This window comes from Occultella aeris, from assembly GCF_902703175.1.
In the GTDB taxonomy this organism is placed as follows: domain Bacteria; phylum Actinomycetota; class Actinomycetes; order Actinomycetales; family Beutenbergiaceae; genus Occultella; species Occultella aeris.
In genome coordinates this window covers 1-112557 of the sequence record NZ_CACRYJ010000028.1, presented here as the reverse complement: position 1 = coordinate 112557, position 112557 = coordinate 1, and the positions used below count along the sequence as shown (strand labels likewise).

110 protein-coding genes (1 of these 110 only partly in view) are annotated in these 112557 nt (G+C 70.1%); 62 read left to right on the top strand and 48 right to left on the bottom strand.

Annotated elements, in window-relative coordinates; genetic code table 11:
- A protein-coding gene (locus HALOF300_RS10395) for a class I SAM-dependent methyltransferase (protein WP_197522455.1) crosses the window boundary here: on the bottom strand, nt 1-466 show its start. Its footprint begins 512 nt before the window's first position; 466 of the gene's 978 nt are visible here — the first part of the coding sequence; it begins with the start codon at nt 464-466; the stop codon falls past the left edge of the window.
- A 129-nt stretch (nt 467-595) separates the two neighbouring features.
- The gene (gene msrA / locus HALOF300_RS10390) at nt 596-1288 is read right to left on the bottom strand and encodes a peptide-methionine (S)-S-oxide reductase MsrA (RefSeq protein ID WP_231955223.1); all 693 of its coding nucleotides are present in this window, start codon (nt 1286-1288) and stop codon (nt 596-598) included.
- A 139-nt stretch (nt 1289-1427) separates the two neighbouring features.
- Between msrA and HALOF300_RS10385 the strand changes: the two genes are divergently transcribed.
- Entirely contained in the window at nt 1428-2651 is a 1224-nt protein-coding gene (locus tag HALOF300_RS10385; RefSeq protein WP_156740878.1) for an AI-2E family transporter, read from the top strand.
- A gap of 10 nt (nt 2652-2661) precedes the next feature.
- Complete coding sequence (ilvA, locus tag HALOF300_RS10380; RefSeq protein WP_156740877.1) at nt 2662-3864, top strand: threonine ammonia-lyase; 1203 nt, start codon at nt 2662-2664, stop codon at nt 3862-3864.
- 77 nt (nt 3865-3941) lie between these two features.
- Here ilvA and greA read toward each other — a convergent pair whose 3' ends face one another.
- On the bottom strand, nt 3942-4457 hold the full coding sequence (gene greA / locus HALOF300_RS10375; RefSeq protein WP_156740904.1) for a transcription elongation factor GreA: 516 nt from the start codon (nt 4455-4457) through the stop codon (nt 3942-3944).
- Nucleotides 4458-4997: 540 nt separating this feature from the next.
- Between greA and HALOF300_RS10370 the strand changes: the two genes are divergently transcribed.
- Genes HALOF300_RS10370 through HALOF300_RS10360 form a run of 3 tightly spaced genes read left to right on the top strand, consistent with a single transcriptional unit; the run spans nt 4998 to nt 7914 of the window.
- Complete coding sequence (locus tag HALOF300_RS10370; RefSeq protein ID WP_156740876.1) at nt 4998-6434, top strand: hypothetical protein; 1437 nt, start codon at nt 4998-5000, stop codon at nt 6432-6434.
- An 8-nt stretch (nt 6435-6442) separates the two neighbouring features.
- A complete protein-coding gene (locus tag HALOF300_RS10365) occupies nt 6443-7549 on the top strand; it encodes a hypothetical protein (RefSeq protein WP_156740875.1) in 1107 nt (368 codons plus the stop codon).
- Nucleotides 7546-7914 (top strand): hypothetical protein, encoded by a 369-nt coding sequence (locus HALOF300_RS10360; RefSeq protein WP_156740874.1) that lies wholly within the window; start codon nt 7546-7548, stop codon nt 7912-7914. Before HALOF300_RS10365 ends, HALOF300_RS10360 begins: the two co-directional genes overlap by 4 nt.
- Nucleotides 7915-7938: 24 nt before the next feature.
- Here HALOF300_RS10360 and HALOF300_RS10355 read toward each other — a convergent pair whose 3' ends face one another.
- Nucleotides 7939-8370, bottom strand: coding sequence for a DUF4307 domain-containing protein (locus HALOF300_RS10355; RefSeq protein ID WP_197522454.1), 432 nt, complete (start codon nt 8368-8370; stop codon nt 7939-7941).
- Between the two features lie 93 nt (nt 8371-8463).
- Here HALOF300_RS10355 and mca point away from each other — a divergent pair, with 93 nt between their 5' ends.
- From mca to HALOF300_RS10340, 3 genes are read left to right on the top strand one after another with little or no spacing between them, the layout of a single operon-like run.
- Nucleotides 8464-9342, top strand: a complete 879-nt coding sequence (gene mca / locus HALOF300_RS10350; RefSeq protein WP_456299649.1) for a mycothiol conjugate amidase Mca — start codon at nt 8464-8466, stop codon at nt 9340-9342.
- Nucleotides 9342-9608, top strand: coding sequence for a hypothetical protein (locus HALOF300_RS10345; protein WP_156740872.1), 267 nt, complete (start codon nt 9342-9344; stop codon nt 9606-9608). The genes mca and HALOF300_RS10345 overlap by 1 nt, the downstream gene beginning before the upstream one ends.
- Nucleotides 9605-10450 carry a nitrilase-related carbon-nitrogen hydrolase gene (locus tag HALOF300_RS10340; RefSeq protein ID WP_156740871.1) on the top strand — a complete coding sequence of 282 codons (846 nt, stop codon included), beginning with the start codon at nt 9605-9607 and terminating at the stop codon, nt 10448-10450. Before HALOF300_RS10345 ends, HALOF300_RS10340 begins: the two co-directional genes overlap by 4 nt.
- Nucleotides 10451-10472: 22 nt before the next feature.
- On the opposite strand, the gene HALOF300_RS10335 is transcribed toward HALOF300_RS10340, so the two are convergent.
- Together HALOF300_RS10335 and trhA are read right to left on the bottom strand one after the other, a co-directional pair.
- Entirely contained in the window at nt 10473-11435 is a 963-nt protein-coding gene (locus tag HALOF300_RS10335; protein WP_156740870.1) for a PPK2 family polyphosphate kinase, read from the bottom strand.
- A gap of 54 nt (nt 11436-11489) precedes the next feature.
- Nucleotides 11490-12206 carry a PAQR family membrane homeostasis protein TrhA gene (gene trhA / locus HALOF300_RS10330; RefSeq protein ID WP_156740869.1) on the bottom strand — a complete coding sequence of 239 codons (717 nt, stop codon included), beginning with the start codon at nt 12204-12206 and terminating at the stop codon, nt 11490-11492.
- A gap of 185 nt (nt 12207-12391) precedes the next feature.
- Between trhA and HALOF300_RS10325 the strand changes: the two genes are divergently transcribed.
- The 3 genes from HALOF300_RS10325 (at nt 12392) to HALOF300_RS10315 (ending at nt 16522) form a co-directional block, all read left to right on the top strand.
- Nucleotides 12392-13153 (top strand): isoprenyl transferase, encoded by a 762-nt coding sequence (locus HALOF300_RS10325; protein ID WP_154795335.1) that lies wholly within the window; start codon nt 12392-12394, stop codon nt 13151-13153.
- A gap of 357 nt (nt 13154-13510) precedes the next feature.
- Nucleotides 13511-14863 carry a PhoH family protein gene (locus HALOF300_RS10320; protein ID WP_156740902.1) on the top strand — a complete coding sequence of 451 codons (1353 nt, stop codon included), beginning with the start codon at nt 13511-13513 and terminating at the stop codon, nt 14861-14863.
- Nucleotides 14864-14980: 117 nt separating this feature from the next.
- On the top strand, nt 14981-16522 hold the full coding sequence (locus HALOF300_RS10315; RefSeq protein ID WP_156740868.1) for a UDP-N-acetylglucosamine 1-carboxyvinyltransferase: 1542 nt from the start codon (nt 14981-14983) through the stop codon (nt 16520-16522).
- Nucleotides 16523-16669: 147 nt separating this feature from the next.
- Here HALOF300_RS10315 and HALOF300_RS10310 read toward each other — a convergent pair whose 3' ends face one another.
- Nucleotides 16670-17434, bottom strand: a complete 765-nt coding sequence (locus HALOF300_RS10310; protein ID WP_156740867.1) for a class I SAM-dependent methyltransferase — start codon at nt 17432-17434, stop codon at nt 16670-16672.
- Between the two features lie 362 nt (nt 17435-17796).
- Between HALOF300_RS10310 and HALOF300_RS10305 the strand changes: the two genes are divergently transcribed.
- From HALOF300_RS10305 to HALOF300_RS10290, 4 genes are read left to right on the top strand one after another with little or no spacing between them, the layout of a single operon-like run.
- The gene (locus HALOF300_RS10305; protein ID WP_408636806.1) at nt 17797-19086 is read left to right on the top strand and encodes an extracellular solute-binding protein; all 1290 of its coding nucleotides are present in this window, start codon (nt 17797-17799) and stop codon (nt 19084-19086) included.
- Between the two features lie 41 nt (nt 19087-19127).
- Nucleotides 19128-20054 carry a carbohydrate ABC transporter permease gene (locus tag HALOF300_RS10300; protein WP_231955229.1) on the top strand — a complete coding sequence of 309 codons (927 nt, stop codon included), beginning with the start codon at nt 19128-19130 and terminating at the stop codon, nt 20052-20054.
- Entirely contained in the window at nt 20054-20899 is an 846-nt protein-coding gene (locus HALOF300_RS10295) for a carbohydrate ABC transporter permease (protein ID WP_156740866.1), read from the top strand. The genes HALOF300_RS10300 and HALOF300_RS10295 overlap by 1 nt, the downstream gene beginning before the upstream one ends.
- Nucleotides 20900-20936: 37 nt before the next feature.
- Nucleotides 20937-22205 (top strand): ABC transporter ATP-binding protein, encoded by a 1269-nt coding sequence (locus tag HALOF300_RS10290; RefSeq protein ID WP_156740865.1) that lies wholly within the window; start codon nt 20937-20939, stop codon nt 22203-22205.
- 54 nt (nt 22206-22259) lie between these two features.
- On the opposite strand, the gene HALOF300_RS10285 is transcribed toward HALOF300_RS10290, so the two are convergent.
- The 4 genes from HALOF300_RS10285 to xseA are packed head-to-tail and all read right to left on the bottom strand — an operon-like array spanning nt 22260 to nt 25400.
- Nucleotides 22260-22919 (bottom strand): carbonic anhydrase, encoded by a 660-nt coding sequence (locus HALOF300_RS10285; RefSeq protein ID WP_156740864.1) that lies wholly within the window; start codon nt 22917-22919, stop codon nt 22260-22262.
- Complete coding sequence (locus HALOF300_RS10280) at nt 22916-23839, bottom strand: carbohydrate kinase family protein (RefSeq protein WP_156740863.1); 924 nt, start codon at nt 23837-23839, stop codon at nt 22916-22918. The genes HALOF300_RS10285 and HALOF300_RS10280 overlap by 4 nt, the downstream gene beginning before the upstream one ends.
- Nucleotides 23836-24123 carry an exodeoxyribonuclease VII small subunit gene (locus HALOF300_RS10275; protein WP_156740862.1) on the bottom strand — a complete coding sequence of 96 codons (288 nt, stop codon included), beginning with the start codon at nt 24121-24123 and terminating at the stop codon, nt 23836-23838. The genes HALOF300_RS10280 and HALOF300_RS10275 overlap by 4 nt, the downstream gene beginning before the upstream one ends.
- The gene (gene xseA / locus HALOF300_RS10270) at nt 24120-25400 is read right to left on the bottom strand and encodes an exodeoxyribonuclease VII large subunit (protein ID WP_156740861.1); all 1281 of its coding nucleotides are present in this window, start codon (nt 25398-25400) and stop codon (nt 24120-24122) included. Before xseA ends, HALOF300_RS10275 begins: the two co-directional genes overlap by 4 nt.
- A 112-nt stretch (nt 25401-25512) precedes the next feature.
- Here xseA and HALOF300_RS10265 point away from each other — a divergent pair, with 112 nt between their 5' ends.
- Nucleotides 25513-26520: a 4-hydroxy-3-methylbut-2-enyl diphosphate reductase gene (locus tag HALOF300_RS10265; protein ID WP_231955219.1), complete on the top strand. Its 1008-nt coding sequence runs from the start codon at nt 25513-25515 to the stop codon at nt 26518-26520.
- A 30-nt stretch (nt 26521-26550) separates the two neighbouring features.
- Here HALOF300_RS10265 and HALOF300_RS10260 read toward each other — a convergent pair whose 3' ends face one another.
- Nucleotides 26551-27486, bottom strand: a complete 936-nt coding sequence (locus HALOF300_RS10260; protein ID WP_197522453.1) for a sugar-binding transcriptional regulator — start codon at nt 27484-27486, stop codon at nt 26551-26553.
- Nucleotides 27487-27629: 143 nt separating this feature from the next.
- Between HALOF300_RS10260 and HALOF300_RS10255 the strand changes: the two genes are divergently transcribed.
- Entirely contained in the window at nt 27630-28349 is a 720-nt protein-coding gene (locus HALOF300_RS10255; protein ID WP_156740858.1) for an HAD-IA family hydrolase, read from the top strand.
- Here the strand turns inward: HALOF300_RS10255 and HALOF300_RS10250 are convergent, their stop codons facing one another.
- From HALOF300_RS10250 to rmuC, 5 genes are all read right to left on the bottom strand, one after another.
- Complete coding sequence (locus HALOF300_RS10250) at nt 28350-29093, bottom strand: glycerophosphodiester phosphodiesterase (RefSeq protein WP_156740857.1); 744 nt, start codon at nt 29091-29093, stop codon at nt 28350-28352.
- A 1-nt stretch (nt 29094) separates the two neighbouring features.
- On the bottom strand, nt 29095-30477 hold the full coding sequence (locus tag HALOF300_RS10245; RefSeq protein ID WP_156740856.1) for an ABC transporter substrate-binding protein: 1383 nt from the start codon (nt 30475-30477) through the stop codon (nt 29095-29097).
- A 53-nt stretch (nt 30478-30530) separates the two neighbouring features.
- Nucleotides 30531-31448 (bottom strand): carbohydrate ABC transporter permease, encoded by a 918-nt coding sequence (locus tag HALOF300_RS10240; protein WP_156740855.1) that lies wholly within the window; start codon nt 31446-31448, stop codon nt 30531-30533.
- Complete coding sequence (locus HALOF300_RS10235) at nt 31448-32380, bottom strand: carbohydrate ABC transporter permease (RefSeq protein WP_156740854.1); 933 nt, start codon at nt 32378-32380, stop codon at nt 31448-31450. Before HALOF300_RS10235 ends, HALOF300_RS10240 begins: the two co-directional genes overlap by 1 nt.
- Before the next feature lie 199 nt (nt 32381-32579).
- Complete coding sequence (rmuC, locus tag HALOF300_RS10230) at nt 32580-34286, bottom strand: DNA recombination protein RmuC (RefSeq protein ID WP_231955217.1); 1707 nt, start codon at nt 34284-34286, stop codon at nt 32580-32582.
- Nucleotides 34287-34383: 97 nt separating this feature from the next.
- On the opposite strand from rmuC, the gene HALOF300_RS10225 reads away from it, so the two are divergent.
- Genes HALOF300_RS10225 through ychF form a run of 3 tightly spaced genes read left to right on the top strand, consistent with a single transcriptional unit; the run spans nt 34384 to nt 38004 of the window.
- On the top strand, nt 34384-35325 hold the full coding sequence (locus HALOF300_RS10225) for an ABC transporter ATP-binding protein (RefSeq protein ID WP_231955216.1): 942 nt from the start codon (nt 34384-34386) through the stop codon (nt 35323-35325).
- Complete coding sequence (locus HALOF300_RS10220; RefSeq protein ID WP_156740853.1) at nt 35307-36896, top strand: hypothetical protein; 1590 nt, start codon at nt 35307-35309, stop codon at nt 36894-36896. The genes HALOF300_RS10225 and HALOF300_RS10220 overlap by 19 nt, the downstream gene beginning before the upstream one ends.
- Nucleotides 36897-36918: 22 nt before the next feature.
- Nucleotides 36919-38004 (top strand): redox-regulated ATPase YchF, encoded by a 1086-nt coding sequence (gene ychF / locus HALOF300_RS10215; protein ID WP_156740852.1) that lies wholly within the window; start codon nt 36919-36921, stop codon nt 38002-38004.
- Between the two features lie 107 nt (nt 38005-38111).
- On the opposite strand, the gene HALOF300_RS10210 is transcribed toward ychF, so the two are convergent.
- Nucleotides 38112-38819, bottom strand: a complete 708-nt coding sequence (locus HALOF300_RS10210) for a DUF4303 domain-containing protein (RefSeq protein WP_197522452.1) — start codon at nt 38817-38819, stop codon at nt 38112-38114.
- Nucleotides 38820-38853: 34 nt separating this feature from the next.
- Here HALOF300_RS10210 and HALOF300_RS10205 point away from each other — a divergent pair, with 34 nt between their 5' ends.
- The 5 genes from HALOF300_RS10205 to HALOF300_RS10185 all read left to right on the top strand — a co-directional run bounded on the left by HALOF300_RS10205 (nt 38854) and on the right by HALOF300_RS10185 (nt 42813).
- A complete protein-coding gene (locus HALOF300_RS10205; RefSeq protein ID WP_197522451.1) occupies nt 38854-39258 on the top strand; it encodes a hypothetical protein in 405 nt (134 codons plus the stop codon).
- Nucleotides 39259-39327: 69 nt separating this feature from the next.
- Nucleotides 39328-39885 (top strand): type VII secretion system-associated protein, encoded by a 558-nt coding sequence (locus HALOF300_RS10200; protein WP_156740849.1) that lies wholly within the window; start codon nt 39328-39330, stop codon nt 39883-39885.
- Nucleotides 39886-39954: 69 nt separating this feature from the next.
- A complete protein-coding gene (locus HALOF300_RS10195) occupies nt 39955-41115 on the top strand; it encodes a hypothetical protein (protein WP_156740848.1) in 1161 nt (386 codons plus the stop codon).
- 58 nt (nt 41116-41173) lie between these two features.
- Complete coding sequence (locus HALOF300_RS10190) at nt 41174-41719, top strand: GNAT family N-acetyltransferase (protein ID WP_156740847.1); 546 nt, start codon at nt 41174-41176, stop codon at nt 41717-41719.
- Between the two features lie 281 nt (nt 41720-42000).
- The gene (locus HALOF300_RS10185) at nt 42001-42813 is read left to right on the top strand and encodes a hypothetical protein (protein ID WP_156740846.1); all 813 of its coding nucleotides are present in this window, start codon (nt 42001-42003) and stop codon (nt 42811-42813) included.
- A 23-nt stretch (nt 42814-42836) separates the two neighbouring features.
- Here the strand turns inward: HALOF300_RS10185 and HALOF300_RS10180 are convergent, their stop codons facing one another.
- Nucleotides 42837-43994 (bottom strand): hypothetical protein, encoded by a 1158-nt coding sequence (locus tag HALOF300_RS10180; RefSeq protein ID WP_156740845.1) that lies wholly within the window; start codon nt 43992-43994, stop codon nt 42837-42839.
- A gap of 109 nt (nt 43995-44103) precedes the next feature.
- On the opposite strand from HALOF300_RS10180, the gene HALOF300_RS10175 reads away from it, so the two are divergent.
- Together HALOF300_RS10175 and HALOF300_RS10170 are read left to right on the top strand one after the other, a co-directional pair.
- A complete protein-coding gene (locus tag HALOF300_RS10175) occupies nt 44104-44538 on the top strand; it encodes a GNAT family N-acetyltransferase (RefSeq protein WP_231955214.1) in 435 nt (144 codons plus the stop codon).
- A gap of 206 nt (nt 44539-44744) precedes the next feature.
- A complete protein-coding gene (locus HALOF300_RS10170) occupies nt 44745-45608 on the top strand; it encodes an AraC family transcriptional regulator (protein WP_156740844.1) in 864 nt (287 codons plus the stop codon).
- A gap of 53 nt (nt 45609-45661) precedes the next feature.
- On the opposite strand, the gene HALOF300_RS10165 is transcribed toward HALOF300_RS10170, so the two are convergent.
- Nucleotides 45662-46192, bottom strand: a complete 531-nt coding sequence (locus HALOF300_RS10165) for a metallophosphoesterase family protein (protein ID WP_197522460.1) — start codon at nt 46190-46192, stop codon at nt 45662-45664.
- Nucleotides 46193-46447: 255 nt separating this feature from the next.
- Between HALOF300_RS10165 and HALOF300_RS10160 the strand changes: the two genes are divergently transcribed.
- The 4 genes from HALOF300_RS10160 to HALOF300_RS10145 all read left to right on the top strand — a co-directional run bounded on the left by HALOF300_RS10160 (nt 46448) and on the right by HALOF300_RS10145 (nt 50398).
- Nucleotides 46448-47788, top strand: coding sequence for a sensor histidine kinase (locus tag HALOF300_RS10160; RefSeq protein WP_156740843.1), 1341 nt, complete (start codon nt 46448-46450; stop codon nt 47786-47788).
- Between the two features lie 64 nt (nt 47789-47852).
- Entirely contained in the window at nt 47853-48524 is a 672-nt protein-coding gene (locus HALOF300_RS10155; RefSeq protein WP_269455277.1) for a response regulator, read from the top strand.
- 84 nt (nt 48525-48608) lie between these two features.
- Nucleotides 48609-49736, top strand: coding sequence for a fatty acid desaturase family protein (locus HALOF300_RS10150; RefSeq protein ID WP_231955212.1), 1128 nt, complete (start codon nt 48609-48611; stop codon nt 49734-49736).
- A 116-nt stretch (nt 49737-49852) separates the two neighbouring features.
- On the top strand, nt 49853-50398 hold the full coding sequence (locus HALOF300_RS10145; protein ID WP_156740842.1) for a hypothetical protein: 546 nt from the start codon (nt 49853-49855) through the stop codon (nt 50396-50398).
- A 29-nt stretch (nt 50399-50427) separates the two neighbouring features.
- Here HALOF300_RS10145 and HALOF300_RS10140 read toward each other — a convergent pair whose 3' ends face one another.
- The gene (locus tag HALOF300_RS10140) at nt 50428-51030 is read right to left on the bottom strand and encodes a TetR/AcrR family transcriptional regulator (RefSeq protein WP_156740841.1); all 603 of its coding nucleotides are present in this window, start codon (nt 51028-51030) and stop codon (nt 50428-50430) included.
- A 126-nt stretch (nt 51031-51156) separates the two neighbouring features.
- Between HALOF300_RS10140 and HALOF300_RS10135 the strand changes: the two genes are divergently transcribed.
- Complete coding sequence (locus tag HALOF300_RS10135; RefSeq protein WP_156740840.1) at nt 51157-52131, top strand: SDR family NAD(P)-dependent oxidoreductase; 975 nt, start codon at nt 51157-51159, stop codon at nt 52129-52131.
- 163 nt (nt 52132-52294) lie between these two features.
- Nucleotides 52295-52915, top strand: coding sequence for a nucleoside/nucleotide kinase family protein (locus tag HALOF300_RS10130; RefSeq protein ID WP_197522450.1), 621 nt, complete (start codon nt 52295-52297; stop codon nt 52913-52915).
- 100 nt (nt 52916-53015) lie between these two features.
- Here the strand turns inward: HALOF300_RS10130 and HALOF300_RS10125 are convergent, their stop codons facing one another.
- The 3 genes from HALOF300_RS10125 to HALOF300_RS10115 all read right to left on the bottom strand — a co-directional run bounded on the left by HALOF300_RS10125 (nt 53016) and on the right by HALOF300_RS10115 (nt 55554).
- Nucleotides 53016-53354, bottom strand: a complete 339-nt coding sequence (locus HALOF300_RS10125) for an SHOCT domain-containing protein (RefSeq protein ID WP_156740838.1) — start codon at nt 53352-53354, stop codon at nt 53016-53018.
- An 11-nt stretch (nt 53355-53365) separates the two neighbouring features.
- Nucleotides 53366-53797, bottom strand: coding sequence for a DUF6325 family protein (locus tag HALOF300_RS10120; RefSeq protein WP_156740837.1), 432 nt, complete (start codon nt 53795-53797; stop codon nt 53366-53368).
- A gap of 71 nt (nt 53798-53868) precedes the next feature.
- Complete coding sequence (locus tag HALOF300_RS10115; RefSeq protein WP_231955211.1) at nt 53869-55554, bottom strand: SulP family inorganic anion transporter; 1686 nt, start codon at nt 55552-55554, stop codon at nt 53869-53871.
- Nucleotides 55555-55811: 257 nt separating this feature from the next.
- On the opposite strand from HALOF300_RS10115, the gene HALOF300_RS10110 reads away from it, so the two are divergent.
- Nucleotides 55812-56558, top strand: a complete 747-nt coding sequence (locus tag HALOF300_RS10110) for a nucleotidyltransferase domain-containing protein (RefSeq protein WP_197522449.1) — start codon at nt 55812-55814, stop codon at nt 56556-56558.
- 336 nt (nt 56559-56894) lie between these two features.
- Here the strand turns inward: HALOF300_RS10110 and HALOF300_RS10105 are convergent, their stop codons facing one another.
- Genes HALOF300_RS10105 through HALOF300_RS10095 form a run of 3 tightly spaced genes read right to left on the bottom strand, consistent with a single transcriptional unit; the run spans nt 56895 to nt 58417 of the window.
- The gene (locus HALOF300_RS10105) at nt 56895-57293 is read right to left on the bottom strand and encodes a VOC family protein (protein ID WP_156740836.1); all 399 of its coding nucleotides are present in this window, start codon (nt 57291-57293) and stop codon (nt 56895-56897) included.
- 51 nt (nt 57294-57344) lie between these two features.
- Nucleotides 57345-57716 carry a hypothetical protein gene (locus tag HALOF300_RS10100; RefSeq protein WP_156740835.1) on the bottom strand — a complete coding sequence of 124 codons (372 nt, stop codon included), beginning with the start codon at nt 57714-57716 and terminating at the stop codon, nt 57345-57347.
- Nucleotides 57717-57748: 32 nt separating this feature from the next.
- Nucleotides 57749-58417, bottom strand: a complete 669-nt coding sequence (locus HALOF300_RS10095; protein WP_197522448.1) for a GOLPH3/VPS74 family protein — start codon at nt 58415-58417, stop codon at nt 57749-57751.
- Nucleotides 58418-58543: 126 nt separating this feature from the next.
- On the opposite strand from HALOF300_RS10095, the gene HALOF300_RS10090 reads away from it, so the two are divergent.
- From HALOF300_RS10090 to HALOF300_RS10075, 4 genes are all read left to right on the top strand, one after another.
- Nucleotides 58544-58954, top strand: coding sequence for a VOC family protein (locus HALOF300_RS10090; RefSeq protein ID WP_156740833.1), 411 nt, complete (start codon nt 58544-58546; stop codon nt 58952-58954).
- Nucleotides 58955-59080: 126 nt separating this feature from the next.
- Complete coding sequence (locus tag HALOF300_RS10085) at nt 59081-60091, top strand: Gfo/Idh/MocA family protein (protein ID WP_156740832.1); 1011 nt, start codon at nt 59081-59083, stop codon at nt 60089-60091.
- Nucleotides 60088-61134 carry a Gfo/Idh/MocA family protein gene (locus HALOF300_RS10080; protein WP_156740831.1) on the top strand — a complete coding sequence of 349 codons (1047 nt, stop codon included), beginning with the start codon at nt 60088-60090 and terminating at the stop codon, nt 61132-61134. Before HALOF300_RS10085 ends, HALOF300_RS10080 begins: the two co-directional genes overlap by 4 nt.
- A gap of 201 nt (nt 61135-61335) precedes the next feature.
- Nucleotides 61336-62439 carry a class I SAM-dependent methyltransferase gene (locus HALOF300_RS10075; RefSeq protein ID WP_197522447.1) on the top strand — a complete coding sequence of 368 codons (1104 nt, stop codon included), beginning with the start codon at nt 61336-61338 and terminating at the stop codon, nt 62437-62439.
- Here HALOF300_RS10075 and HALOF300_RS10070 read toward each other — a convergent pair.
- Nucleotides 62405-63838 carry a glucose-6-phosphate dehydrogenase gene (locus HALOF300_RS10070; RefSeq protein ID WP_156740829.1) on the bottom strand — a complete coding sequence of 478 codons (1434 nt, stop codon included), beginning with the start codon at nt 63836-63838 and terminating at the stop codon, nt 62405-62407. The two genes, HALOF300_RS10075 and HALOF300_RS10070, sit on opposite strands and share 35 nt — an antisense overlap.
- Before the next feature lie 88 nt (nt 63839-63926).
- On the opposite strand from HALOF300_RS10070, the gene HALOF300_RS10065 reads away from it, so the two are divergent.
- Nucleotides 63927-64526, top strand: a complete 600-nt coding sequence (locus tag HALOF300_RS10065; protein ID WP_156740828.1) for a DinB family protein — start codon at nt 63927-63929, stop codon at nt 64524-64526.
- Between the two features lie 45 nt (nt 64527-64571).
- On the opposite strand, the gene HALOF300_RS10060 is transcribed toward HALOF300_RS10065, so the two are convergent.
- Nucleotides 64572-65636 carry a hypothetical protein gene (locus HALOF300_RS10060; protein ID WP_156740827.1) on the bottom strand — a complete coding sequence of 355 codons (1065 nt, stop codon included), beginning with the start codon at nt 65634-65636 and terminating at the stop codon, nt 64572-64574.
- A gap of 165 nt (nt 65637-65801) precedes the next feature.
- Between HALOF300_RS10060 and HALOF300_RS10055 the strand changes: the two genes are divergently transcribed.
- Nucleotides 65802-66992 (top strand): AI-2E family transporter, encoded by a 1191-nt coding sequence (locus HALOF300_RS10055; RefSeq protein ID WP_156740826.1) that lies wholly within the window; start codon nt 65802-65804, stop codon nt 66990-66992.
- Here HALOF300_RS10055 and HALOF300_RS10050 read toward each other — a convergent pair.
- Nucleotides 66989-67777, bottom strand: coding sequence for a helix-turn-helix domain-containing protein (locus tag HALOF300_RS10050; RefSeq protein WP_156740825.1), 789 nt, complete (start codon nt 67775-67777; stop codon nt 66989-66991). The genes HALOF300_RS10055 and HALOF300_RS10050 overlap by 4 nt on opposite strands.
- A 264-nt stretch (nt 67778-68041) precedes the next feature.
- Here HALOF300_RS10050 and HALOF300_RS10045 point away from each other — a divergent pair, with 264 nt between their 5' ends.
- Nucleotides 68042-68350 carry an isomerase gene (locus HALOF300_RS10045; protein WP_197522446.1) on the top strand — a complete coding sequence of 103 codons (309 nt, stop codon included), beginning with the start codon at nt 68042-68044 and terminating at the stop codon, nt 68348-68350.
- An 84-nt stretch (nt 68351-68434) separates the two neighbouring features.
- Here HALOF300_RS10045 and HALOF300_RS10040 read toward each other — a convergent pair whose 3' ends face one another.
- Nucleotides 68435-70654: an NADP-dependent isocitrate dehydrogenase gene (locus HALOF300_RS10040; RefSeq protein ID WP_156740824.1), complete on the bottom strand. Its 2220-nt coding sequence runs from the start codon at nt 70652-70654 to the stop codon at nt 68435-68437.
- A 505-nt stretch (nt 70655-71159) separates the two neighbouring features.
- Here HALOF300_RS10040 and HALOF300_RS10035 point away from each other — a divergent pair.
- The 3 genes from HALOF300_RS10035 to HALOF300_RS10025 all read left to right on the top strand — a co-directional run bounded on the left by HALOF300_RS10035 (nt 71160) and on the right by HALOF300_RS10025 (nt 75837).
- Nucleotides 71160-73031 carry an ABC transporter family substrate-binding protein gene (locus HALOF300_RS10035; protein ID WP_156740823.1) on the top strand — a complete coding sequence of 624 codons (1872 nt, stop codon included), beginning with the start codon at nt 71160-71162 and terminating at the stop codon, nt 73029-73031.
- Nucleotides 73032-73228: 197 nt separating this feature from the next.
- Nucleotides 73229-74764 carry an ABC transporter permease gene (locus HALOF300_RS10030; protein WP_156740822.1) on the top strand — a complete coding sequence of 512 codons (1536 nt, stop codon included), beginning with the start codon at nt 73229-73231 and terminating at the stop codon, nt 74762-74764.
- Complete coding sequence (locus HALOF300_RS10025) at nt 74761-75837, top strand: ABC transporter permease (RefSeq protein WP_231955210.1); 1077 nt, start codon at nt 74761-74763, stop codon at nt 75835-75837. The genes HALOF300_RS10030 and HALOF300_RS10025 overlap by 4 nt, the downstream gene beginning before the upstream one ends.
- Before the next feature lie 17 nt (nt 75838-75854).
- On the opposite strand, the gene HALOF300_RS10020 is transcribed toward HALOF300_RS10025, so the two are convergent.
- Nucleotides 75855-76478 (bottom strand): PH domain-containing protein, encoded by a 624-nt coding sequence (locus HALOF300_RS10020; protein ID WP_156740821.1) that lies wholly within the window; start codon nt 76476-76478, stop codon nt 75855-75857.
- Nucleotides 76479-76564: 86 nt separating this feature from the next.
- Between HALOF300_RS10020 and HALOF300_RS10015 the strand changes: the two genes are divergently transcribed.
- The 5 genes from HALOF300_RS10015 (at nt 76565) to HALOF300_RS09995 (ending at nt 84600) form a co-directional block, all read left to right on the top strand.
- Complete coding sequence (locus tag HALOF300_RS10015; RefSeq protein ID WP_156740820.1) at nt 76565-78382, top strand: ABC transporter ATP-binding protein; 1818 nt, start codon at nt 76565-76567, stop codon at nt 78380-78382.
- A gap of 198 nt (nt 78383-78580) precedes the next feature.
- A complete protein-coding gene (typA, locus tag HALOF300_RS10010) occupies nt 78581-80509 on the top strand; it encodes a translational GTPase TypA (protein ID WP_156740819.1) in 1929 nt (642 codons plus the stop codon).
- A gap of 60 nt (nt 80510-80569) precedes the next feature.
- On the top strand, nt 80570-81976 hold the full coding sequence (locus tag HALOF300_RS10005; protein ID WP_231955208.1) for a PIG-L family deacetylase: 1407 nt from the start codon (nt 80570-80572) through the stop codon (nt 81974-81976).
- A complete protein-coding gene (locus HALOF300_RS10000; RefSeq protein ID WP_269455276.1) occupies nt 81963-82481 on the top strand; it encodes a flavin reductase family protein in 519 nt (172 codons plus the stop codon). The genes HALOF300_RS10005 and HALOF300_RS10000 overlap by 14 nt, the downstream gene beginning before the upstream one ends.
- Nucleotides 82482-82590: 109 nt before the next feature.
- On the top strand, nt 82591-84600 hold the full coding sequence (locus HALOF300_RS09995; RefSeq protein WP_156740818.1) for a VanW family protein: 2010 nt from the start codon (nt 82591-82593) through the stop codon (nt 84598-84600).
- 9 nt (nt 84601-84609) lie between these two features.
- Here the strand turns inward: HALOF300_RS09995 and HALOF300_RS09990 are convergent, their stop codons facing one another.
- Nucleotides 84610-84852, bottom strand: a complete 243-nt coding sequence (locus tag HALOF300_RS09990; protein WP_156740817.1) for a putative acetyltransferase — start codon at nt 84850-84852, stop codon at nt 84610-84612.
- A gap of 129 nt (nt 84853-84981) precedes the next feature.
- Here HALOF300_RS09990 and fdxA point away from each other — a divergent pair, with 129 nt between their 5' ends.
- The 3 genes from fdxA to HALOF300_RS09975 all read left to right on the top strand — a co-directional run bounded on the left by fdxA (nt 84982) and on the right by HALOF300_RS09975 (nt 87854).
- Nucleotides 84982-85302 carry a ferredoxin gene (gene fdxA / locus HALOF300_RS09985; RefSeq protein WP_156740816.1) on the top strand — a complete coding sequence of 107 codons (321 nt, stop codon included), beginning with the start codon at nt 84982-84984 and terminating at the stop codon, nt 85300-85302.
- Nucleotides 85303-85305: 3 nt separating this feature from the next.
- The gene (dapC, locus tag HALOF300_RS09980) at nt 85306-86433 is read left to right on the top strand and encodes a succinyldiaminopimelate transaminase (RefSeq protein WP_156740815.1); all 1128 of its coding nucleotides are present in this window, start codon (nt 85306-85308) and stop codon (nt 86431-86433) included.
- 122 nt (nt 86434-86555) lie between these two features.
- A complete protein-coding gene (locus HALOF300_RS09975) occupies nt 86556-87854 on the top strand; it encodes a citrate synthase (protein ID WP_156740814.1) in 1299 nt (432 codons plus the stop codon).
- Nucleotides 87855-87917: 63 nt separating this feature from the next.
- Here HALOF300_RS09975 and HALOF300_RS09970 read toward each other — a convergent pair whose 3' ends face one another.
- The 8 genes from HALOF300_RS09970 to HALOF300_RS09935 all read right to left on the bottom strand — a co-directional run bounded on the left by HALOF300_RS09970 (nt 87918) and on the right by HALOF300_RS09935 (nt 95983).
- Nucleotides 87918-88709 (bottom strand): hypothetical protein, encoded by a 792-nt coding sequence (locus tag HALOF300_RS09970; RefSeq protein WP_156740813.1) that lies wholly within the window; start codon nt 88707-88709, stop codon nt 87918-87920.
- A 3-nt stretch (nt 88710-88712) separates the two neighbouring features.
- Complete coding sequence (locus tag HALOF300_RS09965) at nt 88713-89267, bottom strand: hypothetical protein (RefSeq protein WP_156740812.1); 555 nt, start codon at nt 89265-89267, stop codon at nt 88713-88715.
- 109 nt (nt 89268-89376) lie between these two features.
- The gene (locus HALOF300_RS09960) at nt 89377-90279 is read right to left on the bottom strand and encodes a hypothetical protein (RefSeq protein WP_156740811.1); all 903 of its coding nucleotides are present in this window, start codon (nt 90277-90279) and stop codon (nt 89377-89379) included.
- Nucleotides 90280-90287: 8 nt separating this feature from the next.
- On the bottom strand, nt 90288-91262 hold the full coding sequence (gene dapD, locus HALOF300_RS09955) for a 2,3,4,5-tetrahydropyridine-2,6-dicarboxylate N-succinyltransferase (RefSeq protein ID WP_156740810.1): 975 nt from the start codon (nt 91260-91262) through the stop codon (nt 90288-90290).
- A gap of 121 nt (nt 91263-91383) precedes the next feature.
- A complete protein-coding gene (locus HALOF300_RS09950; RefSeq protein WP_156740809.1) occupies nt 91384-92361 on the bottom strand; it encodes an NUDIX hydrolase in 978 nt (325 codons plus the stop codon).
- Between the two features lie 76 nt (nt 92362-92437).
- The gene (locus HALOF300_RS09945) at nt 92438-94279 is read right to left on the bottom strand and encodes an acetyl/propionyl/methylcrotonyl-CoA carboxylase subunit alpha (RefSeq protein WP_156740808.1); all 1842 of its coding nucleotides are present in this window, start codon (nt 94277-94279) and stop codon (nt 92438-92440) included.
- Nucleotides 94280-94541: 262 nt separating this feature from the next.
- Entirely contained in the window at nt 94542-95183 is a 642-nt protein-coding gene (locus tag HALOF300_RS09940; RefSeq protein WP_156740807.1) for a Maf family protein, read from the bottom strand.
- A gap of 47 nt (nt 95184-95230) precedes the next feature.
- A complete protein-coding gene (locus HALOF300_RS09935; RefSeq protein ID WP_156740806.1) occupies nt 95231-95983 on the bottom strand; it encodes a TetR/AcrR family transcriptional regulator in 753 nt (250 codons plus the stop codon).
- A 109-nt stretch (nt 95984-96092) separates the two neighbouring features.
- Between HALOF300_RS09935 and HALOF300_RS09930 the strand changes: the two genes are divergently transcribed.
- A complete protein-coding gene (locus tag HALOF300_RS09930) occupies nt 96093-97073 on the top strand; it encodes an NAD-dependent epimerase/dehydratase family protein (protein WP_156740805.1) in 981 nt (326 codons plus the stop codon).
- Between the two features lie 26 nt (nt 97074-97099).
- Here HALOF300_RS09930 and HALOF300_RS09925 read toward each other — a convergent pair whose 3' ends face one another.
- From HALOF300_RS09925 to HALOF300_RS09915, 3 genes are all read right to left on the bottom strand, one after another.
- Nucleotides 97100-97711 (bottom strand): hypothetical protein, encoded by a 612-nt coding sequence (locus tag HALOF300_RS09925; RefSeq protein ID WP_156740804.1) that lies wholly within the window; start codon nt 97709-97711, stop codon nt 97100-97102.
- Nucleotides 97708-99390, bottom strand: coding sequence for a DUF885 domain-containing protein (locus HALOF300_RS09920; protein WP_156740803.1), 1683 nt, complete (start codon nt 99388-99390; stop codon nt 97708-97710). The genes HALOF300_RS09925 and HALOF300_RS09920 overlap by 4 nt, the downstream gene beginning before the upstream one ends.
- 106 nt (nt 99391-99496) lie before the next feature.
- Nucleotides 99497-102142, bottom strand: coding sequence for a golvesin C-terminal-like domain-containing protein (locus HALOF300_RS09915; RefSeq protein WP_156740802.1), 2646 nt, complete (start codon nt 102140-102142; stop codon nt 99497-99499).
- Between the two features lie 216 nt (nt 102143-102358).
- Between HALOF300_RS09915 and HALOF300_RS09910 the strand changes: the two genes are divergently transcribed.
- The 5 genes from HALOF300_RS09910 to HALOF300_RS09890 all read left to right on the top strand — a co-directional run bounded on the left by HALOF300_RS09910 (nt 102359) and on the right by HALOF300_RS09890 (nt 105136).
- Nucleotides 102359-102721, top strand: coding sequence for a hypothetical protein (locus HALOF300_RS09910; protein ID WP_156740801.1), 363 nt, complete (start codon nt 102359-102361; stop codon nt 102719-102721).
- Between the two features lie 3 nt (nt 102722-102724).
- A complete protein-coding gene (locus HALOF300_RS09905) occupies nt 102725-103042 on the top strand; it encodes a type VII secretion target (RefSeq protein ID WP_156740800.1) in 318 nt (105 codons plus the stop codon).
- Nucleotides 103039-103893, top strand: a complete 855-nt coding sequence (locus HALOF300_RS09900) for a WXG100 family type VII secretion target (protein ID WP_156740799.1) — start codon at nt 103039-103041, stop codon at nt 103891-103893. Before HALOF300_RS09905 ends, HALOF300_RS09900 begins: the two co-directional genes overlap by 4 nt.
- Complete coding sequence (locus HALOF300_RS09895) at nt 103893-104288, top strand: YbaB/EbfC family nucleoid-associated protein (protein WP_156740798.1); 396 nt, start codon at nt 103893-103895, stop codon at nt 104286-104288. The genes HALOF300_RS09900 and HALOF300_RS09895 overlap by 1 nt, the downstream gene beginning before the upstream one ends.
- 89 nt (nt 104289-104377) lie before the next feature.
- Nucleotides 104378-105136 (top strand): hypothetical protein, encoded by a 759-nt coding sequence (locus HALOF300_RS09890; RefSeq protein ID WP_156740797.1) that lies wholly within the window; start codon nt 104378-104380, stop codon nt 105134-105136.
- Between the two features lie 25 nt (nt 105137-105161).
- Here HALOF300_RS09890 and HALOF300_RS09885 read toward each other — a convergent pair whose 3' ends face one another.
- The 4 genes from HALOF300_RS09885 to HALOF300_RS09870 are packed head-to-tail and all read right to left on the bottom strand — an operon-like array spanning nt 105162 to nt 108160.
- Nucleotides 105162-105425: an acyl-CoA carboxylase subunit epsilon gene (locus HALOF300_RS09885; protein ID WP_156740796.1), complete on the bottom strand. Its 264-nt coding sequence runs from the start codon at nt 105423-105425 to the stop codon at nt 105162-105164.
- Complete coding sequence (locus HALOF300_RS09880; RefSeq protein ID WP_156740795.1) at nt 105422-107095, bottom strand: acyl-CoA carboxylase subunit beta; 1674 nt, start codon at nt 107093-107095, stop codon at nt 105422-105424. Before HALOF300_RS09880 ends, HALOF300_RS09885 begins: the two co-directional genes overlap by 4 nt.
- A 29-nt stretch (nt 107096-107124) precedes the next feature.
- On the bottom strand, nt 107125-107604 hold the full coding sequence (locus HALOF300_RS09875) for a DUF421 domain-containing protein (protein ID WP_156740794.1): 480 nt from the start codon (nt 107602-107604) through the stop codon (nt 107125-107127).
- A gap of 40 nt (nt 107605-107644) precedes the next feature.
- Nucleotides 107645-108160: a hypothetical protein gene (locus HALOF300_RS09870; RefSeq protein ID WP_156740793.1), complete on the bottom strand. Its 516-nt coding sequence runs from the start codon at nt 108158-108160 to the stop codon at nt 107645-107647.
- A gap of 373 nt (nt 108161-108533) precedes the next feature.
- Between HALOF300_RS09870 and HALOF300_RS09865 the strand changes: the two genes are divergently transcribed.
- The 4 genes from HALOF300_RS09865 (at nt 108534) to HALOF300_RS09850 (ending at nt 112419) form a co-directional block, all read left to right on the top strand.
- Nucleotides 108534-109307 carry a biotin--[acetyl-CoA-carboxylase] ligase gene (locus HALOF300_RS09865; RefSeq protein WP_156740792.1) on the top strand — a complete coding sequence of 258 codons (774 nt, stop codon included), beginning with the start codon at nt 108534-108536 and terminating at the stop codon, nt 109305-109307.
- A 17-nt stretch (nt 109308-109324) separates the two neighbouring features.
- Nucleotides 109325-110362, top strand: coding sequence for an adenylate/guanylate cyclase domain-containing protein (locus HALOF300_RS09860; protein ID WP_156740791.1), 1038 nt, complete (start codon nt 109325-109327; stop codon nt 110360-110362).
- Between the two features lie 34 nt (nt 110363-110396).
- Complete coding sequence (locus HALOF300_RS09855) at nt 110397-111080, top strand: response regulator transcription factor (RefSeq protein WP_154795249.1); 684 nt, start codon at nt 110397-110399, stop codon at nt 111078-111080.
- A gap of 70 nt (nt 111081-111150) precedes the next feature.
- Nucleotides 111151-112419 (top strand): ATP-binding protein, encoded by a 1269-nt coding sequence (locus HALOF300_RS09850; protein ID WP_331716220.1) that lies wholly within the window; start codon nt 111151-111153, stop codon nt 112417-112419.
- The last annotated feature ends 138 nt before the right edge of the window (nt 112420-112557 follow it).

Sequence of the window (112557 nt, the reverse complement as noted above, 5' to 3'; positions counted from 1 at the left end):
CGGACAGGTGCGAGAACACGCTGAACGCCACGGCGAGGTCGAACCTGCCCCGCCCGAGGACCGTGGGTGGGAACGGGTCGACGGTCATCGCGTTGATGCCGGGCAGCGTCACGTTGACCAGCGTGGTCATCTCCGGATCCACGTCGAGGGCGTGGATGTGCGTCGGCTCGGTCTTCGCGAGCAGGAACCGTGAGATGCGGCCCCAGCCCGAGCCGAAGTCGATGATGTGCTTAGCGTCGGCGACACCGGATCCGGTGTGCTTCGTGGCCATCTGGTCGACGACCTTGACGAACGTCTCGGCCTCGCTGTAGGCGGCTTCGTAGGAGAGGCCGACGAACTTCTGCTGGATCTCCTGCGGCGGGTTCGGAGGGGTCGCCGCTGCGACGTCGATCGCCTCCGGCAGGGCCTCGAGTGACGGCGCTGATGAGAACTTCAGCACCCGGTCCGAATGGGGGGAGTCTGCCACGTCTGGCCTTTCCTCGTCGAAGAGCGTTCGGCGCCACAGTAGCCGGTCGCTGCGCCCCGGACCGGACATCGGCACGGCGACCCGCCGCGCCGCCCGGGCCATCGCCGGCACGGGCGGCGCTCGGCCGGATCAGGAGACCGAGGGCGGCGCGATGTCCGTCTGGGCCGGCAGCTGGTCCTGGCGCAGGATCCCGATCGGGCAGCTCATCCCGTTCGGACCGTGGTTGCAGTAGCCACCCGGGTTCCTGTCGAGGTACTGCTGGTGGTAGCCCTCGGCGTAGTAGAAGGTGCCCGCGTCGACGGCCGGGGCGAGCTCGGTGGTGATTTCACCGAAGCCGTGCTCGCGGACGACGGTGTTGAACGCCTCCCGGCTGGCGCGCACCAGCGCCTCATCGGCCGCGTCACTCCAGTAGATCGCCGAGCGGTACTGGGTGCCCACGTCGTTGCCCTGGCGGTTGCCCTGGGTCGGGTCGTGGTTCTCCCAGAACTCGGCCAGGATCCGTTCCAGCGAGATCTGCTTCGGGTCGTAGGCGACGATGACCGCCTCGGTGTGCCCGGTGCGGCCGGTGCACACCTCGTCGTAGGTGGGGTTGGGCGAGTAGCCACCCATGTATCCGGCGGCTGTGGTCACGACGCCGGGCAGGCGCCAGAAGATCCGCTCCGCACCCCAGAAACACCCCATCGCCAGGTAGACCGTCCGAGTGCCTTCGGGCCAAGGGCCCTGCAGCGGGGTACCGAGCACGGTGTGGGTCGCCGGGACCTGGTAGAGCGGGCGCTCGTGGCCCTCCATCGCGTCGTCGCGGCTGACCATCGCCGTTCGCATGCGTGCTCCGAAGATCATCCCTAGTGCCTCGTTTCCGTCGCTGCGCCGATCCGGCGCGTTGTTGACAACACTGCGCTCACGTCACCTGTTCCGGCCCCGGCGGGCCGTAGTCTGATGGCCGGAACCTTGGAAGGACACCATGTCGAACGATGACCGCGGCGGTGCCGCAGACCCTGAGGTCGGGCACGTTCCTGAACCTAGCCCGGATGTGCCGGAGGACGTCGATGGGCAGAACGTCCCCACCGATGAGCCCGAGCAGAGGGCGCCGGTGCTGAAGACCTATAAGGGGCCGGTACCGCCGCCGGTGACCGCTGCTGCGGCGTGGTCCTGGCGTCTGGTGGTGATCGTGGCTGCCGTTGCGCTGGTCGGCGTGGCCCTCGTCCAGATCAAGACCGTCGCGATCCCCGTTCTCGTGGCCGCCCTCCTGACCGCACTGCTGTCGCCGGTCACGAACTGGCTGAGTCACCGGGTCCGGTTGCCGCGGACGCTGGCGGTGGTCGCGACCCTGTTGCTGGTGGTGCTGTTCCTCGGGGGGCTGCTGACGCTCGCGGGCAGGTCGGTGATCAGCGGGTTCGCCGACCTTGCCGACACCGCCTGGGACGGGATCGAGACCGGGATCGCCTGGCTGAGCTCGGGCCCCCTCGCGCTCAGCGAGGAGACCATCAACTCCTACGTCGATGCACTGCAGCAACAGCTCTCCACGAACATCGACTCGATCCTGTCCGGGGCGTTGTCGGTGACCACGTCCGTCGGGCACGTGCTGGCCGGTGCGCTGATCGCCCTGTTCTGCCTCTTCTTCTTCCTCAAGGAGGGCACCACGATCTGGGGCTGGATCGTCCGGCTGTTCCCCAGGGTCGCGCGGGAGCAGGTCGCCGGCGCCGGGATGCGGGGCTGGACCAGCCTGAGCGTGTACGCGCGGACGCAGATCGTCGTCGCGTTCATCGACGGTGTCGGCATCGGCCTGGGTGCCTGGCTCCTCGGGGTGCCGCTGGCCCTGCCCCTCGGCATCCTGGTCTTCCTCGGCTCATTCATCCCGATCATCGGCGCGGTGCTCACCGGCGCCGTTGCCGTTGCCGTCGCCCTCGTGGACCAGGGACCGTTCCGGGCGCTGATCATGCTGGCGATCGTGCTCGGGGTGCAGCAGCTCGAGAGCCACTTCTTCCAGCCGATCCTGATGAGCAGGGCGCTGAAGCTGCACCCGGTCGCGGTGCTGCTAGCGGTCGCGACCGGCACGCTGATCGGCGGGATCGTCGGGGCGCTGTTCGCGGTGCCGATCGTGGCCGTCGTCAACGCGGTGATGAACTACCTGAACCACCCGGGCGCCGCCGACCCGGACCTGATAGAAGTGACGGCGAAGACATGAGGGCGGGAGCATGACCGTCGACCTCGCGAGGATCCGGGCTGCTGCCGCCGAGCTCGAGGGCGTGATCCAGCGGACCCCGATCCAGTACAGCGGGGCACTCAGCGCGATCGCCGGCACCGAGGTCTGGCTCAAGTGCGAGAACCTGCAGACGGGCGGCTCGTTCAAGATCCGCGGTGCCTACACCCGCATGCTCCGGCTGTCCCCGGAACAGAAGGCCGCCGGGGTGCTCGCCGCGAGTGCCGGCAACCACGCCCAGGGGGTTGCCCTCGCTGCCCGGATGCTCGGCATCCCCGCGACCATCTACATGCCCGTCGGAGCGGCCCTGCCGAAGCTGGCGGCGACCCGCGGTTACGGGGCCGAGGTCCGTCTCCACGGCGCGACCGTGGGGGAGGCGCTCCTGGAGGCCCGCGCGGAGGCCGAACGGACCGGACGTGAGGTGATCCACCCGTTCGACCACGAGGACATCGTGACCGGCCAGGCCACCATCGCGCTGGAGATCGCGGAGCAGGTCCCGACCGTGCGCACCGTGCTGGTGCCCACCGGCGGCGGCGGCCTGCTCGCAGGGGTGGCGACGGCACTGCACGAGATCCTCGGCACCGGCATCGAGGTGGTGGGCGTCCAGGCCGAGGGGGCGGCAGCGTACCCAGGCTCGATCAGCGCCGGGCACCCGGTCGCGTTGGCCACGATGAAGACCATGGCCGACGGGATCGCGATCGGCGAGCCCGGGAGGATCCCGCTCGAGATCGTCCGCCGCGAGGTGCGGCAGGTGGATCTGGTCAGCGAGGAGGACCTGAACCGCGCGATGCTCCTGCTCGCCGAACGGGCCAAGCTGGTCGTGGAGCCATCGGGCGCCGCGGGGGTGGCGGACCTGCTCGCCCGGCCCGGCGTGCATGAGGGGCCGATCGTGGTGATCCTCTCCGGCGGCAACATCGACCCGTTGGTCCTGATGAAGGTGCTCCAGCACGGGATGGTGGCCGCCGGGCGCTACCTGCAGGTGCACGTGCGCGTGCCGGACACCCCCGGGAACCTCGCCGGGCTGCTCCGGGACCTGGCCGGCCTCGGGGCGAACGTGCTGGACGTGGCGCATGTGCGCACGGCGGCGGGCCTCGCCGTGGACGAGGTGGACATCGCGGTCGAATGTGAGACCAAGGGGCCCGATCACTGCACCGACGTGGTCCGCTCGCTCACCGACCGCGGCTATCGGGTGCGGTAGGCCGCAGACGCCGCTGCCCGCCGGACCGGGTGGTCGAGCGGGCAGCGGGGCGTCGCCGGGCCGGGCCCGACGGGCGGTCAGCCTGCGAAGGGCTTCGCCTTGGTGATCTTGACCTTGACCGTCGTGCCGTTCGGAGTCTTGTACTCGACGGTCTCGCCCGTCTTGTGACCGAGGATGGCCGTGCCGAGGGGAGAGCTCGCGGAGTAGACGTCGAGGTCGGTGTCGCCGGCGACCTCGCGGGATCCGAGGAGGAAGGTCATCTTCTCGCCGCCGACGGTGGCCGTGACCACCATGCCGGGCTCGACGATGCCGTCGTCGGCCGGGGCTTCACCGACCTGGGCGCCGCGGAGCAGCTCGTCGAGCTGTCGGATGCGGGCCTCCTGCTTCGCCTGCTCCTCGCGGGCGGCGTGGTATCCGCCGTTCTCCTTGAGGTCTCCCTCTTCGCGGGCCGACTCGATCTTGTCGGCGATCTCGGTCCGTCCCTCGCCCACGAGGTGGTCGTACTCGGCCTTGAGACGGTCGTAACTGTCCTGCGTAAGCCACGTGGTTTCGGACACGGTTCCTCCTTCATCTACGTTCGAGCCCCAGCGCATGACCACGACAGTCAGGTCACAGGCGGGCGAGAGTTCCATTTGCCCGGGCTGGATGCCGTTGCGGACCGCACCGGGGCGGTGGAAAAGGTCAATTATACCTGTCGGGCGCATTCTCGTGGCCAATGGATAGTTCGATCCATGCCCTGAGACCTCGGATCGAGCGGTGCCACCGACCCGTCACGATAGGCTGGCTGCGGCCGATCAGGGCCTCGATGGAGCCGAATCGAGAGGGGGCGCGCCATGAGTCACGTGGCACCGCCGCCCGGGCCCGATCCGGCCCGTCCTCACGATCCCGGTGGTGCCGCGACGCCCGGGACGTCCGAGAGGTCGGCGGCGCCCCAGTGGATCCCGCCGGGCCCGCCGAGCCCCTACGTCCAGGCCCAGCCGGCGCCGCGGCCGGGCGCTCACTTCCCGGAACCCGCTCGGCGTGTCGCAGCGCCGTCCGGCGCGGCGAACGGAGGGTGGTCGCCACCGGGCGGAGCCAGACCGTCGGCACAGCCCCAGGGCCCGACACAGTCCTACGGGTACCGCTACCGCGACATGCCCGCCTACCCGGCGCCGCACTTCCCCCAGCAGGCACCACCACCGCCGCGCCGACGTGGCGGACCGCTGCCCGGCTGGGTGATGGCCCTCGGCGCCGTCCTGGTGGTCGCCCTCGTGGTGCTCGCCTCGCTGGTCTTCATCCAGGACCGCAACGCCGGCCCGACGGCGGGTCCCGACCCGGGCACGATGCCCACCGACGACGGGTACGGTCGCCCGAACACCGAACCCGACGGTCGCTTCACCGGCACCCACCTGAGCGAGCAGCTCAACGCCGCGCTCGCGGCGCGGGACCGGGACCTGTTCTTCAGCTACGTGGGCGGCGACGCCGTCGCACCGCTGTCGCTGTGGTGGGACAACATGGAGATCCTCGGCTGGAGCCGCGGCGTGTTCTCGATGCAGGGCCTGCAGAACGCCAACTACCGGGACAACACGGCCATCCAGAGCGTCCAGCTCGGCGCGGTGACCGCGGGCTCGCCCACCATCCCGACCGACTCCGACCACCCGGACGCCGGCCGAGCCTACGCACCGGTGAACGACTACCGCGCCACGATCGCCGTCAGCGACGACGGCGCGAGCGGGCTGATCACCGGCTGGGAGGTCGAGGACGACCCGGCGCCGTGGGACCTCGAGCCGCTCTACGCCGTGATCACGGAGCACTCGGTGGTGGCCGGCTACGAGGACGAGTCGGAACTGGTCGACTCCGTCGCCGAGGCCGCCGAGGAGAGTGCGCGATGGGTCGTCGAGCGGTACGAGAGCGAGACGGGGGTCGCGAACGCCCAGCGGTTCCTCTCCTTCTACAGCGACGACATGGACCGCTTCAACAGCTGGTTCATCAACCCGGACGAGATCGACGGCTGGACCGGGGACCGGGCGGGCACCCTGTTCCCCCAGGCGCGGCCGTTCCCGAGCGCAGGTGTGCCGGACGACATCGCCTCCGGTGGCTGGGACGCCACGGCCGGCGGCATCGTCACGGTCGGACCCAACGGACTCGCGTACGGGATCGCGGACACCCAGGACACGATCACGCACGAGTTCATCCACGCGATCCATGAGGTCAACGTGCCCCGGGCGGCCTACGCCGGGCCCATCGTCACCGAGGGCTGGGCCACGTACAACGAGTCGCTGTTCCAGGGGCACGGCACCTACGCCACCCGGCTGAGCTACACCGGCCGGGTGCTCCGGGGCTGTGTGGAGGACATGGACGGCTCGTTCCCGTCGCCAGGGGACTTCGACGATGTCGACGACGTCAGTTGCGCCTACGCCCTCAGTGGCAGCGTGTACGCCTATGCCGACTCGCTCGGCATCGATGTGTTCGAGCTGTCCGACACCGCCCTCGAGACCGGGGACTCCCTGACCGAGACGGCGGGCGAGATCGGGGACGTCGAGCTGACCGAGGACGGTTGGGCGGGCTGGCTCGGGTCGAACTTCGGCTAGCGCCTCACATGCCCGACCAGCAGACCCCGCCCGCACCGGCCGCGCTCCCGCCACCACGTCGGACGCGGTCGAGCGCCGGCCGCCTCGTCGTGTTGCTCTTGGTGCTGGTCCTCGGGGTGCCGGTCATCGGGTTCACGCTGGTCCGCCTCGCGGTGGGCCCGGGGCCTGATGGCGCCGGCGGCGGTCCGACCGTCGGCAGCCCTTCGCCGCCGACCGACCGGACACCAGCGGCCGACCCGTACCCGAGCAGCGGGTCGTTCACGGGCTCCGACCTGGAACTGGCGCTCAACGTCGCCCTTGCGAGCCGGGACCGGTCGGCCTTCTTCTCCCGCGTCGAAGGTGCCGCCGTCGAGCCGCTGAACCTCTGGTGGGACAACATGGACCGGATCGGCTGGTCCGAGGGTGCTCTCTCGATCCTCGGGCCGGAGTCCGTCGGGTACGCCGACCACACCGCAACGGTCACGGTGACCCTGGGGGCGGCCATGACCTTCTCGCCGAGGGTGCCCTCCGGTACCGATCATCCCGACGCCGGGCTGACCTACGTGCAGAGCCTGCGGTACAGCGCCACCATCCGGGTCACCGACGGCGGCGCCGACGGCGTGATCAGCGAGTGGGGCACCTACGAGCAGGTCGCACCGTGGGACGTCGAACCGCTGTACGTGGTGCAGACCGAGCACGCCGTGATCGCCGGGTACCAGGACGAGTCGGCGCTGGTCGACCGGGTCGCCACCCTGGCCGAGTCCGCAGCGGCCTACATCATCGAAGCGTACGAACACGAACGCGGCTACGCGCCGGTGCAGCGGATGCCGCTGTTCGTCAGTGAGGACGCCGCGCGCTTCGATCTCTGGTTCTCGTCCTCCGAGCCCGCGCCGATCTCCGACTGGTGGCCGGACCGCTCGGGCACGAACTTCACCCTGGCCAGTCCTGCCGCCACGGCAGGACTCGGCGCCCACGTCGCGACGGGCGGGGATGCCGGTGGTGTGGTCACCATCGGACCGAGCGGGATCCTCCACGGGGACACGTTCCTGCGCTCGACGATGGCGCACGAGTTCGCGCACACCGTGGCTGCGGCGATGCTGCCGGACCGGACCGGACCGGCCGGGACCGCACGGTGAGCGAGGGTTGGGCGACGTTCCTGGAGGGCCGGTTCGAGAGCGACGGCAGGGAGTTCGCCCCGAACGGCGTGTTCGGCAACTGGGACACCCCGATCGGGGCGCGGATCAGGCAGTGCTACCCGACCCGGTTCACGGGCCGGTTCCCGGTGGACACCGACTTCGTGGACGTGGAGACCTCCAACTGCGCCTACGCGATCGCGGCGACGGTCTACTCCTACGCGACGACGATCGGGATCAACTTCTACGCGTTGGCGGAGACGGCCGAACGCAACGACCAGACCCTGCCGCAGGCCGCGCGGACGCTCGGCGGGCCCGAACTCGACGAGACCGGCTGGGCCGCGTTCGTCGCCGAGCACTGGGGCTGAGCCCACTCCGGCCGGTGCAGCCGCTCAGTCGGTGAGGGTGCAGGCGCGGACCAGGCCGGTGGTGGCCAGTTCACTGGTCGCCACCTCGGACGTGATCCGGACCGTGCCCGCGGACTGCGGGCCGATCTCCACCTCGAGCAGCCCGACCTGGCCGTAGCCGGTGCTGAGTGCCTCCAGCGTGCACATCGCGGTGCGCTCGGCCGGCTTCGTGACGTCGAAGGTCACCCGAACCGACTCGGCGTCCACCACGTGGAAGCCGACGTCGCGGCTGTCCACAGAGGGAGCGAACATGTCGATGGCGATCCAGACCAGGATCGCGATCCCGGCGGCGGCCAGCGCCCCGATCAGGACACGTGCCCGCAGACGGCGCGCACCGTCGTCGGACCGACGACCGTAACGGTCCGCGAGCAGGGCCGACGAAGGTTCGTTCTCGGCCCGGGCCGGTGCCTGCACCACGCGTACCATCCTTAGACTGGGGGTCGCCCGCGCGCGGAGTTCCGCCGCGCGCCTTCGTGCCCATTGTCCCACCGCCGATCCCAGGAGGATCACTTGGCTGCGCAGAACCTGCGGCTCATGGCCGTGCACGCCCACCCCGACGACGAATCGAGCAAGGGCGCGGCGACCATGGCGCGGTACGCCGCCGAGGGCGTGGAAGTCCTCGTCGTCACCTGCACCGGTGGCGAACGCGGTGACATCCTGAACCCGCGACTCGAGAATGATCCTGAGGTGCTCCGGGACATGCCCGGCTACCGGCGCCGGGAGATGGCTGCCGCGGCGGCCGCGCTCGGTGTCTCGCAGCGGTGGCTCGGCTTCGTGGACTCCGGCCTGCCCGAGGGAGACCCGCTGCCCCCGCTGCCGCCGGGGTGCTTCGGCCTCGAGCCGCTCGAGGTGACCACCGAGGCCCTCGTCCGGGTGGTCCGGGAGTTCCGACCGCACGTGATGACCACCTACAACGAGAACGGTGGCTACCCCCATCCGGACCACATCATGACCCACCGGGTCTCGGCCGCGGCCTTCGACGCCGCCGCCGACCCGGACGCGTTCCCGAGTGCCGGCCCGGCCTGGGAGATCGCCAAGCTGTACTACGACCACGGCTTCTCCCGCGCCCGGGTCACCGCGATCCATGAGGCGACCCTGGCCGCCGGCAAGGAGTCGCCGTACGCCGACTGGCTGGAGCGCTGGGGGGACCGCGACGACCGCGCGGACAAGGTGACCACCCGGATCGAGTGCGCCGACTACTTCGACCAGCGCGACCGGGCCCTGCTCGCCCACGCCACCCAGATCGACCCCGACGGCTTCTTCTTCGCGGTGCCGCGGGAGATCGAGCGGGAGGCATGGCCGTTCGAGGAGTACGAGCTGGCCCGGGCCCGGCTCGAGACGGCCGTCCCCGAGACGGACCTGTTCGCGGGTATCAGGGAGACGGCGTGATGGCCTCGGCCGTGTCGATCCTCCCGCTTGTGCTTGCCGACGACATCCCGGACCCGAGCGTCGTCACGCCGGGCGTGGGCGGCTTCGCAGTGTTCTTCTTCCTCGCCGTGGTGCTGTTCTTCCTGGCCAGGTCCCTCGGCAAGCACATGCGGCGCGCCCGGACGAACGCCGCCACCCAGGAACGGGCCGACGGCGCGGCGCCCGGCACCGCCGACCCTGCTGAGCCCGCAGGCACCGCCGATCCGCCGGACGGCGCGAGGCCATGAGCACGCTCCCGGTGGCCGTGGCGCAGCTGAGCGCCGGTGCCGACCACGAGGAGAACGCCCGCCTGGCTGTCGCGACGATCGCGGACGCGGCCGCCAACGGGGCGAAACTGGTGGTGCTGCCCGAGTACAGCGCGGGCTGGGCGCCGCGGCTGAGTCTCGACCTGGCCCAGCCGGCCGACGGTCCGTTCGTGCGGGCCGTCGTCGCCGCCGCGCGGGACGCGGGCGTGCACGTCGTGGTCGGCACGATCGAGACAGGTCCGGTCGCAGGCGGCCCGACGGCGGCCCCGGGCCGGGCATCGAACGTCGCCGTCGCGATCGGTCCGGACGGGCGCGTGCTGGGCCGCTACGTCAAGGTGCACCTGTTCGACGCATTCGGAGTTCGCGAGTCGGACGTGCTCGCTCGCGGCGAACTCGGGCCGCAGAACACGCTCGTCCTCGACATCGACGGGTTCCAGGTGGGCATCGCCACCTGCTACGACCTGCGTTTCCCGGAGACGTTCCGGGTCCTGGCCGACGCGGGCGCGGACGCGCTCGTGGTGATCGCGGCCTGGGCCGCGGGTGACGGCAAGGTGGCGCAACTGCAGACCCTGGCCCGCGCCCGAGCCCTCGAGAACACGAGCTACCTGCTCCTGGCGAGCCAGAGCGGTCCCGGCCGCAGCGGGCACAGTGCTGTCATCGACCCGCTGGGGGTGCCGGTCGCCGAGGCGGACGCCGCGGACACGGTGACGCTGCGCGCGGACCTGGACTCCGCCGTCGTGAGCAGCGTCCGCGACGCGGTGCCCAGCCTGCGGCACCGCCGCTACCGGGTGGTGCCCGCCGACGTGGCGGAGGTCGACCACTAGGAACGGTCGACCACGAGGGCAACTACTTCTTCTTGCCCTTCCCCTTCTTCCCCTTCTTGTCCTTCTTGTGCTTCTTGCCGTGGCCGCCGCCACTGTCCTCGTTCTCGTGGGCCTCGTAGCCAGGGTCCGCCATGGTGGCGGCGAGGCGCGCCTTCTCCTTCTCGAGGTCGAAGTCCGCCTCGGGCCAGGACAGGTCGAGGCCGACCAGCGCCTGGTACAGCAACTCCGTGACCGCGATCCGTGCGTACCACTTGTGATCGGCCGGAACGACGTACCAGGGCGCCGCCTCGGTGGAGGTGCGTTCGAACATCTCCTGGTAGGCGTCCTGGAACTCGTTCCACTTGAGCCGCGTGTCCACGTCGCCGGGGTTGTACTTCCAGTGCTTGTCGGGGCGCTCGAGCCGTTCCCGCAGCCGTGCGCCCTGCTCCTCGTGGGAGACCATCAGGGCGACCTTGATCACGGTGGTGCCGGAGTTGATCACCTGCCGGTCGAACCTGTTCAGCTCGGCGTAGCGGCCCTCGTTCTCCTGCGCCGGCTCCAGCCCGTCCACCTTGACCACGAGCACCTGTTCGTAGTGGGACCGGTCGAACACGCCGATGCGCCCGGCCGGCGGGAGGGCCCGGCGGATCCGCCAGAGGTGGTGGTGCTTGCTCTCGGTCTCGGTGGGCACGCCGAACGACGCGAGGGCGACACCCTGCGGGTCGAGCATTCCGAGGACGTGCCGCACGATCCCACCCTTGCCGGAGGTGTCCAAGCCCTGCAGCACGAGCAGCACCGACCGGTCGCCGCCACTGCGACCGTGGGCGAACAGTCGCTCCTGGAGATCGGAGAGTTCCTCACCGCGGGCGGCCATGGTCGCCTCGGCCGCAGCCTTGCCCGCCGACCAGCCGGGCGTGGTGTCCCGGTCGAGGTCCGCGAGCGCGAAGTCCCGGCCCGCGCGGAGCAGCTCCACAGGTGATTCGTCCCAGTCAGCGTCCTTGGCCATGCGGATCTCCCTCGGCGGCGCGGCGGTGGTGGGCACAGCCTAGTGGCGCGCCGGTCACACCGCTGAGAACGCCGCCAGTGCGATCGCGATCGCGTGAGCGGAGTAGCCGATGACGGTCCCGGTGTGGAAGATCTCGTGGAATCCGAACCAGGTGGGGCTCGGGTTCGGACGCTTGAAGCCGTAGGCGGCCGCGCCGAGGGTGTAGCCGAGCCCGCCGACGATCACCAGGAGGGCGATGGCCGGCCCGCCGTTCGTCCAGAACGCCGGCAGGAAGCCCACCGCCACCCACCCGAGCGCCACGTATACCGGCACGTAGAACCACCGCGGTGCGCCGAGCCAGAAGATCCGGGCGAGCAGGCCGGCGACCGCGCCGCCCCACACGAGCCAGAGCAGCAGCGTGGCCGTGCCGGCCGGCAGGAGCAGGACTGCCAGCGGTGTGTAGGTACCGGCGATGACCAGGAAGATGTTCGCGTGGTCCATCCGCCGGAGCACCGCGAAGGCCCTCGGTGACCAGGTGCCGCGGTGGTAGACCGCGCTGGTGCCGAACATGATCACCGTGGTGAGTGCGAACACGGCGGTACTGATCTTGGCCGCCGGCGTGGTCGAGCCGACGACCAGAACGATGCCGACGACCAGCGCGATCGGGGCCATGATCGTGTGGATCCAGCCGCGCAGGCGCGGCTTTGCCTCGGGTGCCGGGACGGCGGGGGAGGCGACGGGGGTCTTGGCATTCACCGGAGGCGGGCGCCGGTGCGCTCTGGTGCGTGCCATGGAGGCCCTTCATCGTCTCGGTGCAGGTTGGGTCGGACCGTCGGAGGCAACAGTCCTTACGCCATCGTAGGTTACGCAAGCGTAGGTCCGCGCACCGGTCGAGAGTTGTAGCGTGTGCCTGCACCCCGAAGGTGCGAGGGACCATCGGGGTGCAGGCACCCACGCGAGGAGGAGCGGAAACCGAGATGCGGCCACCGAACTTCCTCTACGGCATCTACGAGCGCAAGCTCGCGAACCAGTTGCACGGCCGACCGGTACCGCATCACATCGGCGTGATGCTGGACGGGAACCGTCGCTGGGCACGCTCGGTGGGCCTGGAGACGGCGCAAGGTCATCAGGCCGGGGCGGACCGGATCACCGATCTGCTCACCTGGTGCGAGGAGGTGGGTGTCGGGGTCGTCACACTGTGGATGCTCTCCACCGACAACCTGCGGCGCGACCCCGCCGAGATCACCGACCTCCTCGAGATCATCGCCGCCACGGTCGCGAAGCTCGCCACAACCCGACGCTGGCGGTTGCGGATGGTCGGGGAGCTGGACCTGCTGCCGGAGGAGATCTCCGACCGGCTGCGCGCGGCCGAGGCCCTCACCGCGGATGTGGACGGGGTGCACGTCAACATCGCCGTCGGCTACGGCGGGCGCCACGAGATCGCGAACGCGGTGCGCTCGCTGATCAAGGAGTACACCGAGCAAGGACGCTCGCTCGAGGACCTCACCGACGCGGTCACCGTGGACAAGATTGCCGAGCACCTCTACACCAAGGGCCAGCCCGACCCCGACCTGGTCATCCGCACCTCCGGGGAGCAGCGGCTCGGTGGCTTCCTGCTCTGGCAGAGCGCGCACAGCGAGTTCTACTTCTGCGAGGCCTACTGGCCGGACTTCCGCCGGGTGGACTTCCTGCGCGCCCTGCGTTCCTTCGGTGAGCGAGAGCGGCGCCTCGGTCGCTGACGAGAGGGCGGGTCACTGCGAGCTGCTGAGGGCCCGAATGTGTCCGGGAGGTGAACTCTTCGCGGTTCGCCGCGCCACGCCGCGTCGCTCCCACGTGTAGCTCCGGTGCGGTCGTAGCGTGGTCATCACTGGGTGGCACTCCGGTCACCCACCGGGAGGCCAGCCCATGGAGCACACGCTCAGGTGGGAGAGGGGCCGCCGGCCCCTCGTCGGGCCGACCGCCCTCACCCCGCACCCGCAGCGCCGCAACGCGCAGCGGAGCAGGTCCATCTGGAGGAGCTACCAGTGACCCGTGAGTCCCTCGCGTTCGACGATCCGATCCCCGGCACATCGAAGGGCGGTGAGGGACTCCCCGGCGTGCTGCCGGTCCCCGATCCCCACGCCCCTGACGGCACCGACGGCGCACGCGTCACGTATGTCCTCGACACCTCGGTGTTGCTGTCCGACCCGCGCGCGATCTACCGGTTCGCCGAACACGACGTGGTGTTACCGATCGTCGTCATCACCGAGTTGGAGGCCAAGCGCCACCACCCCGAACTCGGCTACTTCGCCCGCAGCGCGCTGCGGATCCTCGACGACCTTCGGGTCAAGCACGGCAAGCTCGACGAACCCATCGCCGTCGGCGAGGCGGGCGGCACCGTCCGGGTCGAGCTGAACCACTCCGACCCTTCGATCCTGCCCTCGGGCCTGCGCCTGGGTGACAACGACACCCGGATCCTCTCCGTCGCGGCGAACCTTCGTTCCGAAGGGCTCACCGTCCGGGTGGTCTCCAAGGACCTGCCGATGCGGGTCAAGGCGTCGGCCGTCGGGATCCGGGCCGAGGAGTACCGGGCGCAACTGGCGGTCGACTCCGGCTGGCGGGGCATGTCCGAGGCCTCCGTCACCGAGTCGGAGATGGCCACGCTGTTCGGTGAGGAGCACCTCTCGATCGCGGACCTGGCGATCGGGGACGGCGTCCGGGACCTGCCGTGTCACACCGGGCTGGTGCTGCACTCGCCGCGCGGTTCGGGGCTCGGGCGGGTCACGCCGGACAAGCAGATCGCGCTGGTCCGTGGCGACCGGGACATCTTCGGGATGCACGGGCGCAGCGCCGAGCAGCGGATCGCGATCGACCTGCTGCTCGATCCGGAGATCGGCATCGTCTCCCTCGGGGGCCGGGCGGGGACGGGGAAGTCCGCGCTGGCCCTCTGTGCGGGGCTCGAGGCCGTGCTGGAGCGGCGCGAGCACCGGAAGGTGATGGTGTTCCGACCGCTGTACGCCGTCGGTGGCCAGGAGCTCGGCTACCTGCCGGGCAGTGAGGCCGAGAAGATGAACCCCTGGGCCCAGGCCGTCTTCGACACCCTCGGCGCGGTGGTCTCCTCGGAGGTCGTCGAGGAGGTCATGGACCGGGGCATGCTCGAGGTGCTCCCGCTCACGCACATCCGTGGCAGGTCCCTGCACGACGCGTTCGTGATCGTGGACGAGGCGCAGTCCCTCGAACGCAACGTGCTGCTCACGGTGCTGTCCCGGATCGGGCAGAGCTCGAGGGTGGTCCTCACCCACGACGTCGCCCAACGGGACAACCTCCGGGTGGGGCGTCACGACGGGGTCGCCGCCGTGATCGAGGCGTTGAAGGGGCACCCGCTGTTCGCCCACGTCACCCTGACCCGCTCCGAGCGGTCCCCGGTCGCGGCCCTGGTCACCGAGCTGCTGGAGGGCATCGAAACTTGATCTCCGGCGCCGACCTCATGCGCGCTGCGCATGAGGTCGGCGCCCGATCGGGCGACACGCACTGTGTTCCATGTCACTGAACCTCGCAATATCTCAGATGTGAGATATCGTGACGCCATGACCGTGATTGAAGAGACCGATACCTCCGTCGCCGAGATCGGCACCCTGATCCGTGGGGCTCGTCAGAACAAGGGCTTGACCCAGAGCCAGCTCGCCGAGCGCCTGAACACCTCGCAGAGCGCCATCGCCAGGATCGAGCAGGGCAGTCAGAACCTCTCCGTCGAGCTTCTCACCCGGATCAACCGCGCCCTGGAGGCCGATCTACTCTCCATCGGTGCGCCGCGCGCCTCGCACCTGCGGGTGACCGGCGGTCAGCAACTCTCCGGCACGATCACGGTCAAGTCGTCCAAGAACGGTGCCGTCGCCCTGCTCTGCGCCTCGCTGCTGAACCGGGGCCGGACCCGGCTGCGCGGCGTGGCCCGGATCGTCGAGGTCGACCGGATCGTCGACGTGCTCCGGTCCATCGGGGTCAAGGTCACCTGGTCCGCCGACGGCCATGACCTGGACATCGTCCCGCCCACCAACCTCGACCTGGACGCGATGGACGCCGACGCCGCGAAGCGCACCCGCAGCATCATCATGTTCCTCGGACCGCTGCTGAACCGGAACCCGGACTTCGAGCTGCCCTACGCCGGCGGTTGCGATCTCGGCACCCGGACCGTGGAGCCGCACATGATCGCACTGCGCCCGTTCGGGCTGGAGGTGGTGGCCACCTCCGGCGCGTACCACGCCACCGTCGCACCGGACCGCCCGCAGGACATCAAGGTGGTCCTCACCGAGCGCGGTGACACGGTCACCGAGAACGCCATCATGGCAGCGGCCCGGCACCCGGGTGTGACCACCATCCGCAACGCCAGCTCGAACTACATGGTCCAGGACCTGTGCTTCTATCTCGACCTGCTCGGGGTGCGGATCGACGGGGTGGGTACGACCACGCTGACGGTGCACGGCCTCGCCGACATCAACTCGGACGTCGACTACGCCCTGGCCGAGGACCCGATCGAGGCGATGAGCCTGCTCACGGCCGGGATCGTGACGCATTCCGAGATCACGGTGGCTCGGGTGCCGATCGAGTTCATGGAGATCGAGCTCGCCACCCTCGCCGAGATGGGTCTGCGGTACGTGCTCTCCGCGGAGTACCCCGCGGCGAACGGACGAACCCGCCTGGTTGACGTGACCGTCCAGCCGAGTGACCTGAGGGCGCCGATCGACAAGATCCATCCGATGCCCTTCCCCGGGCTGAACATCGACAACCTGCCGTTCTTCGCCGTCATCGCGGCCTGTGCCTCGGGGCACACGCTGATCCACGACTGGGTCTACGACAACCGGGCCATCCACCTGAGCGTCCTGACCCGCCTCGGCGCGGACGTGCGCCTGCTCGACCCGCACCGCCTCGACATCAACGGCCCGACGCACTGGTCCGGCGCCGAGGTGAGCTGCCCGCCCGCGCTGCGTCCCGCCGTCGTCATCCTGCTCGCCATGCTTGCCGCGAAGGGCACCTCCGTGCTGCGCGGGGTGGACATCATCGCCCGGGGCTACGAGCAGCTGCAGGAGCGACTGATCGAGCTCGGTGCCCAGATCGAGACATTCCGGGACTGATCCGGCGAGGCCACTCGTCCGCCCGGTGCGTACGTCATCGGTCGCTGCGGCCGAGCGAGAGGCGCGCACACCTACCCGGCATCGATCACGCACCGCCGTGGGCGGGATCCGGGTGGGCGCCCGGACCCCGCCGATGGCCGTCGGCCGCTAGTCGACGCGTCGGGCCCTGATCAGGAACCGCTGGCTGCGAACCTCGAACGCACCCGTGTTCTGGACCTGCTCGTGGATGCGGGCGAGCCCCTCACGGTGCCGGGTGACGTCGAAGTCAGGAACCTGCCAGGGCACGGCCCGGAGCTGGAACACGACTGCTCCAACGTCGAAGAAACGGGTGACCACAATCGCTTCGCGGACCTCGACCTCGTCGAGCCCTGCCGCTGCGAGGTCGGTGCGTAGGTCCTCGATCGAGGTGGCCGCACCTATCGGGGGTGCAGGCGGGACACCCAGGGCCTCGTTCAGCTCGACGTCGTTGCGTGCACCGACCTGTTGCGACAGCAGCCGGCCGCCAGGGGCAAGCACCCGGTGCGACTCGGCGGCCTCGAGGTGACCGTGGCGGTTGAGCACCAGGTCGAAGGCCTGGTCAGGTACAGGTAGCGATTCGTCGTGCCGTTCGACCACCTCCACCCCGAGCGGCCGCAAGCGCCGCTGCGCGACCTCGACGTTCGGACGGTGCGGCTCGATCGCGACACTCCCCTCAGGTGGGCACAGCGCGCTGAAGAACTCCCCACCCCCGGTGTCGACGTCGAGCACCCGATGCGCGCCGGTCACGAGCGACTGCGCCAGCGGGCAGTAGTCCCAGGGCAGATCACCCCCGCCGGTGCGATCGCGTAGGTACGAGAAGTCCCATCCGGTGATCGGGACAGCGGCGGCGGACTCGACCAGGTGGTCGAAGGTGTGACGCGGTGATTCAGACATGGTTCGAGTGATCCCTTCGTGATGATGGCGCGCTGACACGACCGCCTAGGAGGGCGGCGTGGGGCCAGCCGTGCATCGGCACGGTTCGGGATGGCCCGCAGCGCGTGGAGCTCTGGCGTGCGGGCTAGCTAGCTCGTCGGATCACCCGTCGGTTCTAGCACAAGCCGACCGCGGTCACCGCAGGTAATCCCCGCCCCGCTGACCAGGCAGGACGGTTGACCACGCGGTTCCAGGCCCGCACCCGGGCCCCGTCGAGCCCATCCGGTCCGGGCCGGCACGGGCCGGCGCTCGACGTGCGCGCTCGCCCGATCGGGTGTTGGCTGTCGCCTGAGATCAGTCGATGACGCGATCTTTGGGGAGGTCTGGTGCGACGAATCCGAATGGTCGCGGCGACCGCCGGAGCAGCACTCGTGGCGACCCTCGCCGCGTGTGCGCCCGACGATGGCCCGCCGACGCTGAACTGGTACATCAACTCTGACAATGGTGGCCAGGCGCAGATCGCTGCCGAGTGCACCGAGGCGGCGGACGGTGCGTACACCATCGAGACGGTGCTGCTGCCGCGGGATGCGGCCGCGCAGCGCGAGCAACTCGCCCGACGTCTCGCCGCGGAGGACAGCTCGATCGACCTGATGAGCCTGGACCCGCCGTTCATCCCCGAACTCTCCGAACCCGGCTTCCTTGCGCCGATCCCGAACGATGTCGCCGAGGCCGTCTCGGAGAACGTGGTGCAGGGCTCGCTGGACTCGGCCACCTGGAACGACGAGCTCGTCGCGATCCCGTTCTGGGCCAACACCCAGCTGCTCTGGTACCGCGAGTCCGTGGTCGAGGAGGCCGGGCTGGACATGTCCCAGCCGGTGACCTGGGACCAGCTGATCGAGGTGGCCACCGACCAGGATCTCTACCTCGCGGTCCAGGGCATCAAGGGGGAGTCCCTCACCGTCTGGATCAACGCGCTGATCGCCTCGGCCGGCGGTGAGATCATCACGAATCCCGGCTCGAGCGCCGAGGACACCGAACTCGGCCTGGAGACCGACGCGGGGCGCGAGGCCGCGCGGATCATGGGGCAGATCGGCAGCGACGGCCTGGGCGGGCCGGGTCTGCCGACCTCCGACGAGTCCGCGTCGCTGCGGCTCTTCCAGGGCGATGACGCCTCCTTCATGGTGAACTGGCCGTTCGTGTGGACCTCCACCCAACAGGCGGTCGACGACGGCCTGCTCGAGGAGTCGGTGCTCGACGACTTCGGCTGGGCGCTCTACCCGGCGGTCGCCGAGGGCACGGACTCCGCGCCCCCGGTCGGCGGGATCAACCTCGGCGTCGGTGCGTTCAGTGAGCACACCGACCTGGCCTTCGAGGCCGCGCAGTGCATCGTCACCCCCGAGCACCAGGCCTTCTACATGGTCAACGACGGGAACCCGGCCTCGAACACCGAGGCGTACGAGGATGCCGAGGTCCAGGAGACCTTCCCGATGTACGAGATGATTCGGGACTCCCTCGAGCAGGCCGTGCCACGGCCGCAGACGCCGCTCTACAACGAGATCAGCACCGGGTTGCAGGAGACCTGGTACCCGGTCTCCGACGTGAACCCGGACACGTCTCCGGAAGCGGCCACCGAGCTCATCACCGCCGTCCTGCGAGGGGAGCGTCTGCTGTGAGTCACAGTGCGAGCGGGCCTGCGACCGGTCCCGACGTCAAGGTGCGCGCCTCGCGCCGGAAGCCGCGCGCGAGCGACCGGGCCCGATCCGAGGCCCGGCTCGGTCTGATGCTCGCGGCGCCGGCGTTCATCGTCATGGTCGCCGTGACGCTCTACCCCATCGTGCAGGCGTTCATCGACTCCCTGTCCCGGATCCGGCTGACCGCCCCCGACGCCAACGAGTTCGTCGGGTTCAACAACTACGCGGTCGTGCTCACCGACCCGGTGTTCTGGTCCGCGATGGGGGTGACGCTGTTCATCACGGTGGTGACCGTCATGGTCGAACTGGTCATCGGCTTCGCCCTCGCGCTGGTCATGCACCGGGCCATCCAGAACCTGCGCGGCGCACTGCGCACGGCGATCCTGGTGCCCTACGGCATCATCACGGTGGTCTCGGCGTTCGCGTGGTTCTACGCCTTCGACATCAGCTCCGGCTACGTGAACTCCTGGTTCGACTGGGTTCCGGGGGTCAGCGAGGACCTGAACTGGTTCGCGTCCCAGGGGACGAGCCTGTTCGTGATCATGGCATCGGAGATCTGGAAGACGACCCCGTTCATCTCGCTGCTGCTCCTCGCCGGCCTCGCGCAGGTCCCGGGGGAGCTGGAGGAGGCAGCGAAGGTGGACGGGGCCACCAGTTGGCAGGTGTTCAAGCGCGTGATCGTGCCGAACATGAAGGCCGCGATCATGGTGGCCGTGCTGTTCCGGGCACTGGACGCGTTCCGCATCTTCGACAACGTGTTCGTCATGACGAACGGCGCGAACGGCACCACCGTGCTCTCCCTGCTCGCCTATCGAACGTCCATCGGGCGCCTCGAGATCGGACTCGGCTCCGCCGTCTCGGTGCTGCTGTTCCTGTCCGTGGTCGCCATCTGCTTCGTGGCGATCAAGCTGTTCAAAGTGGACCTCTCGAGTGCGCGAGGAGGCAAGTGATGGCTCTCACCGGACGCCAGAAGATGTGGTGGGCCGTCATCACGGTGCTGGTACTCGTCTATGCGCTGTTCCCGGTGTTCTCGATCCTGGCGACGTCGTTCAAGCTGCCGGGCGACCTCACCTCCGGCAGGTTCCTGCCGACCACCTGGACGTGGGAGAACTACTCGCAGATCCTCAGTCCGGACGGCTCCGCCCGCGACCTGTTCCTGCCGGCCCTGCGCAACTCCATCGGCATCTCGCTGATCGCGACGCTGATCGCGGTGGTACTGGCCACCGTGGCGGCGTATGCGATCGCCCGGCTGGACTTCCCCGGAAAGCGGCTCGTGCTGACCACCGCGCTCGGGGTGTCGATCTTCCCGGTGATCTCGATCGTGACGCCGCTGTTCAACATCTGGCGCTCGATCGGGCTGTACGACACCTGGGCCGGGCTGATCATCCCGTACCTGTCGCTGACGCTGCCCATCTCGATGTGGACGCTGGCGGCCTTCTTCCGGCAGATCCCGTGGGAGCTGGAGCAGGCTGCGCAGGTCGACGGAGCCACCCCGATGCAGGCGTTCCGTAAGGCGATCGTCCCGCTGGCCGCGCCCGGCGTGTTCACCACGGCTCTGATCGCGTTCTTCATCGCGTGGAACGACTTCGTCTACGGGATCTCGCTGACGTCCACCAGCGCCGCTCGACCGGTACCCGCCGCACTGGCGTTCTTCACCGGGGAGTCCTACTTCGAGGATCCCACGGGTGCCATCTCGGCGGCCGCGGTGGTGGTCACCATTCCGGTGATCGTGCTGGTGTTGCTGTTCCAACGACAGATCGTGGCCGGACTGACCCAGGGAGCCGTCAAGGGCTGACCGCCCTGACGCGAACGAGTAGAAGGAGACATCGGAGATGGCTTCGATCACCTTGAACCACATCGTGAAGAAGTACGGCGACGGGTTCCCGGCCGTGAACGACGTGAGCCTGGACATCGCGGACGGAGAGTTCGTGATCCTGGTGGGCCCGTCCGGTTGTGGGAAGTCGACCCTGCTGCGGATGATCGTGGGCCTCGAGGACATCACCTCCGGCGACCTGGAGATCGGCGGGAAGCGGGTCAACGACCTCGCCCCACGCAATCGGGACCTGGCCATGGTGTTCCAGAACTACGCGCTCTACCCGCACCTGACGGTCTACGAGAACATCGCGTTCCCGCTGCGGCTGACCAAGGGCCAGTACACGGACACCGAGATCGACAACAGGGTCCGCAACGCCTCCGCGCTGCTCGAGCTGGACGAGCACCTCGACCGCAAGCCGGCCAACCTCTCCGGCGGCCAGCGCCAGCGGGTCGCGATGGGGCGCGCCATCGTGCGCCAGGCTCAGGCGTTCCTCTTCGATGAGCCGCTCTCCAACCTGGACGCCAAGCTGCGCGGGCAGATGCGTACCGAGATCGCCCGGCTGCAGCGACGGCTGGCCACCACCACCGTGTACGTCACGCACGACCAGACCGAGGCCATGACGCTCGGCGACAGGGTGGCCGTGCTCCGGAGGGGCGTGCTGCAGCAGGTCGCAAGCCCGCGTGCCCTGTACGACCAGCCCGTGAACCTGTTCGTGGCCGGGTTCATCGGCTCACCCCCGATGAACTTCCTGCCCGGCCGCGTCGACGGAACCGATCTGGTGCTGCCGTTCGTGCGGGTGCCCCTTGACGACCGTCTCCGTGCGGCCATCGGGGACCGGGAGCTGGTCATCGTCGGGATCCGACCGGACGCGTTCGAGGACGCCGACGTGGTGGCGCAGGACAAGCGCGGCAGCGGGGTGACGTTCGATGCCGATGTGGACGTCACCGAGTGGCTCGGATCCGAGTTGTACGCGTACGTGCCGTTCGAGACCGACGCCGCGGTGCAGCAGCAGCTCGAGGAGCTCGATCGGGAACTCGACGGCGAGGGCATGAGGACCCAGCTCGTGGTGGCACTGGACTCGCTGAGCACCATCCGTGACGGCGACTCCGCCACGCTCTGGTTCGACCCGGCGTCGGTGCATGTGTTCGACCCGGAGAGCCAGGACAGCCTCACCCGCGACGACGAGAAGGCGGCCGCCATCGACGCCGAGGCCGCGCAGGCTCGCCAGCGTGCGACCGCGCGGGCGAAGGAGCGTGCAGCGCGCGAGGACGCCACGGCATCCTGAGGTGAGTCGGGCGGAGGTGAGCCGGTTCGGACGGCGACCGGCCGCCGTCGGGCGTCAGATCTTGCCGATGGTCTCCACCACGGACGCGCGGCCGTCGGCCAGGGTGTACTCGACGCCGACGATCGCGCACCGTCCCTGACGCACGCCCTCGGCGAGGCTCGCCGAGTAGCCCTGCAGCATCCGGACCGTGGCGCGCACGTGCTCGCGGCGCAGCTCGTCGGCGTCCGGGATCCGCACGGTCCGTTCGCCGTCGCCGAAGAACGAGGAGATCGACCAGGACGGGTCGGAGCGCGTGACCAGGCTCGGGATGACCCGGTCCACGATCGCGCGCACGAAGCCGGTCGGCAGCTCTCCGGTGGCGAGGGCGTGGCTGGCCGCACCGACCGCGCCGCACTGGTCGTGGCCGAGGACCACGACGAGCGGGGCGCCGAGGATGTCCACCCCGTACTCGATGGACCCGAGCACCGTGGTGTCCACCACGTGCCCGGCCGTGCGGACCACGAACATGTCACCGAGGCCGCGGTCGAAGATGATCTCGGCCGCCACCCGGGAGTCGGAGCAGCCGAACAGGACCGCGAAGGGGTGCTGCTCGGTGGAGACCTCGGCGCGCCGCTCGACACTCTGGCTCGGGTGCTGCATCCGCCCTTCGACGAACCGGGTGTTCCCGGCCATGAGTTCGGCCCAGGCCTGAGCCGGGGTGGGACGTCGGTTCATCGGGCGCCATCCTCGAGTTCGTTGCGGTTCGGTGGGTTCGCGCCGGCCCTGGAGACCGTGATCGCCGCGATCGCCGCCGCGTGCACCATCACGGCCCGCAGCGTGTCGGCGTCGATGGCGTGCAGCGCCTGCCGTCGGCCCGCGCCGAGCAGGCCGGCGGTCCAGAGCGCGTCGATGAGCCCGCCCATGTAGGAGTCGCCCGCGCCGACGGTGTCCACCACCTGCACGCGGGGTGAGGTGACGGTGACCTCGACCCCTGCGCTGGTGAGGGCGAACGACCCTTCTCCGCCGCGGGTCAGGACGACAACCGCTGGTCCCGACGCTGCCCAGTCGCGGATCACGTCCTCGGCGTCGCGGCCCGGCTGGAGCCAGGCCACGTCCTCGTCGGAGACCTTGACCAGGTCCGCGCCCGCCACGAGTGCGGAGATCGTGGGCAGCACCTGATCGGCGGTGCCCATGATCGAGGGTCGGGCGTTGGGATCGTAGCTGATGGTCGCGAACTCGCGGGCTGCCGCGGCGAGCTCGGCGACCGCCGCGCCGCCGGGCTGCAGGGTGGCGCCGATGGAGCCGAGGTGCAGTGCCACCATGTCGGCGTCGAGCAACACCTCCGGCACCCGCCAGTCGAGGTCGAACGTGTAGCTGGCGGCGCCGTCGGCATCGAGCGTGGCGACGGCGGTCGAGGTGCGCTCGGCGCGGTCGGAGCGGGGCACCAGGCGCACCCCGTTGCCGGTGAGGTGGTCGCGGATCAGGGCGCCGTGGGCGTCGTCACCGAACCAGGTGGCGAGCTCAGCGTCGCGGCCGAGCCGGGCCAGGCCGAGCGCGACGTTCGCGGGCGAGCCGCCGGGGTGCTCGCTCACCGAGCCGTCGGCCGCGTGCACCACGTCGACCAGGGCCTCGCCGATCACCAGCGCGTGCGTCATGACTCGGTCTCCTCATCCGCGTCCAGGAGGGTGTCCGCGCCGGTGTCGGCGGGGGATTCGACGAGCGAGACCGTCGCGTCGCCCTTGGCGGCGGCGAGCCGGTCCCGGGCGGCGTCCAGCCACCGCTGGCAGCGGTCGGCCAGGGCCTCCCCGCGCTCCCAGAGGGCGAGGGAGTCCTCGAGGTTCGCAGCGCCGGACTCGAGGCGGCCGACGACCTCGACGAGCTCGTCCCGTGCTTGTTCGTAGCTGAGTTCGGCAACGTCCGGGTTGTTCACGGCGTTCATCCAATCACCTCTTCGCCGGTGCGTGTGTCGGCGGTCCGCACCGTGACCCCCAGCCGCCCGGCTGCGACCAGCGCGGAGAGGTCCTGCCCGACGGTGACGTCGTCGGGAGAACGCACCACCACGCCGTCGTCGGTGCGCAGCACGGCGTAGCCGCGCTCCAGGGTCGCCTGTGGGGAGAGGGTGCGTAGCGCCGTCCGGAGGTTCGCCAGGTCCGCATCGGCGCTGCCGAGGCGGCGCGCGATGGCGGCCCGCCCGGCCGTGCGGGTCTGTTCCAGCGCGCGCAGTCGGGGCGTCACGATCGAGGCGGGGTCGGCCAGCACCGGGCGGTTGCGGAGCAGGGTCAGGCGCTCGCCCTCGGTGCGCAGGCGCCGGTTCAGCGCGTTCGCCATCCGGTCCCGGGCCTGGGCGATCCGGGCCAGTTCCTGGCCGACGTCCGGCACGATCCGCTTGGCGGCATCGGTGGGGGTCGAGGCGCGGTAGTCGGCGACGAGGTCCAGCAGCGGCGCATCGGTCTCGTGACCGATCGCCGAGACCAACGGGGTGGTGCACTTCGCGGCGGCGCGGACCAGGGCCTCGTTGGAGAACGGCAGGAGGTCCTCGACGGAGCCACCGCCGCGGGCGATCACGATGATCTCGACGTCGGGGTCGGAGTCCAGGTCGGCGATCGCTCGGCTCACCTCCGGCACGCAGTGCGGGCCCTGGACGGCGACCTCGCGGATCTCGAAGTGCACCTGGGGCCAGCGGGCCCGGGCGTTCACGAGCACGTCGTGCTTCGCCTTCGCGTCCGCTCCGCAGATCAGCCCGATCCTCCCCGGCAGGAACGGCAGCGGCCGCTTGCGCTCGGTGTCGAAGAGACCCTCGGCGGCCAGGACCCTCTTGAGGTGTTCGATCCGGGCCAGCAGCTCGCCGAGTCCGAGGGCGCGGATGTCGCTCGCCCGCAGGCTGAGCGTGCCGCGCTTGGTCCAGAAGCTCGGCTTGGCGTGCACCACCACGTGGGCGCCCTCGCTGATGGCCTCCCCGCGGGCCCCGAGGAGCCGCTTCAGCATGGTCACGGACAGCGACATGTCCACGTCGGTGTCCCGCAGGGTCAGATAGGCACTGGCCGAGGCGTTGTGGCTGTTCACCTGGACGAGTTGGCCCTCGACCCAGACCGGGGCCATCTTGTCCACGTAGTCGGCGATCTTCGCGGCGAGCAGCCGCACCGGCCAGGGCTGTTCCGCGGTGGTGTCCAGCGCCTTGGCGGGAAACCCGCCGGGGCCGTTCGGGGGACTGCTCATGCTCCTAGGGTGCCTTACGGCGGGGACATCGGCGTCACCCGGGTGGGTGCGGCCCGCATCGACTCGACCGGGCCCGGCCGCCGCCGGGGGCCCAGAACGTAGACTCCCTCAGGTGACCTCCTCTCCCGGACGCATCCTGCTCGCCGCCCCGCGGGGCTACTGCGCAGGTGTGGACCGGGCCGTCGAGGCGGTCGAGCGGGCGCTCGAGCACTACGGGGCTCCGGTGTACGTGCGCAAGGAGATCGTGCACAACAGGTTCGTCGTCGAGAGCCTCAGTGCCCGCGGCGCCGTGTTCGTCTCCGAGACCGACGAGGTGCCTCCTGGGGAGCGGGTCATCTTCTCCGCCCACGGTGTCTCGCCGGCCGTGCACGCCGAGGCGGCGCAGCGCCACCTGGTCACGATCGACGCCACCTGCCCCCTGGTGACCAAGGTGCACAAGGAGGCCGTGCGCTTCGCGAGCCGCGACATCGAGATCCTGCTGATCGGACACGAGGGTCACGAGGAGGTCGAGGGCACGGCGGGGGAGGCGCCCGATCACGTCCACCTCGTGACCGGCCCGGACGCCGTGGACGAGGTCACCGTGCGGAACCCGGAGAAGCTGGTCTGGCTGTCCCAGACCACGCTGTCCGTCGACGAGACGATGGAGACGGTCCGGCGCCTGCGCGAGCGGTTCCCCAAGCTCGCGGACCCGCCGAGCGACGACATCTGCTACGCCACCCAGAACCGCCAGGTCGCCGTGAAGAAGATCGCCCCCGACGCGGACGTGTTCGTCGTCGTGGGCTCCGCGAACTCCTCGAACTCTGTGCGCCTGGTGGAGGTGGCCCTCGAGTCCGGTGCCCGCGCCGCGCGCCGCGTCGACACCGCCGCGGAGTTGGACCCGGCCTGGTTCGACGGTGCCGGCACGGTGGGCCTGAGTTCCGGGGCGTCGGTCCCGGAGGTCCTGGTCCGCGACGTCATCGCCCGGCTCGGCGAGTGGGGCTTCGGCGAGGTGCAGGAGGTGCGCACGGCCACCGAGGACCTGATCTTCTCGCTGCCCCGGGAACTACGAGCCGACCTGAAGAACGCCGGGCAGGGTCGCGCGCCGGGGCGGAGCACGGCCATGGACGTCGCCCCGCTCTGACAGGCTCCGACCAGCCCACGACGGGTCTCCTCAGGCGGCGAGAGCGGCTCTGGCGCAGCGGATATCGGTGATCACGTGGTTCACCACGCCGGCCCGTAGGGTCGCGAGCACCGCATGTTCCTTGCCGGGACCGCCACCGATCGCCACGCGCATCTCCACGTTGCGGAGCTGCTCCTCGGAGATCCCGACGATTCGTTCCTCCAGGCCGCCCACCGCGTTGCCATCGGCATCCAGCAGCATCGTCCCGATCTCGGCGACGACGCCCTTGTCCTCGTACTCCTCGCGCTCACCCAGGTCGAGCAGCTGACGTGCCATCCAGGAGGCCTCCGGCCAGCCGCCGACGGTCAGGAACGCCTTCTGCATGTGGTCGAACCGGCGCATCGTCCGCTGGATCGACGGGTGTTTGAGCAACAGCGTGGCTTCCGGGTCCTTCATCAGGACCGCCGGCGCATACAGCGGGTGGGTCGCACCACCGGTGAGGCGGCCGATGTTGGAGATGACCTCGATCCCGTCCTCCAGGCGCGGCGCACCGACCCCGGTCAGCTGGACGACGTCGGCAGATGGGAGGTGCTCGATCAGGCGGGACGCGAGCACCAGGGTCCGACCCGGCGCGAAGCCGAGGATGTCGTCCTCCGCGACGTTGTCGACGATGAAGCGGGCCGCGATCCGTGCGATCGCGTCCCGGGCCTCGACGACGTCGGAGGAGTGCGTGGCCACCACCAGCGCCGCGCGCAGACCGTAGCGTTGGGTCAGTTGCGCCGACAGCCCGACGTCCACAGGTGCGGACACCGTGGGGCGCACCTCGATCAGACCGAGGGCGCGGGCGCGCTTGACCATACGTGCGGTCGCGAACCGCGACTTGCCGATGTCGGCGGCGATGTCGTTCACCGATCGTCCATGCGCGAGGTTCTGCATGGCGACGTAGACGTGCAGGACCTGCTGGTCGATCGTCAGTTCCCTGCTCATAAGTGCACCGTAGGGCACGGCTGAGCAACCCATCTAGGCTCGGGCGATCCGCCTCGACCCGACCCAGGGAGATCCAACGCCATGCACTGCTCCGCCGACCGACCCTCGCGACGCACCTCCCGGCATGAGCGGGTGGTGGTGGCATGAGCGGGCCGGTCGTGACCGAGGATGAGCTCGACGCGCTGGCTACGGACCTGCGTGCGGGTCGGGAGATCGCCGTGGCTGGTGCGCTGTTCGACATGGACGGCACGCTGGTGGACTCGGTCCCGGCTGTGGAGGCCTCCTGGCGGATGGTGGCCGACGAGTTCGGGGTGCCGCGGCTGCCGGCGACGCTGCACGGCTTGACCGCCCAGGCCGTCGTCGTCGCTGCGGGGATCCACCCGGACCACAGGGAGCGGGCGGCGGCGCGCCTGGTCGAGATCGAGTCTCGGCCCGGCCAGGAACTGGAGGCACTGCCTGGGGTTCGGACCTTCGTCTCCTCGCTGCCCGAGGATCACTGGGGTGTGGTCACCTCCGCGCCGCGTGACGTCGCCCGCGCGCGCTACGGCGCGGCACGTCTGCCGCGCCCGGCGTTCTTCGTCACCGGTGACGACGTGACGGCCGGCAAGCCCGATCCCGAGCCGTTCCGCAAGGGCCTGGCCGCCCTCGCGGCCCGCGGCTGTGCGGGTGTCGTGGTCGCGCTGGAGGACACGGTCGCGGGCCTGCGGTCCGCCCGCGGCGCGGGATGCCTTGCCCTCGGGGTCCCGGGTACCTGTACCGCGGTGGAACTGGCGCCTCATGCTCACCTGGTGATCGACTCCTTCGAGGTGCTCCGGACCGGGGCGGTGGATCCTGGGTTCAGCCTGCTGGTGACGCTGCGCTGATCAGACCCGGGCCTTCCGTTCGTCGAGCACCTGGCGGTACCACTGTTGCGCCTGGGCCGGATCGTCCGACGTGGTGCCGTCGGCACCGAGGGCGACGGCGGCGCGCATGTCCTCGAGGGTGCGGAGCATCCACACGTGTACGTCGAGGCCACGGGCCTGGATCGCCTCGACCGTCTCCTTGGTCAGACCGGGGAACCCGCACGCGAACCTGGTCGAGCCGGTGTACTCGAGCAGGCCGGCCAGCCCGCCGTCGAACCGTTCGGCGTCGGCAAGGGTCTTGACGATGATGCACCGGCCGATCTGCGGCATCAGCTCGGCCGCCTGACGGAGCGCGTCAGGGTCGAACCCGGTGACGATCGTGCGTGCGGCGTCCTCGTGTCGCGCGGCGAAGAACTCGGCCAGGAACGGCACCGTCGCCGGGTCCTTGACCTCGAGCTGGATGACAGTGGAGGTGGCGTCGTACATCTCCGCGAGGCTGACCACCCCGCGCCCGGAGTCGAGCACGACGGCCTGCAGCTCGGCCAGGGTCAGCTCGGCGGCGGGGCCACGCCCGCGTGCTGAGTCGTCGCCGGCGGTGCGGTCGAGGGTCGCATCGTGCAGCAGGAAGAGCTGCTGGTCCTTGCTCAGCCGCACGTCCAGCTCGATCTCGTCGACACCCACCTCCTCGGCCAGTGCGTAGGACTCGAGGCTGTTCTCGGGCTTGTGGGCCATCGCACCGCGATGGCCGACGATCAGCAGGGTCATCTCAACCTTCCACTCGTTCTTCGTACTGGCTACGGATCCGGTCGATCGCCGGCTCCAGATTGCTCTGCATGGTCGTCAGCGCGGACTCCGGGTCGTTGCCGCCGGAGTAGACCGCCTGAATGACGCTGTTGGCCTCCGGCACGCACTCGGGTACATACCGCCGGACGACGTCGGGTCCTTGCGCGATCTCCAGCTGGTCGATGGCGACCTGGTAGTTCGGGTTCTCATCCGCCTTCTGGCGTACCTCGTCGGACTCCAGCGCCGCCTTGGTGGTCGGCAGGTAGCCGGTGCCGAGGGTCCAGTCGACCGACGCCGCGCCGGTGCTGAGGAACTTCAGCACCTCCCAGGCAGCCTGCTTCCGTTCGTCCGACGCGTACCGAAGGATCGACAGCCCGCCGCCTCCGGTGGGCACGCCGGTGGTCGCCTGCTGTGGCAGGAAGCCACAGCCATACTCGAACTCGGCGGCTTCGTCGATGCCGGTCAGGGAACCGGTGGACTGCAGCAGTGTGGCTGCGGCACCTGAGATGAAGTCCCCGGTGGGGTCGGCGGCCAGGTAGCCCAGGCCATCGTCGTGGATGAAGGCCCGGTCGTACTCCAGCGCGGCGATCGTCTCCTCGCTCGTGAAGAGCATGTCCAGGCCGTCGGAGTAGCCACCGCCGAACGCCCAGGACGAGCCCTGGAAGTACCAGTCGTCGGTGCCGCTGTAGGCACGCATCGCCACATCGGTGCTGTTCCTGCGGTAGCCCTTGAGCTCGATGCCCCAGTCGCGGTACTCCTCGTAGGTCTCCGGCGCACGGTCCGGCAGGCCCACGTCGGCGAAGATGTCGCGGTTGAAGTAGAACAGCGGCGTCGAGCGGCCGAACGGGACCCACCAGACATCGTCCTTCACCGTGCCCTCGGCGATGAACTTCTCGTGGAATGCGTCGGTGCCGAAGTTCTCGTCGAAGTATCCGGTCAGTGGTTCCAGGGCTTCGTTGAGGTAGAACCTGTTCCAGACGACGTCGCTGAGTACCGAGATGTCCGGGACCTGCTTGGCCTGAAGGCTCGCGGCCAGCTTCGACTCCACGTTGTCGTAGCCCTCGAAGATCTGGATCTCGCAGAAGATGTCCGTCTGGGCCTCGTGGAAGGCGTCGATGTTGCGCTGCAGAACCTCCGCGTTGTGCGAGGTCCAGTTGCTCCACAGCACGACCCGCTGGCGGTCCCTGAACTCGTCGGGGACGTCCCCGCTGGGTTGGCCGTAGACGGTGTCCTCGGCGGCACCGGTGCCACCGTTGAAGCACGCCGCGAGGGCGGGTGTGGACGCTGCCACGAGGCCGGCGCCGAGCAGTTGGCGGCGGGTGAGCCCTGATCGGGCGCGGTCACGGCGGTGTGGTCGGGGGTGCATGGGTCTCCTAATGGTTTGGGGATGGACGTGCGGGGCGTGCCGTGCGGTCCGGGTCAGCGGCCTCCACCGGCCGCCGCCCCGGTGAGCCCGGTGACGATGTAGCGCTGCGCGAAGAGGAAGACGAGCAGCATGGGCAGCACGACGATGAGCGTCCCGGACATGAGCACGCCCCAGGCGGTGACGCCGTCGTTGGCCTTGAGGTACATCAGGCCGATCGGCAACGTGCGCATGTTCACGGAGTTCGTGATGATCAGCGGCCAGACGAAGCTGTTCCACTCGTCGATGACGGCGACGAGCGCGACGGTTGCGATGGCGGGCACCGACATCGGCACCACCAGCGAGCGGAGGGTGCGAAAGTGTCCGGCGCCGTCGAGCTCGGCGGCCTCGAACACCTCTGGGGGCAGGGACATGAAGTGCTGCCGGAGCAGGAAGGTACCGAACGCCGACGCGACCCCGGGCAGGATCAGTCCCGCGTACGTGTTGATCAGGCCAAGGTTTCCGATCGTGATGTAGTTCACCAGCAGCGTCACGTGGCCGGGCACCATGAGGGCCCCGAGCATCACCAGGAACAGGCCCTTCTTCCCAGGAAAGGGTAGGAAGGCGAACGCGTAGGCGGTGAACACCGCCAGGATCACCTTGGCGACCGAGCCGATCAACGTCACCAGCACCGAGTTCTTGATGAACGCGTCGAACGGCGCGACCTCCCACGCGGTGCGCAGGTTCGTCCAGGTGAACTCGGACGGGAAGAACCTCATCGGCCAGGCGTAGATCTCAGCGTTCGTCTTGAACGCCGTCGTCACCAGCATGTACAGCGGGATGATGAACGCCAGGGCTGCGGCGGCGAGCAGGAGGAAGCCCCACCAACTGCGGCTCAGTCTCCCCGGGCGCCCCCTTCGCTTGGTGCGAGCCGGGGGCGGCGCCGCGACGTCGGAGCTGCGCGGGCGGCTGCTTGTGGTGGTCGGCGCCGACATCAGTAGTGCACCTTCCTCTCGACGAACCGGAACTGCAGGATGGTGATGGCCATCAGGAGCACGAACATCACGGTGCCGGCGGCCGCCGAGTAGCCGACGTTCGACCGGTTGAAGGCCTGGTCGTAGATGAACCAGCTCAACGTGGTCGTGGCGGAGGCCGGACCTCCGCCGGTCATCACGGCGATGACGTCGAAGGCCTGGAACGCGCCGATCGTCTGCGTGATCACCAGGAAGAACGTCGTCGGGGACAGCAACGGCAGGATGATGCGCCGGAACAGCTGCCATCGGCTCGCGCCGTCCAACCGGGCTGCCTCGAGCACATCCGAAGGCATGCCCTGCATCCCGGCCAGGTAGACGATCGAGACGAACCCGACCCCCTTCCAGATCGAGACGATGAGCAGTGCGGGCAACGCCCACGCGGCGTCCGTGATCCAGGAGGGCGAGCTGAGGCCGACGGCGTTGAAGAAGACCCTGGCCAGCCCGTAGTTCGGGTCGAAGATGAACAGCCAGACGGCGGCGATCGCGGCACCCGCGATGACGTGCGGAGCGAACACGATGCCGGTGACCAGGGTCGTGCCGGGAAGCTTCATCGAGAACAGGGACGCGAGGGCGATGCCGAGGACAAGGCTGACGCCCACGACGACCACCACCCAGATCAGGGTGATCCTCAGGACGTCGCCGAACGTGTCGGAGGTGAACAACTGGACGTAGTTCTCCAGGCCGATGAAGACCGGCGCCGGACCGATGAAGTCCCAACGGGTGAGGCTGAGGTAGAGGTTCTCAAGCACCGGCCAGTAGGCGAAGACGCCGATGAGCGCCAGATTCGGGAAGGCGAACAGCGCGAACAGCGCGACGCCCCGCCTGTGCCGTTTCCGGTAGTTGGCCGACATCCGAGGTGTCGCGGGTGCCTTGGACGTCGCAAGTCCTGTCATCCGGAGCCTTCCTTCCACATAGCACCATCGCCCTCGAATCGAGGCGGGAGAGGCAAACCGCAGGGAACGCTAGTTGCGGTCAGGAAGGCCCCACGGACCGTGCTCATATGTGCACGTGTCGGCCGTGGAAGCGAGCACATGGGAAGGGCCGCCCGCGCAGTGGCGGGCGGCCGGTGGGCTCACCGGATCGACGTCGGCGCTACGCCCCCGTGGCGCGCCGGCCGCCGCCGAACTCGTCCGATTCGTCCTCGGAGCCGGATTCGAACAGGTCGAGCAGGTCGTCGGAGTCGGAGGCGAGCACGAGGTCACGTTCGGCCCGTGCACGTGCGTCGGCGGACCCACCACGCCGCCTCGGCCCACTGGTGAGCTCGGGGGTGTCGTACGCATCGGCCTTCTGCACCGGTACCGCGAGGATCTCCAGCGGCGGCGGCACGTCCAGGGCCGGATCGAGGCCCTGCAGGGCGCTGAACCGCCGCGCCTGGGTGACGACCTGGGAGTCCACCGAGGCGTTGAGCTTGTTGAACGCGTCCACGGTCGAGTTCAGTCGCTTGGACACAGTCTCCAGGTGCTTGCCCATGGTGCCGAGCCGCTTGTGCAGTTCCCGCCCGACGGTGAACACCTGCTGCGCCTCGGCGGCGAGCAGCTCCTGGCGCCACGTATAGGCCACGGTGCGCAGGAGTGCGACGAGGGTGGCCGGAGTGGCCAGCACCACGTTCCGCTCGAACGCGTACTCCAGGATCGTGGGGTCCTGCTCGAGCGCCGCGTTGAGGAAGGTCTCGGCGGGCAGGAACATGACCACGAACTCCGGCGTGTGCTCGAAGTGTTCCCAGTACGCCTTCGCGCCGAGACTCTCGATGTGCGTGCGCACATGCCGGGCGTGCGCACGCAGGCGCTTGGCGCGAACCGCGTCGTCCTTGGCCTCCATCGCCTCGAGGTAGCCGCTGAAGGCCACCTTCGCGTCCACGATCACCTGCTTGCCCCCGGGCAGCTTCACGACCAGGTCCGGGCGGAGCGCGCCGTCATCGGTGGCGACGGTCTCCTGCTCCTCGAAGTCGACATGCTCGACCATCCCGGCTGCCTCGACCACCCGGCGCAGCTGGAGCTCGCCCCAACGGCCCCGCACCTGCGGTGCCCGGAGCGCCGTCACGAGCTGGCTGGTCTCGCTGCGCAGCGACTCCGAGGACGTACGCATGTGGTTGACCTGCTCCGACAGCACGGTGTGCGCCTCGAGCCGGGCCTTCTCCGCGCTGGTCATCTCGGCCTTGACCTCGCCGAGGGTCCGGCTCAGCGGTTCGACCAGAGCCTTGACCGCCTCCTCGCGCTTGGCCAGTTCGGCGTCGCCGGCCTGCTGGGCGCGCTTGAACCGCTCCTCGGCCTGTGCCAGGAACGCCTGCGTGTTCGCATCCAGGGCCTTGCGGGACAGCGCCTCGAAATCGTCCGAGAGACGCTTGGAGTCCGCGCGCATCTCGTCGAGCCGCTCCTTCGTGATGGCCTGTTCCGCCTCGAGCCGCTCCCGGGCGGCCGCACGCTCCGCCTCGAGGCGGGCCTGGGCGTCGGCCCGTTCGGCATCCAGACGCTCCCGGGCGGCCCCGGACTCCTGTTCCAGCCGCTGCGTGAAGTGTTCCTGCTGTGCCGCGAGCCGTTCCGCGAATCCGGTCCGCTCGTCCTCGAGGCGGGCGGCGTGGGCTCGCTCGAGAGTGGCGACCTGTTCGGCACCGGCGCGCTCCAGCGCTTCGACCCGCTCGGCGTGGGTACGTTCCAGGGTCGCCACCTGGGCCTGCGCGGACCGGCGCTCCGAGGCGAGCCGTTCGCGCAGACCCGCGCCGCCGGCCCGTCCCGCGAGCCATCCCGATACCGCGCCCACGAGCAGTGCCGCGATGGCCAGAAGAACCCCGATGACGTCCATGCAGACCACTCTCGCATCGGTCACCGACAATGAGCGGAACTGACGCGCTCGCAGGCGAAGGCGCGGTGCGCCGCCCCGACCCCATACCGTGGACCGCATGTCAGCCCACCTGCCGCCGTCCGAGGGTCCGGTCCGGCCGAACCCGTTCGCCCCGCCGCAACCCGGAACGCCGCCGAGGGACCCCTTCGCACCGCCGCAGCCGGGTGCGGCAGGCCCGCCGGCCGCGGCCTATCCGCACCCGGGAACGGTTCAGCAGCCCGCCGCGCCCCAGCTGCCACCCGATCCGAGCGCCGCGTTCTCGATCCGCGGCCTCTGGAAGCGATTCGGTGACAAGGTCGCCGTCGCCGGCGTCGACCTCGACGTCCCGAGTGGCTCGTTCTACGGGATCGTCGGCCCGAACGGCGCCGGTAAGACGACCATGCTCTCGATGGCCACCGGCCTGCTGCGCCCCGACTTCGGCACCGTCAGCGTGCACGGCGCCGACTTCTGGTCCGACCCGGTCGCGGGCAAGAAGGCACTCGGCGTCCTGCCCGACGGGGTGCGCCTGTTCGACCGGCTCACCGGCGAGCAGCTGATCACCTACGCGGGCCTGCTCCGGGGGATGGACCGGGCCGTGGTCGCCGAACGCACCGCGGACCTGCTGCGCGCCCTCGACCTCGCGGCGGACGCGAAGACGTTCGTCGTCGACTACTCGGCCGGCATGACGAAGAAGGTCGCGCTGGCGTCCGCGCTCATCCACGCGCCGCGGATCCTCGTCCTCGACGAACCGTTCGAGGCCGTCGACCCGGTCTCCGCGGCGAACATCCGGGACATCCTCGGCGAGTACGTGCGTAGCGGCGGCACGGTCGTGGTCTCCTCCCACGTGATGGACCTGGTGCAGCGCATGTGCGACCACGTCGCCATCATCGCGGCCGGGCGCATCCTCGCCGCCGGCACCGTCGACGAGGTCCGGGCCGGGCAGAGCCTCGAGGACCGGTTCGTGGGCCTGGTCGGCGGGCGGCAGTCGGCGGAAGGGCTGTCATGGTTGCGCTCTTCGTAAGGCTCCGGCTGACGCTGATGGCGAACAGCTTCAAGCGCAGCGTCTGGCAGCTCATCGGGTTCATCCTCGCGGTCCTGTACGCGGTCTGGATCGTGGGCGCGGCGATCTTCGGCACCGTCACCGGGGTCTCCGCCGCCCCGCACATCACCGCGGACGTCGTCACGATCGTCGGAGCTGTGATCGTGCTCGGCTGGTGGGTGATCCCGCTCTTCGCGTTCGGTGTGGACGCCACCCTCGACCCGCAGCGGTTCGTGACCTACGGGGTGCCCCGGCGCACGCTGGTCGCAGGGCTCGCCGCGGCCGGCCTGACGTCGGTGCCGGGCTTCTCGATGGTGGTCCTGGTCCTCGGCATGGCGCTGGCCTGGGCGGGCGAACCGCTCACCCTGCTCGCCGCACTGGTCGGTGGTGTGCTCGCGGTCGCGCTCTGCGTGGTCGGTTCCCGCGCGATCACGACGGCGTTGGGCCCGTTGCTGGAGTCCCGCCGCTACCGGGAGGTGCTGACGATCGCGGCCTTCGTTCCGATCGTGCTGGTGGGGCCCGCGATCGCATGGGGCGCCGCTCGCCTTGAGGAGTCCGGTGCGGACCTCGACGCGATCCCGGCGCTGCTCGATCAGGTCGCGTCGGTCGTCGCGTGGACGCCGCTCGGCGCGCCCTGGGGGCTCGCCGGAGCGGTGCACGACGGCGTGTGGCCGCTGGTGCTGGTCCGGTTGCTGATCGCCGGCCTGACCCTGGGCCTGCTGTGGTGGCTCTGGGACGTCTCGCTGGCCAGGTCCCTGGTCACCCCACCGACGACGGGTGCGGGGAAGGGCCGGTCGAAGGGCCTCGGCTGGTTCGACCGGATGCCCGCAACGCCCGCCGGCGCCGTCGCCGCCCGGGCGCTGACCTACTGGTTCCGCGACCCCCGCTACGCGGCGTCGATCGCGGTACTCCCGCTCCTGCCCGTGATCCTGCTCGTCGCAGGCGGTGGCACGGCGTCGGAGATCGTGCTGATCCTGGCCCCACTGACCGCCTGGATCCTCGGCTACTCGATCTCCGCCGACATCGCCTATGACAGCAGCGCGTTCGCGCTGCACGTCTCGACCGGGGTATCAGGGCGAGACGACCGCACGGGCCGGGCACTCGCCGTCGGGCCTCCCGCGGTGGCGGTCGTGGCGATCTTCGCGGCGGTCTCACTCGGCTTCGCCGGCCGGTGGGACCTGGCCCCGGTGGTGCTTGGGGTGAGCCTCGGTGCGCTCGGGGTCTCGCTCGGGGTGTCCAGCGTGACGTCCGCCCGGCTGCTGTACCCGGTGCCGAAGCCGGGCGACAGTCCGTTCAAGCAGCCCCAGGGTGCGGCGATGGCCACGATCGTGTCGCAGTTGGTCGGGTCGCTGGCGACCGTGGTGGTGTCCCTACCGTTCATCGGGCTCGCGATCGCGGCGCTGATCACCTCGAGCGCGCCGCTGGGCTGGCTCACGTTGCTGGTCGGCGTGGTCGAGGGCATCGTCGTGCTGCTGCTCGGCATCCGGTCGGGTGCCCGGATCTTCGACCGCCGTGCCCCCGAGCTGCTGCAGCAGGTCATGTCCTACGCGTGAGCGGCCCGTACACTGCTATTCCGTGGCTCTCACTATTGGCATCGCCGGCCTGCCCAATGTCGGCAAGTCCACCCTGTTCAACGCGCTGACCCGCGCGACCGTGCTCGCGGCGAACTACCCGTTCGCGACGATCGAGCCGAACATCGGGGTGGTCCCGCTCCCGGACGAGCGGCTCAAGGTCCTCGCCGGGATCTTCGGCAGCGAGCGGATCCTGCCGGCGACCGTGTCCTTCGTGGACATCGCCGGCATCGTCAAGGGGGCCAGCGAGGGAGAGGGACTGGGCAACAAGTTCCTCGCGAACATCCGCGAGGCGGACGCGATCTGCCAGGTCACCCGGGCGTTCGCGGACCCGGACGTGGTGCACGTGGACGGCAAGGTGTCTCCGAAGGATGACATCGAGACCGTGAACACCGAATTGATCCTGGCCGACCTGCAGACCCTCGAGAAGGCGATCCCCCGCCTCGAGAAGGAGGTCAAGGGCAGGAAGACCGACGCCAAGGTGCTCGAGACCGCGAAGGGTGCACTCACGCTGCTCGAGGCGGGCACCACGATCTCCGCCGGCGGCACCGCTGCGGGCCTCGACCCGGAGATCGTCGCCGACCTCGGCCTGATGACCGCGAAGCCGTTCATCTACGTGTTCAACACCGACGACGACGGCCTCGCCGACGAGGCAATGCAGGCCGAGCTGCGCGCGCTCGTCGCACCCGCCGACGCCATCTTCCTGGACGCCAAGTTCGAGGCCGAGCTGGTCGAGCTGGAGCCGGACGAGGCCGCCGAGATGCTCGCCGAGAACGGCCAGGACGAGGCCGGCCTGGACCAGCTCGCCCGGGTCGGGTTCGACACCCTCGGGCTGCAGACCTACCTCACCGCCGGCCCGAAGGAGTCCCGGGCCTGGACGATCCACAAGGGCTGGACGGCCCCGCAGGCCGCCGGCGTGATCCACACCGACTTCCAGCGCGGTTTCATCAAGGCCGAGGTGGTCTCGTTCGCGGACCTGGTGGACGCGGGGTCGATGGCCGAGGCCAAGGCGCGCGGCCGGGTGCGGATCGAGGGCAAGGACTACGTGATGGCCGACGGCGACGTGGTGGAGTTCCGGTTCAACGTGTAGCCGCGCTTCTCGAAACGTCGCGTCGAGACGTCGCCCGATGCGTGGGCGGGCACCGTGTGGTGCCGGGTCGGTCCGTGGGTCGAGACCCGACTGGCCCTATCTCCGCGTCAGACGGTGTCGATCTGCAGGAACCCGCGGAACTCCGCAGTACCGGCCTGATCGTTCAACGCGGCGTTCCAGCGCGCGATGTCGACTTCCGAGACGTCAGCGTCGAGCGGCAGGAACACCCGCACCGCGTTCGGCCACTGTTCGAAGAAACCGGCTGCAACAGAGGCCGTCAACGCCTGTGCGATCGAGTCCCACACCGTCCTGCGGAACTCGCGAAGGCCGGGTGCTGTGCCGGGGTCGACGCTCGAGACGGAGCAGCGTCGCTTCGCCCGCTCTGCCTCGGCGCGGATCGGCTCCAGCGGGTCGTCGACTCCCTCTGCTCCGAGGATGTCCAGGTCCCACTCGCCGAGGTGCCATTTCGCGTCGATGGCGAACTCTGGGTCCTCGGCGATCAGGTCGTCGAGATGTCGCCGCGAGTGGGCGAAGGCCACGATCGACGTGGCGTCGGCATCGGTCGCGATGCCGACGCCGACCACGTCGCCCGCCGGCAGCTGTCCCGCAACCGCCGCAATGGCCTGCTCAAGCGCCGATCCGAGGCGATCGGACCAATCGCGTGCCCACGCGGAGAGTTCAAGATCCATGGCTCCATTGTCGCCGCTCGCCGACGCGCGCGACGCTTTCCGACCGCGGCGACGTGATGCGGCGGATCGAGCCGACGTGTTCGCGATCGACCCGTAGCGTTGCACGTTCAGCGTCTGCCGGGCCACGATCAGCGCGCCCGAGCCGAACTCGAGGGGAACCATGTCGAACAACGCCGCTGTCGATCTCATCCGGTCACTGACCGAGGCCATGAATGGACCGTCGTTGGCCCGAGAGATGCGCGGGCCCGTGGAGGACTGGGAATCGCTGGCGATGATCCTGGAGTTCGGCGACGGGTATCGCAGTGTGCACGGGTACGCCTACTCGCCCGGTAGCGCCATCACAGCCGTGGCCTGCGACTGGGCGAGCATCGAACCGGAGGTGCAGGCGTACTTGGGGGACCGGTACGAGCCCGGTGACCCGTTGCCCGTGAAGATCCTCGTGCAGTTCGACCGGGCGACAGGCGAGTACAAGGTGACGTTCGAGGACACGGATGAGGAACGTTGGGCAGTGAAGCCGGCGAACTACAGGCAGATGCGCGAACAACTGCGGCCGAAGTTCGACTGACCCGGTCGTGACCGACCCGCACTACGGTGGCGGGAAGTGACCGACCCTCGACATGGATGGTGACCGCACATGACCGAGCCGCAGACCACGCCACCCATCACGGACGCGCTCCGAGCCGAGGCACGGGCGAACCCTGGCTCGTGGGTCTACGCGGTCGATCCCGAGTTCGATGTGGGCGGTAGTGTGCCGCCGCAGGGCATCGTAGGTGCATGGCGTGCGGACGAGAACGGCGAACTGAGCGAGGGGTTCACCCCGAATCCTCGATACGTCCCGTCTCCGCTGGCGCGAGGGTGGGCCGCGCCGGTCAGCAAGCTGGAGCGCGTCCTGCAGCTTGCGCTGGCCGGACATGTGCCGGGCGAGCAGATGGACCGCGAGTTCGCCTCGGCCGACGTCGTCATCCTCAGTCGTCCCGAGGGTGGGATCTTCCTCGCTCCTGCCGCTGACGGCGGTCGTCTCGCCTACGCCTTCACCGACGCAGGCAAGGCGACGGCGTCGGGCTACACCGAGCACAGTGTGATCCGCGGCATGGAGCTGGCTGAGGCCCTGCCGGAGGGTGTGCGGATCGCGCTCAACCCGGGATCCGAGGTCTCGGTCATCATCGATCCGGCCGACATCAGGAGCACATGATCAGAGTCCGCGGGCGGCTGCCACGGCCCGTCCGGAGTTCGGTGTCGGCAGTCGTGAGACAGTGAGACAGTGGCGAAGCGATCACCGGCAGCCCAGGCGTGGCTGGACGCTCTCCGCCCTGCGACCCGTGCCCGCGGGATGCGGTTCGTAAGCGGGACCGCGTTCAGTCTCGACGACGTCTACATCACCGCCGTCGAGGCGCACGTGGTCCACCCGAACCGGGACCCCGAACGCCTGGAGATCAACTGGGCCGTGGACATCAAGCCGCGCGCTGTCGACGAGATCCTCTGGGCCGCATTCCTACCCGATGTGGTGATGGGTCCGCAGAAACGGATCAACCACCACATCGCCGGTGCCTTCCAGGTCCGGCCGATACGGATCGCCAGCGCCTCCCGGGAAGTGGACGTGGGAGGTGCCCCCGACTGGGATCCGGTGCTTGACGAGTTCGACCGGGCCCGTAGCGGCTTCATCACCACGCATCCCGCGGTCGCCGACTTCGTCGCAGTGCTGGAGCAGGACGGCGGAAGTCGTCCGTCGGGCCAGGAACTGGTGCGCACGATCGCCGCCCTGATCGCAGCCGACCGCGCGGCGGATGCCGCACGCATCGCCGACGAGGCGACCGCTCGCGGCGAGCGCGGTCCGATGTCGTCGACGGTCGATGTGCTGAAGTACTTGTCCGCGTACGCCAAGGGTCCGGAGGCCTACGCGGCGTTCACCGCAAGCTTGACGCCCACGCACAACCTGCAGGTTCATCACGAGTCGCAGCGCAGCACCTCAACCGATCTGGCCCGTGAGCATCACCCCGGGAGGCTCGGCCACCACCTCTCGTCCATGGACGGCTCCAACCCGTGGGCAGTGGTTCTGGCTGCTTGCCCACCTGCCGGGGCGCCGGATGATCATTCGACATCGTTGTACATGCAGGCCGCCGGGACCGCGGAGGCCATGGTGCTCGAGTTCTGCCGTCCGGGAGGAGCCGCCCTCGGGGCAGTTTCCGTGCGCTCGGTCGTTGGTCGCCCGAACACCGACCAGGATCGGCCCGAACTTGAGATCGTGCTGCCGCGCAGCACGGAGAGGATCGCCCGGCACGAGGTGTTCACCGCGGGCGAAGCAGCAGAGCTGTTCGAGTTGTTCTACCGGACCGACTCGATCGCCGCCGGCTACATGCTCCGGCCGGTCGAGGGATACCTCGCCGACGGCGGTCGCCTCGACCTGCGCGACACGACGGTCTGAGGCGAGTCGATGGCGCGCCCGCCGGAGACAGCCTCCACGGCTGTGCCACGGTGATCTCATGAACCTGTCGACCCCGACCTTGGAGACCGAGCGACTGCGCTTGCGCCCCTTCGCCGACACCGACGCCGACGACCTCTTCGAGCTGCAGAGCAATGCCCACGTGCTGCGCTACTGGGATTCTCCGCCGTGGACGGACCGGGCCTCGGTCGCGCGCTTCATGGCCGGATGCCGGGCGATGGCGGAGGATGGCAGCGGCGTGCGGGTGGCGATCGAGCGCAGATCCGACCGGGTTTTCGTCGGTTGGTGCACCTTCAACAGCTGGAACCCTGATTTTCGAAGCGGCTCCCTGGGCTACTGCCTCAACGAGGCTGCCTGGGGCCACGGCTATGCGACCGAGGTGGCGCGCGTCCTGCTCCGATGGGCCTTCGACACGCTCGATCTCAACCGTGTGCAGTCCGAGACCGATACCCGCAACGTGGCATCGGCCAGGGTGCTCGAGAAGCTTGGCTTCGTGCGTGAAGGGACGCTGCGCGAGGAATGCATCGTCAACGGTGACGTGTCCGACACCTGGGTCTACGGCCTGTTGAGGCGTGAGTGGGCCTGACCCTCGGAGATGGCGGGCCCGACGTGCGCGAGATCGGGATCCGCGCCCTGTCCTTTCGCTGGTCGGACGCTGAGCGCCAACAGTTCCGGTCCCCGCCGTACCCGTTGCCGGCCGGGCTGGCCCCCTTGATCGGGCAACTGGATGCCGCGCTGCCTGCGGACCATGAGGCCTTGCGGCAGCGACTGCTCCGGGCCGCGGAACTCTCGCCCGGGGCGTATGTGCCCTCATCGGCATACCGAGGGGCGTATGCCCCTTCGTCGGCCGGAGGCGGATCCAGAGTGATGGCGCGCAGTGGGCTGCCGAGGGTGCTGCTGGACCTCCTGTTGCACCGCGTCCTGACTCCGGCCGACGGCGACCGGCTGGTCGAGGCGGCCGAGCGGACGGACCTTCCGACCATGGACCGCGGGCTCGTGGTCCGGGACCTGCTGCTCCGGCTCGTCGAGGTGAACCTGATGACCGGCGGCGTGGCAGCGGCCGAGCAGGTCGCGGCACGCATGTCGCCCGAGTGGGAGTACCTGGGATGGCGTGAGATCGCCTCCTACCACGCCGCGAACGGCGATGCCGACGCGTTCTTCCGCAACTGGCGCCGATACGACGCGCGCCAGGACCGCGCCGAGGTGCAGCGTCTGAAGACGAGACTCGTCCAGGGCGTTGCTATCCGCGGGGGCTGGCGGGCCGCCGTCGCCGTATGCGGCGACAAGCGGATCGGCGACGGTTTCCTCCTCCACGCGTTCGAGCCCTCTGCCCACGGGTACGACGACCTCGTGACGTTGTTCAGCGGGGATGCCGCCGGTGTGCTCACCGAGGTCGACGAGCTGCACTGCCTCGTGGCCGCCGCCGTCGCGGATTCACGGCCCCGGCCGCTGGCCGACCACCGTGGCGTTGACGACCTGCTCACCCGGATCGGCGCGCTGGACCCGAACGAGAGCAGGCAGGCGATGCGTGCCCGCGACCATCTTCTGGGCACGCTGTACTTCGCGATCGGCAGCGAGGACACCCTCGCCCGCCTCCGCAGGCAGATCCGCACGCCCCGCCTGCGCAGCGAAGCGAGGCGCCTGTTCATTGGTCAGCCGGACAGCGGAGCTCGTGTGTGAGTATGAGCGGTTCCGCGTCGATCTCACGCCGACGGCGGACGGCGTTGACGCGCGAGCCAGGTGTGATTGGCGATCGCACCGGTCACCGCCTCGCGGTACCTGTTGGCGTCCGGGCCGCGGTACAGGTCCCTCTGCGAGAACGGAGAGTTCTCCCGGTGCGGGCCATTGTCGTGGATTCGCGTGGCGAGGTCTGAGAGATAGGCGTGGCCGCCGCCGCGGTAGGCCTCGAGCTCGGACCCGTCCAGACGGATCAGCGCGGAGTCGTCGGCCATCGAGGTGATGACGTACCTGGCATCGAGATAGAGAACGCCCAGCTGCTCGACAAGGAACCAGGCCCCGGGCTCGTGGTCCACGTAGTGCATGGCGTCGCGTTCCTGCGCGATCCTGGTCGCGTCGCCCCACTGCTCGACGGGTGGGATCGCACCGAGCGGTCGTCGCATCGCGTCGTTCATGACGTAGTACCCGAAGGTCGGGGCCGAGTCGCGGAACAGGGTGAAGCAGATGATCCGCTTGCAGGTGGTGCACGCGAGCTGGCTCTCGACCCGCGCCATGAGCCCGGACGCGTGAAGTGGCCGCAGGTCGATGAGCCTGACCCAGTGGGCATCCTGGGTGAGGAGACCGGCCCTGAGTGCCGCGGCGAGCGATCGGGTGGTGCCGTCCACGTCGACTCCGCCGTCCGAGTCGGACCTGCGAACCAGGAGATCACTGCAGGACGGGCAGTCGTCGTCCTCGGGGCGACAGGCAAGACCGGGCCTGTCCACGGTGATGGTGACGCCGACGAGGTTTCCCGCATCGTTCCAGCCGCGGTTGCCCCTGAAATTGAACCGTGCGTATCCGCCGTCGACCGCGAAGTACGGCACTCCTATCCCCGCGAAGTGGAGCGGAACGCCCATGGCCTGCTTGAGGTCCTTCAGGGTGGCGTCGTTGCCGACACCGGCGATCCACTCGGACAGGTCGAGCCCGGGCGGACCGAGCAGCGCCGGGGCGAGGTGCAGGAGCACGGCTACCACCGAGTCGTCGTGCAGGATCATCTCCACGCCGGGGGCGAACAGCAGCCGTCGCGACCGAATGGCGGGTTCGCCGACGGGCCGCTCGTTGACCGCGACCGGTTCGCCTCCGAGCGCGTCGACCAACCGACGTGTGGCAGGGTCGGCCTCGGGCAGGCTGAGCGCGTCAAGCACCGCCGGAAACCGGGTAGCCGTTCGCCATCGTTCCACCCGACCATTATCCGTCCGTCGAGCTATGGCAGTCGGCGCGGTCAGACGGCCGATGAACCGTAGTCTCGGAGGCGTGGAGTTGACGAAATTCGGGGTTCGGCCCGCAGTCGAGCGCGATCGGGACGCCGTCTGGGTCCTGGTCCAGCAGTTCGCCGTGTCCTACCAGCCCGATCGTGAGCACTTCGACGCGGCGTTCTCCGCTGTTCTGAGCGATGACAACATGGTTGCGCTTGTCGCGGTCGGCGACGGTCGAACGGTGGGGTACCTACTGGCGAATCACCATCAAACGTTCTTCGCAAACGCCCCGGTGGCCTGGGTCGAGGAGGTCATGGTTGCCGAGTCCGACAGGGGTGTGGGTGTGGGCCGTGTACTGATGGAGCGTGCGGAGGCATGGGCCAAGGAGGCCGGCGCGGCGTACGTCGCCCTCGCAACCAGGCGGGCCGCCGAGTTCTATGGCGCGCTCGGTTACGAGGAGTCGGCCGCCTTCTTCAGGAAGCGGCTCCACTAGCATCGGCTGCCTCCAGCGCCGTCAGAGCGTGGAGACATGCGCTAGTTCGTGGCGGTGTGATCGGGTCTCGCTCGGGCGTCGGCGAGCTGGCCGGCCCGCCGGGCGACCTGCTTGCGTACCCGGCTGTTGGCCGATCGAACCTGACCACGATGATCGGGTGCGGTCAACCCGCGGCCGCGGAGGATGGTCATCGAAAGGAGGACCACATGATCGGCACACTCAACGCCCTGGTCGACCTCGTCGAGAGGAGTCTGGGCGAAGTGATCGACGTCGCCGTGTTCGCCCGCGAGCACGGCACGACCGAGTACCACCTGCGCAGGATGTTCTCGGCGCTGGCGCAGATGCCGCTGTCGGAGTACCAACGCCGCCGTCGGATGACCCTCGCCGGCGCCGACCTCGCGGCCGGTGATCCGGACCTGCTTGCGGTCGCGGTGCGATACGGGTACGGATCGGTCGAGGCGTTCGGGCGAGCGTTCCGGGCAGTGCACGGCACGAGCCCTGCGGATGCACGCCGACACGGTGGTCCGCTCAGCACACAACCCACGCTCAGGTTCCGCCTGAGCGTCGAAGGGAGCACACCGATGGACGTCACCATCACAGCCCGACCCGAGTTCGTCCTCGCCGGGCACGCAGCGCAGGTTCCGCTCATCTACGACGGCGTCAACCCGCACATCCAGGAGCACATCGCCGCCATCGCGCCCGAGGAGCACGGACGACTCAAGGCGCTCGGGAACACCGAGCCCGCCGGCATCCTGGCGGTCACGTCAGGTACCGAACCGGACGCGCCGGAAGGCTCGCTGCTCACCTACCTCCACGGGGTCGCACTCGAAGCGGCCACCGCGCCGCCGGGCGATCTCGACGTCATTGCGGTCGAGGCAGGGACCTGGGCCGTCTTCTCCTCCAGCGGTCCGTTCCCGGAAGCGCTGCAGCGACTGTGGGCGGCGACGGCGACGGAGTGGTTCCCCTCCAACCCATGGCGACTGCGTCCGGGACCATCGATCCTGCGCTACCTCGAGCTCACCGAGACCCATGCCACCTGTGAACTCTGGCTGCCTGTCGAAAGCGCCTGAGGCGAAACCATGGGACGTCCTCGACGGCTGGGCTGCCCTGGCGGTCGTGACCTTCACCGACGAGGCGGCAGCCGGTGCAGGACGACCCCCTCGACCCGACCCGCCCGAAGCGTGGCCGTGAGATAGGTGCAGTGCGGCTGGCGGCGTCGGTCGGTCGGCGAGCCCGGGTTGAGCAGGCGCAGCCCGTCGGCCTCGGTGTCCCATGGGATGTGGCTGTGCCCGAACACCAGCAGGTCGAGGTCCGGGAACGCCGCCCGCATCCGGGCCTCTCGTCCGGTGCGCGGCCCGCTCTCGTGGACCACGCCGATCCGCACACCTGCGACGACGGCGCGCGCCACTTCGGGCAGCCGCTCGCGCAACTCGGGACCGTCGTTGTTGCCCCAGCAGGCCAGCAGCGCGCGCGACCGTTCCGCCAGCTCGTCCAGGAGCGCCGGGGTCACCCAGTCCCCGGCGTGGACGACCAGGTCCGCGGCCTCGACCTGGTCCCACACCACGCCGGGCAGGTCGCGTGCCCGGGCGGGGAGGTGTGTGTCGGCGAGCAGCAGCACCCGCACCGGGCCGTCGTGGTGACCGGCGCGGAACATCTCGACGTCGTCGACCATTGGGAGCAGCCCCTCGCTGTCGGTGTGCTTGCCTGGGACGGCGTCGATCATCCGCCGGTACTCGCTCAGCGGCGCCGTTGTCCACCGAAACCTACCCGGTGCGAGCACCCCCGACCGGCCCGGACTCGGCCGGACCACCGCTCTCGGCGCACCAGGTGGCTTGCCGTACCTGCTGTGACGACCGGCCGGTGGGCGCGCCAGGTGACGAGCCCGCCCGATGTGCGAGACCGTAAGCGCATGAGGGCACGCGGGCAGACGGCGGTGGGCACGCCGGAACGGGCAGCGTTCCCGGCCAACGTGCTCGAGCGCATCGACCGACTGCTGCACCGGATCGGAGTGCGGCTGCTGTCGCAGAGTTGGATCCGCGCGCTCGTGTGGCTGTCGATGATCGCCGTACTGATCGTCAACGCCTCGACCATGCCGGCGATGTACGGAGCGGTGGTCGCGATCGCGATCGTGGTCGCCGTGCTGCATGCGGCGACCCTCGTGTGGGCGCTGGGGAGGCCGTGGTTCGCGGTCGGTGCTGCCACGGTGGCGGTGGCGGCGACGACCCTGCTCACGGCCATGGGGCACGGGGATCGGCCGTGGCCGATGCCGGTCATCACGACCGTGACCTGTGCGCTGATGGTGTTCATCCTCGCGGTGCGGGAGAAGTGGCTGTTGCCGGTGGCAGGGGCGGTGCTCCCGGTGGTGGCGGCCACGTTCGCCGCGCTGCCGTGGCACACCGGAGGATGGGGGCGGTTCGCGACCAATGTGATCACGGCCATCTCCGTCTGCGCGCTCGTGGTCATCTTCGGGATCCTCATCGGCCAGTGGCAGCAGAGCCGTGCTGAGCTGCTCAAGCAGCAGGAGATCGCGGCCACCGCACAGGAGCGTCGACTGCTGATGGAGGAGCGGAACCGGATCGCCCGGGAGCTCCACGACGTGGTGGCGCACGGGTTGTCGGTGATCTCCATCCAGGCCTCCACGTTGCAGTACCGGATCGAGGACGTCCCCGCTGAGGTCGTCGCGGAGCTCGACGACATCACCGACTCCGCGCGGAGCGCGCTGGTCGAGATGCGAGGGCTGCTGGCCGTGCTGCGGCAGGAGGACGGCGAGAACCTGCTCGCTCCGCAGCCGACGATGAGCTTCGTCCCGACCCTCATCGAGAGCACACGCCGAGGCGCGGAGTCGGTGCGCCTGCACGTCGAGGGTGAACTCGACGACCCGCGCGTCTCCGAGGCGACCTCGCTGAGCGTCTACCGAATCGTGCAGGAGGCGCTGAGCAATGCGCTGCGGCACGCACCCGGCAGCGATATCGAGGTCAGCATCGCGATCACCCCGGAGCATGTGTTCGTCGAGGTGCTGAACTCGGCGCCGACCGCATCGGTCCGTGCCACCGAGGGCCATGGGTTCGGCCTGCGCGGCATGCACGAGCGCGCCAGCTTCGTCCGGGGCTCGCTGACCGCCGAGCCCACGCCGGAGGGCGGCTTCGTGATCCACGCGGTGCTGCCATGCTGGCTGGCGGAGGAGCCCATCGACCGACAGAGCGAGCCCGACGACGGAGCCCCGGCTCCACCGTCGGAGATCGAGAGCTGAGTTCGGTCCCGAGGCCCGAGAGGTGAGATCCTCGTCCTGAGCCCCCGATCAGAACGGAACACACGTGGACCACGACGAGATCCGGGTTGCGATCGTCGACGACCAGGCGATGGTCCGGGCTGGGTTCGGCGCGCTGCTCAACGCCCAGGAGGGCATCACGGTGGTGGGGGACGGCTCCGACGGGGCCGAGGCCGTGGAACTGGTGACCCGCACTCGGCCGGACGTGGTGCTCATGGACATCCGTATGCCCGAGGTCGACGGGATCGAGGCGACCAGGCGGATCGCGGCGCTGGAGGACGTCGAGCCCCGCATCATCATCCTCACCACGTTCGACCTCGACTCCTACGTGTTCCAGGCACTGCGGGCAGGTGCGAGCGGATTCCTCCTCAAGGACGCGCCCGCCGCCGACCTCATCCACGCGGTGCGCGTGGTGGCCGGAGGGGACGCGCTGCTCAGCCCTTCGATCACGCGATCGGTCATCGCGGAGTTCGTGTCGCAGCCGGCACGCGCGCACGCCGACGCCGCTCGGTTCAGGGAGCTGACCGACCGGGAGCTGGCGGTGGCGAAGCTGGTCGCGAGGGGCCTGTCGAACGCCGAGATCGCGGCCGAGTTGGTGCTCGCAGAGCAGACGGTCAAGACCCACGTCAGCCGGGTGCTGATGAAGCTCGGGCTGCGGGATCGGACCCAGATCGTCGTCGCGGCGTACGAGGGCGGGCTGATCGTCGTCGGGTCCTGAGGCGCTGCGTCACTCTTGGGTACTACTCAAGGTCGAACCGTGCGGGTGACGACACCGGGGCCCTTGAGACCCGACCATGGCTATATGACTGACACCATGGTCTTGGACGCGCCGGCGGATCAGGCAATCCCGGCCGCAGTTCCGCGCGTGCGCAAGGAGCGGAACACCCGGCACCTCAGCGACTTCACGGATCTGACCAAGCGGGTCAAGGCCGAGGGGCTGATGGCCCGCTCGCACGGGTGGTACATCTCCCGGATGGTTGCGTACCCGCTGGTGCTGGGCGGTCTGGCCTGGGCCTCGGTCATGATCGGCGACAGCTGGTGGCAGCTGGGCATGGCGTTCCTGGTTGCGGTGCTGATGACGCAGATCGCTTTCCTCGGTCACGACGCCGCGCACCGTCAGATCTTCACCTCCCCGAAGCTGAACGAGTGGACCTCACTCGTGGTGATCAACCTGTTCGTCGGTATGGGCCTGGGTTGGTGGCAGATCAAGCACAGCAAGCACCACGCGACGCCGAACCAGGCCGGCCGCGACCCCGACGTCCGTCGTGGCACCGTCGCGTACACGCCCGAGGATGCCCGCAACCGCTCGACGGCGTTCCAGCGCTGGCTCTCTCGTTACCAGGGTGTGTGGTTCTTCCCGATCATGACGCTGGCGGGACTGCAGCTACACCTGGCCGGGTTCCAGCGGTTGCTGAGCCGCGAGCCCGTTGACCGCCGATGGACCGAGATCGCGTTCATCGTGATCCGGCAGGCGACGCTGGTCACGTTCGCGTTCCTCGTGATGTCGTGGCCGATCGCCTTCGCGTTCATCGCTGTCGAGGTGATGGTGTTCGGTTTCTACCTGGGCATGTCCTTCGCCCCCAACCACATCGGGATGCCGATGGTGCCCAAGGAGGTCCGCATCGACTTCCTCCGCCGTCAGGTGCTCATGAGCCGGAACATCAGTGGTGGCCGTCACGTCGACACCTTGCTGGGCGGGCTGAACTACCAGATCGAGCACCACCTGTTCCCCTCGATGTCGCGCCCCAACCTCCGCAAGGTCGCCCCCATGGTCCGCGAGCACTGCGAGAAGCTCGACATCAAGTACCACGAGACCTCGCTTGCCCGGTCCTACGTGGAGGTCGGGCGGTACATCAACCGTGTCGGCCGCGGGAACATCGACGTCTGGGCCTGCCCGCTCGCCGGTTCTCTCAGGGCCGGGTTGGTGTAGCGGCCGGGATCCGCCACAGGCCGAGGCGATGTCTCGGAAAGACGGAGTGGACGACGGCGTGGCCCGGGTCGACCAAGGCCCGTCGCCCTGGGTGGTCGTGGCGCTAACGTGGCGGAATGCTCACCGACTTCACGCGTGACCATGCCTTCACGATCGCCTGGTTCGGGCTCATGGCCTTCGTGTGGTGCGGGTGGGCCCAGGAGGACCCGCCACCCCGATGGCGGTGGTGCCTCGGCGTCGCGTCGGGCCTGGGTGCGATCCTGGCCGGCGGCTTCGGCTACTCCGTTGCGCTGCACTGGGACGACGGCTCCGCGCTGGAGGGTCGGTACGAGTGGTTCGGTGCGGTGGTCGGTCTCGAGGTGCTGCTCGCCGGCGCCGGATGCCTGGTCCTGGCACGCCGGTCGCAGAGCCGCTGGATGGCATGGTGGGTCGCGCTCGTGGTGGCGCTGCACTTCATCCCGCTCGCGTTCTTCCTCGGCGACTGGTCCTTGGCGTTGCTGGGGCTCATGCAGGCCGCCGCGCTGTTCGGATTGCTGCCCCGCCTGCGCCGGACCGACGAACCCACCAGCCGCCTGGTCGGCCCAGTCATGGGTGCCTCGCTGTTGGTGTTCGCGTTGCTCTCCTGCGTGGTGTTCGTCGCGCGCATCGGCTCGCCCTGGTGAGTCGTGCGCTGCCGCGGAAGCGCCCCGACTCAGGGGTCGCTTCCGATGACACGCAGGGCGCCGGGGGCGACGGTCTCCAAGTACCAGGTGGCCACCAGCTCCGGAGGGTCGCGCGGATCCTGCTCGAGCCACCAGGTCAGGGACCCGAGCGCCGCCGCGGCCAGGATCATCGCCACGACCCGGGGGGGCACCCGCGCTCCGTCCTGCGGGACCGCGGCCCGACCGATCCGCTGCTCGAGCAGGCCCGCGAAGTAGATGCGTAGGTCGGTGCGCAGCCGCTCGGAGCCGCCCTCGCCGAGCACTCCGCGGTAGAAGGGAGCCTCCCGATCGAGGTCGGTGAGGAAGGCGATCAGCCACGCGGGCGGCGCTTTCCCAGGTCGCCACGGGTCGGCCGCATCCTGCAGCAGTGGGAACTCGCGGACCGGCCGGAACGTCTCGCCGACGACCTCGACGAGCAGGTCGTACTTGCTGCGGTAGTGGGCGTAGAACGTGGTCCGGTTGACCAGGGCCCGCTCGGTGAGGGCGGTGATGGAGACGGCCTCATAGCCGCGTTCCGCGACGAGGTCCGCCAGGGCGGCGCGCAGCATCCGCCGGGTGCGGCGGACCCGCAGATCCCCGTCGTTACCCGACACTCCGGCCCCTTCCGTCGTGGTACCCGACACTGCGCGGGTACTGCCCTTGAGTTCGCGCGGCCCACCCGTGACGGTGGTCCGAGCATCGCAGAACGGTGCGGTGGGAGCCAACGAGAGGGAGCAGACATGGGAAGTCTGGACGGGCGCGTGGCGGTGGTCACCGGCGCGGGCCGAGGGATCGGCCGGGAGGAGGCGCGCTACCTCGCCGGCCAGGGTGCTGCCGTGGTGGTCAACGATCCCGGGGTGGCTCCGGACGGCGGCGGTGGCGACAGTTCCGTGGCCAGGCAGGTCGCCGACGAGATCGTTGCCGCCGGCGGCCGGGCGGTGGCGAACACCGACAGCGTCGCCGACTGGTCCGGCGCCGCCCGGGTGGTGGCGACCGCCGTCAGGGCCTTCGGCGACCTGCATGTGGTCATCAATAATGCCGGGATCGAGCGGGGCGGCGCGCTCGGCCGACTCAGCGAGGCTGCGTTCGATGATGTCGTGGCGGTGAAGCTGAAGGGCACGTTCGCGATCAGCCACTGGGCGGCGACGTACTTTCGCGAGCAGCATGCGGCGGGAGCCCGGGCGGACCGGAGCATCATCAACACCGCTTCCGGGTCAGGTCTGCTCAACCCGCTGCCCACGCAGACCAACTACGCCGCAGCCAATGCGGGGGTGGCCGCGATGACCACCGTGCACGCACTCGAACTGGGCGTCCTCGGCGTGCGGGTGAACTGCCTGTCGCCCTCGATGATCCGCACCCGGCTGACAGCCGCCGTCCCCGGCATGCCCACCGCGCCGGCGACCCCGGGTGCGTTCGACCCGAACCACCCCGCGGTGATCGCGCCCGTCGCCGCGTACCTCGCGGCTGCGGACTGTCCGCTAACCGGCCAGGTGCTGAGCGTGCGCGCGACCGCGGTGACGATAAACCGCGGGTGGTCCGCGGGGGAGACCATCAGCTCCGGCGCCGAACCGTGGACGGTCGACCGGCTGGCCATCGCGGCTCGTGAGCTGACGGTCACCGACCCGTACGAGGACCTGGCCGCCTCGCTCAGCGGTGCCCTCGGTCCGATGGACACCGCGCAGGTCCGCGCGCTGGTGGCTGCCCAGGTCGTCTGAACCGGGCCGAACCGCGCGGCACGCCTGCCCGGGGCGCGGACCTCCGGGGGGCTTCGGAGGTGCGGGCCGGGTAGGCGGGCGCTGGAATAGTGACGACATGGACTCCTTCGTCGAGTGGCTTGCGGATGACCTGCTCCGGCGGCTCGGCGCAGGGCGCCGGCTGGTGGCCGTCGACGGTGTCGACGGGAGTGGCAAGACCTCGTTCGCCACCCTGCTCGTCTCGCACCTCGAAGAACGGCGACCGGCGATTCTCATCCACGCTGATGCCTTCCTCAACCCTGCGGCGGTCAGGCACGCCAAGGGGCGCACGTCGCCAGAGGGCTACTGGATGGACAGCTACGACTACCCAGCGCTCAGGGAACAGGTGCTGAGTCCTCTGAGCCCCGGAGGAACTGGCTGGTACCGCCCGGCGGTGTACGACCTCGACACCGAAACGTCGATAACGGTCGAGACGGCGTTCGCTCCGCCGGACGCCGTCACCGTGGTGGAGGGCCTGTTCCTGCACCGCGACGAACTCGCCCCGGTGTGGGACGCCTCCGCCTTCCTCGATGTGCCCTTCACGGTGAGCGCCGCGCGGATGGCGGTGCGCGATGGCAGCCACCCAGATCCCGAGCACCCGACGATGCGCCGCTACGTCGGTGGTCAGCGGCTGTACTTCGCGGCGGCGCACCCGTGGAGGCGGGCCACGTACGTCGTCGACAACACCGACTACCCAAGCCCATGCCGGATCGATCCCGAGATGGCCACAGCCGCACGCTCCCCTCAACATCCCGGCCAACGGTGATTGCGTCCCAACCGGGACGGCTGTCCCACGGCCGGGTGCCCGGTCGGAGCCGGGCGGCGTATTGCCCCGATACTCGCCTCCGCCTCCCTAGGTCGGTCTATCAGCCGAGTAGGCGTGCCTTGGCGGCGTCGAACTCGGCGTCGGTGAGTGCGCCGGAGTCACGCAGGGACGCCAGCCGCTGCAGCTCATCGACCAGGTCGCCGCCGACGGGTGCCGCGGACGCCGGCGCCTGCTGTGCGACGGCGTTCTGCGCAGCGGCGTTCAGCTGCGCCTGGGCTTGGGCAGTCTCGTACTGTTCCTGCTCGTACTGGGCCTGCGCCTGCCGTTGTCGTCGGTTGGCCATCCCGCCGCTGACGGCGGTGGCTGTGCCGGCCACCACGGCGGTGCGTGCGGCGAGGCCGATGAGGCCAGGTCGTCCGAATCTCCTCATCAAGGGCATGTCGGTTCTCCTTACTGTTCGGATGCGAGTGCATCGGTGATGGCGTTGACGATCGGTGCAGGGATCCGCTCGGTGCGCAGGACAACGCCACCGGAGGCGTCGAGCCGGTCCGCGAGGGTCCGAGCCCAGGAGAGCTCCAGGGCGACGAGTGCGGCAGAGGCGCCCGGTGGGATGAGCTCGGCGAACTCGGCGATGTCCTCCTCGGCGACGAGACCCGTCGCGCTGAGGCCGGAGTCACCCAAGCCGTAGTCGTCGATCTGGTCCTCGACCTCGGCCACGGTGATCTCACCGGACTCCGATCGGGACACGATCACGAAGTCGAGCAGTCGCACCGAGCCGTTGTCGATGAGTTCCGTGAGTGCCGAGACGACGCCCGGACTTGGCCGGTCGCCCTCGAATCCGACGAGGTAGAGCTCGACGGGGCCGTACGTGAACTGTGTCATGGGTTTCCTTCCTGGGATGTACAGATGTCCGTGCCGTTCGTGGAAGTGCCGGTCACGAGTGCAGGCTGGGGCTACCTCCCCTCACCGGCGGCTGCGGGTGCCACGGGCTCATCCGCGGCCAGGGCGGAGAGCGCGGCACGGTTGGTGGGATAGACAGCCCGACCGCCGATGAGGTCGAGCCTGGTCGCCCGCTCGAGGGTCGCGGCGCGGACGCGGCTGAAACCGACCGAGACGCCCTGACCGTCGAGCCATTGCAGGAGTGCCTCGAACGACTCGGCGCCGGTGACGTCGACGTCGGTGACCGCCTCCATGTCGACGACGAGATGGCGGACAGCGCCAGGCTCGGCGCCCGTGATCGCGCTCTTCACGGCCCGGCTGAACACGTCCCCGTTCGCGAAGAACAGCGGTGCGGCGAGCCGGATGACGATCACGCCCGGAGCGGTTGTGCTCCCTCTGGGGGCGTCCGTCAGCAGTGACTCTCCGGGTTCACCGGAGGCGGCGAGCACATCGATCGCCGGGTGCGCGGCCCGCTTGGCGAGGTTGATGAGGGCGAGGACGAACGCCACGACGATTCCCGCGATCGAACCCACCACGAGGGTGACGACGAAGCAGACGGCGCCGATCGCGAACTCGAAGTGGTCCTTGCGCCACAGCGCGGCGAACTCGCGGATCCCGAGCAGCGGGATGATCGCCACGCCGACGATCGCCCCGATGGCGGGGGACGGGATGTCAGCCAGCAGGGCGGTGCCGAACACCAGCAGCAGGAAGGTGCCGACGGCCAGCACCAGCGACGGCAGTTGGGTCCGGGATCCAGCCTGATCCATCGCCGCCGTGCGCGATGTCGAGGAACCCATGGTGAAGCTTCCCGAGGCACCGGCGACGATGTTGCCGACACCGAACGCGAACAGGTCGCGATTCGGGCTCGTGGGATAGCCGTGTTTCTCACCGTAGGAGCGCGCGACCAGGAGCCCTTCCGCGGTCGTCACGAGGGTCAGTGCGATCGCGGAGGGAATCAGGGCGAGCCAGAGTGAGAGCTCGATGGTCGGCCACGTCAGTTGCGGTGGTCCGGCGGGCACCTCGCCCAGCACGTCCACGCCGGCGGCGGACGCGTTCGTCAGGAGGACGGCGACCGTGGTGACCACCAGGACGATCAGCGCCCACGGCACGGCCGGGATGAGTCGGCGGCCGCCGAGCAGTACCGCGACGGCTGCGACCGAGATCAGCAACGACCAGGGATTCGTCGTGCCGATATCCGTGACGAGGCCGGCCACCTTGTCCACGAACTCCCCGCCCGAGTCGATCGATACTCCGAGCATCTTCGCGATCTGGCTGACCATGATGTCCAGGGCCAGGCCCCCCACGAAACCCACCAGGATCGGCTTCGACAGGAAGTCGGCCAAGAACCCGAGCTTGAAGTAGGACAGTGCGAGGAACAGAACGCCGACGATGATCGCCTGAGCCAGGGCCAGCGTCGAGTAGTCGGCGCTGCCCGCGACCGCGAGCCCGCCGATCGACGACGCCACCAGGGCCGCGGCCGCGGCATCCGGGGAGACCACCAGTTGGCGGGAGGACACCGTGAGCGCGTAGACGATCGTGGGCAGCACGAGCGCGTACAGACCCGCGGTCGCCGGGAGCCCCGCGATCTGGGCGTATCCGATGTTCAGCGGGACCGCGATGGCAAGGAGCGTCACGCCGGCGAGCAGCTCGCGCGTCAGGTTCTGGCGGGTCAGACCAGCGAGCGGACGTTGCACGAGCACCTCCGGAACGTGAGAGTCGGGCGCACGGTCGTCAGCATCGTGCGAGAGGGCACCCGGCGACATCATCCGGATGTGGTGACCCGTGACTGCTCGCAGGGAGGCGAGCCGCGTCGGCCAAAGGATCGGTGCGGCGGCTCGGCCCACCCGGCGCAGGGACGTCGCCGAGGACCTGGTTGAACGCCTCCGGTCGTCACAGCGGCGTCGCGTCGCTACTGGCCACGGCTCGACGCCTTCCGCCTGGCCTACCATCGGATCCCATGTTCACCACGCAGTTCCGGGACGAGTTGGTCCGGCTCCTGGAGGAGCATGCCCGCTGTGATCCTCGGGTCGTCGGAGCGGCCCTGGTCGGCTCCGCGGCGACCGGTGGCCAGGACCGGTGGTCCGACATCGACCTGGCCCTGCAGATCGCCGACGGCGTGGACCCGGACGACGTCGCGGACGACTGGACGGCGTGGCTGCGCACCGAGCAGGACGTCGCCGACACCCTCGACGTCCACGGCGCCGGCACCCTGTTCCGGGTCTTCCTGCTCGCGAACTCCCTCCAGGTGGACCTCTCCTTCTGGCGCCGTGACTCCTTCCGGGCCACCGAGCCTGGGTTCCGGGTGCTGTTCGGCGCGCCCAACGCGGCGACGGAGCCGACCCTGCCGGAGCCGGCGAACCTGGTCGCCATGGCCTGGCTGTACGCGTTGCACTCCCGCTCGGCCGTCGCCCGCGGCCGGCTCTGGCAGGCGTCGATCATGCTCGACGGGATCAGGGAGCGCCTGATCTCGCTCGCGTGCCTGCGCCATGGCCTCAACCCCCACCAGGGTCGCGGCGTCGACCGACTGCCTGTCGGCGAACTGGACGCGCTCGCCGCGACCCGGCCCTGCGCCGTCGAACCGGAGGAGCTGCGCCGAGCACACACCGCCGGCCTGGCTGCGTTGGCCGAGGAGGCCGCCCGCCACGACCAGGGTCTCGCCGATCGGCTCGCTCCCGCCCTTAGGGCGCTCGCCCTCACGCAGTAGCGTCGAGGAATGGACTTCTACGTTCCGGTCCAGCCCGACGGCGGCCGTCAAGATCGAGATGACGCTCGGTGGGTTCGGGCTCGGGCTGGCCTGCCCGGCCCAGCGGCGAGCAGCCAGGGGCTCACCCCGGTGACCTCCGGGCACAGGGCGTGCGTGACGATCTGGGATCGACGACGTCGACGGCGCGTACGCGCTCGCGCTCGCTGCTGGGCCTCGGACCACGAGGGTCCGCACCCGTTCCTGGAGGGGCGGCTTCGGTGGCCTTCGTCGAGGACCCGGACGGCCACCCCGATCCAGCCCGCCCAGCGCGTCGCCGTCTGACCCGACAGGCACTCGTCAGGCGACGCAGAACTCGTTGCCCTCGGGGTCCGTCATCACCACGTGGCCGAGGATGGTCCGGCCGTCGTCGTCGAGGTACTGCTCGTCGCGGACCCGGGTGGCGCCGGCGGCGGTCAGTTCCGACACCTTCTCGCGGATCAGCTCCGCCCGCCGGACCCAGTCCCACGGTGGCTCGCCGGCCACCCGGATGTCGATGTGCAGCCGGTTCTTCGCGCTCTTGCCCTCGGGCACGCGCAGCCACCCGATCGCGGGTCCGTGCCCGTCCGGGTCGATGATCGAGGCGCCGTCAGGGTCGTCGTAGCCGGGCTCGGCCACATAGCCGAGGGCCACCGACCAGAAGTCCGCGAGACGTCGTGGGTCGTTCGCGTCACCACCGAGGGTCCAGTGCACGGCCATGATCGCGAGACTAGGGACCATTCCGGGCGTTCTCCACCCGGATTCTCGGCATCATTCGAGCAGTTGCCTCTTGGCCGCCACCTCACGCAGGATCCCCTCGACGTGCGTCGTGCTCCGACGGAGCCGGTCGTAGTTCGCGACGAACGCGTGGGACCGGCGCGAGCGGGACAGGAAGTAGCCGCACGTGACGGTCACCGGGAGCGTGAACAGCAACGGGAACAGGTTCCAGCCGATGAACCAGACCGTCCCGGAACCCGGGGGCGGGTCCGTGGGCACGAACCACATACCGACGGCGAAGCCGACCGTGACCAGTGCCGTCCCGAGGAGCGCCGCAACCGTGCCGCCACGGCTCAACGCACCAGGTGCCAGATCGTGCGGGTCCTCGGGCAGTACCGCGGCATCGCCCCGGGTTACCACGCGCATCCTGATGCTACCGATCCCAGCGGATCCGGGGCTCAGGTGTAGGTCGTGACCATCACGGCGGTGGCCTCGTCGATGACCTGGCGGACCGCGGTCCCAGCCCAGTCGCTGGCCGCGATGTTCTTGGCCCGCTGGTCGATGACCGTGCGGTCGGCGTCCGGGAACACCTTGCGCACCACCCTGGTGGCCTGCAGCAGCGAGATCAGGGTGGCGGTGTGCCGGTCCGGCTCGGCGCCGTCGACGAGAACCGCGCGGACCCGATCGCGGATCTCGCGTTCGACGTCGACCTCACCCGGCGTCCATCGGGTGCTCGTGAAGATGCCCAGGATCTTGCTCTCCTGCTGCTCCAGGACGCCCTCACCGGCGAGCCGCTCGAGCAGCTGCTCCTTGAGCGTCTTGGCCCGGTCGGACCAGGAGAACATCCCACCGATGGCCGAGACGGCATCCTTGGGCTTGCGACCGTGGGCCTTCTCGAGGATCTCCAGACGCAGCGGGTCGGTCGGCTCGGCTCGCCCGGTCCGCGCGAACCGGCCCTTCTTCACGGGCCCGTCCGACTCGGTGATCTCCAGGGCACCGTCGTACACGAGGTCCGTCAGCGCTGCCGCGGCGATGGCCGTGTGCAGGCTGCTCGCGTCGAGCAGCGGCTTGCCGGACTCGTCGTCGAGAATCAGGAGCAGGTACTCCTCGGCGAGGGTGTGACTCATCGATTCCTCCCTTGTCGATGCCTTCCAGTCGACCATGACCGCCGCAGGTGCGCATCCGTCCTGCAGGGGAGATGGTGCGACGCATCCGGACGGGATCCGTCCGGAGCCGCCGGTACCTTCGCCGGTATGACTGACGCACCGATCGCGAAGCCGGTCCTCGATCTGATCATCCTCGACTGCCCCGACGCGCTGGCGCTCGGCGGGTTCTACTCCGAGCTGCTCGGCTGGCCCATGGAGCCCGGCGCGGACCGGGACTGGGTCAACCTGGTGCCGCCCGGCGGCGGGGTGAGCCCGGAGCGTCCGGACGGGCGCCCGACCCTCGCGTTCCAGCGGATCGAGGACTGGGTCACGCCGACCTGGCCCGGAGGCGCCCACCCCCAGCAGGTCCACCTCGACCTCACCGTCGTGAACATCGACGCCTCCGAACCGTCGGTGCTCGCCCTCGGTGCGCGGCGCCACGAGCACCAGCCCTCGAAGGACGGCGGCTTCCGGGTCTACCTGGATCCGGCGGGTCACCCGTTCTGTCTCATCCAGTGACCCGCGGGCGCTCACGGTTCGATACGGTAGTTACGTGAGCCTCGTGCGCCAGACCCAGCTCGACCTGTCCGCGTCCACGTGGGACGCCGCCCACCTGATCGGCCGCGTGCCCGCAGTGAGGAAGGCGTGAGCGCGCCCCGCGTCGGCCTCATCGGTGCCGGCGGGATCTCGGGGGTGCACGCCGCCGGCTGGCAGGCCCTCGGCGCGGACGTCGTGGTGCACTCCGAGCATGGTGGGCAGGCCCTCGCCGACCGGTTCGGATTCCGCACCGCGGACACCCTCGCGGACCTGTGGCCACAGGTGGACCTGGTGGACATCGTCACCCCCACCTCCACCCACGCCGAACTGGCCCTCGCCGCGATCGGTGCGGGCAAGCACGTGGTCTGCGAGAAGCCGCTCGCGCGTACCTCCGCCGAGGCGACTGCGGTCGTCGAGGCCGCCGAGGCGGCAGGGGTGCGGCTGTTCCCCGCCCACGTGGTGCGTTACTTCCCCGAGTACGCCGCCGCCCGCGCCGCGATCCGCGCCGGGCGGATCGGCACGGTCGCGGTAGCCCGGTTCCGCCGGATGAGCGCGGCGCCGAAGGCGGACTGGTTCTTCGACGAAGCACGGTCCGGCGGGATCGTGCTCGACCAGATGATCCACGACCTCGACCAGGCCGAATGGCTCGCCGGGCCTGTGTCCCGGGTGTTCGCACGGTCGACGGCGAGGGCCGGCGACGGCGGTCGCGTCGCCAGCGCCGCGGTGACGCTCACCCACGGCTCCGGTGCGATCAGCCATGTCTACGGCGTCTGGGGGCACCCCGGCCTGCCGTTCACGTCCTCGTTCGAGATCGCCGGGGACGGCGGCCTGCTCCGGTACGACATGGCTCGGGCCGACTCCGCCCGGGTCCACCTCGGTGGCCCGGCCAACGCGGGTGGCTACCTTCCGGCGCCGAACCCCTCGATGAGCCCGTACACGGCCGAGCTCGCCGACTTCTGGGCGGCCATCAGCACGGGCGCAGAAGCATCCGTGAGCGGCGTCGACGGCGTCAGGGCCGTGGCAATCGCCGAGGCGGTGCTGGCCTCGGCGGCGAGCGGCGAAGTCGTGGAGTTGCCCACGGAACCGACGGAACCGAGCACCGAGGGGAGCCTGCGATGACGACCGCACCCGGGCCGATCGCGATGAGCCCGACGACCGCGCCACTCACCGTTGGCATCCTGTCCTTCGCGCACACGCACGCGTCCTCCTACGCGCGGATCCTCGCCGCCACGCCGGGCGTCGAGGTGCTCGGCACCGACCCCGGGCCCTACGACCCGGGCACCGTGCGCGGCGCGGCGTTCGCCGCGGAACACGGCGTCACTTACGTCGAGGACGTGGCGACGCTGCTCGCGAGAGCGCCGGACGCCGTCGTCATCTGTGCGGAGAACACCGCGCACCGTGCGCTGACGGAACAGGCGAGCGCCGCCGGCGCGCACGTGCTCTGCGAGAAGCCGCTGGCCACCTCCGACGCGGACGCCGCGGCCATGCTTGCCGCCGCGGACGCGGCCGGCGTGATCCTGATGACGGCGTACCCGGTGCGGTTCGCGAGCGTCTTCACCGACCTCGTGGCGAGGGTGCGCGCCGGTCAGCTCGGCGACATCTACTCGATCCTCGGTACCAACAACGGGAAGATGCCGCTCGCCCAACGGTCCTGGTTCACCGACCCGGCCCGGTCCGGCGGCGGTGCGCTCCTCGACCACGTGGTGCACGTCGCGGACCTGATCGACGCCCTGCTGGGTGAAGGGGCCGAGGAGGTGCACGCCGTGACGAACCGGATCCTGCGGGCCGACGCCGGCGTGGACGTGGAGACCGGGGGCGTGGTCTCGATCCGGTACCCCTCCGGCGTGATCGCCACGATCGACTGCTCGTGGAGCCACCCGGAGTCCGCGCCGAACTGGGGCGGGCTCACCCTGGAGGTGCACGGTACCGCCGGGTCGGTGCGGATCGACCCTTTCGCGGCGCACGTGGCCGGCTACGACGCCGACGGCGAGGTCTGGGCCGGCTTCGGAGCGGACCTGGACGCCCGGATGGTCGGCGAGTTCCTCGACGCCGTGCGTACCGGCCGAACCCCGCAGCCCGACGGCGCCGTGGGGGCGCGCACGCTCGCGATCGTCACGGCGGCGCAGCGGTCTGTCGAGGCGGGTCTGCCGGTCAGGCTCTGAGTCGGTCGCCCGCCTCGGCGGCAACCTGCCCCTGACCACGATGGCAGTGTCGATGCCGCTCGGCATGGCGGTCTGCGGGCCACTTGCGGACATCTACAGCGTCGAGTTCCTCCTGGTCGTCGTCGCAGGCGCCTGCAGCCGACACGGACCCGCGATCGGAAGGTACGAGAATCCCACGCCTCGAGTGCCAGGATGAGTGCCATGGCCGACACTGCCGCCGCCAGGGAACCTCCACCCGCCGACCTGCGCACGCAGACTGCGCTCGCGGGTGTGGACCTCGCTGGCCGCGGTCTTGAGATCGGCCCGTCCTACAACCCGCTCGTGCCGAAGAGCTCCGGGTTTGACGTTCGCGTGATCGACCACGCGCCGCGCGAGGAACTCATCGCCAAGTACCGCGGCTATGGGCTCGACGAGGCACTCATCGAGCGGATCGAGGTGGTCGACCACCTCTGGTCCGGCGGCAGCCTCGCCGACGTGGTGGATGCCCCAGGCACGTACGACTACGTCATCGCGTCCAACTTCATCGAGCACACGGTCGACCTGATCGGCTTTCTCAACGACTGCGCCGCGCTGCTGCGCCCGGGCGGCCGCCTCGCCCTGGTGGTGCCGGACCTACGCTGGTGCTTCGACCACTTCAAGCCGCCGTCCACGCTCGGTCAGGTCGTCGACGCGCACCTGCGCCCGACCACCTTCCACACGCCCGGCAGCCTCCTCGACCACACCGCCTACGCGTGCACCCTCGACGGGGAGGTCGCCTGGTGGCCGGGACAGACCGGGGCGATCGGACTCCAGTTGCCCGCCCTCGAGGGAGCGGCCAAGGTCATCGCCGACGGCGACCGTCAGGACGTCTATCACGACACTCACCGGTGGCGGTTCACGCCTGCCTCGTTCGAGTTCCTGCTCGACGACCTCCGGGATCTCGGCTATCAGCCGTTCGTCCAGGTGCTCGGCGGGCAGTCACTCGGCTTCGAGTTCTTCGTCACCCTGGAAGCCGCCGCGACGCCACCCGCCGCGCGGGACCGGCTCGCCCAACTCCTTCGCGTCCGCGACGAGGTGCTGATCGGTTGCGGGGGCCTGACCGCAACCGAGGCGGATGGGCTGCGGGGGGAGCGGTCGGCGTTGCTCGAGGAGCGGGCGGACCTGCGCACGGAACTCGCACAGACACGTGCGTCGGTCTCGGCGCGGGTGACTCAGCTGGAAGAGGAGCTCGATGCCCTGCACGCGTCGACCTCGTGGCGGGTGACCCGCCCGCTGCGAGCGCTGCGCGACGTCACCGGACGGGTCCTGGCGCGGTTCGGTCGCTGACGCCCGGCACGGCGCCCCAGCCCTCGGGCCCCGCGGACCCGGCGGGGTAGTCCTGCATCGGTACCTCGTCGGCCCGCCACGCGGCCAGGACCGGGGCCACGATCCGCCAGCAGTCCTCCGCGACGTCGCCGCGGATCGAGAGCATCGGATCGCCGTCGAGCATGCGGTCCAGGACCTCGCCGTACGGCAGCATCCGGGACGCGCCGAGGGTCGCGCGAAGGTCCTTCTGCTCGAGGTCGAACGGGTCGCCCTCGGCGTTGACGGACATCGAGATGAGCATCTCGGCAGGCTTCAGACCGAGCACGAGCATGTCCGGGTGGCCAGTGCCGTGCAGGCCGGAGGGCACGTGGGCCGGTTCGCGGAAGAAGACCTCGATCTGCTTGACGGCCTCGCCCAGGGCCTTGCCGCTACGCAGCACGAATGGCGTTCCGCTCCAGCGCTCGTTGTCGATCTCGACGATCATCTCGGCGAGGGTCTCGGTATCCAGGGCCGGATCTACGCCCTCCTCGGCGACGTAGTCCGGTACCCGGCGCGTTCCGATGGTGCCCGCGGTGTACCGGGCGCGCCGGGACGAGCCGGCCGGATCGTCGGCCCAGATCCTGGTGGCTCGCAGCACCTGCGCCTTGAGCGAGCGGACCTGCTCCGCGTCCAACGTCTCCGGTGCCTCCATGGCGAAGAACGCGAGCACCTGCAGCAGATGGGACTGGATCATGTCCACGAGGGCACCGGCTCGGTCGTAGTAGCCCGCCCGGCCCTCCAGGGCCAGGTCCTCGTCGTAGCGGATGACTACCTTCTCGATGTGCTCGGACGTCCACACCGGAGCCAGCAGCCGGTTCGCGAACCGTACGCCGAAGAGGTTCAGCACCGAGCTCAGGCCGAGGAAGTGGTCCACCCGGAAGATCCGGTTCTCCTCGACGACCTTGAGCAGCCGGACGTTCAGCGCTTCCGCCGAGGCGAGGTCGGTGCCGAACGGCTTCTCCAGGGCGAGCCGGGTGGCGGGGTCGACGCCGCGGCTCTCGAGCAGCTCACAGACCTGCACCGAGATGCGCGGCGGTAGCGCGAAGTAGAGGACGGTCGGCCCGGCGACGGAGTCCAGCAGCCCGGCCAGCGCGTCGGCGTCCAGGACGTCGGTCCGGACGTACCGGGCTTGGTCGGCGATCACCCCGGCGGCGGCGGCGGGCACCCCGGCACCGCTCAGGGCGGACCGGACGCGCGCTGCCCAGTCCTGCTCGGAGAGGTCGGCGAGGTCGGCGCCCACGACCCGGACCTGGCGTTCCGGTTCGGCGGCCAGGAGGGAGCCCAGACCCGGCAGCAGGAGCCGGTTCGTGAGGTCGCCCGAGGCGCCGAGGATGAGGAGGGTGTTGACACTGTCGATTCCAGGCGGCGTGGCATCGCTCATCTCGTCAGTGTCGCAGGAGCGCCCGGGCCCTGCGATCGGTACGAGCCGGGCCTGCGCAACTGCCGTGCGCCCGCGCTAGCGTTCGGGCATGGATGATTTGAAGGAGATACTCGCGCATTACCTCGACGGGCAGAACGACGCGCTGCTCTGGAAGCTGGAGGGCCTGGGTGAGTACGACCTACGCCGCCCGCTGACCCCCAGCGGAACCAACCTGCTCGGCCTCGTCAAGCATGTCTCGGGCGTGGAGGCGGACTACCTGGGCAGCGTGTTCGCGCTCCCGTTCCCGGACCCGCAGCCGTGGATGGCCGAGGACGCGGAGGCGAACGCGGACATGTGGGCCACGCCGCAGGAGTCGACGGCCTCGATCCTTGACATCTTCGCCCGGGTGCGCGCCCATGGCGCCGCAACGATCGCGGCGCTCGACCTCGAGGCACCCGGCGTGGTGCCGTGGTGGGGCGAGCACGGCCAGGTCACGCTCGGCCGCATCCTCGTCCATGTCGCCACAGAGGTCGCCCGGCACGCAGGTCACGCGGACATCGTGCGCGAGCAGATCGACGGCGCCGCGGGCCTGCGCGACGGCGTCTCGAACCTTCCCGAGGAAGGCAACCAGGTGTGGTGGTCGACGTACAAGGCCCGCGTGGAGGCAGCGGCACAGGAGGCAGCGGCACACGAGGAGGCAGCTCAGTAGCGCGCGACGACGGGCTGGTTCCGGTGCGGGCACCGGAACCTCGCTCTAGACGCGGCGCTGTTTCTTCCTCAGGACCACGATCGCGTCGACGAGGTCGCGCAGGAACCCGAGGTGCAGCGTGTCCCGTCCGATGACGTACTCGAGGGTGCCGCGCGCACCCCACTTCGAGTACCCGGGTTCGCCGAGCGCCTCGACGACGTCCCAGGGCGTCGCGGCGGAGAAGTCGAAGCCGTGGATGAGGTCGCGCGAGCGCGGGTAGGGCGCGCCCCGGCGACCGCGCGGGAACAGCACGACGCGCTCGAGCCTGCCGTTCTTGAACCGTGCCTCGAATCCCTCATCCGGCGACGCGTGGGTCTCGAGTCGCTCCCGCTTCGTCTCCCGGGTCACCTCGATCTCGAGCGGCAGCGACGCGAGTGCCAGTACCGCGGCGACGCGCTCGTCCTCGAGCGGCTTGCCGATGCCGGCGCGAATCACGTCGAGATCGCCGGTGGGCTCGACCGGCTCGCCGTGCGCAACCCGGTGCCGCACGAGCGCCTCGGCGATCCTGGCCTCGCGCCGAGCGGCGTGCTCGTCGGCGGCGCGCTGCCGCTCCGCACGTTCGATCGTGGCCGCCTTCTGGTTCTCGGCGTCGAGCGCGCGCACGCGGGCGAGCCGCTCGGCCTCGGCGGCGGCGGCCTCCGCGTCGCTTCCGTGGACGGGCGCCGTGACGGCGCTGAGTTCGGCCTGCTCGAGCCGGAAGGAGCGCAGCAGTTCGAGTGCGCGACCGCTGGCCATCAGCCCCGTGGCGGGCTCGGTCGCGAAGTCGTCACCGTCGCGGCGCTCGCCGGTCGGCACGAGCCGCTCCCATCGCTCGGGCAACTCGAACTCGTGCTTCATCAGAGCCCAGTCGGGGTGTTTCGTGAACTGCACGGGTGCGAGGTGGTAGCCCGTGAGGTCGGATGCGCGTAGCGCGTCGGCCAGACGTGCGGACACGATCCACCGGTCGACGAGGTCGAGCAGGTCGTCGCCGAGCCAGCCCTGGAACTCGACGTCGATGGCGCCGTCCGTACTGCGTGCGCCACGACGCGAGGCCGGAACTGCCGATGCCTCGCCCTCGATGTTCGTATACATGTGCGCCCCCCAGCTGTCGGCCGTTGTCGTTCGGTCCCGAACGCCCTCAAGGAGATTCTGGCGCATCATCCCAACGACCGCGGCTCGCCGGGTCGTCGGGGCATGCCGCTGTTAGCGTGGCGAGGGCCGGACTGGCAAGGGTTCGCTCGGCACACGGAGGCAGACATGGCGATCGGCAGGCGGCGACGCAAGGGCGAGCCGGGAGAGTCGGCACGGGTGCGTACGGGGCGCGAGGTCGGTCGGCCGTCACTGGTCGTGGACGGGCCCGCGCCGGGTGGGATGTCCCACCTCTGGACGGACCGCCTCGGACGGTCGAGCATCCGCACACTGCAGGTCATGATCCTGATCGCGGGTGCGGCGATCGTCGTGCTGGGCCTCATCCAGGTCAAGCTCGTCGTGATCCCGCTGATGGTCGCGCTGATCCTCGCTGCGGCACTCACCCCGTTGGTCGCGTGGCTACGCCGGCGGGGTGTCCCTGCCCTGCTCGCCACGTGGCTGACCCTGATCGGCGCGGTCGTGGTGATCGGCGGCGTCGTCACCGGCATCGTCTTCGCCGTGCGGAACCAGTGGGAGGAACTCGCCGTGGCCGCCGGGGAAGGCCTGATCGAGCTCCAGGACATCCTGCAGCGGTTCCAGCTCTCGTTCGACATCGACTGGGACGCCGTGCTCGATGCCGCGACCCAGTTCGTGACGAGTGCGCAGTTCGGCTCCGGGGCCGTCGCGGGCCTGTCGGCCGTCGGCCAGGTGATCACGGGCCTGGTCCTGATCGTCGTCGTCCTGTTCTTCTTCCTCAAGGACGGGGAGAAGATCTGGAACTTCTTCCTCACCCCGCTGCGCGGCGAGCCGCTGGATCGGGGCGAGCGGATCGGCACCACCGCCGTCAAGGTACTCGGCGGGTACGTGCGCGGCACGGCGCTGGTCGCCCTGGTGGACGCCGTCGCGATCGGAGTCGGCCTGGCGGTCCTGCGGGTCCCACTCGCGCTGCCACTCGCCGTCGTCGTGTTCTTCGGCGCGTTCATCCCCCTCGTCGGCGCAACGGTGGCGGGCATCTTCGCCGCGCTCGTGGCACTGGTCGCGAACGGACCCTTGACCGCACTGATCGTGGTCATCCTGGTGATCGCCGTGAACCAGCTCGAGGGCGACTTCCTACAGCCGGTTGTGATGGGGCAGTCGCTGAAGCTGCACCCACTGGTCATCCTGCTCTCGCTGACGATCGGCACCATCCTCGGTGGCATCCTTGGCGCCGTCCTCGCCGTTCCGGTCACCGCGGTCGGCTGGGCGGTCGCCAAGATCGTCTTCGAACCCGAGCGCGAGCCGACGCCCGGGCAGGCGATCGATCGCGGGGGGTCTGGCTAGGCGCCACCGGCTGCCGCGACCAGGATCCGGCGGGTCGCGTCGTCGGCCGGGAAGAACGTCTCGATCGCGATCTCGTCGAGGGTCACGTCCCGCGGAGATCCGAACACGGTGACGGCGTACAGCAGCGCGAGGTCCCCGAACTCGGTGGCGAGCAGCATCGGAACGGCGATGTCCCCACCGGTGGTCGCGACGTCCCCGCCGGGCCGGGGAGCCGGGTAGGACTCCAGCTCGGTGAGCAGGTCCGCCAGCACCGGATCGCCGGTACGTTCCCACTGCCGGCGCACGCGCCGGAGCACGTGGGCGCGCCACTGCGCCGGGTTCCGCAGCCGACTCGCGAATCCGTCGGGGTGCATGGTCGCGCGCAGCATGTTCAGCGGCGGCCCGGCGAGCTCGGCCGGGATATCCGCCAGGAACCTCCGCATCGCGGCGTTGGCCGCGAGCAGGTCCCAGTGACTGTCGACCGCCACGGCAGGGTTCGGGTCGTGCCCGGCCAGGACGGCCTCGACCGCCAGGCGGGCCGCGCCCAGATCGGCGAACGGCCGCTCCCGGTGCACCGGCGCCAGGCCAGCTGCCAGGTGGAACGCGTTCCGCTCCCGCAGTGGCACGTCGAGCTCGTCGCAGAGCCGCTCGATCATGTCCCGGCTGGGCGTGGACCGCCCGGTCTCGATGAAACTCAGGTGTCGCGTCGAGACATCGGCGGCGATGGAAACGTCGAGCTGGGACCGGTGCCTCCGTTCCCGCCATCGCCGCACCATTGAGCCGACACCGTCCGCCATCGTGGTCATGTCACACAGCCTGCCCACAACCGGTGAGGTGCGGCAATGACGTCAGAGGTCATGGTCGCCGACTCCGCATGACCTCCCGGGTCATCGACGCGGGGCAGGGCGGACCCGCACCGTTGAGCCGTCGGTTCCGCCCCGGAGCCGACGGAACGAGAGGGAGACGAGACCATGAGCACACCCACCATCAACCCGGACACGATCCTCGGCTAGTACGCGCGGTTCTGGAACACGGCGGACCCTGCCGAACGGAGCCGGATCGCGGCAGAGGTGTTCTCCGACGACGTCGACTACCACGCGGCCGTCGGCGTCCTCACCGGGGCGCAGGCGCTGGGCGGGTTCCGTGACGAGTTCATCGCGCACATGGGCGAGGCGAACCTGGTGCACCTCGGTGGACCCGACCGACTCACCGACCGGGCCCGGCTGCGCTGGGAGATCGTCCTTGCCGACGGCACCTCGTTCGCGACGGGCACCGACGTGCTGGTGCTCGCCGAGGACGGCCGGATCTCCTCCGTGACGGCGTTCCTGGACCGCGCACCGGAGGGGTTCGCGGACCACCATGGCGAGCAGGACGGCTGAGGCGACCGACGACGACGGCGGCCGTCACCACCCACGGTGACGGCCGCCGTCGTACCTCGTACCGGGTCCAGCGCGTAGCGCTGCTCAGGCGAGCGTGGCGAGCACGTCGTTCAATGTCACCGACGGGCGCATGATCGCCGACGCCTTCTGCTCGTCCGGCCGGTAGTAGCCGCCGAGGTCGACCGGCGAGCCCTGCACCGCGAGCAGCTCGGCCGTGATGGCCTCCTCGTTCTCGGTCAGGCCCGCCGCGACCGCGGCGAACGCGGCCGCCAGTTCCGCATCCTGGGTCTGCGCGGCCAGTTCCTGCGCCCAGTACGTCGCCAGGTAGAAGTGGCTGCCACGGTTGTCGAGCTGCCCGGCCTTGCGGCTCGGCGACTTGTTCTCGTTCAGGAACGTGGCCGTCGCCCGGTCCAGGGTGTCCGCGAGGATCTGGGCGCGGGCGTTCCCGGTGGTGGTGGCCAGGTGCTCGAAGCTGACCGCGAGGGCGAGGAACTCACCGAGGCTGTCCCAGCGCAGGTGGTTCTCCTCCACCAGCTGCTGCACGTGCTTCGGCGCGGAGCCACCGGCACCGGTCTCGAACAGGCCGCCCCCGTTGATCAGTGGCACGACCGAGAGCATCTTGGCGCTGGTGCCGAGCTCGAGGATCGGGAACAGGTCGGTCAGGTAGTCACGCAGCACATTGCCGGTCACCGAGATGGTGTCCTCGCCGCGACGGATGCGCTCCAGGGAGAACCGGGTGGCCTCGACCGGGGACATGATCTCGATCTGCAGGCCCTCGGTGTCGTGGTCGGCGAGGTAGGTACGGACCTTGGCGGTCAGGTTCACGTCGTGGGCGCGGGCCGGGTCCAGCCAGAACACGGCCGGGGAACCGGTGGCGCGGGCGCGGGTCACGGCCAGCTTCACCCAGTCCTGGATCGGGACATCCTTGGTCTGGCAGGCGCGCCAGATGTCGCCGGGGGAGACCTCGTGCTCGATCAGGACGGTGCCGGCGGAGTCCACCACCTGCACGGTGCCAGGGGTGGTGATCTCGAAGGTCTTGTCGTGGCTGCCGTACTCCTCGGCCTTCTGGGCCATGAGACCCACGTTCGGAACCGAACCCATCGTGGTCGGGTCGAAGGCGCCGTTCGCGCGGCAGTCGTCGATCACGGTCTGGTACACACCGGCGTAGGAGGAGTCCGGGATCACCGCGAGGGTGTCCGCCTCGGCGCCGTCCGGGCCCCACATGTGGCCGGACGTCCGGATCATCGCGGGCATCGAGGCGTCCACGATCACGTCGCTGGGCACGTGCAGGTTGGTGATGCCCTTGTCCGAGTTCACCATCGCCAGCGCCGGGCCGTGGGCGAAGCCCTCGGTGATCGCGGCCTGAACCCCGGCGCGGGTGGCCGGGTCCAGGGCGTCGAGGCCGGCGAGGATGGAACCGAGCCCGTTGTTCGGGCTGAGGCCGGACGCAGCGAGCTGCTCGCCGTAGACCGCGAACAGGTCCGGGAAGAACGCGCGCACCACGCGGCCGAAGATGATCGGGTCCGAGACCTTCATCATGGTCGCCTTCAGGTGCACCGAGAACAGGACGTCGTCCGCCTTGGCGTGCGCGATCTGCTCGGCCAGGAACGCGTCCAGCGCACCCGCCCGCATGACCGTGCCGTCCACGACCTCACCGGCGAGGACCGGCAGCGACTCCTTCAGCACCGTCGTGGCACCGTTCGCGGCGACGTGGCGGATCTGCAGGGTGTCATCGGCGGCGAGCACCACGGACTGCTCGTTGGAGCGGAAGTCGTCGGCGTCCATCGTCGCAACGTTCGTCTTCGAGTCCGCGGCCCAGGCGCCCATCGAGTGCGGGTGCGAGCGTGCGTACCCCTTCACCGACGCGGGTGCGCGGCGATCGGAGTTTCCCTCGCGCAGGACCGGGTTGACGGCGCTGCCCTTGACCTTGTCGTAGCGCGCGCGGACCTCCTTCTCCTCGTCGGTCGCCGGCTCGTCCGGGTAGTTCGGAAGCGCGTAGCCCTGGCCCTGAAGCTCGGCGACGGCCGCCTTGAGCTGCGGCACGGAGGCGCTGATGTTCGGCAGCTTGATGATGTTGGCCTCGGGCCGCTTGGCCAGCTCGCCGAGCTCGGTCAACGCGTCGGGCAGGCGCTGCTCCGGAGTGAGGTACTCACCGAACAGCGCGATGATGCGACCCGAGAGCGAGATGTCCCGGGTCTGCACCTCGACGCCTGCCGTCGATGCATAGGCCTCGATGATCGGCAGGAACGAGTACGTCGCGAGCAGCGGCGCCTCATCGGTGTGGGTGTAGATGATGGTGGACATACGAAGAAGATCCTCTGCTGGTCGGGGAATCGCTCGACATCAAGATATCGGGTGTCCGGCGCGTGGGTCACGCCGGTCTGGGTGGCCGACGACTCCCGATGGACCTACCGGCTGCCTCGAGCGATGTGACCCACGCCCGAGCCGCAGGGAACTTCGCGGTGGTGGGGCTCGCCGTCGGGCCCGGTGCACCACACACCCGGCGCACTACATAGAGGTCGCAATGCCCGACGGCGGAACTCGCCACCGCGGCAAGGGGCGAGCGGCAGCGGGATGACCCGCGCATAACCGTTACGTTTCCGATGCGTTACCACGTCCGGTAAAGAGACGTATTCGGGTCTCACTTGGATAACGATGCGGCCACAACCTTGTGACCAAAGGGCGAGATGGCAACTGAGCGTGTGTACAGTTCCCGTGTCCATGGCGGACGCTCTGCCTCGTCAGACCCATCAGGTCTTTCCGGAACCGGTCCGGGACAGGGGGCTCCATGCCATCCATAGGAGGAACATTGAAGATCCGGCGCATTTCCGCCCTGGCTGCGACCGTCGCAGCAGGTGCGCTCGTGCTCAGTGCTTGCACCCCGCCCGGGGACGAAGGCACTGACGGTGGTGACGGCGGCGGTAACGCCGGCATCGACGAGGGCACTTCCATCAACATCGGCTGGAACCAGCCGTTCTACGAGTACAACTCGAACTCGGCCACTGGTAACGCGACGGCCAATGCGATCGTTCTGTACCTCATGAACGGTGGCTTCAACTACTACGACAAGGACCTGAACCTCGTCACCGACGAGTCCTTCGGCACCTACGAGAAGGTCAGCGACGACCCGCTCACCGTGACCTACACGATCAACGATGACGTGACCTGGTCCGACGGCACGCCCGTCGACGCCGCCGACATGCTGCTCACCTGGGCGTCCACCAGCGGCCACATGAACACCGTGGAGGCCGAGCAGGACGAGGAGGGCAACGTCACCAACCAGGACGAGGTCGACGCCGGCGTCTACTTCAACAACACCAACGCGGGTCTCGCACTGGTCGAGGAGACCCCCGAGATCTCCGAGGACGGGCAGAGCATCACGCTCGTCTACACCAAGCCGTTCGCTGACTGGGAGGTCAACTTCGGTGTTGGCGTGCCCGCGCACGTCGTGGCCAGCCACGCCCTCGACATCGAGGACGCGCAGGAGGCCAAGGACGCGCTGATCGCCGCCGTCAACGACCGCGACGCCGAGGCGCTCAGCCCGATCTCGCAGTTCTGGAACACCGGTTTCCAGTTCGGGAACGCCCTCCCGGACGACGAGTCCCTGTACCTGTCCTCCGGTGCGTACCTGCTCGAGGAGTACGTGAACGAGCAGTACGTGACCCTGGTCGCGAACCCGGACTACACCGGTGACCACGCGCCGACGGTCGAGCGGGTCACCATCCGCTACAACGAGGACCCGATGGCCCAGGTCCAGGCGCTGGAGAACGGTGAGGTCGACGTGATCTCCCCGCAGTCCACCGCGGACGTGCTGGCCTCGCTCGAGGCTCTCGGCGACGGCTACAACATCATCACCCAGGACGAGGGCACCTACGAGCACGTCGACCTCATGTTCGACAACGGCGGCCCGTTCGACCCGGCCACCTACGGCGGCGACGAGGCGACGGCCCTGGCCGTGCGTCAGGCGTTCCTCAAGCTGATCCCGCGTCAGGACATCATCGACCGGCTCATCGTGTCGCTGAACCCCGAGGCCGAGATCCGCAACTCCTACACCTCGATCCCTGGCTCGCCGAACTACGACGTCGTCTCTGCCGTCAACGGCATGGCCGAGCAGTTCCCGGGTGCGACCGACCTCGACGCAGCCACCGCGCTGCTCCAGGAGGCCGGGGTCACGACCCCGATCGACGTCCGCATGCTGTACGGCGCGAGCAACGTGCGTCGCCAGCAGCAGTACCAGCTGATCGCCGAGTCGGCGGGCCAGAACGGCCTGTTCAACGTGATCGACGGCGGTGACGACAACTGGGGCACCCTCCTCGAGGACAGCAGCGGTTACGACGCGTCGCTGTTCGGCTGGCAGTCCACCTCCACGGCGGTGTCGGAGTCCGACGCGAACTACCGCACCGGTGGCCTGAACAACTTCGGCGGGTACTCCAACGCCGAGGTGGACGCACTGTTCGACGAGCTGCAGGTCGAGACCGACACGACGCGCCAGGGCGAGATCCTGGCCGAGGTGGAGACCCACCTCGTCGACGACGCGTTCGGTGTCACGATCTTCCAGTTCCCGGGGGTGACGTCGTACAACACGGAGGTCGAGGGCATCGACCCGATCTCCATCTCGCCGACCATCTTCTGGAACTTCTGGGAGTGGAGCACGACCGCCACCGAAGAGGCCTCGAGCTGACTCGACCGCGGTCAGCGCTAGCCTCTGGCTGACAAGTAGTACGTGAGGGGCGCCGGGACCTGGTGTCCCGGCGCCCCTCACGCGACTAGGATTCGGCTGATCCCCACCCCTAGAGGTTCGCACCTGCACCTGCGTGGCGTCGGCGTAGACTCCACGGCCAAGTGCGGTCCGAGCCGGTTGCGAGGTATGTCCCCACGATGTTGACGTTCATCATCCGCAGAGTCCTGATCGGACTCGGCATTCTGCTCGTCTCGTCATTCCTTCTCTATCTGCTCGTCGACCTGACGATCGAGCCGCTCGAGGATCTGATCGCGTCCACGGACCCCAACAAGGAGTTCCAGATCGCTGAGCGGATCCGGCTGCTCGAACTCGACGAGCCGGTCATCCAACGCTACTTCGAGTGGCTCGGCGGCGTTCTCACGGGTGACCTCGGCACCGCCTGGCGCACGAACCGCCCCGTCGGCGAGCTGCTGCAGGGCGCGATCATCTCGACCGTTCAACTGGTCAGCGCAGCCACGGTCCTGTCCATCGTCCTGGGCGTCGCGGTCGGCATCGTCTCCGCGCTGCGTCAGTACAGCGGGTTCGACTACCTGATCACGTTCGTCTCCTTCCTGCTGTTCTCGCTGCCTTCCTTCTGGGTCGCCGTCCTGCTCAAGCAGTGGGGTGCGATCGGCTTCAACGACTTCCTCGCGAACCCGTGGATCGCCTGGGGCATTGTGGTCGGCCTCGGCGTCATCGCCGGCTTCCTCTGGCAGCTCGCCATTGGCGGCGCCGTCAAACGCAGGCTGATCAACGCGGCGATCGGCGGCGGGGCCACCATCGCCGCGCTCGCGTTCCTGCAGTTGTCCGGCTGGTGGGAGACACCCAACATCGGGCCTGTGATCCTCGCGGTGACCTCCGTGGTGATCGCGTTCGCGGTCACTGCCCTGTCGACGGGCCTGAGGAACCGCCGCGCGCTCTACACCGCGCTGACCTGTGCCGCGCTCGGTGTGGCGCTCTGGTACCCGGTCCGCTTCTACCTGTTCTACTACCTGACCGACTACATGAACTGGGGCGTCGTGGCCCTCCTGGCCCTGCTCGCGATCGGGGTCGGCGTCGGGATCGGGGTCCTGTACCGCGGACCGGACTGGAAGCAGTCCGCGCGGACCGGCGGCATCGTGGCCTTCCTGGTGGCCGGGCTGATCTTCATCGACCAGGTGATGAGCGTCTGGGGCCCGTACTACAACTCGAACGCCATCAACGGCCGGCCGATCCCGACGATCGGGGACCGGACGCCGAACCTCGGCGGGAACTGGTGGGTCGGCGTCCTCGACTCCTACACCCACCTGCTGCTGCCCACGCTGGCCCTGATGCTGATCTCGTTCGCCGGGTACACCCGCTATTCGCGCGGCAGCATGCTCGAGGTGATGAACCAGGACTACATCCGCACCGCCCGGGCAAAGGGACTCACCGAGCGCACCGTGGTGGTGCGGCACGGCTTCCGCAACTCCCTGATCCCGTTGGCAACGATCGTGCCCCTGGACGTCATCACGCTGATCGGCGGTGCCATCATCACCGAACGTATCTTCGGCAGACCCGGCATGGGCCAGCTCTTCCTGCAATCGCTGGACACGGACCAGATCGAACCGGTGATGGCCTACCTGATGATCGTCGCGTTCCTGGCGATCGTGGCGAACATCATCGCGGACCTGATCTACGCAGTCCTTGACCCACGAATCCGGGTGAACGCATGACCTCCAACAACATGACCGATCCGACCCCGAACGACGGTCGCGTCGAGTCGGCGGAGAACGCCATCGAGATGAAGGAGGTCGAGGGCAAGTCTCAGGGCCAGATCGTCCGGTCCCGGTTCTTCCGGCACAAGGGCGCGATGACCGGCCTGATCGTGATGGTGCTCATCTTCGTCCTCGCGCTCACCTCGATCGGGTTCCCGGTGTTCACGGACTCCTGGTACATCTCCGGTTGGTGGCCCTACGGCCCGAACGAGACCAACCCGATCGTGAACCCCGGCGGAACGCCGACGCTGACGATGCCCTGGAGCCCGGAAGGGTTCGCGATCGGCCCGCACCCGTTCGGTCAGGACGAGATCGGGCACGACATCTTCGCCCGCGTCATGCGCGGGGTGCAGACCTCGCTGCTCGTGATGGTCGTGGTCGGCCTGGTCTCCACCGCAGTCGGGGTCCTCGTAGGCGCACTGTCCGGCTTCTTCCGAGGCTGGGCGGATACTGCGTTGATGCGGATGACCGACCTGGTCATCACGGTCCCGACGATCGTCATCGGCGCAGTGCTCGGGAAGCTGTTCGGTGGCGCGGACCCGCTGCCACTGGCCATCGCGCTCGGTGCGGTGACCTGGACGGGCCTGGCCCGGCTCGTGCGCGGTGACTTCCTCTCGCTGCGCGAGCGGGAGTTCGTGGACGCCGCGCGGGTGGCCGGGGCGAGCAACTCGCGGATCATCTTCAAGCACATCCTGCCGAACGCGATCGGCGTCATCATCGTGTCCACCACGCTGCTGATGAGCTCGGCCATCCTCCTGGAGACGGCGCTCAGTTACTTGGGCTTCGGGATCTCCTTCCCGAACGTCTCGCTCGGCCAGCTGATCAACGAGTACCAGTCGTCGTTCAACACCCGGCCCTGGCTGTTCTGGTGGCCCGGTCTGTTCATCATCGCGATCGCGCTGTGCGTGAACTTCATCGGTGACGGACTCCGGGACGCGTTCGACCCGCGGCAGCGCCGGATCCCGTCGGCCCGGAAGATGGCTCGCGCGGCGCGCCGCGGCGAGGCCGAGGTCCAGGCCCACGCGTCATGACGGCGGACCTGACGATCTCAGCCGAGGGTGAGCCCCAGCACGCCGAGGGCGGCAAGGACTGCGAGCACGGCCAGGACCGGACCGTTCCAGGTCACGGTCGGGCGCACCTCGCCGACGGTCGACCGCGACCTGCTCAGGTGACCGGCCTCGGTCAGCGCCGCGAGGCGTTGGCCGATGGCCAGCGCCGCAGCGTCCGCGCTCGCACCGGAGATCCTGGCGCGGGAGTCGGGAACCTTGTCGGCGGCCGCATCGTCGCGGCCGCCGGAGCGCTCCGGCCGGCGGCTCCGCGCCGCCATGCCACTGCTGGCGGGCACGGCCCAGGACGAGTAGCTGCCGCCGTCGTTGGTGCGCACCCGCAGCGCCCACTGGCTGTCCACGCTGGCCACCGTGGGCCACGGGATGTGCACGGTGCGCAGGACGTTCACGATGGTGACGCCACCGTCGGACACCTCGACCAGAGGGTTCCAGAAGAGCGCCCACACGCCCGCGACCACGAACAGGGTCACCGGGCCGGAGCGCGCCAGTTCCCGCCAGCCGCCGTCAAGGACGAAGAAGACCAGGGCGCACGCCGCCACCACCGCGATCACGATGGTCAGCACGCGTGCGAACAGCGTGCGGAACGTCAGGGTCGGACCGATCATTGCTCAATGCTCCCACTCGCAGGTCCTGTGCCTGCTCGCCAGCGCCGTGAGATCCGCGCGCGCCGAAGGAAGGAAGGTGTGCGCGCGTGACCACGCAGACCACCGAAGACACGCCCGCCCGCACCGGAGCGCCGATCCTGTCGGTGAACGGCCTCAACGTCGACTTCTACGTCGAGGGTGAGTGGTTCCCGGCCGCGATCGACATCAGCTACGACGTCCACCCCGGCGAGGTGCTCGCCATCGTCGGCGAGTCCGGTTCGGGCAAGAGCCAGTCCTCGATGTCGCTGCTGGGGCTGCTTCCTCCGAACGGGCGAGCCACCGGCAGCGCGCAGATCGGCGGCCGCGAGCTCATCGGGCTCACCGGTCCCGCGATGCGGAGGATCCGGGGCAAGGAGATCTCGGTCATCTTCCAGGAGCCGATGACCGCCCTCAACCCGGTGTACACGGTCGGATTCCAGATCGTCGAGACGCTCCGGACCCACTTCGACATGGGACCCTCCGCGGCGAAGGAGCGAGCCCTCGAACTTCTCCGGCTCGTGGAGATGCCCAACCCCGAGGTGCGGTTCCACTCCTACCCGCACCAGCTCTCCGGTGGCCAGCGCCAGCGCGCCATGATCGCCCAGTCGCTGTCCTGTGACCCGAAGCTGCTGATCGCGGACGAGCCGACCACCGCGCTGGACGTGACGGTGCAGGCCGAGATCCTCAAGCTGATGCGCGACCTGCGATCGCGAATCGACTCGGGCATCGTGCTGATCACCCACGACATGGGCGTGGTGGCGGACATGGCCGACAAGATCATCGTGATGCGCCGCGGCCGGGTGGTCGAGCACGGCACGGCGGACAAGATCTTCAACCACCCCGAGCACGAGTACACCAAGGAGCTCCTGGCCGCGGTGCCGCACCTCGGTGCGCACAGCCAGGCCCAGGTGCACGAGCCTGCCCCTGCGGCCACCGACGCGCCCGCCGAGGCCCTGTTCGGCGAGCGGGTGATGGAGGCCGTGGGGATGGAGATCGAATACCCCAAGCGTGGCCGGACGCCCGCGTTCCGGGCCGTCGACGGTGTCGACCTGACCATCGACCGCGGCGAGGTCGTCGGCCTGGTGGGGGAGTCCGGGTCCGGGAAGACCACCATCGGACGTGCCGTGGTGGGGCTCCTGCCGGTGACCGGCGGCTCGCTTCGGGTCAACGGTTCCGACATGGTCGGCATCGATCCCAAGGACCTGCGCACCCTGCGCAAGAGCATCGGCATCGTGTTCCAGGACCCGGGCTCCTCGCTGAATCCCCGGCTGCCGATCGGTGAGTCCATCGGGGAGCCGCTGATGCTGCACACCGGGATCAAGGGCCCTGAGCTCGCGAAACGGGTCGAGGTGCTGCTGGACCAGGTCGAACTGCCGCGGAGCATGCGCAACCGCTACCCGCACGAGCTCTCCGGCGGTCAGCGCCAGCGCGTCGGCATCGCCCGTGCCCTCAGCCTGGAGCCCGCCCTCCTGGTCGCCGACGAACCGACCTCCGCGCTCGACGTCTCGGTCCAGGCGCACGTGCTGGAACTGTTCACCGAGCTGCAGCGCGAGCATGGGTTCGCCTGCCTGTTCATCAGCCACGACCTCGCCGTCGTGGAGATGCTGTCGAGCCGGATCGCCGTGATGCACCATGGCAAGCTCGTCGAGATCGGCCCGACCGCGCAGATCGTGAACAACCCCCAGGACGCGTACACCCAGCGGCTGATCGCCGCCGTGCCGGTGCCCGATCCCGAGGAGCAGAAGGTGCGCCGGGAGACCCGCGACGCCCTGCTCAGTGCTGCCGCCGCCGAACTCGCGGCGGACGAGCAGTACGAGGCCGAGCACGCCGGTGGCGACCCGTTGGCCGGCTTGGACACCCAGCGCAGCTCCGGCACAGGGGTCTAGTCGCAGCCGCTGCGGCGGTACGGGCGGGGCCCGAGCGGGGAAGACCCGTTCGGGCCCCGCCGGCATGTGTGGGCCAACTCACCGCGGCAGGTGTCCTCCTCGCCTAGGTCGGGCTGGCGGGCACCGGTAGGATGATGACGGCGCCCCGTGATGACTTGGTGCCCTCCCCCTTCCCCCTCTCGGAATTGAGTACTGCGGATGAGTGTGCCCACGACTGGCCTGCTGCAGCGCACCGATCTGCGCAATGTCGCGATCGTCGCGCACGTCGACCACGGCAAGACGACCCTGGTGGACGCGATGCTGTGGCAGTCCGGCGCGTTCGGCGCGCACGATCACGTGGACGAGCGTGCGATGGACTCCGGTGACCTCGAGCGCGAGAAGGGCATCACGATCCTCGCGAAGAACACCGCGGTGGAGTACTCCGGCCCGGCTGCTGCCGCCGCCGGGCACCCCGAGGGCGTGACCATCAACGTCATCGACACCCCAGGACACGCCGACTTCGGCGGCGAGGTGGAGCGCGGGCTGTCCATGGTCGACGGCGTCGTGCTGCTCGTGGACGCCTCCGAGGGCCCGCTGCCGCAGACCCGCTTCGTGCTCCGCAAGGCGCTCGCGGCCAACCTGCCGGTGATCCTCGTGGTCAACAAGGTCGACCGACCGGACGCCCGGATCACCGAGGTGGTCGCGGAGGCCCAGGACCTGCTCCTCTCGCTCGCCTCCGACCTGTCCGACGAGGTGCCCGACCTGGACCTGGACGCGATCCTCGACGTCCCGGTCGTCTACGCCTCCGCGAAGGCCGGTCGCGCCAGCGTGACCCAGCCCGCCGACGGCGAGCTTCCGGACGCGCCGGACCTCGAGCCGTTGTTCAGCACCATCCTCGAGCGCATCCCCGCTCCCGGCTACACCGAGAACGCGCCGTTGCAGGCGCACGTGACCAACCTGGACGCCTCCCCGTTCCTCGGCCGCCTCGCGCTGCTGCGGATCTACAACGGGACCCTGCGCAAGGGGCAGACGGTCGCCTGGGCGCGCCGCGACGGCAGCCTGCAGAACGTGCGGATCAGTGAGCTGCTGCGTACCAAGGCCCTCGACCGGGTGCCCACGGACGTCGCGAACCCCGGTGACATCGTCGCCGTCGCCGGCATCGAGGACATCACGATCGGTGAGACCCTGACCGACGCGGACGACCCGCGCCCGTTGCCGCTGATCACCGTTGACGACCCGGCGATCTCGATGACGATCGGGATCAACACCTCCCCGCTCGCCGGCCGCGAGAAGGGCTCCAAGGTCACCGCGCGTCAGGTCAAGGACCGCCTCGACCGCGAGCTCATCGGTAACGTCTCGCTGAAGGTGCTGCCCACGGACCGTCCCGACTCCTGGGAGGTCCAGGGCCGCGGCGAGCTGGCGCTGGCCATCCTCGTGGAGCAGATGCGCCGTGAGGGCTTCGAGCTGACCGTCGGCAAGCCGCAGGTGGTCACCCGGGAGATCGGCGGCAAGCTGCACGAACCGGTCGAGCGGATGACCATCGACGTCCCCGAGGAGTACCTCGGCGCCGTCACGCAGCTCCTCGCCGCCCGCAAGGGACGCATGGAGAACATGTCCAACCACGGCACCGGCTGGGTGCGGATGGAGTTCCTGGTCCCGGCCCGTGGCCTGATCGGGTTCCGGACCCGGTTCCTCACCGACACCCGCGGCACCGGGATCGCCTCCTCCATCGCCGAGGGGTACGAGCCCTGGGCCGGCCCGATCGAGTTCCGCACCACCGGGTCGCTGGTCGCCGATCGCGCCGGGGTGGCCACGCCGTTCGCGATGCTGAACCTGCAGGAGCGCGGCTCGTTCTTCATCGAGGCGACGTCCGAGGTGTACGAGGGCCAGATCGTCGGCGAGAACTCCCGCGGTGACGACATGGACGTGAACATCACCAAGGAGAAGAAGCTCAACAACATCCGGTCGGCCACGTCGGAGTCGTTCGAGAACGTCATCCCGCCGCGCAAGCTCACCCTCGAGGAGTCCCTCGAGTTCGCCCGCGACGACGAGTGCGTCGAGGTCACCCCGATCTCGGTCCGGATCCGCAAGGTGATCCTGAACCAGAACGACCGGAGCAAGGCGGTCTCACGCTCCCGTAAGGCCTGACCGGCCGCAGGAGCACTGCTGGGTGCGCAGGCGCCCAGCAGGTGATGCGAGGATGCACCGGTGACAGATCCGATCAGCGCCCCGCCGTTGCGGGTGCTCGCCACGTTCGCGCACCCCGACGACGAGACCCTCGGCGCCGGCGCGGTGCTGGCGACCCTCGCCCGGCGGGCCGAGGTCACCGTGGTGACCGCCACCCGCGGTGAGCGCGGCGAGGTGATCCCGGCCGAGCTCAAGTATGTGGAGGGGGACGGGCCGGCCCTCGCGGCGGTGCGCGAGGAGGAGCTGTCCGCCGCGCTGGCCGCGCTCGGCGTGACGCGCCACCACTTCCTCGACTCCCTCGCCGAGCCCGGCACCGCCGGCTACACCGATTCCGGCATGGCATGGGCCCCCGGCTCCACGGTGCGTGCCGTGCCCGCCCCGGACGCCACGGCCGACGCGTTCTCGCTCGCCGGCGTCGACGCGCCGGCCCGGCTGCTGGCCGGGCTGATCCGGACGCTACGGCCCGATCTGGTGATCACCGAGGAGCCCGACGGCGGGTACGGGCACCCCGACCACGTGCACATCCATCGGGTCACCATGCGCGCCGTCGAGCTGGCCGCGAACCCTGTCCAGGCGGGTGGCACTGGTGCGCCCTCCGGTGCCGGCGCGACAGCGGGCGCCGAGGAGCCCGCGAGTCCGTGGTCGGTGCCGGTGGTCGCGTTCTCGGTGCGTGGCGCGCAGGCATCGCGTCGGGCCGCTGCGTGGCTGCAGGCCGCGCCGGACCGCCCCCGGACCGCGACCAGTGGGCAGGCGCTGAGCGTGCCGGACCCCGACGGCGAGATGGCCAGCCAGGTGGTGCCCGACGGCGAAGTGGACCTCGAGGTCGACGTCACCCAGGTCGCCGGTCAGCTCGTCGCCGCGATGGCGGCCCACCGCACCCAGGTCCAGCTGGCGACCCGGGTCGACGCGACGGACGCCGTCGGGTGGTTCGCGCTCAGCAACGACATCCTGGTGCCGATCCCCGCACGTGCCGGACTGCAGGTCGCGCAAGGTCACGGCACTCCCGAAGACCTGCACCGACTACTGGCGCCGACCACCGGAACGGGCAGGACGGACGCCGAGGGCGCCGTGGAACCACCCCCGTCCTGGTACCCACCGGTGATGGCGGTCTTCTCCGTGCTGCTCGGGGTGATCCTCGGCGCTACCGGCACCGCCTTCCATCGCTGGTCCGAGCCCTGGGGTCTCGTCATCGCTCTGCTGGCCATCCTCGCTGCGGGGGTGCTGTCGCGGACGTTCGCCGACGGCCGCGGCCTGTTCGGCTACGGCATCGGCGTGGTGCTCACCGTGCTCGCGATGACGTATCTCGGCCCGGGTGGCGATGTGGTCGTGTCCGACGACGCGATCGGTGTCGCATGGCTGCTCGGCTCCATGCTGGCGGTGCTGCTCGGGGCGTTCGCACCACGGAGGTGGTTCCGTGACGACGCCTGAGCCGGATCCCCCGGTGAGCGAGGAGGCGCGGGACGAGTTCCGCGCGACCATGTCCCGGCTCGCCTCCGGGGTGTGCGTGGTGGCGGTGCGCGAGCGCCACCAGGACCTCGCGATGACCGCGACGTCCCTGGTCTCGGTCTCGCTGGACCCACCCACCGTGCTGTTCACCGTGCATTCGGACGCACGGTTGCGGGAGGCTGTCGAACCGGGTTCCCGGTGGGCCGTCAGCATCCTCGGCAGCGGCGCGCTCGCGGCGGCAGACTGGCTCGCAACACCGGGCCGGCCGGCCTTCGATCAGCTCGCGACGGTCGCCCACCACCGTGGTGACCTCAGTGGCGCCGCGATCCTGGACGACGCGAGTGCGTGGCTCGAGTGTGAGACGCAATGGATCCGACCGGCGGCGACCCATGACGTCGTGGTCGGGCGGGTGCTCGCGTCCGCTCGGGTGCCCGGGTCGGGCGGCGCGGTCCTGCATTTCCATGGACGGATGACCACGATTCCGTGATGCTTTTGTTGCCTGCCGTCGCGGACCGGGCGCAAGGGCGGGGCCGGTCCGGCCGGTAGACTACCGCCTCAGGGGGCCACGTCGGGTGGCCGACACGAAGGACATCTGCTTGCGACGCGAACACGAGACGCCGGACACGGCCGCCGGGATGCACGGTCCCGACGGCTCCGAAGAGGCACCGCAGGGCGCCACGCCCGCTGAGCCCTCAGATGCCGAGGCGACGCAGGTCATCGACGAGCAGGTCGCGGAGACGCCCTCGGTTTCGGCCGAGCCGGCCGGTGCTGCCGAACCGGTCGCCGATCTCGATGACGTGGTCGCCGGCGAACCCGCCGGTGGACCGGATGAACCAGCAGGGGACGAGAGCGCAGTGGCAGCTGGTGGCAAGGGGCGCAAGCCGAAGGGCAAGCGCAAGGGTCGGGCCAAGAAGGCGCTGATCTGGACCGCCGCCGTGATCGTCGTGCTCGCCGGCGCTTATGTGGCAGCGGCCTGGTTCCTCGGCGACCGAGTTCCCGGTGACACCCGGGTGGCAGGCGTGGACATCTCCGGCCTGGCGGTGGACGAGGCCGTCCGCACTCTCGACGAGGGCCTCGCCGAGGCCCGGACCGTGCCTGTCCCGGTGCACTTCGGTGACGTCTCCGGCGAGCTCGACCCGACCACGGCGGGCCTCGACGTCGACACCGAGGCGACCATCGCGCGAATCACCGGTTTCACCCTCGACCCGCGTGTGGTCCTCGGGCACATCTTCGGCCTGGGCGACCAGCCCGCAGTATCCACGATCGACGAGGCCGCGCTCGACGGGGCCGTCGAAGCGCTCGCGGGGAGCCTTGACGTGCCTCCCACCGAGGGCGTGATCGAGTTCGTGGACGGTGCCCCGGTCGTCACCGAACCCGCCGACGGGACGTCGCTCGACGTCGAGGGCGCGAGCGAGCTCCTCGCCGACGAGTGGCTCACCGGGCAGCGCCCGCTCGAGCTGCCGTCCGACGCGGTGCCCCCGATGGTGGACTCCGACGTGATCGCCGCGGCGATGAGCGAGCAGGTCGAGCCGATGCTGAGCGGACCGGTCACGGTCGCCCTGAACGACACGACGGCGGAACTCGCTCCGGCCGAGATCGCCTCGGCCGCCACCATGGCCTTGGACGACGCGAGCGGATCCCTGGTCCTCACCCTCGACGGGTCCGCGCTCGCCGAACTCGTGACGGCGAAGGTCCCCTCGATCGGAGAGGCGCCCCAGGACGCGCAGATCGTCCTCGGCGACAACGGACCCACCATCGTCCCGGCCGTCACCGGCACCGGTCTCGACCCGGCCGCGCTCGCCGAGGGAGTGCGCGCCGCCTCCGTGAACACGGACCCGGCCGCCCGGACCGCGACCCTGGAGCTGACCCAGACGGAGGCGGAGTTCTCCACCGCGGACGCTGAGGCGCTCGGCGTCACCGAGGTCATCGGCACGTTCGCGACCCCGTACCCGCACGACCCGACCCGGACCGCGAACCTGGTCGCCGGGACCGCACACATCAACGGCATCCTGGTGCTACCGGGCGAGCGGTTCTCGCTGCTCGACGCCCTCCGGCCGATCACGGCCGCGAACGGGTACACCGTCTCGGGCGTGGTCGTGAACGGATTCGAGGGCGAAGCCGTCGGCGGAGGGCTGTCGCAGGTCTCCACCACCTCGTTCAACGCCGGGTTCGAGGCGGGCCTGACCGACGTCACCCACCAACCGCACTCGCGCTGGTTCTCCCGGTACCCGGAGGGGCGCGAGGCCACCGTCTACGATCCCAGCATCGACATGGTCTGGGAGAACAACACCGGTTACGGCGTGCTCATCCAGGCCTACGTCACCGACTCCGAGGTCGTCGTGACGCTGTGGGGCACCGACGTGTTCGATGTGAACATCGTCACCGGCGGCCGGTACGCGTTCACCTCGCCGCAGACGGTCTACAACACCTCCGCCAACTGCATCCCGGAGCCGGGCGGGTCGAACGGGTTCTCCGTGGACGTCACCCGAACCGTCAGCCGCGACGGCGAGGTGGTCACCGACGACACCTACAGCCACCGCTACTCGGCCTGGAACCGGGTGGTCTGCGGACCGGCGCCGTCGGGAGACGACGCCGACGACGGCTGACACGCCGGCTCAGCCGCGGGTCCGCCGCGGCACCGGTGCCGGCGGCACCCGTTTGCCCAACGCGATGTCACCGGCCGCGACCACGACCAGGCCACGGCGCGTGGCGATCTCGACCCCGGCGTCGTCCACCCGGACAAGTTCGCCGAGGGCATCACTGACCCCGCCGGCGTCCAGCCGGTACCGCACCACGACCCGCTCACCCACCTGCCAGTCGTGCCAGAACGGCTCAGCGCACGCACCGTCGTCGACCATGTCTCGTCCCCTCCGGGTGGCAGCACCCAACGTTTCGCTGTCGCACCCTCTGATGGGAGATACTAGGCGGAGCAGCCCGCTCGCCGGGCGAGTCGGCACGACGCCAGCAAGGTTCAGGAGGGATCATCCATGACCTACGTGATCGCACAGCCGTGCGTGGACGTCAAGGACAAGGCCTGCATCGACGAGTGTCCCGTCGACTGCATCTACGAGGGCCAACGCTCGTTGTACATCCACCCGGACGAGTGCGTGGACTGTGGGGCGTGCGAGCCGGTCTGCCCGGTCGAGGCCATCTACTTCGAGGACGATGTGCCCTCGCAGTGGTCGGAGTACTACCGCGCCAACGTCGACTTCTTCGACGACATCGGCTCGCCCGGAGGGGCCGCCAAGATGGGCCTGATCGAGAAGGACCACCCGCTCATCGCGGCCCTGCCGCCGCAGGGCGAGTGACGCGTGGGCTTCGTCCAACTCACTGACGCCTACCCATGGGACGCGTTGGCCCCGTACCTCGAGCGGGCCGGCCGGCACCCCGACGGTGTCGTGGACCTGTCCATCGGTACTCCGGTCGACCCGACGCCGCTGGTGGTCCAGGACGCGCTCCGGGCCGCGGCCGACGCGCCCGGCTACCCGACGGCGCACGGCACGCCTGCCCTGCGGGCGGCGGTCGTCGACTGGTTCGCCCGGTGCCGTGGCGTGACCGACCTGGACCCGGCGGGGGTGCTGCCCACGGTCGGCTCCAAGGAGTTCGTGGCCGCGCTGCCGTCCCTGCTCGGTCTCGGCCCGGGGGACAAGGTCGTGGTGCCGAGCGCGGCGTACCCCACCTATGACGTGGGCGCCCGCCTGGCCGGGGCGCAGGTGGTCGTCGCCGACGACGCCGCCGCCTGGGCCGGCGACGCCGCGGTGCGGCTGGTCTGGGTGAACTCGCCGAGCAACCCCACGGGTGAGGTCCTCGGCGCCGAACGTCTGCGCGCGGTTGTGCGGGCGGCCCGGGAGCTCGGTGCCGTGGTCGCCTCGGACGAGTGCTACGCGCAACTTCCGTGGGTCTCGCCGTGGACGGACGACGGCGTCCCGTGCCTTCTGCAGGACTCGGTCGCCGAGGGTGACCGGTCCGGGCTCCTGGTCGTCTACTCCCTGTCGAAGCAGTCCAACGTCGCCGGCTACCGGGCCGCGTTCGCGGCCGGGGACCCGGACCTGATCGGACGGATCCTGCTGCTGCGCCGGCACATGGGGATGATGATCCCGGCGCCGGTCCAGGCGGCGATGATCGCCGCGCTCGGTGACGACGCCCACGTCGACGCCCAGCGCGAGACCTACCGGGCTCGCCGCGAGTTGTTGGTGAGCGCCCTGACCACGGCCGGCTACGCCGTCGACCATTCCGAGGCCGGCCTGTACCTGTGGGTGCGGCCGGTCGACGGGGTCGGCGACTGCTGGTCGACGCTCGGCGACCTCGCCGACGCAGGCATCATCGCCGGACCGGGGGCGTTCTACGGCGAGGCGGCGACGTCCCACGTGCGGATCGCGCTGACCGCCACCGACGAACGGATCCGGGCGGCCGCCAAGCGGCTGTCCAGCATGCGGTAGGACCGCGGCCGCGACCAGCGGGCGTTTGGGAAACACGCGGATCGGCGAGTACGTTGGAGACGGAAGTTCTTCAGCCCGGGCACTGTAGGCCCGAAGGCAACCAGAATCAAGGAAGGGACATGATGTCCGACGCCACACTGAGCCCCGCGACGTTCCGGGTCGATGACCATGAACTCGAGTTCGCGCGGGTGCCGGCGGTCGAGGGGAACGACGGCGTCGTCATCTCGAACCTGCTGAAGGAGACGGGTCTGGTGACCCTGGACTCCGGCTTCATGAACACGGCGAGCTGCGAGTCGAAGATCACCTACATCGACGGCGACGAGGGCATCCTGCGCTACCGCGGGTACCCGATCGAGCAGCTCGCTGCCCAGTCCACGTTCCTCGAGGTGGCCTACCTGCTCATCCACGGCGAGCTGCCGAGCGCGGAGGAGCTCAGCCAGTTCACGGAACGGGTCGAGCGGCACACCCACCTGCACGACAACTTCAAGAACCTGATCGGGGCGTTCCCGACCGACGCGCACCCGATGGCCGTGCTGTCCTCCGCGGTCTCGGCGCTGCCCGGGTACTACCCGGAGAGCGTGGACCCGTTCGACCCCCACGCCGTCGAGCTCGCCACCGTGCTGCTGCTCGCGAAGCTGCCGACCATCGCTGCCTACGCGTTCCGGCAGTCCCGCGGCCAGGAGATGATCGGCCCGGATCCCTCGCTCGGCTACGTGCCGGACTTCCTGCGGATGAGCTTCTCGACCAATGGCGAGCCCTACGAGGTCGACGACGCGCTCGTGCAGGCGCTGAACCTGCTGCTGATCCTGCACGCCGACCATGAGCAGAACTGCTCCACGTCCACGGTGCGGATCGTCGGTTCGGCCCACGCGAACCTCTACGCCAGCGTCTCCGCGGGGATCGGCGCGCTCTCCGGCCCGCTGCACGGCGGTGCCAACGAGGCCGTGCTCGCGATGCTGAGCGAGATCCAGGCCAGCGGCGACGACGTGGACACGTACATGGACCGGGTCAAGAACAAGGAGAAGGGTGTCCGCCTGATGGGCTTCGGCCACCGGGTGTACAAGAACTACGACCCGCGCGCCGCCATCGTGAAGAAGGTCGCCGACAAGGTCCTGGCCGGCCTCGGCCAGAGCGACGAGCTCCTCGACATCGCCAAGCGCCTGGAGGAGATCGCGCTCTCGGACGACTACTTCATCCAGCGCAAGCTCTACCCGAACGTGGACTTCTACACCGGGCTGATCTACAAGGCGATGGGCTTCCCCACCAACATGTTCACCCCGCTGTTCGCAGTGGGCCGCGCGCCGGGCTGGGTCGCCCAGTGGCGCGAGATGATGGAGGATCCGACCACGAAGATCGGACGCCCCCGGCAGGTCTACACAGGCAGCCCGTCGCGCGACTACCTCGGCATCAACGAGCGCTGACGCACACACTCGCGGGGCCGGTCGATCACTGATCGTCCGGCCCCGTCCCACTCCCCGGGGTCTTTAGTTCACCGGCAGGGCGAGCGCGATCCGCTGCTCGTCCCAGGGCAGCACCCGCATCTGGACGACCCGCCCGACCTGGACCGCCGCGATCGCCGACTGCGGCACGAAGGACGTCTTCGTGGCCGGGTACTGGCTGCCGTCCGATCGGTTCACGAGCAGCTGCACCTCCATCTCGGTGTGGTCCTCCCGGACCCGGCCGGTGGGCAGCAGGGCCGTCACCACGCCGGTGGTCGGCACCCCGCGCTCGGCCACTTCGATCGCCTCCGGTGCGGTCAGTCCGCGGCGCACCATCACCGCGTTGAACGCGGCCTGGATCTGGTCCGGGTCGGCGTCGACGGCGAGCTCCACCGTGCTCAGGTCCTCGGGGCGGTACCGGACCGGATAGTGCGCACCGACGGTGAGCTGCCCCAGTTCGTGGTGGGCGAGCAGGGTCCTGGCCTCGGCGCGGAATCGCTGGCCCTGCGGCGTCTCCACGTCGAGCAGCAGATCCAGCTGGGGCATGTCGTTGACGGTCCAGCCGGTGTGCTCGGCGTCCACGAGGGTGCCGATCGCGACCGGAGCGTCCGCGAAGTCACGGGTGGCGCGCCCCCGGGCGGTGCGGAGCTGGCTGCCCACGCCGCGGCTGCTGGTGATGCTCAGGCTCACGCCGGCCACGATCACCACCGTGAGGACGACGCCGATCGGCCCGTCGAACCAGGCGTCGAGGCCGCCGCCGGCGCTCAGTGCACCGGCGACGTACCAGCCGACGGCGACGACGATCGCGACGATCGAGACGGCTCGGAGGATCCGCATGACTCAGACCGCCAGTCCGACGCTGATCAGCTGTTCGTCCTCGGGTAGGACGAACGTCGCCACCCGGGACCCGACGTGCACCCGCGGCAGTTGCGACGCCGGCACGAAGAGCCGTTGCGTGACCGGGTACCGGGAGCCGTCCGGACGGGCCACCAGAACGTCGAGCTGAAGCTGGGTGTGCCCGTCACGGACCTGCCCGGTCGGCGTGGCCGCCGTCACCAGCGCGGACGTGCGCACGCCCCGGCGGGAGACGTCCAGATCGCTCGCGGTGACGAGACCCCTGGCCACCAGGTACTCGTCCAGCGCAGTGATGCCCGGGCCGACGGTGCCGCTCTCGTCCCGCACGAGCCAGCGCTTGAGTGGCCCGCTCAGCACGGTGCCGAACAAGGCGATCACGACCGGGATCGCGACCCAGGCGAGCCGGCGGTCCGGGCGGGCCGACGTGGGCAGGGCCTCGAAGAACTGATCGCCCCAGACGCCGATGACGACGAGGAGGGCCAGCGCGAGCGCCACGATCACGCCGCCGAGGATGAGGATCTTCTTCAGCATGTGGTTCATGCCCCGATCCTGGCGACGGGGCAGCGGCTACCGGTCCCAGGTCGGTTGGCGCACAGGGGCTTCACCAGGCCCGCGCGGGCCGCGCCGACCAGGCCTGCGGGCGCCGGGGCTACCGGAGGCGGACGGTACCCACCGGGTCGTCGACGCCGACGGCGCCGTCGGGCAGCGGCGCCCAGGCGGCCCGGCCGCCGTCCGCTCGGACCCAGTGCTGCCCGGCCACGACCACCTCACCGACGCCGGTCTCGTGGGCGGTCGCGACGGCCCACTGGGCCACCGCCCAGGCGAGCAGGTCCGGGGAATCCGCTCCGCCGTCGGGCGTCAGAGCCTGGACCGAGAGCAGGTGGTCGGTGCCGGAGGCGACCATGACGACGCTGGGCAGGTCCCGTGCGACCCGGGTCGTCAGCGTCGCGGGCAGCGCCGCGGTCGTGGCTGCGTCGGGCTCGGCAAGCCGGCACACCAGCGCGGCGGGGGAGTGCCCGGTCAGCGAGGACGCGAACAGCCGCGCGAGCTGCTCGTGCTGGGCGTATGCGTCCGGGAACCCCGAGCGCTGCACCTCCTGCGCGGCGACCGTGATCTCGAGGTTCTCGTAGTCGGGCACGCGGACGAGCGCGTCATAGAAGGCGTTCGTGGCGTAGACCGGGTCGGTCACCTGCTCGACCGTGCCCCAGCCCTGGGAGGGACGCTGCTGGAAGAGCCCGAGCGAGTCCCGGTCGCCGTAGTCGAGGTTGGCGAGTCGGGACTCCTGCATGGCGGTGGCCAGCCCGATGGTGACGGCGCGTGCCGGCAGGCCACGTTCGGTGGCGATCGCGGAGATCAGTGCCGCGTGGGCCGCCTGCTCGGGGTCGAGTGCGACCGACTCCTGCCCATCGGTGGCGATGCAGCGCTGCACCAGCGGCGATGTCGGGGTACGCAGCAGGGTCTGCACGACGTTCACGGCGCCGATGGTCAGCCCGAGGGTGACCAGGACGACCAGGGCGGCCCGCCAGGGGCGGCCTCGACGGCGTTGCGGCACCGCCGGCCCTACTGCGCGTGCAGCGCGGCGTTGAGGGCGATGCCGGAGCCCGAGCGCTCGAAGGCCTCGACCGCGCCGGTGGTGGAGTTGCGCCGGAACAGCAGGTTGGAGGTGCCGGACAACTCGCGGGCGCTGACGATCCGTCGGGCGGAGCCGGCAGCGTCGGCGGTCTCATCGATCAGGGTCACCTTCGTGCCCGCGGTGACGTACAGCCCGGCCTCGATGATGCAGTCGTCGCCGAGGGAGATCCCGAGCCCGGCGTTCGCGCCGAGCAGGCACCGGGCGCCGATGGACACCCGCACGGAGCCGCCCCCGGAGAGCGTGCCCATGATCGAGGCGCCGCCACCGATGTCCGTTCCCTCGCCGACCACGACGCCCTGGGAGATGCGCCCCTCGACCATCGAGGTGCCGAGGGTGCCCGCGTTGAAGTTCACGAACCCCTCGTGCATCACCGTGGTGCCCTCGGCCAGGTGGGCGCCGAGCCGGACCCGGTCCGCGTCCGCGATCCGCACGCCGGTGGGCAGCACGTAGTCGGTCATCCGGGGGAACTTGTCCACGCCGTAGACCTGGATGTGCGCGCCCTTCGTGGCAGCGCGCAGCCGGAGCCGGGTCTGTTCGAAGTCGTCGACCGCGCACGGGCCGGCCGAGGTCCAGACGACGTTCGGCAGGACCCCGAAGATGCCGTCCAGGTTGATCGTGTTCGGCTCCACGAGCCGGTGCGAGAGCAGATGCAGGCGCAGGTAGGCGTCCGCGGTGTCCGACGGCGGAGCGTCCAGATCGGTGGTCACGTGCCGGATCACCTGGCGGGTGCCGCGGTCCGGGTCGATCACCGCGAGCGCCGCGAGGTTCGCCGGCACCCCGTACGGGCCCGAGCTCTGTGCGGGCGTCGGGCCGAGGCCCGGCGCCGGATACCAGACATCCAGGACCTGGCCACTTCCGGTCAGGGTGGCCAGTCCGATTCCCCAGGCGGTGCGTGCAGTCATGGGGTCAGCCTACGGGGGAGCGGCCCCGGGATACGAAGTCTCTCGGTCGGCGGAATCGGCTCTCGAACACCGCGGCCGTCGACTGCCCGGGTCGACGCCTTGGTTCAGGGCCCGGGCGGGCTCACTCGGCGGCGTCGAGCACCGCGCGCAGCGCGGACACGCCGACCCACCGTGCGCCGGCCGCGCTCACCCGCTCGCGCAACTCGCGGTCGGAGGTGACCACCGTGACGGCCGGGGTGCCGGGCAGGGCGGGCGACGTCGCCCGGGCCGCCTCGGCATGGCGGACGATCTCGTCGTCTCCCGAGCCGGGGGCGTCGACGATCCGCACCACCGGGAGCATCGGGCCGGAGCCTGGTGCCGCGGTGCCCTCGTGATCCGTCGCGATCGCCACGCCACGCGCGGCGCCCTCGACCACCATCACGACGTCGGGCCACCAGTGGTCGGCCGGTAGGCCGAGCAGCTCGGCGGGCACACCCAGGGCGGCCTGCACCGACAGCTCCCGGGCGAGGCGCTCGGCGGCCCCGGCCCGGTCCCGCCACCAGCCGTCCGGACGGGAGCCGACCACGTTCGCGGCGTCCACCACGAGGACCGGCCGGGACCGAAGCAGTGGCGCCAGGCTCGGCCAGGCATCCGCGAAGGCCGGCAGCAGCTCCCGGTCGGTGACGTCGTCGAGGTCGACCCAGGCGACGTCCGCACTCTCGGCGTCCGTGGGGGCCGGGTCGACCGGGGCGATTGCCCGGCCCAGCACGGTGGTGTAGGACCAGTCCGGGTGACGGAGCACCGAGGCGGCCAGGGGAGCGACGGCGGCCGGTGCGATCCCGGCCTCCTCCTCGGCCTCACGCAGCGCCCCGGTCAGCGAGTCCTCGTCGGGGTCCAGGGCTCCACCCGGCACACCCCAGGTGCCGCCGTGGTGGGACCAGGCGGCCCGGAACTGCAGTACGACCCGGGTGGGCGGCCCGCCCGAGGAGGCGCCGCCGTCGGCCAGGAGCAGTCCTGCGGCGCCGGCCGTGCCCCAGTGGCGCTGCCCGCAGCCGCACTCGACCCACGCGTCGGCGGGTCCGTGGGCGCGGCGGCCGTCAGGGTTCAGCGCGTGAGTCACCCGGCCAGCCTATGGCGATGGCCCGCGGCCGCCCGTGCGTCTCAGCGCTCGGGCAACAGGTGCTCCCCGGGGCAGGTCAGGCGCTGTCGTCGAGCGTGTCGATCTGGCAGATCACCGTGCCGGAGCCCACGGTCTGGCCGACCGCGGCCGTGAGGCCGTGCACCCGGCCGGCACGGTGGGCGACCAGCGGCTGCTCCATCTTCATCGCCTCGAGGACCACGACGAGGTCGCCCTCGTTGATGATCTCGCCGTCGGCCACCGCGACCTTCACGATCGTGCCCTGCATCGGGCTGGCGAGGGCGTTGCCGCCCGTACCGACCGCGCTGCTCGCGCGGCTCGACGCCCGGCGCGGCGGACGCTTCGGGGCGCGCGCGCGACTGCCTCCGCCGAGGCTGAGGCCGGCGGGCAACACCACCTCGAGCCGTTTGCCACCCACCTCGACGACGACGCGCTCGGTGGCTGCCTCGGTCGGAGCCGGTGCTGTCGGTGCCGCGGGTACCGGGCGGTCGCCGTCGGTCTGCGAGTTGAGGCGCTCGGCGAACTCGCTCTCGATCCAGGTGGTGTGCACGCGGAAGTCCTCGACGCGGTCCGCCGCGAAGTCACCATCGGCGAGCACGGCGCGGAAGAACGGCAGAACCGTGGGGATGCCGGTGACCTCGGTCTCGGCGATGGCCCGGCGCGCACGCTGCAGGGCTTCGGTCCGCGTCGCGCCGGTGACGATCACCTTGGCCAGCATGGAGTCGAACGCGCCGGAGATGACGTCACCGCCGACCACCCCCGAGTCCACCCGCACGCCCGGCCCGCTGGGCCAGCGGAGCGTGTTGATGGTGCCGGGGGAGGGCAGGAAGTTACCGAACGGGTCCTCGCCGTTGATGCGGAACTCGAACGAGTGGCCGCGGGTGCTCACCTCGGTGTAGCCCAGCGGCTCGCCGGCCGCGATCCGGAACTGCTCGCGGACGAGGTCTATGCCGGAGATCTCCTCGGTCACGCAGTGCTCGACCTGCAGGCGGGTGTTCACCTCGAGGAACGAGATTGTGCCGTCGGTGCCGATGAGGAACTCGCAGGTGCCGGCGCCGCGGTAACCGGCCTCGCGGAGGATGTCGATGGACGCCCGCCGGAGCTCGGCGTCCTGCTCGGGGGTGAGGAACGGCGCGGGAGCCTCCTCGACCAGTTTCTGGTGGCGGCGCTGGAGGGTGCAGTCCCGGGTGGAGACCACCACGACGGTGCCGTGATCGTCGGCCAGGCACTGGGTCTCGACGTGCCGGGGACGGTCGAGGAACCGCTCGACGAAGCACTCGCCGCGACCGAAGGCGGCGGTGGCCTCACGGACTGCGGACTCGAACTGCTCGTCGATCTCCTCGACGGTTCGGGCCACCTTCAGGCCGCGGCCGCCGCCGCCGAACGCCGCCTTGATCGCGACCGGGAGGCCATGCTCGGCAGCGAAGGCGTGCACCTCGCTGGCGTCGGCCACCGGGTCGGGGGTGCCGGCCACGAGCGGCGCGCCGGCCCGCTGGGCGATGTGACGAGCGCTGACCTTGTCCCCGAGGGCGTCGATCGCGGCCGGGGGTGGGCCGATCCAGGTCAGTCCGGCGGCGATCACGGCGCGGGCGAAGTCGGGGTTCTCGGAGAGGAAGCCGTACCCGGGGTGGATCGCGTCCGCACCGGACCGGCGGGCCACGTCGAGGATCTTGGCCGAGTCGAGGTAGGTCTCGGCGGCGCGGACCCCGTGCAGCGCGAAAGCCTCGTCGGTGAGCAGGACGTGCTGGGCGTCGCGGTCGGAGTCGGCGTACACGCCGACGGACGCGATGCCGGCGTCCCGACATGCACGGGCCACGCGGACCGCGATCTCACCACGGTTGGCGATGAGCACCTTGCGCAGCGGTTGGATCTGGGTGGTGGTCGCCGCGCTGGTCGACATGCACTCTCCTCGCTCGGTCGGCGCGCCGTCGCTACGCCTGTGGTCGCGCCGGTCGCCGCCCTCCGGCGCACCAACGTCGGTTCACGCTAGTCCTGCTGCAGCCGTGTGCCCAATTGCGACCCACGTGTGTCCGGAAGTCTGTCCTTCGACCCAACCAGCCTCCGACTCGTTTGTGTGGTCCCCACAAACGGAGCCGTAGGTTGTGCCCCGGCTCGCGGACGGAGTAGTGCAAGAGGTACAAACGCAAGGTCCGGATCCGGCACTACGCCCAGAAGTCCGTCCAGGCCAGCCCGAGCTCGGCCAGCATCGTCCGCAGCAACGGCAGGCTGATCCCGACGACGCCGTGGTGGTCGCCCTCGATCCCGGTGACGAAGGCTGCCCCGCGCCCGTCGATCGTGAAGGCGCCGGCCACCCGGAGCGGCTCGCCAGTACCCACGTAGGCCTCGATCTCGGCATCGGAGATGTCGGCGAAGTGGACGGTGGTGCTCGAGACCTTCCCGACGCTGCGTCCGTCCGAGCCGATCAGCCAGTGGCCCGTGTGCAGGACGCCGGTGCGGCCGCGCATCAGCTGCCAGCGACGCATCGCACGCTCGGCCGTGCCGGGCTTGCCCAGCGCCCGGCCGTCGAGTTCGAGCAGGGAGTCGCAACCGAGGGTCGCGTCCGGCCGGCCGGCGGTGGTGGTTGCGCCGGACGCCCGCGCGACGTGCTCGGCCTTCGCACGGGCGAGGATCAGGACGGCCTCGGCCACGGTGGCAGCGGGCCGGCCGGCCGGCCGGGACCGGGCGTGATCGGCCAGGATCGCCTCCTCGTCGAGGTCGGCAACGCGGATCAGGGGCTCGACTCCGGCGGCGCGCAGGGTTGCGGCGCGGGCCGGTGACGCGGAGGCAAGAAGCAGCGTGCTCACCCGGTGAGGGTAGCGGCCGGGCGAGCCACCGCCGTCGACCGTGCGTCTCAGTCCTGCTCGGGCAGGCCGACCTGACGGGCGGAGGCGGCGGCGAGCGTGTCGAGATGCTCGGCGTGGCGGGTGATGCTGCGGACGTAGTGACCGAACAGCTCGAACGAGATGGCCCCGAACAACTCGCTCCAGGCGTTCACCACCCGCAGGGGGTCGGCCGGGTCCAGGCCGTCCGGGACCGCCACGCCGAGGCCCTGGATCGTCACCATGAGGGCCTCCGCGTCCGCCTGTAGGCCCGCCGTCGGCGCCGGGTCGCTGAGGTCGAGGCGCTCGGTGAGCAGCCCTCGCCGGGCGGCGTGGAAGAGGATCTCGGCGAGGCGGACCACCACACGGGTGGCCGGCTCGACCGTTTCCGGCGGTGCGGCGTACCCGATCACGGGGGTGCCGTACAGCAGCGCGTACTCGTGCGGGTGGGCCACCGCCCAGTCCCTGGTGCTGTGCCAGACCCGGTGCCAGCGGCTGGTGACCCGGTCCGGGGGGAGTGCGTCATCGGCCTCGGTGACGGCCGCACCGAGGCGTGAGTAGCCCTCGACGAGCAGGGCGGTGAGGATGTGGTCCCGGCTCGCGAAGTACCGGTACACGGCGGACGGCGAGATGCCGAGTTCCCGGGTGACCGACCGCACCGACAGTCCGGCCGCACCGACCTCCCCGAGCTGGCGGCGAGCCACGGTGATGACGTCATCGATCATCGCCCCACGGGCTCGCTCGCGTGCCGTCGTGCCGCGGGGGTCGGAAGGATCGTGCTGCATCGGCGTTGGCTGCTTCCGGTCGAAAGTGTGAACAGTGTTCTTGACACATCACCCTACTCGGGTGAACACTGTTCGCAACAGAGAACACTGTTCACAATCTGGAGGAATCATGGCTCAGATCGTTGTCCTCGGCGCCGGACCAATCGGTGCGACCACCGCCCGCCTCTTCGCCGACCGGGGTGATCGGGTCACTGTCGTTACGCGGTCCGGAACCGGACCGCGGACCCCCGGGATCGACCGCGTCGCGATCGACATCTCCGCCGGTTCGCTCGACGAGGTGGTGGCCGGCGCGTCCGTGATCGTCAACGCCGTCAACCTGCCGTACGCCCAGTGGGCGACCGGCTGGCCGCCCATCCACCGGGCGATCATGGCGGCCGCCGAGTCGAGCGGCGCCGTGCTGGCGGTCGCCGGCAACTTCTACCTCTACCCGGCGGGCTCGAGCCCGATGACGGCCCGCACCCCCATCGACCCGCCCACCCGCAAGGGTGCCGTCCGGGCCCGGATGTGGGCGGACCTGGTCCAGGCACACGAGTCGGGCCGGATCCGGACCCTGGAACTTCGTGCCTCGGACTACGTCGGCCCGCAGGTGGTCTCCACCGAAGGTGCCCACGCCGGCCCGCGCCTGGTCGACCCGGTCCTGCAGGGCAAGCGCGCCGCCGTCGTCGGCGATCCGGACGCCCCGCACACCTGGACCGCGGTCGACGACATCGCCCGCACCATCGTGACCCTGGCGGAGGACGAACGCGCCTGGGGCCGTGCCTGGCATGTGCCGAGCGCGCCCGCGCGATCGATCCGGCAGGTGGCCGATGACGTCGCGAAGGCCTCTGGTGCGCCCGGCGCGCGGGTCTCACGGATCCCACGGCTGGCGCTGCGTGCGGTGGGGATGGTGCAGCCGCAGATGCGGGAGATCGTCGAGATGCTCTACCAGTTCGACGAACCGTTCGTCGCCTCGCACGAGGAGACCACCGAGGTATTCGCCCTCACGCCGACGCCGTGGGCGCAGACTGTGGACGCGATCGTGGCGGCGGCTCGGGCACGGATCTCGGGTGCCGGTGCAACGGCGGCGGTCGGTGCGACACAGTCGCGGTGAAGGCAGCCGGGGTACCGTTCGCGCGGTCAGGCAGCGAGCGCAGTCGAGAACCGCAGCAGCACCACCGAGTGGTCCGGGCTGTGCCAGACCACCACGGGTGCGTACAGGGCCGGCGGCTCCACGCCACCGGCACGGGTCACGTATCCGCCCGGGATCATGACGACGTGTTCGATGCCGGCGCCGTCGCGGTAGGTCACCGATCCCTCGATGCCGAAGCCCCGCTTGTCCCCCTCCTTCAGCGTCAGGTCGCTCACTCGGCCGACCGTGTACCGGGGGTCCTCCACCAGCCGGGGCCAGCCGGCCAGCCAGGCCTTCTCCCGGGCTGCCACCTTCCGCTCCGCCCGCCTGAACCGAAACGCGAGGAGTCCGGCGACCAGTCCCACGGCCACGAGGACGGGAGGGCCGGGGACCTCCAGGATCGCGAGGATCACGCCGAGGATGAGCAGAACGGCACCCAGCCACACCAGCCTGACCGCGACGGAGGCCCGCGGACCGGAGTCCTGCAGGTCCGCCGCCGCCGGCGGTGTGTCGAACCCCTCCGCCGTCGGGTAGTACACCGCGATCACGACGGGCTCGCCGCCCGACGGGGCCACACCGCCGTCGGGCGTGGCGTCCGGCCCACCGCCGGACTGGGTCACGCCAGCGCCTCGCGCAGGGTGTCCAGCCCGACGGAGCCGACGTCCAGGGCGCGCCGGTGGAACGCCTTCAGGTCGAAGTCGGCACCCTCGCGGGCCGCCGTCTCGTCCCGGATCTGCTCCCAGAGCCGCTGGCCCACCTTGTAGGCGGGCGCCTGCCCGGGCCAGCCGAGGTACCGGTTGAGCTCGAACCGCAGGAAGCCCTCGGCCATGTTGGCGTTCGCCGTCAGGAACGGCCACGCCTTCTCGGCGTTCCAGATGCCGCCGCCCCACTCGTCCGGGCACGGCTTGCCGAGGTGCACGCCGAGGTCGATGACCACGCGTGCGGCCCGCAGCCGCTGCCCGTCGAGCATCCCCATGCGGTCGCCCGGGTCGTCGAGGAAGCCGAGATCGGCCATCAGCCGCTCGGCGTACAGGGCCCAGCCCTCGCCATGTCCGCTGACCCAGCAGGCCATCCGGCGCCAGCGGTTCAGCAGGGCGGAGCGGTAGACCGTCTGGCCGACCTGCAGGTGATGACCGGGCACGCCCTCGTGGTAGACCGTGGTCTTCTCGACCCAGGTGTCGAACTCGGTCACGCCCGCGGGCACGGACCACCACATCCGGCCCGGCCGGGAGAAGTCCTCGCTCGGGCCGGTGTAGTAGATGCCGCCGGACTGCGTCGGCGCGATGCGGCACTCCAACCGACGAACCGGCTCGGGGATGTCGAACTGGGTGTCGGCGAGGGCGTCGAGGGCGGCGTCGGAGGTGGTCTGCATCCACTCCCGCAGGGCGTCCGTGCCGTGGAGCTTGCGGGCGGGATCGGCGCTCAGCGTGGCCATGGCGTCCCGGATGGCCGTGCCCGGACCGCCGATCTGGGCGGCCACGTGCTCCTGTTCGGCGACGATCCGGGCGAGTTCGGCCAGACCCCATTCGTACGTCTCGTCGAGGTCGATGGCGGCGCCGAGGAAGCGGCGCGAGAAGCGCGCGTAGCGCTCCCGCCCGACGGCGTCGTCCTCCGGTGCCTGCTCGGACAGTTCGCGCAGCGCTGAGGCGAGCGTGCCGTAGGCGGTCCGGGCCTGCTCAGCGCCGTCGGCGAGGTGGCCGGCGAGTGTGCTCGCGGGTGCGACGCCGTCGGGCGTGGCGCCGGTCGCGAACGTGGTCCAGAACGAGGCGTCCCCGGCGAGGTCGTCGGCCTCCTTGACGCACTCCTCCACCTGGCGGATCGCCGCGACGAGGCCTCGGGACGCGGCCAGTCGCAGCGACTCGATGTACCCGTCGACGGCGGCGGGCACGGCGTGCATCCGCTCGGCGATGGTCTCCCAGTCCGTGGCCGTGTCGGTGGGCATGAGGTCGAAGACCTCGCGGATCCCCTGCACCGGCGAAGCGATCACGTTGAGGTCGGCAAGGTGCTCGTTCGCCTCGGCGAGTTCGATGAGCAGCCCTTGACGCTCCCGCATGGCGGACTGCGTGATGCGGTCGATGTCATCGACCGGGTCGACGTCCGCCAGGTCGGCGAGCACCTTCCGGGCGGCCGCCACCCGGGCCTGGTCGCCGGCCGGGGAGAAGTCGTCGAGCAGGTGGTCGTGGCCGGTGATGCCCATCGAGGTCGCGGCGATGGGGCTCAGTCCGGCGATGGTGTCGACGAAGGCGTCTGCGATGGCGTCGGTCGGCGTCGAGGTGCGCGGGGTGGGGGCAGCGGTCATGAGGCCTCACGCTACCCGGCGCCCGCGCTCGGCGGCCGCCGTCGGGCGTGCCTTAAAACTGAAGGCCCGCCCGACGGCGACCGGTTGCGTTCGCCGGAGACGCCCGCTACTCGACCGGGATGAACTTCGCTGCGCTGGTGCGCAGGTAGTTCGCGACGGCTCCGTTGGAGACGACCACGGTCCCGTCGGTGCCCGCCTCGAACGGGTACCGTCCGAGCAGGATCCAGCGGCTGCCGCCGGTGGTCTGGTCGATGTCGACGACGTCGGTGCCGCCCGAGAAGGAGACCGTGTAGCGGGCGCCGACGGTGCTGTTGGCGTGGTTCGGCACCCACACCCACACGTCGTACTCACCTGCCACGGTCAGGTCCGGCGTCCACGTCGCGGTTGCGCTGGTCACGTTCGTGGTCCGGGTGCGTGCGCTCAACCATCCCGGCACGCTCGACGGTGTCCAGGTGCCCTGCTCGCTGTAGCCCGGATCCGACGGGGTGATGATGGTCATCGCCAGCGGCGTGATCGAAACGGTAGCGGCCGCGGACTCGTTGCCGGACAGGTCGACGGCGCGCACCTCGATGGCGTGCTCGACGTTGTTCGAGAGCCCGTCGAGCGAGTACCCGAGCCGCGGGAAGTCCGGGTTCGCCGGGTGGCCCACCGGACCGTCCGGGTTGGCGAGGGCGCCGTCCACGTAGACGTTGTAGCCGAGCAGGTCGACCTCGTGGTTCTGCGACCAGTACAGGATGCCTCGCTCGTTCGCCGCCTCGCCGACGAGGTCCGCGGGGGCCGCCGGGGCGAGGGAATCGCTGGGGATCCGGACCCGGGCCGGCCGCGACGGCGCCGACTCGTTGCCGGTGGCATCGACGGCGGTCACGGTGAGCATGACGGTCGTGCCGGCCCGCATCTCGTTCATCGTGAACGAGGTCCGGTGCACCGGGTTGCCGTTCACGCGCTGACCGTCGAGGTAGACGTGGTAGCCGACCAGGTCCGCCGCCGTACTTGCCTGCCACTGCCACGTGAGCGCGAGGTCGCCGTTGCCGGGATCCGCCTCGATCTCACCGTCGAGGCGAAGTGGGGCACTTGGGGCGGTGGTGTCCGGGGTGGGCACCGGGACGAACCGCACCGCGTCGCCTCGAACGTATCCGGGGGTTCCGTACGACTTGCTCAGTTCCACGAAGCCGCTGGTGCCGGCGTCGAACGTGTAGGTGCCGAGCGGTGCCCAACGGTCGACACTGGTCACCTCGACTTCGGTGGCGCCCGTGGTGTCGGTGACCGTGTACGGGGCGACGGCGGTGTTCAGCTCGTGCGAGGGTGTCCAGGCGTAGACGGCGTACGTCCCGCCGTCCGTCAGCGTCGGCGTCCAGCGGGCGGTGGAGGCCGAGTCGCTGGCGAACCTGGTCGCCGAGTCGAGCCATCCGGTCACGGCCGCGGAGGAGGCCCAGTTGCCGGTCTCGGTGTAGCCCGGGCCACCGTCGTCGACGACGACGGCCGGGGTGAACATGACTGCGTCCGTGCGCAGCGTGCCCGCACCCTCGGCGTCCGCGACCACCTGGACGCCCTGCCCCGTGCCCGGGGTGAAGGTGTAGGAGCCGAGGCTGACCCACTGCTGTCCCGCGGTGGACTGATCGATCACCACGTCGGAGGTCCCGCCGTCGTGGGTGACGGAGAAGTGCGCGGCCGTGGTGCCCGTGGAAAGGAAACTGGGGTTCCAGGCCAGCACCTCGTGGGACCCGGCCTCGGTCAGGTCTGGGACCCAGGTGGCGGAGGCGTCCGCCGACAGGGCGCGTCGGGTCTCGCGGTCCTGGAAGCCGAAGGCCTCCTGGTTGCCGCGGGTGACCGTGTCGGAGTCCTCCCAGTCGCCCTGTTCGGAGTAGCCGGGGTCGCCGTTGTCCACGACCACGCTGCCCGGGGTGGCGCCGTTCGGGTCCGCGGTCGGCGCGTAGTAGCGGAAGTAGTCCCAGGTCGTCTCGCCCGGGAGGTTCGTCTCGTCGACCGGGGCGGTGTACCCCAGCGTGGTGAGCCAGACGCTCTGCAACCCGTGCGGGCCCGAGAACGGCTGGACCCGCGCCAGCTCGCCGTCGACGAAGTATCGGATCTGGTCCGGCAGCCACTCGAAGCCGTAGGTGTGGTAGCCGTCGGAGGAGTCCGGGCCGGTGTACAGGCCGCCCTGGTTGCCCACGTGATGCGGGACGAACCAGTGCGAGTGGTGCGCGATCACCTCGGGCGCGTGCGAGTCGATCTCGAACCCGTCGATCTCGTTGATCCGGTTGTTCGGGCCGCGGTAGTCCGGGGTGTCCGGCATCGCGTCGGACAGCCCGGTCGTCCAGAACGCAGAGTGGAAGCCCTGATCGCCCCAGAGCTGCGCGCGGGTCTCGTAGTAGCCGTAGCCGAACCACTCCTGCGAGATCACGCCGCCGCAGGTGTAGTCGGGACCGAAGCTGTCGTCGGCCACCAGGGCGATGTGCATCAGCCCGTCGGCGACCGAGACGTTCTCGGGCCGGTTCATGCACTCGGCCTTCTCACCCTCGCGGTAGTACCAGGCCGAGGTGTCGAGCCCGGTCCCATCGGCCTGGGTGCCGTCGAACTCGTCCGCCCAGGCGAGCGCGTAGCCGGGTGGGACCTGCGGTGCCGGTTCCACTGGAGGTGGGTCCGCATCGTCACGCCCGACGGCGGTGGCGACGTCGGTCACCGGTGTCAGCGTGAGCATGGCAAGGACCAGGGCGAGTGTGGTCGTCGACGTGAGGACTGGACGGACGCGCATGGCGGTACCCCCGAGTGTGATGCCGCCCTCCCTCGGGCGGTGAGCTTCGATGCTCGTGGGATCACCCTAAACTCTCTGTGGTCGTTTCGTCCATGATGTAGAAGAACAAGCGTTTATCTAGATGGCCCATCCAGCAATCTCGTCGGACGTGCACGGGGCACTTCTCCCCATGACGGCCGTTTGGAGGTGCCCAGCCCGGTCATGCATCCTCGTACGGTGGAGTCACAGTCCGACCTGCTCGAAGCGGTCCGCGCCCGGATCCGGGCCCAGCTCGAGGATGCGCAGGCGAAGGCAACGGCCCTCGCCGGTGAGGATCTTCCGGACCGGGGGATCGGTGAGTCGGACGACGGCATCGTGCAGACGACGGTCGATCGCCAGGGCCTGCTGGTCGATGCGCAGTTCGGACCGCAGATCGTCGATCTCACCCCCGAGGAACTGCGCGAGAACATGCTGAGCGCCCTGGCTGCCGCGCGCCGCGATCTCACCGGTGGGGTGACGCCCCGCCGGCCGGACCCGAGCATGCTGGCGGACACCTCCACGATCGATGCGCTGGACGACATCATCAACGGGAGGCTGTGAGACATGGGATTCGACCTCGAGGTCGACACGGACGCGGTGCGCGCGCACGCGACGGACGTGAGCGGGCTGGCCGCGCGGATCGGGGACGCCACCTCGGCGGCTGGGGACGCGTTGACCATGGGCCCCCATGCGTTCGGGATCCTGTGCAGTTTCCTGACGCTCCCCGCGAACGCCGTGCAGGGTCTCGGGCTCGTCGGGATCGCTGGGAGCCAAGCCGTCGTCGGCGGGCTCGGCAACACACTGACGTCCATCGCGGACAACTACGACGCCGTCGACCAGGCCACGGCCGGCCGCCTGACGAAGTTCGTCGAGTCACTGTGAGCGAGCTGGTAGCGCCCGTCGTCAACGACCGACCCGAGCTGGGCGAGTGGTACAAGAGCCTCAAGATCGTCGGCCCGATCGACCAGACCGTGACGTCGGTCCAGAACGGGAACTGGGCGGGTGCCCTGTTCGGTCTGGCCGGCGGCGTCACGGACCTCGCGGATGCGGTCCTCGACCCGATCGCCACGCTCGTCTCGAGCGTCGCCGGCTTCCTCCTCGACTACATGCCGCCCCTTCCGGAGTTCCTCGACAGCCTGGCCGGCGACCCGGCCGAGGTCACGGCGATCGCGGACACCTGGTCCAACATCTCGGGTCACCTCACCACGGTCGCCGCGGACTTCGATGGCGCGGTCGACGCCGCACTGGCCCCGTGGGTCGGTCTGACCGCCGACACCTACCGTGAGGTCGCGAACGTCACCAGCGGCACCATCTCCTCGATGGCGGGCGTGGCGACCGGCCTGAGCGTCGGGTTCGCCATCGCGAGCGGCATCGTCGCCGCCGTCCGCGCGATCGTGCGGGACCTGATCGCGGACCTGGTCGGCAAGCTCATCTCCTGGGTGGTCGAGTGCCTGGCCACGGTCGGCATCGGCCTGGCCTGGATCGGGGCGCAGGCCTCGGCTGCGATCGCGAAGTGGAGCACCAGGGCCGCGGACTGGATCCAGAAGGTCACCGAGGCCATCGAGAAGTTCGCCGCACTCGTCCAGAAGCTCGACGGCGCTCTCACCGAACTGGTCCCGTCGCTGAAGAAGCTCGAGGGGATCCTCAACATGCCGGGCGGTCCGCAGTTCGGCGATGCCATCCCGGGCATCGCCGGGCTTGGCAACGCCGGGTACCAGGGAGCGACGAACTGATGTCCTGGCAAGCCGGCTATGAGGAGTCGCTGAGCAAGCTCGAGGCGCTCACGGAGATCGCAACCACACGAGCGTCCGCCATGCAGGGTGCCAACGCGCGCCTGGGCGGCGTGCGGATCGAGTCGTGGTCGCCGCAGCGTGACGTCAAGGTCGTGATCGACTCGACGGGCCTGATCCAGGACGTCGAGTTCACCGAGGCCGCCACCCGCTCCTCGCCCCTGGCCCTGAACCGTGGCCTGATGCGGGCGCACGACGACGCCCTGCGTGCTCTCGCGGCCCAGGTCGAGGAGATCGCCGCGGACGAGCTCGCGGATTCCCCGGAGCTGCGGGAGTCGCTGCAGAGCACGTACCGGAACGGCCTGCCGCAGCGGGTCTTCGACGACGCATCCGAATGAGTCGGTCCCGGGCCCCTGCGCCGACGCCCTCGGGGCGCCCACAACACGATCGGACCCGGCGCGGTCTGCCGATCGTGCTGGGTGCCGTCGTGGCACCGGTCCTGATCCTGGTGCTGCTGGCCGCCACGGGCGTGCTTGGCCGGCTGGGGCAGCCCTGGACCACGATCATCGTCGTGGTGCTGCTGTTCGTCGCGTTCGGCGCCGGTGCCATGCTGTACGCCCGGGTCGCCGAGACGCGAGCCGACGCTGAGGAGCAGGTGTACGACGGCGAGTGGTCGGCCTGGGCGCAGGCGAACGGTTGGCGTGTGCAGACGCAGGAGGCGGTCGATCCGCTGCTCGTGCCGCTCGCACTTCCGCGTGGGCACCGGCTGGTGGGGCCGCGTCGGGCGATGGCCGGCCGGTTCGACGGGCGCGACGCGCGCGTCGAGTCCTGGCGCAGCGAGGAGCCGTTGCACCGGGTCAACGCCTACGGGCAAGCGCGGCGCGAACTCGTGGTGCTGGCCGCCCGCGCTCCGCTGCCCGCCTTTGCGGCCGGGGTGAACGCCGATCGCGGTTTCGATCGCTGGGAGCCGTTCCCGGGCATCGTCGGCGGCCGGGGCATGACCCTGCACTCGGGTCCGGGACTGCCCGCGAAGGTGACCCTGATGGTGGCGCCGGGCGATCTCCAGCTGGTGACGCCCGTGGTGGCGTTCCTGCTCGGTGAGCTGGTCGGGCGCGTGGACGCCCCCGTGACGGTGGCCTCCGACGGCTCCCGCGTGGTGGTCTCCGCGCCGGACGGCACGGGCCCGGACGACCGGGCCCGTCGGATCAGTTTGGCGCAGTCGTTCCTCGCCGCGTTCGGGGTCTGAGCGGCGTCGACCCGGACGGGCTCGGTCAGGCCTTGTATGAACTCCAACGCCAGGCCGCGCGGCCGGGTCGGACCGGCAGGCCGAGGCGATGACCCTGGTCGCGCCACACCGAGGTGTGGGTGCCGTCGTCGATGTCGTCCGGTGTGCCCGCGCGGGCGGCTAGGATCCCGGCGACCAGGGCGGCCAGCTCGACGTCATCGGGCTCGCCGCGCATGACCCGGACCACGTCGTCGGGCACCTCGCCGCCGGCGGAGTAGGTGCCGTTCCCGTTCCCGTTCGGCGTGCTCATAGCGGGATGTTCCCGTGCTTCTTGGCGGGCAGCGATGCCCGTTTCGTCCGCAGCGCCCGCAGTCCGCGCACGATCTGCGCGCGGGTCTGGGACGGCTCGATGACGGCGTCGACGTAGCCGCGCTGCGCGGCGTCCCACGGGTTCACGATCGCCTCCTCGTACTCGGCGACCAGCCGGGCGCGTTCGGCCTCGACGTCGCCGCCGCTCTCGGCCACCTTCTTCAGCGCGCCGCGCTGGAGGATGTTCACGGCGCCGCTGGCGCCCATGACGGCGATCTGCGCCGTGGGCCAGGCCAGGTTGATGTCCGCGCCGAGTTGCTTGGAGCCCATCACGATGTAGGCGCCGCCGTAGGCCTTGCGGGTGATCACGGTGATCAGCGGGACGGTGGCCTCGGCGTAGGCGAAGATCAGCTTCGCGCCGCGACGGATGATGCCGTTCCATTCCTGGTCGGTGCCGGGCAGGAACCCGGGCACGTCCACGAACGTCAGCACCGGGATGTTGAACGCGTCGCAGGTGCGCACGAACCGGGCGGCCTTCTCGGCGGCGTTGATGTCCAGCGTGCCGGCCATGGTCTGTGGCTGGTTGGCCACGATCCCGACGGGGTGGCCCTCGACGTGCCCGAACCCGATGATCACGTTGCGCGCGTACAGGGCCTGGACCTCGAGGAACTCCCCGTCGTCGAGCACGTGCTCGATGACGGTGCGCATGTCGTAGGGCTGGTTGTCCGAGTCCGGGATCAGGGCGTCCAGCTCGAGGTCGGCGTCGCTGACCTCGAGGTCCGCCTCGATCGGGTACGTCTCGGGGTCGGTCAGGTTGTTCGTGGGCAGGTAGTGCAGCAGCGACTTGACGTAGTCGTAGGCGTCGTCCTCGTCGGCGGCGAGGTAGTGGGCCACCCCGGACCGCTCGTTGTGGGTGTGTGCGCCACCGAGTTCCTCGAAGCCGACGTCCTCGCCGGTGACCGCGCGGATCACGTCCGGGCCTGTGATGAACATGTTGGAGGTCTGGTCCGCCATCACGATGAAGTCGGTGAGCGCGGGCGAGTACACGGCGCCGCCGGCGCTCGGGCCGAGGATCAGGGAGATCTGCGGGATCACCCCGGACGCTGCGACGTTACGGCGGAAGATCTCGGCGAACTGGGTCAGCGCCGCGACGCCCTCCTGGATCCGGGCGCCACCGCCGTCGGAGATCCCGATCAGCGGGACCCCGGTGCGCAGGGCGAGGTCCATCACCTTCGTGATCTTCTGACCGTGCACCTCGCCCAGGGACCCGCCGAACACGGAGAAGTCCTGGGAGTAGATGCACACCTGGCGGCCGTCGATGGTGCCGTACCCGACCACGACGCCGTCGCCCGGGATCTTCTTCTTGTCGAGTCCGAAGTTGCTGGAGCGGTGGGTCGCGAAGGCGTCCAGCTCGACGAAGCTTGCCTCGTCGAGCAGGCCCTCGATACGTTCCCGTGCGGAACGTTTGCCCCGGGCCGCCTGCTTGTCGGCCGCGACGGCCGCCAGGGATCGCGGTCCCTGCTCGTTGCGCGCATCGAGATCGGCGATCTTGCCGGCGGTGGTGGTCAGATCGGGGGCGTCGGAAGAAGTCACATCAGGCACTGTAGTTGTCGCAGTTCGCCAATGCGTTTCGGGGAGTCGACGTGGCGGATGCCGGGTTGGTTGTGCCATTCCTACAAGTCGGGTGCGGGTGTGCGGTCTCAGCCGGGTTTTGGCTCCTCGGGTGCGCCGGCCTCGGGTCCCTCGGCCGTGATGAACGAGAGCTGGCCGTTCGTCTCAAGCACGGCCAGCCGGATCTGGGCGAACGATGTGATCCCCTGCCCGCGTGCGGCGGCCATGAAGTCGTCGAGGCTGAGTCGCTCCCGCCGCATCACCGGCAGCGCGGGCTCACCGTCGGCGAACACCACGACGGGGAGCCCGTGGGTGATCCGCGCGGCCGGCCGCCACCGTGCGTTCACCCAGGAGATCGCGATCGTCAGGATCGCGAACGTGCCCACGGCGAGCACCGCGGCGGTCACCGAGTAGTCCTGCTGGGTCACGGCCTGCTGCACGAGGTCGCCCATGGTGATGAACACGATGAGTTGGAACGAGCTCAGCTCGCCGAGCGTCGAGCGTCCCACCACCCGGGTGATGAACCACAGGAACAGGAAGACGACGGCGGCGCGGATCACGATGTCCATCTCGGGCGGCTCCTTGCCGGTGCTAGAGCGGAACGAGGCTTCAGGGGAACAGGACGGTGCGGATCGGCACCTCGGCGACCCGGGCGTCGTCCAGGACGAGCGCCACCGCGCCGCTGCGGCCGACGTCCGCGTTCGGCTGGATGTAGGCGTCGTAGTCGAGCACGAACGTGGTGCCCGACGGCGTGTCGAAGGTCAGGTAGAGCCACTCACCGTCGCGCGTGGTCGCACTCGGTTCCGGGTGGAACCCCTGGGTCTCGTAGATCTCGAGGTAGGCGGCCGTGACGGCGATCGTGAGCTCCGGGCCGAAGCCCTCGGGACTGTGCACCCGGACCCGCCACGGCACGTCCTGACCCGGCCGCGCGGCGGCGGCCGAAGTCACCGTGAGGGTGTAGCCCTGGGCCTGCGCGGAGGTGGTCGACTCGCGGTCGCCGAGGAACCCACCCAGGGCGGCGAGCAGGACCAGCGCCAGCGCAGCTGTGCCGAACCGGCGCATCAGTACGGATCTGGGCCCCGCGTCCAGCGGGTGTACGTCCTCGAGCGTCGAACGCGCAGTCATGGATCGGGTCTAGCACCATCGGATCGCCCCCGCGAGCCAGCCGGGTGGGTGCGCTCACCGCCTTTCCGGTCGCTCACCGCATGTCCGGGTGCGCCCGCTGCGAACTCGCCGAGGCCCGCGCCTTCCAGACCTCGACACCCTCGGCCACCCACGCGGCCCGTTCCTGCACCGACTCCATCGTCGCCCCCCAGCTCGCCCGATCCCCGATCGATCCTGCGCTGGCAGAGCCTGCCACCGACTACAGACATCTCGGCGTGACCGGACGAACGACAACTGCGTCCGCAGCGTTGCGCCACTGATCCGTCTGCCGGGTCAGTGGCGCAACGCCGTGGGTGGCTCGGCGCCCGGCCACCTCCAATGGCACGCTGGGCGGATGACCAAGCCGTACCTGAGGATCGTCGAGTCGACCGGCTCCACGAACGCCGACCTGCTCCGCGCCGCGACGGCCGAGCCCGACGCGTGGCCGCATCTGTCCGGGATCCTGGCCCGGCACCAGCGGGGCGGCCGTGGCCGGACCGGCCGGACCTGGGACACCGATGCCCACGCGGCGCTCACGTTCTCGGTGGTGCTGCGCCCGGACCGGCCCCGTGAGCAATGGTCGTGGCTGCCGCTGCTCGCCGGTGTCGCGGTGTTGCGGGCGATGCCCGCGCCGGTGGCCGGCGGCGCGCCGGGTGTCCGACTCGCCTTGAAGTGGCCCAACGACCTGGTGCACACGGGGGGTGGGCAGGACCTGCCTGACTGGCACCGGCTCCGCAAGGTAGGTGGGCTCCTCGCGGAGGTACTCCCGGACGGCTCCGGCGTGGTGCTCGGCATCGGTGTGAACCTCGCCGGTGCGTCGCTACCGGTGCCGTGGGCCGGGACCCTCGCCGAGGTCGGGATCGAGACCGACGCGCAGACGCTGGCCGCGCGGATCGTCGCGTCGCTCGCGCACGTGCTCGCCGACCCGGCCATCACCGCGGACCCACGCTCCGCCGTCGGGCCTCACGTGGTGAGCCTCGGTGCCGAGGTGCGCGTGGAGCTGCCCACCGGGCCGGCCATCCACGGCGAGGCGACCGGCCTCGCGGACGATGGTGCACTCGTGGTGCGAACCGACGCCGGAGTGCGCCACGTGCACGCCGGGGACGTCGCGCATGTACGCCTGGGGTGAGGCGATAACCTCGAGTCGTGACTGAGTCCACCGAGCCGCGCGCGGAGCGATCGACGATCCGCGACCAGGAGGAACGGCTGCTGGGCGGTCCGCCGACGCTCGACGTCGAGGAGATGGCGGCAGCCGTCGGGATCCCCACCCAGGTGCTGCGGGTCTACTGGCGCTCCCTCGGATTCGCCGACGTGCCGGAGGGCGTCAAGCACTTCACCCAGGTGGACGTCGACGGTCTCAAGGCGATCGTGAACCTGGTCCTCACCGACGCCGTGAACCTGGACACCGCGCAGGACCTGGTGCGGGCGCAGGGCCACTCGATGGACCGGCTGGTGCTGTGGCAGGTCGAGTCGCTCGTCGCCGATGCCCGGCACCGGTACCACCTCGACGACACCAGCGCCCGCCTCGTGGTCCTCGACCGGCTGGCCGTGATCGGCCCGGTGCTGCGCGACCAGCTGGGCTACGTGTGGCGCCGTCAGCTCGCGGCGCTGCTGGCCCGGATGGACAAGGACGTTGCCCTCAGCAAGGACACCGCCACGACAGACCGGCTCCCACTGGAGCGCGCGATCGGCTTCATCGACATCATCTCCTACACCTCCCGAGCGGCCCGGCTCGCGCCCACCGAGCTCTCGTCGCTGATGCAGGTGTTCGAGTCCGGGGCCAGGGACGTCATCGCGGCGCACGGGGCGCGGGTGGTCAAGACGATCGGGGACGCCGTGCTGTTCGTCGCCGACGACCTCGAGACCGGCGCGATGGTCGCGACCGGCCTGCTCGACGTGATGGACGCGCGCGGCCTGCCGATCCGGGGCTCGGTGGTGTGGGGCCGGGTGCTGTCCCGGTCCGGGGACGTGTTCGGCCCAGTCGTGAACCTCGCGTCCAGGCTCAGCGACCTCGCCGGGCCGGCCTCGATCCTGATGGACGACGTCAGCGCCGCGCTGCTGGAGGGCATGGACGGCGCGTCGATGTTCTCGTTCGAGGAGTTGCAGCCCGTCGACGTGCACGGGCTTGGTGAGGTCAGGCCGGTCCGGCTGGCGCGGCACGCCACATCCGAGGAGGCACAATGAGCGCTTCGCCAGTTCGTGGCATTAGCATGGGCGAGTGACCCGAGTTCTATTAGCAGAAGATGACCCGGCCATTGCCGAGCCGTTGGCGAGGGCTCTGACTCGCGAGGGCTACACGGTCTCCGTGCACGGCACCGGACGCGGAGCGATCGACGAGGCGGCTCAGGCCGACCTGTTCGTGCTCGACCTCGGCCTGCCCGACATGGACGGACTCGACGTGGCCCGGTGGGTCCGCAACCAGGGTCTGACCACGCCGATCCTGGTGCTCACCGCGCGCGCCGACGAGGTCGACCTGGTGGTGGGCCTCGATGCCGGTGCCGACGACTACGTGACCAAGCCGTTCCGGCTGGCCGAGCTGCTCGCCCGGGTGCGGGCGCTGCTGCGCCGGGCCGGGAGCGAGGGCGGCGAGGAGGACGAGATCGCCTCCCAGGACGTCCGGGTCGACATCGCCGCGCACCGGGCGTTCCAGGGCGAGCGGGAGCTCCAGCTGACCGCCAAGGAGTTCGAGCTGCTCCGGGTGCTCGTGCGGGAGGCCGGCGCGGTGGTCTCCCGGGACTCGCTGATGCGCGAGGTCTGGGCCTCGGACCCGACCGGTTCCACGAAGACCCTGGACATGCACGTGTCCTGGCTGCGCCGCAAGCTCGGCGACGACGCCAACGCCCCCCGGTACATCTCCACCGTGCGGGGCATGGGCTTCCGATTCGAGAACGGGGAGCACTGACCTGCGAAGACGTGTCCTGACCGCGACCATCGCGGCGGTCACCGTCGCGGTGCTCCTGCTCGGTGTCCCGATGTCGATCTTCGGGGTCCTGATGGTCCGCGAGAGCATCGATCAGAATATGAGGCTGCGGACCCAGTCGGTCTCGCGCGCGGTGGAGACCCGGATCGCGTTCGAGACGCCGCTCGACGACGAGATGCTGGAGCGCTGGGTCGTCGTCGACGATGAATCCGGGATCCCGGCCGTGCGGATCACGGTCACGGACGTGGACGGTACCGTCTTCAGCGCGGGCCCGGAGATCGACGGCAATACGTACTCCGTCTCGCAGAACACCCCCTCGGGCGCTCGGGTGGAGATCGCGATCGCCGCCTCCTCGTTGTTCTGGCGCGGCGCCCAGGTGGTGATGCTGGTCCTCGCCGCCTCCGTCATCGCGTTCGGGGTGGCCGCGCTGGTGGCGGTGTGGCAGGCCCGCCGGCTCGCGGCTCCGCTGATCTACCTGGCCGCCTCCGCCGAGCAGATCGGATCCGGGCAGGTGCGCCCCCGGATGGAGACGTCCGGCGTCGAGGAGATCGACCTGGTCGCCGCCGAGCTCAGTCGCACCAGTGACCGACTCGCCGGCCGGATCGCCGCCGAGCGCCAGTTCGCCGCGAACGTCAGTCACCAGCTGCGGACGCCGCTCACCGCGCTCTCGATGCGACTCGAAGAGATCCAGATGCTCTCCGAGGACGAGGAGGTGCGGGAGGAAGCGCGGATCTCGCTCGACCAGGTGGAGCGCCTGGTACACGTCGTGGACGACCTGCTCAAGGCCGCCCGCAAGGCCGACGGCGGCACCACCGAGGCCCTGCACGTCGCCGACATCTTCGCGCAGCAGCAGGAGGAGTGGGGGCCCACGTTCAAGCGGGCCCGGCGCCCGCTCACGTTCGGCGACCCGGGCGCGGCTGCCGTGCTCGCCACCCCGGGTGCGCTCGCCCAAGTGCTCTCGACCCTGCTGGAGAACTCGCTCAAGTACGGTGCCGGTACGACCGCGGTCCGGGTCCGCCCGACCAGGGACGGCTCCGAGACCGGTGTGGTGATCGAGGTCGCCGACGACGGTCCGGGGGTCAGCGACGAGCTGGCGCCGAAGATCTTCGACCGGCACGTCACCTCCGGCAAGGGCACCGGCCTCGGGCTCGGCCTGGCCCGCACGCTCGTCACCGCCGACGGCGGCCGGCTCGAACTCGCCCAGCGGCGCCCGCCGGTCTTCGCGATCTTCCTGAACGCGGTGCCGCCACGGCTGGACCCGGACGTCGTGCTGCCGCCGGGCGCGCTCGTGGTGGTCGGCCGCCGCCGCCGGCGCCGCTGACGCGACCGGCCCCGCGGCGCTCACCACGCCCCGCGGCCGCTGAGGCAGGGGGTTACGCCTGAGACAGAACGTTGTACCCGTCTGTCTCAGGCACAAGGTTCTGTCTCAGCGTGGGAGGTCGGCCTGGGGGGCGGGGGT

Excerpts from the sequence above, each read along its gene's own strand:
- msrA (WP_231955223.1), bottom strand. The coding sequence starts at position 1,288 with ATGCGAACGGCGATGGTCAGCCGCGACGACGCGATGGAGGGCCACGAG.
- HALOF300_RS10385 (WP_156740878.1), top strand. The coding sequence starts at position 1,428 with ATGTCGAACGATGACCGCGGCGGTGCCGCAGACCCTGAGGTCGGGCAC.
- ilvA (WP_156740877.1), top strand. The coding sequence starts at position 2,662 with ATGACCGTCGACCTCGCGAGGATCCGGGCTGCTGCCGCCGAGCTCGAG.
- greA (WP_156740904.1), bottom strand. The coding sequence starts at position 4,457 with ATGCGCTGGGGCTCGAACGTAGATGAAGGAGGAACCGTGTCCGAAACC.
- HALOF300_RS10370 (WP_156740876.1), top strand. The coding sequence starts at position 4,998 with ATGCCCGCCTACCCGGCGCCGCACTTCCCCCAGCAGGCACCACCACCG.
- HALOF300_RS10365 (WP_156740875.1), top strand. The coding sequence starts at position 6,443 with ATGCCCGACCAGCAGACCCCGCCCGCACCGGCCGCGCTCCCGCCACCA.
- HALOF300_RS10345 (WP_156740872.1), top strand. The coding sequence starts at position 9,342 with ATGGCCTCGGCCGTGTCGATCCTCCCGCTTGTGCTTGCCGACGACATC.
- HALOF300_RS10340 (WP_156740871.1), top strand. The coding sequence starts at position 9,605 with ATGAGCACGCTCCCGGTGGCCGTGGCGCAGCTGAGCGCCGGTGCCGAC.
- HALOF300_RS10335 (WP_156740870.1), bottom strand. The coding sequence starts at position 11,435 with ATGGCCAAGGACGCTGACTGGGACGAATCACCTGTGGAGCTGCTCCGC.
- trhA (WP_156740869.1), bottom strand. The coding sequence starts at position 12,206 with ATGGCACGCACCAGAGCGCACCGGCGCCCGCCTCCGGTGAATGCCAAG.
- HALOF300_RS10325 (WP_154795335.1), top strand. The coding sequence starts at position 12,392 with ATGCGGCCACCGAACTTCCTCTACGGCATCTACGAGCGCAAGCTCGCG.
- HALOF300_RS10315 (WP_156740868.1), top strand. The coding sequence starts at position 14,981 with ATGACCGTGATTGAAGAGACCGATACCTCCGTCGCCGAGATCGGCACC.
- HALOF300_RS10310 (WP_156740867.1), bottom strand. The coding sequence starts at position 17,434 with ATGTCTGAATCACCGCGTCACACCTTCGACCACCTGGTCGAGTCCGCC.
- HALOF300_RS10295 (WP_156740866.1), top strand. The coding sequence starts at position 20,054 with ATGGCTCTCACCGGACGCCAGAAGATGTGGTGGGCCGTCATCACGGTG.
- HALOF300_RS10290 (WP_156740865.1), top strand. The coding sequence starts at position 20,937 with ATGGCTTCGATCACCTTGAACCACATCGTGAAGAAGTACGGCGACGGG.
- HALOF300_RS10285 (WP_156740864.1), bottom strand. The coding sequence starts at position 22,919 with ATGAACCGACGTCCCACCCCGGCTCAGGCCTGGGCCGAACTCATGGCC.
- HALOF300_RS10280 (WP_156740863.1), bottom strand. The coding sequence starts at position 23,839 with ATGACGCACGCGCTGGTGATCGGCGAGGCCCTGGTCGACGTGGTGCAC.
- HALOF300_RS10275 (WP_156740862.1), bottom strand. The coding sequence starts at position 24,123 with ATGAACGCCGTGAACAACCCGGACGTTGCCGAACTCAGCTACGAACAA.
- xseA (WP_156740861.1), bottom strand. The coding sequence starts at position 25,400 with ATGAGCAGTCCCCCGAACGGCCCCGGCGGGTTTCCCGCCAAGGCGCTG.
- HALOF300_RS10260 (WP_197522453.1), bottom strand. The coding sequence starts at position 27,486 with ATGAGCAGGGAACTGACGATCGACCAGCAGGTCCTGCACGTCTACGTC.
- HALOF300_RS10255 (WP_156740858.1), top strand. The coding sequence starts at position 27,630 with ATGAGCGGGCCGGTCGTGACCGAGGATGAGCTCGACGCGCTGGCTACG.
- HALOF300_RS10250 (WP_156740857.1), bottom strand. The coding sequence starts at position 29,093 with ATGACCCTGCTGATCGTCGGCCATCGCGGTGCGATGGCCCACAAGCCC.
- HALOF300_RS10245 (WP_156740856.1), bottom strand. The coding sequence starts at position 30,477 with ATGCACCCCCGACCACACCGCCGTGACCGCGCCCGATCAGGGCTCACC.
- HALOF300_RS10240 (WP_156740855.1), bottom strand. The coding sequence starts at position 31,448 with ATGTCGGCGCCGACCACCACAAGCAGCCGCCCGCGCAGCTCCGACGTC.
- HALOF300_RS10235 (WP_156740854.1), bottom strand. The coding sequence starts at position 32,380 with ATGACAGGACTTGCGACGTCCAAGGCACCCGCGACACCTCGGATGTCG.
- rmuC (WP_231955217.1), bottom strand. The coding sequence starts at position 34,286 with ATGGACGTCATCGGGGTTCTTCTGGCCATCGCGGCACTGCTCGTGGGC.
- HALOF300_RS10225 (WP_231955216.1), top strand. The coding sequence starts at position 34,384 with ATGTCAGCCCACCTGCCGCCGTCCGAGGGTCCGGTCCGGCCGAACCCG.
- HALOF300_RS10220 (WP_156740853.1), top strand. The coding sequence starts at position 35,307 with ATGGTTGCGCTCTTCGTAAGGCTCCGGCTGACGCTGATGGCGAACAGC.
- HALOF300_RS10205 (WP_197522451.1), top strand. The coding sequence starts at position 38,854 with ATGTCGAACAACGCCGCTGTCGATCTCATCCGGTCACTGACCGAGGCC.
- HALOF300_RS10200 (WP_156740849.1), top strand. The coding sequence starts at position 39,328 with ATGACCGAGCCGCAGACCACGCCACCCATCACGGACGCGCTCCGAGCC.
- HALOF300_RS10190 (WP_156740847.1), top strand. The coding sequence starts at position 41,174 with ATGAACCTGTCGACCCCGACCTTGGAGACCGAGCGACTGCGCTTGCGC.
- HALOF300_RS10185 (WP_156740846.1), top strand. The coding sequence starts at position 42,001 with ATGGCGCGCAGTGGGCTGCCGAGGGTGCTGCTGGACCTCCTGTTGCAC.
- HALOF300_RS10170 (WP_156740844.1), top strand. The coding sequence starts at position 44,745 with ATGATCGGCACACTCAACGCCCTGGTCGACCTCGTCGAGAGGAGTCTG.
- HALOF300_RS10165 (WP_197522460.1), bottom strand. The coding sequence starts at position 46,192 with ATGTTCCGCGCCGGTCACCACGACGGCCCGGTGCGGGTGCTGCTGCTC.
- HALOF300_RS10160 (WP_156740843.1), top strand. The coding sequence starts at position 46,448 with ATGAGGGCACGCGGGCAGACGGCGGTGGGCACGCCGGAACGGGCAGCG.
- HALOF300_RS10150 (WP_231955212.1), top strand. The coding sequence starts at position 48,609 with ATGACTGACACCATGGTCTTGGACGCGCCGGCGGATCAGGCAATCCCG.
- HALOF300_RS10145 (WP_156740842.1), top strand. The coding sequence starts at position 49,853 with ATGCTCACCGACTTCACGCGTGACCATGCCTTCACGATCGCCTGGTTC.
- HALOF300_RS10135 (WP_156740840.1), top strand. The coding sequence starts at position 51,157 with ATGGGAAGTCTGGACGGGCGCGTGGCGGTGGTCACCGGCGCGGGCCGA.
- HALOF300_RS10125 (WP_156740838.1), bottom strand. The coding sequence starts at position 53,354 with ATGCCCTTGATGAGGAGATTCGGACGACCTGGCCTCATCGGCCTCGCC.
- HALOF300_RS10120 (WP_156740837.1), bottom strand. The coding sequence starts at position 53,797 with ATGACACAGTTCACGTACGGCCCCGTCGAGCTCTACCTCGTCGGATTC.
- HALOF300_RS10110 (WP_197522449.1), top strand. The coding sequence starts at position 55,812 with ATGTTCACCACGCAGTTCCGGGACGAGTTGGTCCGGCTCCTGGAGGAG.
- HALOF300_RS10105 (WP_156740836.1), bottom strand. The coding sequence starts at position 57,293 with ATGGCCGTGCACTGGACCCTCGGTGGTGACGCGAACGACCCACGACGT.
- HALOF300_RS10100 (WP_156740835.1), bottom strand. The coding sequence starts at position 57,716 with ATGCGCGTGGTAACCCGGGGCGATGCCGCGGTACTGCCCGAGGACCCG.
- HALOF300_RS10095 (WP_197522448.1), bottom strand. The coding sequence starts at position 58,417 with ATGAGTCACACCCTCGCCGAGGAGTACCTGCTCCTGATTCTCGACGAC.
- HALOF300_RS10090 (WP_156740833.1), top strand. The coding sequence starts at position 58,544 with ATGACTGACGCACCGATCGCGAAGCCGGTCCTCGATCTGATCATCCTC.
- HALOF300_RS10080 (WP_156740831.1), top strand. The coding sequence starts at position 60,088 with ATGACGACCGCACCCGGGCCGATCGCGATGAGCCCGACGACCGCGCCA.
- HALOF300_RS10075 (WP_197522447.1), top strand. The coding sequence starts at position 61,336 with ATGGCCGACACTGCCGCCGCCAGGGAACCTCCACCCGCCGACCTGCGC.
- HALOF300_RS10070 (WP_156740829.1), bottom strand. The coding sequence starts at position 63,838 with ATGAGCGATGCCACGCCGCCTGGAATCGACAGTGTCAACACCCTCCTC.
- HALOF300_RS10065 (WP_156740828.1), top strand. The coding sequence starts at position 63,927 with ATGGATGATTTGAAGGAGATACTCGCGCATTACCTCGACGGGCAGAAC.
- HALOF300_RS10060 (WP_156740827.1), bottom strand. The coding sequence starts at position 65,636 with ATGTATACGAACATCGAGGGCGAGGCATCGGCAGTTCCGGCCTCGCGT.
- HALOF300_RS10055 (WP_156740826.1), top strand. The coding sequence starts at position 65,802 with ATGGCGATCGGCAGGCGGCGACGCAAGGGCGAGCCGGGAGAGTCGGCA.
- HALOF300_RS10050 (WP_156740825.1), bottom strand. The coding sequence starts at position 67,777 with ATGACCACGATGGCGGACGGTGTCGGCTCAATGGTGCGGCGATGGCGG.
- HALOF300_RS10040 (WP_156740824.1), bottom strand. The coding sequence starts at position 70,654 with ATGTCCACCATCATCTACACCCACACCGATGAGGCGCCGCTGCTCGCG.
- HALOF300_RS10030 (WP_156740822.1), top strand. The coding sequence starts at position 73,229 with ATGTTGACGTTCATCATCCGCAGAGTCCTGATCGGACTCGGCATTCTG.
- HALOF300_RS10025 (WP_231955210.1), top strand. The coding sequence starts at position 74,761 with ATGACCTCCAACAACATGACCGATCCGACCCCGAACGACGGTCGCGTC.
- HALOF300_RS10020 (WP_156740821.1), bottom strand. The coding sequence starts at position 76,478 with ATGATCGGTCCGACCCTGACGTTCCGCACGCTGTTCGCACGCGTGCTG.
- typA (WP_156740819.1), top strand. The coding sequence starts at position 78,581 with ATGAGTGTGCCCACGACTGGCCTGCTGCAGCGCACCGATCTGCGCAAT.
- HALOF300_RS09990 (WP_156740817.1), bottom strand. The coding sequence starts at position 84,852 with ATGGTCGACGACGGTGCGTGCGCTGAGCCGTTCTGGCACGACTGGCAG.
- fdxA (WP_156740816.1), top strand. The coding sequence starts at position 84,982 with ATGACCTACGTGATCGCACAGCCGTGCGTGGACGTCAAGGACAAGGCC.
- HALOF300_RS09975 (WP_156740814.1), top strand. The coding sequence starts at position 86,556 with ATGTCCGACGCCACACTGAGCCCCGCGACGTTCCGGGTCGATGACCAT.
- HALOF300_RS09970 (WP_156740813.1), bottom strand. The coding sequence starts at position 88,709 with ATGCGGATCCTCCGAGCCGTCTCGATCGTCGCGATCGTCGTCGCCGTC.
- HALOF300_RS09965 (WP_156740812.1), bottom strand. The coding sequence starts at position 89,267 with ATGAACCACATGCTGAAGAAGATCCTCATCCTCGGCGGCGTGATCGTG.
- dapD (WP_156740810.1), bottom strand. The coding sequence starts at position 91,262 with ATGACTGCACGCACCGCCTGGGGAATCGGACTGGCCACCCTGACCGGA.
- HALOF300_RS09945 (WP_156740808.1), bottom strand. The coding sequence starts at position 94,279 with ATGTCGACCAGCGCGGCGACCACCACCCAGATCCAACCGCTGCGCAAG.
- HALOF300_RS09935 (WP_156740806.1), bottom strand. The coding sequence starts at position 95,983 with ATGCAGCACGATCCTTCCGACCCCCGCGGCACGACGGCACGCGAGCGA.
- HALOF300_RS09930 (WP_156740805.1), top strand. The coding sequence starts at position 96,093 with ATGGCTCAGATCGTTGTCCTCGGCGCCGGACCAATCGGTGCGACCACC.
- HALOF300_RS09920 (WP_156740803.1), bottom strand. The coding sequence starts at position 99,390 with ATGACCGCTGCCCCCACCCCGCGCACCTCGACGCCGACCGACGCCATC.
- HALOF300_RS09915 (WP_156740802.1), bottom strand. The coding sequence starts at position 102,142 with ATGCGCGTCCGTCCAGTCCTCACGTCGACGACCACACTCGCCCTGGTC.
- HALOF300_RS09905 (WP_156740800.1), top strand. The coding sequence starts at position 102,725 with ATGGGATTCGACCTCGAGGTCGACACGGACGCGGTGCGCGCGCACGCG.
- HALOF300_RS09895 (WP_156740798.1), top strand. The coding sequence starts at position 103,893 with ATGTCCTGGCAAGCCGGCTATGAGGAGTCGCTGAGCAAGCTCGAGGCG.
- HALOF300_RS09885 (WP_156740796.1), bottom strand. The coding sequence starts at position 105,425 with ATGAGCACGCCGAACGGGAACGGGAACGGCACCTACTCCGCCGGCGGC.
- HALOF300_RS09880 (WP_156740795.1), bottom strand. The coding sequence starts at position 107,095 with ATGGCACAACCAACCCGGCATCCGCCACGTCGACTCCCCGAAACGCAT.
- HALOF300_RS09875 (WP_156740794.1), bottom strand. The coding sequence starts at position 107,604 with ATGGACATCGTGATCCGCGCCGCCGTCGTCTTCCTGTTCCTGTGGTTC.
- HALOF300_RS09870 (WP_156740793.1), bottom strand. The coding sequence starts at position 108,160 with ATGACTGCGCGTTCGACGCTCGAGGACGTACACCCGCTGGACGCGGGG.
- HALOF300_RS09865 (WP_156740792.1), top strand. The coding sequence starts at position 108,534 with ATGACCAAGCCGTACCTGAGGATCGTCGAGTCGACCGGCTCCACGAAC.
- HALOF300_RS09850 (WP_331716220.1), top strand. The coding sequence starts at position 111,151 with ATGTCGATCTTCGGGGTCCTGATGGTCCGCGAGAGCATCGATCAGAAT.